We start from the raw sequence: 115,343 nt of genomic DNA, 5'->3' as shown, positions 1-115,343 counted from the left end.
AACTTTACTGTTCCGTGTTTGGAAACCAAAACATATTTTCCGCTTTGAACCTGAAGCGGGCCAAACTTTGACTCAGCAACCTACTACGGTTCAACGTTATAGCATTGGAAAAATTGCTAAGGCATGGTCTCCATTTGCCATCTTAACAGTCATGGTGACGATCTGGAGTATTAAGCCATTTAAAGCATTATTTGCAAAGGATGGTGCTCTTGAACACTGGATTTTTAAACTTGAAGTACCGTACTTACATAAATTGGTCGAAAAAATGCCGCCAATTGTGGCAGAGATGAAACCATACGAAGCGATTTATAAGTTTGACTGGTTCTCTGCAACAGGTACTGCAATTTTTATTGCCGCAATCATCACTGCTATTTTCTTAAAAATGAAAGCAAGTGAGGCAGTTACAACCTTTGGTGAAACACTCAATGAGTTAAAAACACCGATTTATTCAATTGGTATGGTGTTGGCTTTTGCTTTTATTGCGAACTATTCAGGTTTATCTGCAACTTTAGCTTTGGCTCTATCACATACGGGTCATGCATTTACTTTCTTCTCACCATTTTTGGGTTGGCTTGGTGTATTCCTTACGGGTTCAGATACCTCTTCAAATGCTTTGTTCTCGGCACTACAGGCAACCACAGCTCAGCAAATTGGTATCCCAGAAGTATTGCTTGTGGCTGCCAATACCAGCGGTGGTGTAACAGGGAAGATGATTTCTCCGCAGTCGATTGCGATTGCTTGTGCCGCAGTAGGCTTAGTTGGAAAAGAGTCTGACTTGTTCCGTTTCACGGTAAAACATAGCATCATATTCACTGTCTTTGTTGGCATCATTATTACGGTTCAGGCTTATCTTGTTCCGTGGATGATTCCATAACTCCAGTGAAGGAAACGCGATGAGAATCTCCGATCAAGTGGCCATGAAATTGCAGGCATTAATTGAAGAACGTCACATGAAAAAAGGTGACCGTTTGCCTGCCGAACGCCAGCTTGCAACTAGCTTGGGAGTTTCTCGTCCGTCTTTGCGTGAAGCAATTCAACAGCTCAATAGTCAAGGGGTGCTCAGTAGCCGCCGTGGCGATGGGACCTATATTCAGCAGTTACCTGAACAGTGGCCACAGCAACTGATTGTGAACCCGATTAGCAACCTGATTGAAGAAGATCCGCTCTACCGTTTCGATGTGCAAGAGGCGCGGTTATTACTTGAAGGTGGCACTGCTTGGTATGCCGCATTACGCTCAACGCCTGAAGATCGCGCCAAAATTCATCATTATTTTAATGAAATTAGTCGCCATCAAAATGCGGGTGACTCGGCGCAAGCTGCGGTGGCCGATGCTGAATTCCACTTAGCGATTGCTGAAGCATCTCACAATGTTGTGTTGATCCAAATGATGCGTAGTCTGTTCGATTTGCTGCAATACAACGTCTTGTTAGGACGTAAAAAAGTTTATAACGACCCCGTAAATGGTGACTTGCTGAGCGAGCAGCATTTTCAGGTAATGGATGCTATTGATCGTAAAGATCCCGAGGCCGCACGCCAAGCTGTCTGCGGTCATATTGAATTTGTGATTAATCATGTACGTTCTCTGGATGAAGACGAAGCTCGCCAGAAACGTGCAAACCGTTTAAATAGAGTTGATTCAAAATGATTATTTCTTCTGGCAATGATTATCGTGCTGCGGCACAACGTCGCTTACCACCATTTTTATTTCATTACATTGATGGTGGAGCGTATTCAGAATATACCTTAAAGCGTAACGTACAAGATTTGTCAGAAATTGCATTGCGTCAACGTGTGCTCAATGACATGTCAGCGTTAAGTTTAGAGACAAAACTATTTAACGAAACCTTGTCTATGCCAGTTGCATTAGCGCCTGTGGGTTTAACAGGTATGTATGCACGCCGTGGTGAAGTGCAAGCCGCAATGGCAGCCGATAAAAAGGGCATTCCATTTACACTTTCAACGGTTTCGGTGTGTCCGATTGAAGAAGTTGCACCAGCAATTAACCGTCCAATGTGGTTCCAGCTTTATGTATTACGTGACCGTGGTTTTATGCGTAATGCTTTGGAACGTGCAAAAGCAGCTGGTTGTTCAACACTGGTATTTACTGTAGATATGCCTGTACCGGGTGCGCGCTACCGTGATGCCCATTCGGGTATGAGTGGACCAAATGCTGCGATGCGCCGTTATATGCAGTCTATGTTCCATCCACATTGGTCGTGGAATGTCGGCTTAATGGGTCGTCCGCACGACTTGGGCAATATCTCTAAATATTTAGGTAAACCGACTGGGCTTGAAGACTATATTGGTTGGTTAGGCTCGAACTTTGACCCATCCATTTCATGGAAAGACCTTGAGTGGATTCGTGAATTTTGGGATGGCCCAATGGTGATTAAGGGCATTTTAGATCCTGAAGATGCCAAAGATGCGGTGCGTTTTGGTGCTGACGGTATTGTGGTATCGAATCACGGTGGCCGTCAGTTAGATGGCGTGATGTCTTCTGCTCGTGCGTTGCCTGCAATTGCTGATGCCGTCAAAGGTGACTTAGCGATTTTGGCTGACTCAGGCATTCGTAATGGTTTAGATGTGGTGCGTATGTTAGCGCTCGGTGCCGATACGGTTTTACTTGGCCGTGCATTTGTTTATGCCTTGGCAGCAGCAGGTGGGCAAGGGGTGTCGAACTTGCTTGATTTAATTGATAAAGAAATGCGTGTTGCGATGACCTTAACGGGTGCTAAGTCGATTTCGGATATTAATGCGGATTGTTTAGTACAGGCGATGAAGCTCTAACATTTTCTTATTAATTTTGATGATATTGGCACGACGGAGTCTTATCGGAAAAAGTTCAATGGAAGTAGCTAATTGACATTACTTTTTTAAAAAAGTAACCAAAAATCTTTTGCTGAGCAAACCGTACTTCCTTGTACAGTTGCTCAACAGGCGGCATCCCTGCCGCCAACGCGTAGCCAATTTAAATTAAATCTAACACCTAGAGACTGCTAGTGCTAAGCGTCACTTACAGCCTGCGTAGCATGAGCAAGGTATTGTTTTTGCAATATAACTGGAAAAATGGATGCAGTGAACAGGTTCTGTAAGTGACAATGGTTTTGATTACTTTTGCCAAAACAAAAGTAATGGAATTAGCTACTTTAAATATTAGTTCTAAACGGAAAAACTCCGTCGAGCTTTTCTGATTTTTAAAAAACTATGTGGTATGGATGACCAAAAGGAAACCATCATGCAAACATTTTCCCCTCAGGCAGTGATTGATCGCTTACAAAATATTGTAGGGCGTTCTTATGTTTTGACCGATGACCAAAGCACGCGTCAGTACCGCCAAGGTCGTCGTTTTGGTGAGGGGAAAGTACTTGCAGTGGTGGTACCAGGGACCTTGCTAGAGCAATGGCAGGTGCTCCAAGCTGCAATTGAGGCAGACTGTATTGTGATTATGCAGGCGGCCAATACGGGATTGACCGGTGGTTCAACCCCGTATGGTGATGATTATGACCGCCCTGTTTTGGTCATGAGTACGCGCCGATTAAAGGGCATTCAGGTCATTCATGACGGTAAGCAAGTCATTTGTTTACCGGGTGCGACCTTAGATAATTTAGAGCAAATTTTAAAGGGTTATGACCGTGAACCGCATTCAGTGATTGGTTCATCTTGTATTGGGGCATCGGTACTTGGCGGTGTCTGTAATAACTCTGGCGGTGCATTGGTACGCCGTGGTCCTGCGTATACTGAACTGGCGTTATATGCTCAGGTAAACGCTACTGGTCAGTTAGAACTGGTAAATCATTTAGGCGTAAATTTAGGCTCGACTCCTGAAGAAATTCTGACTCGTTTAGAGAAGCAACAATACCAAGCTATAGATATTTTAGATGACAGTGAAAAACAGGCGTCTGACCATCGTTATGCCCACGATGTGACGCAAGTCGATGAAGATACACCCGCTCGTTTTAATGCAGACCCGTCACGTTTGTTTGAAGCATCGGGTTCGGCAGGTAAAGTCTGTGTGTTTGCTGTACGTCTTGATACTTATGAAAAAGTAGAAAGTAATGTCTTTTATATAGGTACGAATGATGCCGATGATTTAACAGCCATTCGTCGTTATTTGCTCACTTCACTACCAAGCTTGCCGATTGCGGGCGAATATATTCACCGAGATGCTTATTTAATTGGTGAAAAGTACGGAAAAGACACGTTCTTATTTATTGAAAAGTTCGGCACAGCCAATGTTCCCAAAGCTTTTGCGATGAAAGATAAAGTCGATGGCTTTTTAGAACGATTTAAAATTAAAGGCTTAACGGATCATATTTTACAGGCGATTACCTTCTTTTTACCGAGTCATTTGCCTAAGCGTATGACCGAATATCGAGACCGTTATGAGCATCATTTAGTGCTACGCGTTGAAAATAATTCAAAAGCTCAGACCGAGCAGTTTTTAAAAGAATATTTTGCAGTACATCAGTCAGGTCACTATTTCGTATGTAGTGAAGAGGAAGGACGAAAGGCATTCTTACACCGCTTTGCGATTGCGGGGGCGGCAATTCGTTATCGTGATACGCACCGTAGTGAAGTTGAAGATATTGTGGCGCTTGATATTGCTCTACGCCGTAATGACCGTGAATGGGTAGAGCAACTACCAGCCGAGATGGAAAAGAAAATCATCCATAAACTCTATTATGGACATTTCTTTTGTCATGTGTTCCATCAAGACTATATTCTTAAAAAGGGCCATGACCCTTTAGAAATGGAACATCAAATGTGGAAATTACTCGATGCACGCCGTGCTGAATATCCGGCAGAGCATAATGTTGGGCATCTCTACATTGCCAAACCTGCATTGGCCAATTTTTACCAAAAACTCGACCCAACCAACAGCTTTAACGTAGGTATTGGACATACCTCAAAACTGAAGTATTGGGGCAAGGCTAAATCTTAATATCGAAACATAAAAAAAGGCGCCGAAGCGCCTTTTTTTGTAGATGTCTTATGCAGCTTCTACAGATTTAGCAAGTACTTCTGCAACTGCTTTAGCAACAGTATAAACATTGTTCATGTTTAAACCTGCTACACAAATACGACCACTACGTACTAAGTAGATTGCATATTCTTCACGCAAGATATCAACTTGCTCAGCAGTTAAACCTGTGTAACTGAACATACCTTTTTGGTTTACAAGGTAGCTAAAGTCACGATCTGGTAATGCTTTAGTAAGTTCGTCTTTCAAGATACTACGCATTTTAATAATACGCTCACGCATCTCTTTTACTTCGCCTTGCCATTGTTGGTTAAGTTCAGCGTCATTTAACACTTCATCAACTAACCAAGCGCCTGTAGTAGGAGGGCTAGAGTAAATACGACGTACAGTCGCTTTTAACTGACCGAATGTGCACTGAGCAGCTTCTGCATCGTCACATACGAAAGTTAAGCCGCCAACACGTTCGCCATATAAAGAGAAGATTTTAGAGAACGAGTTGCTCACAATGAAGTTTAGACCCGCTTGGTCTAAAGCACGGATTGCATACGCATCTTCTTCCATACCGTCACCAAAACCTTGGTAAGCGATATCTAGGAATGGAATAAGGTTACGGTCTTTTAATACTGCAATTACTTGGTCCCATTGAGCTGGGTTTAAGTCAGCACCAGTTGGGTTGTGGCAGCATGGGTGCAATAACACAATGCTTTGCTCAGGCAAAGTTTTAAGTGTAGAAAGCATACCGTCAAAATCTACACCACGTGTTTCGTTGTCAAAATATGGGTAGAAATGAGTTTTGATGCCAGCGCCATTGAAAATCGCAACGTGGTTATCCCAAGTTGGTTGGCTTACCCAAACGTCTGAATTTGGGAAATAAGTTTTTAAAAAGTCCGCACCAACTTTCAATGCACCTGAACCACCAAGTGTTTGGATGGTTACAGCACGGCCAGCTTTAACTGCTGGGCTGTTTGCACCAAATAAAAGTGCTTGAATTGCTTCACGGTAAGGTTTGAAGCCTTCCATTGGCAAATAAAGTTTGGTTTTACCGTTTTTAGGCTCGATACGCTTTTGCGCCTCGATAATGGTCTCTAACTGAGGAACAATGCTGTCTTCGTTATAATAAAGACCAATACTCAAGTTCACTTTTCCAGAACGAGTATCAGCATTGAACTGTTCCATTAAAGAGAGAATTGGATCGCCTGCGTATGGGGGGATATGTTGAAACATCAAAAAAGTCCTTTCATTCAACAATATGCATAGTGCTGGGTTTTTTCTGTCTCGAAAAATACGCCACAACTATGTCGATGCTCAATAATGTATCAATAAAGCTACCGTGAAGCACCTGATAATTTCACTAATATCGATATTTTCTGGATGAAAATGATAAAAAGATTTAAAAGAAATTACGGTAAATAGATACTAATTTATAACTCATGCTTTCATTCAAGCAGATTGTCTACAATCTTGCTGTAATACATTGGTTGTAGACTAAAGTTTGAAACAAAAGATTAGCGGTCGAAAAGCAAGCGAGAAACAGTCATAAAACCATGGATAAAATAACCCTAAATAATTGTTTTATAAATATTAAATAGTAAGTGGTTTAATGGTTTAAATATAAGGTGAGATAACAGGTCTAACGATAAAATTTGACCTGATGCGTTCTGTAAAGTGTCAACAATCACCTTGATTTTTTTCATTCATACCGCTATAAAACTCATAATTGATTAAAAATTGTCGACAATATGCAAGATTTGACCTTCGCACCAGAGCCATTACAAAGTCAGGGAAGAACACTGACCGAGAATGTATTTAAGCAAATACAGACGGCGATTGTTTTGGGTCAAATTCCGGCAGGCAGCAAGATTTCCGAACCTGAACTGGCACGCACTTATGGTATTAGTCGTGGGCCTTTGCGCGAAGCGATTCATCGCCTTGAAGGGCAACGTTTGGTTGAGCGTACTGCACATGTGGGTGCGCGCGTGGTTTCGCTTTCACTGCAACAGTTTAAAGAGCTTTACCAGATTCGTGCGTCTTTAGAAGGTTTGGCTTGCAAACTTGCGGCACAGCATATTGATAAAAAGCAAATTTTGGCGCTACGTGATGTTTTGCGTATGCATGCCGAAGATGAAAACTTTAAAGCAGGTAAGGGATATTACTTGCAAGAAGGGCAGGACGATTTTCACTACTGCATTATCAAAAGTAGTGGCAATAAAACGCTAGAAAAAATGCTATGTGATGAGCTTTATCACCTCATCCGTATGTACCGAATTCAGTTTTCAAACACACCCGATCGACCGAGCAAAGCTTGGGACGAACACATCCGTATTTTAGATGCAATTGCAGAAGGCGATGGTGAACTTGCCGAGCTGCTCATGCATCGACATATCAATGCTTCTTACAAAATTATTGAGCAAACACTGCTACAAGCACAAGGAGAACATAACAATGGCTAAACAATCCGCAGGTCAGCTATTTCGCGATGCAGTAGCCCAAGAAAAGCCATTACAAGTGGTTGGAACCATTAACGCCAATCATGCACTTTTGGCAAAACGTGCAGGTTATAAAGCGATTTACTTATCAGGTGGTGGTGTGGCCGCTGGTTCTTTAGGTTTACCTGATTTGGGAATTAGTAACCTTGATGATGTGTTGACAGACGTACGCCGTATTACCGATGTATGTGATCTTCCTTTATTGGTCGATGCTGACACAGGTTTTGGTGCTTCTGCATTTAACATTGCCCGTACGACAAAAGCACTCATCAAGTTTGGTGCTGCGGCAATGCACATTGAAGACCAAGTGGGTGCAAAACGTTGTGGTCACCGTCCGAACAAAGCCATTGTGACTCAAGAAGAAATGGTTGATCGTATTAAGGCTGCGGTTGATGCGCGTGGTGATGACAGCTTCGTGATTATGGCACGTACTGACGCATTGGCCGTAGATGGCTTACAAGCTGCAATTGACCGTGCAGGTGCCTACATCGAAGCGGGTGCAGACATGTTGTTCCCTGAAGCAATTACCGAGCTTGATATGTACAAGCAATTTGCTCAGAAGACTGGCGCACCAATTTTGGCGAACATTACCGAATTTGGTTCTACACCACTGTTTACCACTGAAGAGTTAGCATCTGCCGATGTAAGCCTTGCGCTTTATCCGCTTTCTGCTTTCCGTGCCATGAACAAAGCAGCCGAAACTGTGTATGAAACCTTACGTAAAGAAGGTACGCAAAAGAACGTGGTTGATATTATGCAAACGCGTAAAGAGTTATATGAACGCATTAACTACTACGCGTTTGAAGACTACTTAGACAACGCATTTGCTAAAAAGAAATAAATAAGCCCTCTTTTAAAAGAAGGGGAAGCGATGGTCTTGGCTATCGTGAGGGCGGCATGGATGCCGCTACGTTGGACTGCGATATAGGGATATATCGTCAGACCAACAAGGATTTTTGCTTACTTTTCATCCGTGAAAAGTAAGACGAACGGCAGGTTAATCCAAAAATTGGATGAGAACTCGGCAAGACGCTGCCGCGTTTTTACCCAAGTAAAAATTGAACAAACAGCAAATTCTGGTTGATATAAAGGATGATTCTATGAGCTCAAATGAAACAACAACAGGCTTCAAACCAAAAAAATCAGTTGCACTTAGTGGACAAGTTGCAGGCAACACAGCACTTTGTACCGTAGGACGTAGCGGTAACGACTTGCACTATCGTGGCTATGACATTCTTGACCTTGCAGCGGGTAGCCAATTTGAAGAAGTTGCTCACTTGCTCGTACATGGCAAACTACCAAACAAAGCTGAACTTAAAGCGTATAAAGCAAAATTAAAAGCACTTCGTGGCTTACCAGCAGCACTTAAAACTGCACTTGAGCAATTACCACCGTCTGCACACCCAATGGATGTGATGCGTACAGGTGTTTCAGTGCTAGGTTGTTTAACGCCAGAACACGAAGACCATAACGAAGCTGGCGCAAAAGACATTGCTGACAAATTAATGGCAAGCCTAGGTTCAATGTTGCTTTATTGGTACCACTTCAGCAACAACGGTCGTCGCATTGAAGTTGAAACTGATGACGACTCAATTGCAGCGCATTTCTTACATTTACTTCATGGCGAAAAACCATCTGAAGAATGGATTCAAGCAATGCATACATCTCTTATTTTGTATGCTGAGCACGAGTTCAACGCATCTACATTTACCTCACGTGTGGTTGCAGGTACAGGTTCTGACATGTACTCGGCAATTACAGGTGGTATTGGTGCGCTTCGTGGACCTAAACACGGTGGTGCAAACGAAGTTGCATTCGTGATTCAACAACGTTATGACAATGCAGACGAAGCAGAAGCTGACATCCGTAAGCGTGTTGAAAATAAAGAAGTCGTAATTGGCTTTGGTCACCCTGTCTATACAGTTTCTGACCCACGTAACGAAGTGATCAAGAAAGTGGCGCACGACTTAGCAGAAGCGCAAGAAAACACCAAAATGTACCTCATTGCTGAGCGTTTAGAAGCAGTGATGAAAGAAGTTAAAAATATGTTTCCGAACCTCGACTGGTTCAGTGCAGTGAGCTATCACTTAATGGGCGTTCCAACTGCAATGTTCACACCATTGTTCGTGATTGCACGTACAGCAGGCTGGTCAGCGCACGTGATTGAACAACGTCAAGACGGCAAAATCATTCGTCCAAGCGCGAACTACACAGGCCCTGAAAACCTCGAATTTAAACCATTGGCGGAGCGTGGTTAATGAACACTAAATACCGTAAACCGCTGGCAGGTACCCAGCTTGAATATTATGACGTGCGTCAAGCCGTTGAAGATATTCAGCCAGGCGCATACGAAAAACTGCCTTACACATCTAAAGTACTCGCAGAGCAATTGGTACGTCGTGCCGATGCCGAGAACTTAACTGCTTATTTAACGCAGTTAATTGAACGCCGTCAGGACTTGGACTTTCCTTGGTATCCTGCGCGCGTGGTGTGTCATGACATCTTGGGTCAAACAGCTTTGGTTGACCTTGCAGGTTTACGTGATGCGATTGCTGACAAAGGCGGTGACCCATCTAAAGTCAACCCAGTTGTGCCGACTCAGCTGATTGTCGACCACTCTTTAGCAGTGGAGTACTGTGGTGCTGACCCAGACGCTTTTGTAAAAAACCGTGCTGTTGAAGACCGTCGTAATGAAGACCGTTTCCACTTTATTGAGTGGACCAAAACTGCATTTAAAAATGTCGATGTGATCCCTGCGGGGAACGGCATTATGCACCAGATTAACCTAGAGAAAATGTCTCCGGTGATTCAGGCGCGTGATGGTGTGGCATTCCCAGACACTTGCGTAGGTACAGACTCACACACGCCACATACAGACGCTTTGGGCGTAATTTCTGTGGGGGTTGGTGGCTTAGAAGCTGAAAACGTAATGTTGGGCCGTGCATCTTGGATGCGTCTGCCAGACATTATTGGTGTTGAGTTTGTAGGACAGCGTCAAGCAGGCATTACAGCAACAGATATCGTACTTGCTTTAACTGAGTTCTTGCGTAAAGAGCGCGTGGTGGGTGCTTATCTTGAGTTCTTTGGTGAAGGTGCTGACAGCATGTCTGTGGGCGACCGTGCAACCATTTCGAACATGACACCAGAATATGGCGCTACGGCTGCAATGTTCTACATCGACCAAAACACAATCGACTACTTACGCCTAACAGGCCGTGAAGATGCTCAAGTGGCATTGGTTGAACAGTACGCAAAAGAAATCGGCCTTTGGGCATCTGATATGACCAAAGCAGAGTACCCACGCGTACTTCGTTTTGACCTATCAAAAGTGACACGTAACATCGCTGGTCCATCAAATCCTCATGCACGTGTATCAACTGCGGACCTAAAAGAAAAAGGTATTGCGGGTGTTGTTGAAAACCGTTCTGATGGCTTAATGCCAGATGGCGCAATCATTATTGCTGCAATTACTTCATGTACCAACACTTCTAACCCACGTAACACCGTGGCGGCAGGCTTGTTGGCACGTAAGGCAAATGAACTTGGTTTAGTTCGTAAACCTTGGGTGAAATCATCATTTGCACCGGGTTCAAAAGCAGCTGCACTTTACCTTGAAGAAGCGGGTGTTCTAAAAGACTTAGAACAACTTGGTTTTGGTATTGTGGCTTACGCTTGTACGACGTGTAATGGTATGTCTGGTGCGCTAGACCCAGTGATTCAACAAGAAATCATTGACCGTGACTTGTACGCAACAGCAGTACTCTCTGGTAACCGTAACTTTGACGGTCGTATCCATCCATACGCAAAACAAGCATTCTTGGCATCTCCACCGCTTGTTGTGGCATATGCAATTGCGGGCACGATTCGTTTTGACATCGAAAAAGATGCATTAGGTCATGACAAAGACGGTAACCCGATTTATCTGAAAGACATCTGGCCATCTGATGCTGAAATTGATGCATTAGTAAAAGAAGCTGTGAAGCCTGAACAGTTCCGTAAAGTCTACATTCCAATGTTTGACTTGGGCGAAGTTGAACAAGCGAAGAGCCCACTTTATGACTGGCGTCCACAAAGTACTTACATCCGCCGTCCACCGTATTGGGAAGGGGCGTTGGCTGCACCACGTACTTTGGCGAACATGCGTCCACTTGCGATTTTGGGTGATAACATCACTACCGACCATTTGTCGCCGTCAAACGCGATTTTGATGGACTCGGCTGCGGGTGAATACCTTCACAAAATGGGCGTACCAGAAGAAGACTTCAACTCATATGCAACGCACCGTGGTGACCACTTGACTGCACAACGTGCAACATTTGCCAACCCGAAACTTTATAACGAAATGGTGGTTCGCTCAGACGGTACCATTAAGCAAGGTTCAAAAGCGCGTGTAGAGCCAGAAGGCGAAGTGATGCGTATGTGGGAAGCGATTGAAACCTACATGAACCGTAAGCAACCGTTAATCATTATCGCGGGTGCTGACTACGGTCAGGGTTCAAGCCGTGACTGGGCCGCAAAAGGTGTACGTCTTGCTGGTGTTGAAGCGATTGTGGCAGAAGGTTTTGAGCGTATTCACCGTACTAACTTGGTGGGTATGGGCGTGTTACCACTCGAGTTTAAACCGGGTGTAAACCGCAAGACTTTAAAGCTAGATGGTACAGAGCTTTATAGCGTGATTGGTAATATTGCGCCGCGTTCGACTTTAACTTTAGTGATTGAACGTGCCACAGCAGATGGTAAAGAAGAGATTGTTGAAGTGCCAGTGACTTGCCGTTTAGATACAGAAGAAGAAGTTTCTGTATATGAAGCGGGCGGTGTTTTACAGCGTTTTGCACAAGACTTTTTAGAAGGCCAAGTGGCTTGATATTTAGTCTATAACTGATTGAAAATTATTCTAAAAGGCCCTATCTTGATGATGGGGTTTTTATTTAATAATTTATTGAGAATAAAATGAAAGTTTTAGTAATTGCGGCTTTAGAAGAAGAATTAGAACCTTTTCTGAATGAATTTGAAAGCTGGGAAGAAGATAAAAATTCTTCAGGTGACTTTTATTATCATAAGAAAGTTATTATTGAGGCTAAAGCAGTTGAAATATTTGCTTCTGTATCACCAAAATATTCTAAAGTGGCATCAGCGGCACATGTTACTAGAATGATGTACATGATAAACCCTAGTATTGCGATTATGATAGGTATTTGTGCGGGAGATCAAGGCAAAGTTAAGTTAGGAGACTTAATAATTTCAGAAAAAGTTTATGATTACGAGACCGGAAAAAGAAAACAAGAATTACTATTGCCTGAAATACAATCGCATGAGTTATTACCTCCAATAATGGGACTAATAAAACAAAGGAAAAAACAGTATAAAGCAGATTTAAATGCATTCTTTAGAGATGATTTCGATGTTCATTTAGCAAGCTTTGCATGTGGATCTGCTGTTATAGAAAAGGATGATATTTTTCAGATATTACAATCAAAATACGATAGAAAAACCTTAGCTTTAGATATGGAATCATTTGCATTCTTTGAGGCTATAAAAGGTTTTTCACATCTTTGCTATGCTATTGTTTGTAAAGGGGTTTGTGATTATGCTAATAACCAGAAAGATGATAAATATCATGAAGCAGCAGCATTGAGATCTTCTAAGTGGGCTAAGTATTTTATAGAAAATGATTTGAAAAAATTAGAAATTAATCCATTAATTTTATTACCTGAGAATACTCCATTTTATCCAATTACTCTTCCCCGTCCTGCCATAGGCTTAAAGGATAGAGAATTATGGAGAAAAGTCATTGGATGGAGTGAACAGTATGATGAACACTTTATAAACTCTTCATCGAATCTTGAAAGTGAATCTGGTTTAACATTTTATAATTTAGGAAATCGTCAATATTTATTAGAAGTCAGTTTAGGTTTGTATGCATACCAAGCGGGTTATTTATATATTTATTTGGATGAGTCTGAAAATCAACCTAAATGGGAGATTTTGAAATTACGTCGATTTATTTTTGATGTGGATGATGCTATTTCAGGTGAGTATTATGATGAATGTGTAGCTGGTTTAGCTGACTTTGATACAAATACTCGAATATTAAGTATTTATCATAAATCTAGAGGAATTGGTGATGGTTATTCAGCCCAGTATCATATAGGAGATGGGGGACGAATAAATTTGTTGAATAGTACTTTATATAGTTTGCCTCCTTTTGGTGAAGAATTTATTGAATCCGAATTGGACATATCGACTCAATATCCAATTTATGAAGATTTTTCAGACACTTAATAAATAGAAAGGTAAAAAAGCCCGACATCCTGTCGGGCTTTTTCGTATTTGGTTGCTAGATATGACTCCTGTCGTATCTCACGATCCTGATGCATGAACCTATTATTGTTGTTTTATGTTCCGGAACATCCTGTTCCTGTATGAGTTCATATTAGAAAAAATGCAGGGGACAGCCAATCCGCTAAATCCCTAAATCTATGTAAGATAAATCGTACAAATAACATTTTTTGCATTTATGCCATCATCATCGGGCGAAATGGACAATTGACATTCACTTTAAGTGGGTTATATTCCTGTTTAATATATATACGATTATAGGAATGTAATCATGGTAACAGCTGGCGAAAAACCCGGAACAGGCTTCTATTTCTGTGCTCAGTGCGGTCATAGAGTGTTTTTAGAAATTAATACCGACCCTTTACCACCTTGCACGAAATGCTACTGCACGCAATTTAAACGTTAAGAATGAAATAATATTTGCGTTCGCATTTAACAAAAAGCCCTGTCACCTGATGGGGCTTTTTTGTTAATTTAAAAATAAGACTTACATAACAAGACCCGTGATGGGCATGAAAAGGAAACCGTTATGGAAACAATATTGGGTTTATGTATTGGCGTGGGGCTGAGCGCTGCCTGCGGTTTTCGCGTGTTTGTGCCGCTACTGGTCATGAGCATTGCCACTATGATGGGATGGTTTGAGCCATCGAAAGGTTTTGAATGGTTAGCTCTACCATCGGTGTGTTTGGCTTTAGGTGTGGCAACGGTGTGTGAAGTTGCAGCTTACTATATTCCGTGGGTCGATAATGCCTTAGACACAGTCGCAACTCCTGCGGCGATGATTGCGGGTACATTAGCGACAATGGCGGTGAGTAGTGGAGAAATGTCTCAGTTTGCCAGTTGGGCGGCAGCGATTATTGTGGGCGGTGGTACGGCTGGTGTGGTGCAAATGAGTACAGTCGCTGCACGCGGTGTTTCAACTGCAACTACGGGTGGTTTAGGGAATTTTGTCGTTGCGACAGGTGAGTGGATTGGAGCGATCTTACTTTCAGTTTCGGCCATGTTAGTGCCCGCGTTTGTTGCGGTAGTGGTGCTGATTGCGGTTATTTTAGCGGTACGTTGGATACGCCATAAAAAGCAAGAACAGGCGCATAGTCCTCTATAGGTTTAGTCTAAACATCATTTTTAAAGAGCAATAAAAAAAGCCCAACATCCTGTTGGGCTTTTTCGTATTTGGGTACTAGATATGACTCCTGTCGTATCTCACGCTCCTGGTGCTTGAACCTATTATTGTTGTTTTATGTTCCGGAACATCCTGTTCCTGTATGAGTTCATAATAGTAAACAAGTAGGATGTCGCCAATCCGCAAAATCCCTAAAAGTTTGTAGGTTAAAGCGTACATTCAGAAATGATTTAACTTTTTAAAGTGAATATGAATAATAGCCACCTTGTTACTTTAAGAAAAAATCAAATGCGTATTAGAAAATCTTCAAGACTATTAGTTCTTAATGAAAATCATCAAATTTTGTTATTTCAGTTTACTCATACAAATGATGCTTTGGCTGGACAATCATATTGGGCAACCGTAGGTGGCGGGCTTGAAGAAGGGGAAGCCTTCGAGCAAGCAGCTTGCCGAGAGCTTTATGAGGAGTTAGGGGTAGTAAGAGAAAACATAGGCACTCATGTTGCAACACGCAATTTTGAAATGATGTTACCGAGTGCGGAAGTTGTGATTTCTGATGAAAGACTTTTTATTGTTTTTATTAAAAATGAAGAAGTGAATACAGCAAACTGGTCTGAACAAGAAAAGCTTGTGATTAGTAAAAGCCGTTGGTGGACGTTTGATGAGTTAAGCCAAACAGATGAGATTGTTTATCCAAACAACATTCCTAAAATTCTTGCAGAGAGTCTACCTGAGATTTTTAACCCCTAAAATCTCCTAATATTCAGATATAAAAAAAGCCCGACATCCTGTCGAGCTTTTTCGTATTTGGTTGCTAGATATGACTCCTGTCGTATCTCACGCTCCTGGTGCTTGAACCTATTATTGTTGTTTTATGTTCCGGAACATCCTGTTCCTGTATGAGTTCATATTAGGAAAAAAGTAGGGGGACGCCAATCCGCAAAATCCCTAAAAGTTTGTAGGATAAAACGTACAAGTCCACCTTTTATATATCTCATTTTGAATTCAACTTAGGCCCCTGTGCCGCAACAGACTTTAATCTTTTGCGCTGATTTAAAGTAATAAACTATTGCGGCACAGAGATAAAGAGCTAAGCCAAACGCTTAACTCATATTGCTTTTGTTAGACCGCTGCATGACGTTAAAGAAAGTAGGGGCAAAGTCCCGTGGGAGAACAGGACTTTGCAAACTGAAAAACCATAGCTACCTAGAATGAAACTTAAAGCCAAAATAGGTTTATAAATTGTCATATTATTCTCATAATGATTTATATCTATGAGTAGAATAAAAATATAATTAGTTTTAAGATTTAAAATAATTTTTAGGTAATAATTAATCCTCCTATGTATATAGGAAAATAAAATAATTAAATTTTTAAAATAAAAATAATTTATAAATTTAAAAAACTAGGCAATAGAAAACCTAAATTTTAAAAAAATAAAATGATTAAGCAGGAGAGGGAATAAGTTTAAAAAGTGTCATGGTCAACTCCTTATAATTTATGGAGTCCTACCACCAGATTACCGCGAATTAATTTATGGTGGTAGAACGAAAGGGGGTTGACAGACTGGACTCGTAGAACCAGCACGCACGGGGCGTCCCCCTCCCGTCCTACCGCAAAGAAAAGGGGACGCAAGGGTCTAACGAATTATAGTAGAACTATAACCCGCTACGAGTTACGGTCTGTCAAAACCGTCTGGCAATGTAGGCCAGCAACGAGATAATAATCGGTGATTTTAATTACGTCAATTTAATATTTAAAATATTTTTGATTTAATAATAAATCTAAATGTATTTTTAAAATAATAGAATTAATATTTAAATTTAATTAGAAAAAATAAATAATAAAATAATCTTATTAATAATAGGGTTCAGTATCTTATAAATAGAACTATTATAGGGGTGGCTGCCTATTCTAAACTTTTAAGCATTTCTTTCGCATCCGAATCGCCTGAATCGGCAGCTTGCTGAAACCATTTCTTTGCCAGTTGTAGGTTTTTCGGCGTGCCTTCACCATTTAAATACATCTGGGCCAAGTTGTACTGGGCATCACTTTCATTGTGCTCAGCCGCTTTGGTGTACCACTTAAGTGCTTGCTCATCGCTTTGTGAGACGCCGTGACCTTTTTTATATAGATGAGCTAAATTATATTCTGCGGGTGGGTAGCCTTGCTTGGCAGCACGACTAAACCACTCAAACGCCTGCACATAATTTTGCGCAGTTCCTTCACCTCTGTCGTATAACACCCCTAAGTTATATTGCGCTTTAGCATGACCCTTGGCCGCAGCCTTAGTAAAATAATCAAAAGCACGCTTGGCATCTTTTTCAACGCCCGTACCGGTGTAATACAGCATTCCTAAACTATATTTTGCCCCCATACTTCCATTTTGATCAGCCACAGTTAGCCATTTAAACGCTTGCTCATAGTTTTTAACAACGCCTTGTTCGCCGCTTAAAAGCATCATGCCCAGATGATATTGAGCAACAGCTTGTCCTTGTTCTGCACGATATTGAATATCGGCCACGCTCGGTTCAGCAAATGCTGAAGAATGAAGAGAGAAAATCACCGTAAATATATAAAAAGCAGACTTTTTTATTTTCATATCTCATCCTGAATTTTATTAATTTGAGTAGTTGCTTTCTTTAATATCTATTTGAATATAAAAGAAAAATATTAAATGCATTTGGCTGATTTAGAGTGCTTTAAAATGATCTGATTTTACGGTTTAAATACCTATTTAATAAGAAATTAACCTAAAACTGCATATTTAGACTAGTTACATTTTGAAAATGAGTATAGATAGACAGATTAGTCTTTTTTTAATTAAAATGCGGCCTAAATATAAGTTTGATTGATAATAAAAATGCAGATGAGTGTGTCGAGTATATTGGAGCGTTTAGGCCTTGTTTCACAAAATCGCGCTGTTCATATCCAATTCTCAAATCAGTCTTTAAATCAGCAAGTCTTCTTACAACGTATTGAGGGCGAACATACGCTCAACCAGGGTAGCGTTGCTGAATTACTGTGCTTATCGACAAACGCGCATATTGCATTAAAACAATTTATTGGCTGTCAGGTTGCCGTCGATCAGGTGACGGATGCAGGCCAATTTTTTAGAACTACAGGCATTATTACTGAAGCGAGCCAAGGCCAAAGCGACGGCTCACTCACCATTTATAACTTAACCTTAAAAGATCCAACTGCACTTTGGCATAAACGCCGTAATAGCCGCGTGTTTATGAATAAAAGCGTACGGGACATTAGCGAAATTCTGTTTAAAGAATGGCAGGGGAAAAGTCCGCTGTTTGCTTCAAGTTTAACACTCGACACATCTGGCTTAACGAAAGACTACGATGTGCGTCCATTTGTGATGCAGTCTAACGAAAGCGATTATGACTTTTTAACCCGTTTGTGGCGTAGTGAAGGCATTAACTGGCTAGCCGATGAATCACAGCTTTTTGTCGCTGACCCGAATGCTTCCATTCAGCCACAAGTTTTACGTTTAATTGACGATAACCAAAATTATCAGGCACTTGAACGCCGTAGTCTCCGCTACCAACGCAGCAGCGCGACAGAACAGTTTGATACCATTACTCAGGTTAAAGCTGAGCGCCGCTTACAACCAACTTCGGTTCATGTGCAACGCTGGCAAGCTGATGCCCTACAACAAGAAGAAGGTAGTGGTAGCGTACAAGGTAAGCAGCAGCACAGCGAACACTATGACAATGCCAGCCTAAACCTTGAAGATGCATGGCATGTTAGCCCCGCTTGGATGCAGGACTTAAACGGTGAAGATCAAGCCACCGCTTCCGGCAATAGCCAGATTGAACAGCTTAACCAGCACATGAATGCTTACCATCACCTGAGTTCTAAACAATTTACCGTTTCAGGTAACGTCCGTGATGCACAGGTGGGTTACTGGTTTGAACTCAATGAGCATCCAGAACTCGACCAACATGACTGTGCCGATAAAGAATTCTTAATCTTAAGCAAGCACTACTATAACCAGAATAATTTACCGAAAGAATTACAACAGCAACTTGAGCGTCTGTTGCCAAAAGACAAGCTCAAGGCAGCCCAACTCGACAGCCAAAATCCTGAGCAACGCCACTTTGCTGAGCTGAATGTGGTTCGTCGCAACATTAAAGCGGTGCCTGAATATAACCCGCTAGAACACCGACCAGCTGCTTACCCGCAGCGCGCTAAAGTGGTGGGGCTGGAAGGTGAAAGCATTCATGTCGACCAGTGGGGACGCATTAAGGTCCGTTTCCTATTTACCCGAACTGACGACCATAGCCATGACGGTGGAGCGGGAAGTAACGACAATGACACCGACTCGGCTTGGGTCGATGTGCTGACTCCGTGGGCAGGTGCAGGTTATGGCGCACGCTTCTTACCACGTGTGGGTGAGATCGTGGTCATCGACTTCTTTGACGGCCACATTGACCGCCCGTTTGTGGTGGGCCGTATTCATGAAGCTGAACGCCACCCAACCCAGTTTGATCAGAAAGGCCAATTACCTGATACTAAAAAACTTAGCGGCATCCGCTCAGAAGAAGTCGACGGTAAAGGCTTTAACCAACTACGTTTTGATGACACTACAGGCCAGATCAGTGCCCAGCTACAAAGCAGCCATGCAGCCAGCCAGCTCAACTTGGGTAATTTAAGCCATCCAAAAGACAAGGCGGAAAGTGAAGGCCGAGGTGAAGGCTTTGAACTCAGAACTGACCAGTGGGGTGCGGTGCGAGCGGGAAGTGGGTTACTGATTAGTACCCATAAACAAGACCAAGCTCAAGGTGTACATCTTGATGCAAATGAGGCCAAACAACAAATTGAAGGCGGCCTTAACAATGCCAAGGCACTCAGTGAAGTTGCTAAAAATCAGCAAACTGACCCGTTAGAAAATTTAGAAAACCTAAAATCCTTTATTGAAAAACTTGAGCAGCAAGACAACGCAAAAGCTAAAACGTTTAAAGAAGCGATTATGCTGCTGGCAAGCCCAAATAGCGTCGCGCTAAGCAGTAATGAAGACATTCACCTAAGTGCAGATGGGCAGCTCAACCAAACTGCTGGAGACAGTATTAACCTGTCTACCCAAAAGAATTTAATCGCGCATGCCCAAAATAAAATTAGCCTTTTTGCGGCTCAAGAAGGAGCGAGGCTTTATGCAGGCAAAGGCAAAGTTGAGATACAGGCTCAAGGTGACGGAGCAGATTTAATTGCCCGTAAAGCTGTGCAGGTGATTTCGACTGAAGACAAAATTGAGGCCACAGCAGCCAAAGAAATTGTGCTCACCGCAGGTGGCTCTCAAGTCAAAATTACTGGTTCAGGCATTTTTATGACCACAAGCGGTAAGTTTGAGGTGAAAGCTGGACAGCATTTGTTTATGGGAGGCGGGAGTGTGAATAGTTCATTACCGTATCTACCAGAACAAGGAAAACAAAAATATGGTGTATGGTTTGATGTAATGGATAAACAAGGAAATAAACTAAAACCTGGTACGGAATATATTATTTTTGATGAACATGATAAAGAAATTGAGCGCGGTAAGTTAGATCGAACTGGCTTGGTTAAGTTAGAAACAGAAGAGCCGAATAAGCAATATAAAATACATGTGGTGATAAACGATGGGTACTGAAGCACAAGCTTATGCTGATTTAGTTCGGACAACAATGGGAACGGTTAATCCTGTGCCAGCGATTGTACCAGTTAAACTTACAGTTTATACTCAAAGTTTTACAGCATTTATTGGTGGGGCTGCTGATAAATATCCTTTTATATATGGAGATGTAAAACTACCAGGTGTGGGAGATTCTTTAGGACCTACAGAAATTGTTGGTAATTATGCAAAAAATTTTAATACGGGAAATACAAAAAATTTAAAACAATATTATGGCTATGAGGAGGCTTATAATAATAGAAAAGTAACTATTCCTGTAGCTTCAGGTAAAAGAAATGCTTTTAAAGATATTCTTGAGGTTTATACGAAAAATCCACAAACTCAAATTAATATTATAGGTCATAGTTTGGGTGGCTGGAATTCATCTGGTTTAGTTACAGAACTGAACAAAGCAGGGGTACCAGTCAATTTATTAATTACTATTGACCCTGTTGGAGTTTTATTATCAAAAACCACTCCTCCAAATATATTAGCTACTCCAGCAGTAAGAGCCCAAATTTATTTACTAGCACCAGAACCTGTTGCAAATAATTGGATAAATGTTTTTTGTAAACCAAATAATAATGTTGTCAACGATATAAAGAATACGGTGGGATGGGAAGGCTATAAACCAAAATGGAAAGGGTATCATCCTAGCCCTACGAGTTATACAACAGATGATGCAATTGCTGATGCTGGAGGGCAATGGGATAGTTATCCAAAAGAACACAGCAATACATTTCATGAAACTAAATTTAGTCACGCTTGGTTTAGCAAAATGATGCGTGAAACAATACCTAGTATATCTAAATCACCAGAGCAAATATTGCAAGCCGAATTAAAAAAGGTTCAAGTAAAATGAAATTTTTATCATGTATATGGATATTTTTATTATTTGGTTGTACTTCTAAAAATATAGATTATCAATCTACCGATATTAATTTTGGAAAATTTAAATATTTCCAATCTATGTATAGTGGAGAAAAAACATACCAAGGTTTTGTTACAAGCTCTTCTTCTTTAAAAGAAATTTCTGAAAAAAATGCATTTCCTATTTCTAAGCTAAATTGTTTAGAAAATCAGTTTATGGTAAGAGGTGGAGTAGACTTAGATTCAGAAGAAATTAATAATCAATTATATAAATATATGGCACATGTCGAAATATGTAAAAATGATGATTGTTCAGTCGATATTAAAAAAGCAAAAATTGATACTGAATGCAGAATTGAATTAAGGAAAAATTACTCAAATGATGCTTATCAATCAAATAAAGCAAAGTTGACGAATGCTAATTTTGAATAAAATCAATTTGTTGGTGCTAAATTTGATCTATAATTTATTAAGTTGAGAACTAGAAATGTAATAAACCCGCCAAAGCGGGTTTATTTATTTATCAGAGAAGCGTAATTGATTACGCTTCTTCTGTCATAAGAAATATTAAGCAGCTTGAATTGCTTCACCACAAAAGGAAACAGTTTCTTGTTTATGCTGGTGTAAATACCAGAACTGCTCTGCAACCGTTTCTGGATGCACCGTGTAGGTCTTATCTTGTGCTCCAGATGTCCCATCAACAAAACCATTCACAATCACTTGGCTCACATAAACATTTGAGTCAGCAAGACTATGAGCAAGTAAGTTGGTGGCTTTGTATTGAGCGGCAGCGGTAGTTGCTAAGGATGAGTACTCTTTAGCAACTAAATCGATACCCACTGCATCGAAAGCGAAAATTCCATTTGTCGATAAAATACTACCGTGGTTCTTCTCTAAATCGCCTAAGCAAGCTTGCACCGTCGCAATATAGCTCGAAACACGAATATGAAAGCTTTTAGTAAGCTCTAGTGGAGGGGTTTTTAAGATATTGCCTTCAATATCATGGAAAGCATTCCAATGAATATTTTTAATCTCTCCGAATTGATCTTTAATGCGTTGAATAAGATTTGGTATATCTTCAAGAACCGCTAAATCACATGCAAAAGCGTAAGCTTCAATACCTTGTGTTTTAAGTTCTAAAATAGCTTTTTCGAGTTTTTGGGCGTTTCGTGCCACTAACCCGATTTTATAGCCTTCTTTACCAAACTTATGTGCTACGGCTTTGGAAATACCCGTTCCATAACCAAAAATTATAATATTGTTGTTCATTATAAAGTTCCAAAAAACCAATTATTTGGTTAGAAATAGTTTATAATATGTTTTTATAATGTATTCAAGCGCAAAAGTTATCTCTAAGAATAGTACCCAAAGAATAAAAATGCTTAAAAGTGGGGATTAGGGAGTCAGCTTTACATGAGTTATTCGGCTAAACATGCGCGGTTGAACGAACTTCCAATTTGGCTTAAAAAATTTCTTGGTAAAATAAACCGAAAAACACAAATAAAGTGGAATTTAAATATAACTAATTATGTGTAAATGGGAATAAATTCTTTTAAATTTGTCTAATGGCGTAAAAATTCCCAAAAATAGTAAAAATTAGCTTTTCTTAGAAAAACAATCCCGCAGGGTGCTGGCTAAACTATATCTCAAGGGTGTGATAGGGATCGAAAAGAGTAGCATGCACCAAAACGTATAACGTTAGTGTGTACTCACCCAAAAGGTCTCGATTCGGCTTAGGACGCTATAGATCAAAAGTTTATAGGCACAAGGTTATAACTTACAAAGTTATGATTGTTGAAGTAAACCATAGATGTTTTCCCTTGACACCCTAAAAAATTCTCTATAATAAAAACGATACTTTACAAGAATATAATTTATGAATAAGCCTTATCTTTCTTCGCTACCTTCTGACAGTCAAATCTCATCTCAATTGAACAATGCCTACTTCCACGACTCGTGGAGCATTGTGCTTGGTCAACCTGATCTAAGTGTATTTGAGCAGCTTATTAAGCTATTTCAGCACACTCCGCAGTGGATAGAGTGGAGCATGAATATGCGTAATAAAATTACTTCAAAGATTGGGCTTAAAGATTTAGGAAGTTTTAAGCAGATTGATACTCATAAAAAAGAAAATGAGTATGTGGCAGGCGACCGAATTGGAATTTTTACTTTTTTGCAGCGTACCGAAAATGAATTAGTGATTGGAGACGATGACAAGCACTTAAATGTGACTTTATCTATTTATAAAAATGAAGATACCCAAGTGCTTACCGTAACTACAATAGTGCATATTAAAAATTGGCTTGGGCGATTGTATATGCTACCTGTAATTCCTGCCCATCGAAAAATCGTACCAGCGACTTTACAGATTTTAGGTTAGATTACTATTTTTATTTACGATGTGATCAGCCAAAATTGTTTATATAATAATCTTAATATCATAATAAAGAGCTGAATAATATGGAGAATAAAAATCAGTGTCGGCAGTGTGCCGTTTGTGGGAAAAATTTTCCTTTAAAAGATCTAGTGTCTGGTGAAGTCATCCGTAATGTGATTAGCGACGAAATTTTAAAAGACTATCCAGATTGGAATTACTCAAGTTTTATTTGTCGGGCTGATCTGGCAGATTATCGAATTAAATATGTGCAGTCGCTATTACGCTCGGAAAAGGGTGAGTTATCTAATTTAGAAAATGAAGTGATCGGCAGTATGCAACGCCATGAGTTGATTAGCCGAAATACAGAGTCGGATTTTGATCAGAATTGGACATTTGGAGAAAAGTTAGCAGATAAGATCGCGACATTTGGTGGTAGCTGGGCTTTTCTCATTTGCTTTGCTCTATTTTTGACAGGCTGGATTATTCTAAATACGGTGGTGATGGTTGTACGTCCCGTCGACCCTTATCCCTTTATTTTGCTGAATTTAGTATTGTCATGTTTAGCTGCAATTCAGGCGCCTATTATTATGATGAGCCAAAATCGCCAAGAAGCAAAAGACCGCTTACGTTCGCAACATGACTATCAGATTAATTTAAAAGCCGAGCTTGAGATTCGCCATTTGCATGAAAAAATGGATCATCTTTTGTCGCATCAATGGGAAAGGCTTGCGCATATTCAAGAAATTCAGCTTGATCTTTTAGCTGAAATGAATAAAAAACGATAAAGATTTTCTGAGTTTCACGTGGAACATGAGTAGAGCGTTATAGATTATTTTGCGGTAGAACCGAAATTTCTTTATGATTTGCCGCCATGCTCCATTGCTGCTTCTACAACCATGCCTTTAAACGACAACTTTGTTTACGCTCCACCACAAGATCCACTTTCAATTCTATTTGAAGATGATGATTTAATTGTGGTTGATAAACCTGCGGGCCTGTTGTCGGTAATGGGACGGTTACCTGAGCATCATGACAGTGCTTATTTAAGGGTGCTAGAAAAGTTCCCTTTAGCGAAGGTCACACATCGTTTAGATATGGCGACATCAGGCTTACTCATGTTTGCCAAGCATCGCGATGCAGAAGTAGCGGTAAGTAAAATGTTTCAGGCCAGAACAGTTAAAAAGCATTATATTGCTTTGGTGCAAGGCCAAGTCACACAAGAGGGCAGCGTTGAAGTTCCTCTCATTACTGACTGGGAAAATCGTCCAAGACAAATTGTACATTTTGAATTAGGCAAACATGCTAAAACCTTGTTTCAACCGCTCATCTATGATGAAAAGAACAATCAAAGTCGAGTATTACTTGAACCAGTAACAGGACGTTCGCATCAGTTACGTGTACACATGATGCATATAGGACATCCGATTATGGGGGACAAGTTATATCACCCTGAGCCTAAACGTTTTCACTTAAACCGTATGGCCTTACATGCCGCATATTTGGCTTTTCAGCATCCATTGAAAGGAACAGATGTAGTCATTGAATCACAAGTGCCTTTTTAAAATTTATATAATTAAAAGAATTAATTTGATGCAATTGGGAACCGAATATATACCCAAACTGCAATAAAAGTCGGGTATTCTTGATGTTGAATAATATTAATACTGCGACAACAACAAGGATCATTTTATGACTCGTGACTACGAACAATTTCCAGATGACGATAACGGCAATGTACTTTGGCAAATGGCTGAAGATGGGGATGATTTAACCGAGCTGCATGAAATTGAATTTTCTATTGCTTTTCATGATCAGAAAAATGCAGAGCAATGTGCACTCTATTTGCTTTACCAAGAACAAAAAGTTTCACTTTTTCAAGATGACTCTGTTGAGCCAAATGAATGGGTAATTACTATCTTCGTTAACATGGAACCTGAGTATTCAGATATTGTTGACTTAGAACAATGGTTTGCCAGCATAGCTGAGAAATTTCAGGGCGAATATGATGGATGGGGCTGTATGGCTTATGTCTTCGAGGAAGACGACGAAGAAGATCTGTTGCAGTAAGGTCTAAAATAAAAAGTAGGAGATAAATATGAACTTATCTCAAAAACAAATTGCAGTGCGGTTTTTAGAGCTTGCCGCAGCTGGTGAAGTCGATGAAGCCTATAGCAATTACACCGCGCCAAACTTCAAGCATCACAATCCTTATTATGCGGGTGATGCGATTTCTTTGAAGGAAGGGATGCGTGAAAGTGCAATTGAAACGCCTAACAAAGTCTTTGATGTTCAACATGTCATTGAAGAGGGCGATTTGGTTGCTGTGCATTCAAAACTTGAAATGCAAATGAATGGGTTAACCACCTTGGCCGTGGTTCATATTTGCCGCTTTGAAAAGGGTAAAATTGCTGAGTTTTGGGATATTGGCCAAGTACAGTCCGACCCACTCGTCAATGAAAATGGTATGTTCTAATCAAAAGCCCGAAATAATTCGGGCTTTTGATTTATGTATGAATTAAAACTTCCACTGTGCCGAAATTGAGGCGTTCAGGGGTTCACCTGGTTGAACCCATAAATCGCTATAGCTTGAGACATAGTAGGTTTTATCAAACAGGTTGTTTACATTAAGCTGATAACGTAAACGATCAGATGGGGCATAGTAACCATTTAAATTGACCAGCGTATAACTTGGTAAATTAAAGCCATTGTCTAGGTTATGTCCGCTACGCTCACCCACATAAGTGAGATTGGCACCTACGCCTGCTTTTCTTGCACCTTCTTGTAGAAACTCATAATTGGTACTTACAGCGCCTTGGTGTTTTGGAACATTGCTTAGACGAGCGCCTTTTTCCAAGTCTTGGTCTTTTTCAATTTGAGCATCGGTATAGCTATAGTTGGCATTGACGAACCAGCGATCAGTGATCTGGCTATTTAAGTCAAACTCAACTCCTTTACTACTCACTTCACCTGCTGCGGTTTGAAAATTACTGTCGATTGGATCGGTTGTCAGTACATTCTGTTTTTTCATTTTAAACAGAGCGAGACTCAGCACACTTTGGTCGTTTATTTTATATTTTGTGCCGACCTCATAACTTTCGCCTTTTTCAGGGGCAAAAGTCTGACCATTTCGATTCATACCACTATTCATGGCAAATGAGCGGCCATAATTGCTATAAAACGCCCATTGGTCAGAGGCTTTAAAATTTACTCCGAAACGTGGACTATTCTGGTGAAGCGTTTGGTTGCTTTCAGTCTGAGTCAAATGATTTTTAAAGTCTTGTTCGACCTGATCAAAACGATTGCCGAATAGCACGCTCCACTGATCATTGAAAAAGATCTGGTCTTGTACATTCAGTGCAAAGTAACGCTGCTGTTCTTTGGTGTTGGTAAACGGAGTGAGGTTCGGTAAATATTTGCCGTATTCAGGTTGGTAAATATCAATTGTGTTTGGCATACCAACACTGTGATTACGACGAAGCTGGTTTTGCTTATAGTCAAGTTGACCAAGCTCGGTTGAAAGTAAAATTTCATGGCGAGCCCAAGAGGTATCAAGCTTGCCAAGTAACTCTGTCTGAGCTAGGACATCTTCACTTGTATAGTCACGATAGCGACGTTGACGTTCTAAAGTACGTCCATCGGCTTGCATACGCCGAGGTTCGGTTGCAAAGCCGACCATTTTGGCATCTTTATAGCTGACCGCACTATTTAGTTTCCAGTCAGGATTAAACTCGTGACTCAGACGTAATTGGTAAAAGTAATCTTTTATTTTTAAATCGCCGTCGTCAGGTTCACCTGTAAATGTTTTCGGGTCCATCACAAATTGGTGATGGACTGTGCTGACCCCACGGTCAAAGGTTCCTTTATGCTCAGTAAATTCACTGTCAAAGTCGAGTTGCGTTTGGTCTGAAATTTTCCATGTAAGCTGTGGTGAAAAGAACCAGCGTTCACTGCTGACATGATCACGGAAGCTTTGATTATCTTCGTGAGCCACTGCTACACGATAGGCCAGTTCATCGTTAATAGGTGCGGTATGCTCCAGACTAATTCGATATTGTTCTTGAGTATTGGCACGTAGGTTAAGTTCACTTTCACTTTGCCATTGTGGCTTTTTACTGTTGAGGTTAAGCAAACCACCTGCTTCGCCGCGACCATATAAAGCTGCCATCGGTCCTTTTAAAAACTCTAAAGATTCAATATTTACGACATCTTTTGGGGCACTAATCCCTCGGTTGACACTCAAGCCGTTGCGGATCATAGAGGCGCCTAAATTGGGGTCGGTACTAAAACCGCGGAAAGAGTAATTATCCCAAAAGCCACCACCGAAACTGTTTTGATGAAAAACCCCGCTCACTAAGCTTAATGCGTCATCAATCCGTTGAACGTCTTGTTGTTCGATCATTTGTTTTGAAACATAAGCACGGTTAAAAGGGACGTCCAAAACATCGTGAGAAAATTTAGTTGCCGAGCTATTTTGGCTCAGATCTTCTCGGGTGCTTTCAGCCTGAATGCGTATGGTCTCAAGTACCGTTGATGTTTCCTCTCCCCAAGTGAGTGTCGATATAAATGATAGACCTAACGAAGACAGCAATCCTAATTTGTGTCGCATAAATAATCAGCCATAAAAAGACAAAAGGTATTAAATGTAATAGTATAACGTTACATTATTTTGTTGATTACCGCTATGTCTTTAGAAAAGAATATTGAACGTTTACAGTCGATTGATGCATTGCGTGGTTTGGTGATCATCATTATGTTGCTCGACCATGTAAGAGAAACTTTCTATTTACATAAACAGGTTACCGATCCAATGGACGTAACAGTAACAGAACCAGCATTATTTGGCAGTCGATTATTGGCCCATATTTGCGCTCCGGTTTTCGTACTTTTAACCGGTATTTCTGCGTTTTTATTTCAATCAAAAAAACAGGACTTACAACAAACGCGTGCCTTTCTATTAAAACGTGGCTTATTTTTAATTGTATTAGAGCTTACGCTTGTGAATTTTGCATGGACAGCAACTTTTCCACCCGAAGTCATTTATTTACAAGTGATCTGGGCGATTGGTATTAGCATGGTGGTGCTAGCATGCTGTGTGAGTTTACCGTTACCAGTCATTGCGAGCGCAGGTCTAGTGATTGTTTTTGGACACAATTTATTAGATTCAGTGCACTTCTCACAAGGCGTCTTACAAAATATATGGTTGGTTTTACATGACCGTGGTTGGATTGAGATTGCAGGCATCAAGCTTCGCACAAGCTATCCTGTTTTACCTTGGATTGGGGTGATTTTATTGGGCTATGCTTTAGGTCAGTTCTTTAGTTCAAAATATTCAGCAAAGCAAAGAGGCCGCGCTTTACTCAGCCTTGGTTTAGTAAGTATTGGGCTATTTGTTTTATTGCGTTTTATCAATATCTATGGCGACCAGCCTTGGCAACATTTTGAGTCATTCCAACTGAGTCTCATGAGCTTTTTTAACCTCACTAAGTATCCGCCGTCTTTATTATTTATTTTGCTAAATGTTGGAATTGGCTTAATTGTGCTCGTTGCTTTTGAGCGTATGCAGCAATACTCATTTTTAAAACCATTCGTGGTATTTGGCTCGGTGCCGATGTTCTTTTATTTATTACACTTATATATGCTGAAATTGATGTATGTGTTCGCACTCAGCGTGTGGGGAGCTAACTACGGGAATTATTTGTCGGTCAACCATGTGTGGATGCTATGGCTAATTACAATTGTACTGTCTTTTGTACTTTATCCAGCAGTTAAGTGGTTCTCTAAGTTCAAACATCAAAACAAACATATTTCGATTTTAAAATATTTCTAATTTTCAAAACTTGAGTAAAGCGAGTTCAATGGAGCTTCGCTCTACTTGCTTACATCTAGATATAGAGTTTCTTTGACTTCTTCCATAACCACATAACTGTGTGACGATGCCGAAGCAGGGAGTTTCTTTAGCAGATCTCCCAATAAGCGGCGATATGCACTCATTTCTTTTAAACGCGCTTTTACGAGGTAATCAAATTCGCCTGAAATAAGGTGACATTCGAGTACTTCAGGAATCTCAACTAAGTCTCTGGCTACCTGATCAAACACATCGCCTGATTTGGCAGATAACTTAATTTCTAAAAAGACGAGAAGGTTACGATCTACGTAAGCTGGGTTTAGCCGAGCGTAATAACCCATGATAATGCCATCGCGTTCTAGGCGTTTTACACGCTCTGAACAGGGGGTGGTCGACAGGTTAACTCTCGATGCCAATTCACTAATCGCAATTCGTCCTTCACGCTGCAAAATGTCCAGAATCATGCGATCTATACGATCTAAGGGGCGCATAGATATTTCCTCTTTTTTTAAAATTCTCGCGAGAAAAACATAAATTTACCTAGATTATACCCTAAAAAACAGTGAAATAAACTATTGAAGCAGAAATATACTAGTTAAATAAACTGGTGTGCGTGAGGGAATGGAAATGCGCGTAATTGTATTAGGTAGCGGCGTTATCGGAGTGGCAAGTGCCTATTATCTAGCTCAACAAGGAGCTGAGGTCACTGTTCTTGACCGTCAGGCAGGCCCTGCTGAAGAAACAAGCTTTGGTAATGCAGGTCAAATTTCGCCAGGGTATTCGACCCCTTGGGCAGCACCAGGAATCCCTTTTAAAGCTGTGAAGTGGATGTTCCAACATCACGCACCGCTTGCGATTAATTTAGATGGCAGCATGTGGCAGTTACAGTGGATGGCGCAAATGCTAAAAAACTGTAATCCACAAAGTTATGCTGTGAACAAAGAACGTATGATGCGTGTGGCTGAATACAGCCGTGATTGCTTACGTGAACTTAGAAAAGATACAGGCATTAATTACGAAAACCGTGCGAAGGGTACGTTGCAGTTATTCCGTAAAGAAGCACAAATGGAAGCGGTTCAACGCGACATTAGCGTGCTACAAGAGTGCGGCGTAAGCTACGAATTATTAAATGGCAACGAACTTGGTCGTGTAGAACCCGCTTTGGCAAATGCGCAAGATAAACTCGTTGGTGGTTTACACTTACCAAATGACGAGACAGGTGACTGTTATTTATTTACCAATGCTTTAGCTCAAATTGCTAAAGAGTTAGGTGTTAATTTCCAGTTCAACCAGAACGTAGAAAAATTGATTGTTGAAGGCGATGAAATTAAGGGCGTTCAGGTCAATGGTAAGGTCTTAACCGCAGATCGTTATGTTTTAGCGTTTGGTAGCTATTCACGTGATTTCTTGAAACCACTTGATCTACAGTTACCTGTATATCCTGTGAAAGGTTATTCGTTGACGATTCCAATTGTTGACCCTGCTTTTGCTCCGCAATCTACAGTGCTTGATGAAACCTATAAAATTGCGATTACTCGTTTTGACCAACGTATTCGCGTAGGTGGGATGGCTGAGTTAAGTGGCTTTAACTTAGGCCTGAATGAAGACCGCCGTGCAACATTGCAAATGGTGACTCAGGACTTGTTCCCGGGCGGCGATATGGCACAGGCGTCTTTTTGGACTGGTTTACGTCCAATGACACCAGACAGTACACCGATTATTGGCGCAACTCGCTTTAAAAATCTGTTCTTGAATACAGGTCACGGTACTCTAGGCTGGACCATGGCGTGTGGTTCAGGAAAATTAATCAGTGACATCGTATTGAATCACAAGACTGATATCAGTACCGATGGCCTTTCAATTCAGCGTTATTCACACGCGCATGCTGCATAACGGACGTTAGGAAAGTAATCATGCCTCGTCCTATTACCGCAGTCATCCACCGTCAAGCCTTACAAAATAACTTGGCGGTGGTACGCAAGGCTATGCCAAACAGTAAGGTCTTTGCCGTTGTAAAAGCCAATGCTTATGGACACGGAATTGAACGTGTTTATGAAGCGTTTAAAGCAGCAGATGGCTTTGCCTTACTTGATCTTGATGAAGCAAAACGCATTCGTGCTTTAGGTTGGACAGGTCCAATTTTATTGCTCGAAGGAATTTTCTCTCCTCAAGATTTATTTGATTGTGTGCAATATCAACTCAGTTTCACTATTCATAGTGAAGCGCAAATAGAGTGGGTTCAAAAACATCCTTATCCTGCTCAATTTGATGTTTGCCTAAAAATGAACAGTGGTATGAACCGTCTTGGTTTTAAACCACAACACTATGTTCAGGCTTGGGAACGTTTAAATAACTTGGCAAATGTGTCCAAGATTACGCACATGATGCATTTTTCAGATGCAGATGGCGATCGTTTCGGACAGCAGGGCATTGATTATCAAATCACTGCATTTGAAGAAATTATTAAAGATTTACCAGGTGAAAGATCGGTAAGTAATAGTGCGGCAATTCTGCGTTATCAAGACCAGCTCAAATCAGATTATGCCCGTAGCGGCATCATGCTGTATGGCAGCTCGCCAGACTACCCGACGCATAGTATTGCGGATTGGGGCTTACAACCCACCATGAGCTTACGCAGTGAAATTATTTCCGTTCAGCATTTAGAGCCGAATGAAAGCGTGGGTTATGGCTCAAACTTTGTCGCAGAGCAACCGATGACAATTGGGATTGTCGCTTGTGGCTATGCAGATGGTTATCAACGTATTTCACCAACAGGTACGCCTGTTTTAGTGGACTCAGTCCGAACTCGCACAATTGGTCGTGTCAGCATGGATATGTTGGCAGTCGATTTAACGGGCATTGAGAGTGCCAAAGTTGGTAGCGAAGTGGTGCTCTGGGGCCAATCAAGTACAGGCGTCGTTTTACCTATTGATGATGTCGCTATTTCATCCGGTACGGTGGGCTATGAACTGATGTGTGCCGTCACTGCCCGTGTTCAATTTATTAATCAGGTATAAGGAAATCCGAATGTCAAATTCAGATATACAAAAGATTAACACTAACGAAGTCATGAGCGCCGTGACTGTTTTTAACAAAGTAGTTTATTTGTCAGGTCAGGTACCTAAAAATACCGAACAAGACGTGGCAGGCCAAACTCGTGAAATTCTTGCAACGATTGATGAACTTTTGGCATTAGCCAACACTGATAAATCTCGTCTGCTCTCTGCACAGCTCTATTTAAAAAATCTTTCTGACTTTTCAACCGTAAATGCAATTTGGGTTGACTGGTTAAAAGGGTGTGTTGCTCCATCGCGTGCCACAATTCAGGCCGATTTGGTCAATCCAAATTGGTTAATTGAAATTGCCGTGACGGCAGCACAAAAGTAATTCGTTTTTACTCCAAAAATGATGATGTATCTAACAGAAGGAAGATAGATACGGTTTAACCAGTCATTTTTGGTGAACAGATTCAGTGACCTATGGCATACGGTTCAATTTTCGCCATAGGTTGCTGATCTTAACAAAGGAATTCAAAAAGGAATTTTAATATGACAACGGCTCGTCATTCAGATACGGAAAATTCTCCTGATCATCTGCAACGAAAACTGTCTAACCGTCATTTACAACTGATTGCAATTGGCGGTGCAATTGGAACCGGCCTATTTATGGGTTCGGGCAAAACTATCTCCCTCGCAGGTCCTTCAATCCTTTTGATCTATATGATTATTGGAGGAATGTTCTTTTTCTTAATGCGTGCAATGGGCGAGTTGCTCCTTGCAAATCTGCATTACAAATCTTTTGTTGATATGGCTCATGATCTGATTGGTCCTTGGGCTGGTTATTATTTGGGCTGGACTTATTGGTTAGGTTGGGTGCTGGTGGGTATTGCGGACCTTTCAGCAGTCATTAACTATTTAGGTTTCTGGCTACCTGACGGTGTAAGTTTCTCACCAATACAGCAAGCCATGATTAGCGCAGGTTGTGTGTTGTTTGTGATGGGTCTTAACCTCCTAACAGTACGCCTATTTGGTGAAATTGAATTCTGGTTTGCTCTTATTAAGATCTTGGCGATTATTGGTCTGATCGGAGTGGGCGGCTACATGATTTTCAGCCATTTCCAAGCTCCGCAAGGCGCTGTCGCAAGCATCAGTAATGTTTGGTCACATGGCGGTTTATTCCCGAAAGGTACAGAAGGCTTCTTGGCAGGATTCCAGATTGCTGTATTTGCTTTTGTCGGGGTGGAACTCGTAGGTACAACAGCTGCTGAAACCAAAGACCCGCAGAAGAATTTACCGAAAGCAATTAACGCGATTCCGGTACGTATTATTTTGTTCTATGTACTAGCACTCTTTATTGTGATGTCAGTAACGCCTTGGGACCATATTCGTGCAGACAAAAGTCCGTTTGTTGAGTTGTTCTTAAATGCCGGTATTCCTGTTTCAGCCATCATCATGAACTTGGTGGTACTGTCTTCGGTGATGTCTTCAATGAACAGCGGTGTGTTTTCAACCAGCCGTATGCTGTTCGGTTTATCAAAAGACGGTCAAGCACCAGGTGCGTTTGGTCGTTTATCAAAACGTGCCGTACCTTCAAATGGTTTGATTTTCTCTTGTACCTTTATCATGGGTGGAGCGGTACTTCAGTACTTTGTTCCAAACACGATGGAAGCATTTACTTTGGCAAGTTCACTTTGTGTGATTCTATTCATTAGTGTCTGGAGTCTTATCATGGTGTGCTATTTACGCTACCGTAAATTACGTCCTGAATTACATGAAAAATCAACATTCAAAATGCCAGGTGGTGTTTGGATGAGTTATGTTGTTTTGGCATTCATGCTTTTCACTTTAGTTATTTTGGCATTAGAGCCAGATACATTGAAAGCTTTATATGTCAGTCCAGTATGGCTGGTCATTTTAGGTGTTACCTATCATGTGTTGTATAAACCACGCATGAAAAAACTAGGACGTGAACTCGCCAACGATCATTAAGTTTTATTAAAAAGCCAATCAATCATGATTGGCTTTTTTTATTTTTATTAGATTTTTTATCGGAATAATATTGTTTATTTTTGGATCAATAGAGCAGTTTGGAGGGTATTGGAAAAGTACATATAGCAGGATCACATGCTACACTTCGGCTAATCTGGAACCCCAGATTGATTAATTAAAATTGCCGTGAAGGCAGTACATAAATAATGTGACTTAAAAAAATCAGGACAAACGATTTATCAATTAAGGAAAAAATATACTTGAACATCTTGTCCTGAGGTATAGACTCAGCAACCCACGATATACGGTTCGTTTTTCTCCCTATAGGTTGCTGATTTAAGTTAAGCAAAATATAAAAAGGACTTCTAATATGACAATGGTTCATCATTCTGATGAGGCAAGCTCCCCTGATCATTTACAACGGAAATTAAATAATCGCCATCTACAAATGATTGCAATTGGCGGTGCAATTGGAACCGGCTTATTTATGGGCTCGGGCAAAACCATCTCCCTCGCAGGTCCTTCAATCCTCGTTATCTATATGATAATTGGTGGCATGTTCTTTTTTCTGATGCGTGCATTGGGTGAACTACTGCTTGCCAACTTACATTACAAATCATTTGTCGATATGGCTTATGATTTGATCGGACCATGGGCTGGCTATTATATAGGCTGGACTTATTGGTTAGGCTGGGTACTAGTCGGTATTGCTGATTTGTCTGCGGTCATTAACTATTTAAGTTTCTGGCTGCCCGAAGGCGCCAGTTTCTCACCTATGCAACAAGCCATGATTAGTTCAGGTTGTGTACTATTCATTTTAGGACTTAACCTTCTTACCGTTAAGCTATTTGGTGAAGTTGAATTCTGGTTCGCACTCATTAAGATTTTGGCCATTATTGGCCTGATTGGAGTCGGGGGTTACATGCTCCTCACTCATTTTCAAGCTCCGCATGGCGAGGTTGTGAGTGTAAGTAATGTGTGGTCGCATGGCGGCATATTTCCAAAAGGCGTAAGCGGATTTTTGGCAGGTTTCCAGATTGCCGTGTTTGCCTTTATTGGCGTTGAATTGATTGGTACAACAGCCGCTGAAACGAAAGATCCAGAGAAAAATCTACCGAAGGCGATTAACGCGATTCCTGTACGTATTATTCTATTCTATGTGTTGGCACTCTTTGTGGTGATGTCAGTAACACCTTGGGATCACATTCGTGCAGATAAAAGTCCATTTGTTGAGTTGTTCTTAAATGCGGGTATTCCGATTTCAGCCATCATCATGAACTTAGTTGTACTGTCTTCAGTGATGTCTTCAATGAACAGCGGTGTGTTTTCAACCAGTCGTATGCTGTTCGGTTTATCGAAAGATGGTCAGGCGCCAAGTGCTTTGGGGCGTTTATCAAAACGTGCCGTACCTTCAAACGGTTTAATCTTCTCATGTATTTTCATTATGGGTGGGGCAGTGCTTCAGTACTTTGTTCCAAACACCATGGAAGCATTTACTTTGGCAAGTTCACTCTGCGTAATCCTGTTTATTAGTGTATGGCTTCTGATCATGGCATGCTATTTACGTTACCGTAAGTTGAGTCCGGAGTTACATGCTAAATCGACCTTTAAAATGCCAGGCGGGGTGTTGATGGCGTATGTTGTCATTGCATTCTTCTTGTTCACTTTAGTGATTTTGGCACTAGAGCCAGATACATTAAAAGCGGTATATGTTAGTCCATTGTGGCTAGTTGTTTTAGGCGTTAGCTATCATGTGTTTTATAAACCACGCATGAAAAAACTAGGTCAAGAAACTTTTGATTAATTATTGCTAATTTCAAAAAAGCCAATCATCCGTGATTGGCTTTTTTATTTAGATTCTTTAATCAACCAACAAATGCTGATATTTGTCAGCTTGTTTGCGTAGATAATCCCAGACGAGTTTAATGCGCGGTTCATGTTGTAAATCAACAAAGGTCAGCATCCAAAACGTGTGGGTAAAGCGAACTTGTTGCTCTAACACTTCTTCAAGTTCCGGTTTATCATCTGCCAAAAACTTGGGCAAAATCGCAAGTCCTGCGCCAGCACTCACCGCAATTTGTTGGGCCAAAATACTGCTGCTACGGAAGTTAGCATTCAGCTTTAAAGGTAAACGTTCTAGACAATACAACTCAGGGCTATACACCAGATCATCAATATAGTTCACAAAGCGATGTTGGGTTAAATCTTCTAAGGCACGGATAGGCGGGTTTTGAGTCAGATAGTTTTTGCTACCATAAATTTTTAAACAATAATCTGATAATCGCGTAATGATGTAAGGGCCAGACGTAGGACGATCAATTGATACCACAATATCTGCCTCACGGTGTGAAAGCTTAATCATTTTTGGCACTGGAATTAGGTCGATGGTGAGCAGTGGGTATTGAATCGAGAACTCAGCCAGTAAGCGTGCTAAAAACGCAGTACCAAAACCTTCCGGTGTGCCAATTCGCACACGACCTTGCAAAGGTTGATGTGGTTTTTCAATTTGTAAGAAAGCTTGTTCCATTTGCTCAACTCGAGGAACCAGTGCCATCCCTTCGAGTGTCAGCTCATAACCCGTCGCTTCACGCTTAAACAGCGTTGTACCCAAAGCAAGTTCTAGGGCCTGAATCCGTCTTGCAACCGTACTGTGCTCGACACCAATAATTCGCGCAGCATTGGTTAAGGTTTTAGTCCGAGCTAAAACCAGAAAAAAATGTAGATGATCCCAATCCACTTTCATTTTTTTTGTCATCCTTGTGCATATTTGCACAACAATCGTGCATGAATTTCCGTTGGTGGTCAAAGTTTTCTTTGCTAGTCTCAATTGAAACTGGAATAAAGAAAATACATAGATAAGTATTTTCTAATAATTGAACACAATAAAAATATGGCCTACGGAGAGGTTATGAACACAATCCAAAAAATCGAATTGGAAACCGCTAAATTACTCATTAACGGAAATTTTATCGAATCTGAAACACAGGAATGGCAAGATATTGTTAATCCTGCGACTCAGGAAGTGATTGGTCGCGTACCATTTGCAACGGTTAAAGAAGTTGACGCTGCTATTCAAGCTGCACAAGATGCTTTTGCTTCTTGGCGTCAGACTCCAATTCAGGCACGTATGCGCATCATGCTTAAGTTACAAGACTTAATCCGTGCCAACATGAAGGAAATTGCACAAGTACTAACGGCTGAACAAGGCAAAACCTTGGCAGATGCTGAAGGTGATATTCAACGTGGTTTAGAAGTGGTTGAACATGCCTGTTCGGTCGGCACTTTGCAAATGGGTGAATATGTTGAAGGTGTAGCGCGTGGTGTAGACACTTATACCTTGCAGCAACCTTTGGGTGTATGTGCGGGTATTACGCCGTTTAATTTCCCAGCCATGATTCCACTTTGGATGTTCCCAATGGCAATCGTGTGCGGCAATACATTTGTTTTAAAACCATCAGAACAAGATCCATTATCAACCATGATGCTGGTTGAGCTTGCGATTCAAGCTGGCGTTCCAGCAGGTGTGCTCAACGTTGTGCATGGTGGCAAAGAAGTGGTTGACCGTTTGTGTACCCATAAAGACATTAAAGCGATTTCATTTGTAGGTTCAACAGCAGTTGGAACACATGTTTATAACCTTGCAGGGCAACATGGTAAACGTGTGCAGTCGATGATGGGTGCAAAAAACCATGTTGTGGTCATGCCTGATGCCAATAAAGAACAAACCTTAAATGCTCTAGTCGGCGCAGCGTTTGGTGCAGCAGGGCAACGTTGTATGGCATTGTCGGTTGCAGTCATGGTCGGTGACAGCAAACAATGGATTCAAGAGTTAGTTGAAAAAGCGAAAACCTTAAAAGTAAACGCAGGCCATGAGCCAAATACTGATATTGGCCCTGTCATTTCAAAACGTGCTAAAGCGCGAGTACTCGACTTAATTAATAGCGGTGTTGAGCAAGGTGCAGAGTTACTACTCGATGGTCGCGATGTTCAAGTACAAGGCTATGAAGCGGGCAACTTTGTAGGTGCAACGATTTTTAGTGGCGTAAATACCGACATGCGTATTTATAAAGAAGAAATCTTTGGTCCAGTTCTTTCAATTATTTGTGTCGACACACTTGATGAAGCGATTGCGCTTATCAACGCCAATCCATTTGGTAACGGTGTAGGTCTATTTACACAAAGCGGTGCGATTGCACGTACTTTCCAAAACCTCATTGATATTGGCCAAGTCGGTATCAATATTCCAATTCCTGTGCCAGTGCCTTTCTTTAGCTTTACAGGTTCAAGAGGTTCAAAACTGGGTGATTTGGGACCATACGGCAAACAGGCTGTGCAGTTCTATACCCAAACCAAAACCATTACCAGTCGCTGGTTTGAAGATAGCCATGAAGTTGGCGGTGTAAATACAACTATTAGTTTACGTTAAGGGGATCACGGATGAATATCGCCTTTATCGGTCTAGGCAATATGGGCGGCAAAATGGCCCATAACCTACTGAAAGCCGGAATCAAAGTTTATGGTTATGACCTCAGTGAAGTTGCTATTCAGCACTTCGCCGAAGCAGGTGGTGTGGTCTGCGATAGCCCACAGGCTGCAGCGAAACAAGCTGATGTGGTCATTAGCATGTTGCCTGCGGCCAAGCATGTTAAAGAAGTTTACTTGGGTGAAAATGGTGTATTGGAAGTGCTAAAAGCAGGTAGCTTATGCATTGATAGTAGTACCATTGACCCACAAACCATTAAAGACATTGCTGCTGTTGCGCATGGTAAAAATATTAAAATCTGTGATGCACCAGTTTCAGGTGGAACCATTGGTGCTCAAGCCGGAACTCTAACGTTCATGGTGGGTGCCGATGAGCAAACCTTTAACGAAGTGAAACCTGTGCTCAGTCACATGGGCAAAAATATTGTTCATTGTGGTGATGTCGGTGCAGGTCAAATTGCCAAAATCTGTAATAACCTGATTTTAGGTATTTCAATGGCTGCTGTTGCTGAAGGTATGGCACTCGGTGTAAAGCTGGGCATCGACCCACAAGCATTAGCAGGCGTCATTAACACCTCAAGCGGTCGTTGCTGGAGTTCGGATGTGTGTAACCCATGGCCGCATATTAATGAAAATGCGCCAGCATCTCGAGGTTACCAGGACGGCTTTGCAACTCAGCTGATGCTAAAAGATTTGGGTCTTGCAGTAGAGGCCGCGGGCCAAGTCAAACAACCAGTTGTATTAGGTGGCATGGTGCAACAGCTGTATCAGCAAATGTGCATGCGTGGTAATGCCAATCTCGACTTTTCGAGCATTATTCAGCAATACCTGCCACAAGAGGCATAACGGTAAAGCCAAAGGATGGCTTTAAACACATTAAACCCTGTCGTGAATAACAACAAATCCGGACTGAGGGAAAAGATATGATGGATTATCAAAATGCTGCACAGACTTTCGATTTGGAAAGCACTGCAAAACAGATGTTATCAGGTTCACTTGATGCCTTAAATGCTTGTTATGAATGCTGTGATCGACACGCAGATGGCGACAAAATTGCGCTGTATTGGCAAGGAAAAGACGGACGAAAAGAGCAATATACTTTCCGTGAATTAAAAGAGTGGTCGAGTCAGTTTGCCAACTTTTTAAAATCACATGGTGTAAAAGCAGGCGACCGTATTTCAGGTCTATTACCAAGAACACCCGAATTGATCGTGACTATTTTTGCAGCTTGGCGAATTGGTGCTGTCTATCAACCACTATTTACTGCATTTGGCCCAAAAGCGATTGAGCACCGTATTCAGCTTGCACAAAGTAAGCTGGTGGTGACCGATACGGGCAACCGTAGCAAGCTTGATGAAATTGAAAATTGCCCTGCAATTGTGACGGTGGCCGATGCACAAGGTACTCCCCTTAAAGCAGGCGATTTTAACTTTTGGAATGAAGTAAAACAGCAGTCTGATCAATGTGATTTGGTTATGCGTAGCATCCAAGATCCTTTCTTGCTCATGTTTACTTCAGGCACTACAGGGCCAGCTAAACCATTGGAAGTGCCATTAAAAGCACTAATTGCCTTTGGTCGATATATGCAAGATGCCATTGGTTTAACCGAAGAAGATTCGTTTTGGAATATTGCCGATCCGGGTTGGGCGTATGGTCTGTACTATGCGATTACTGGGCCGTTATTCTTGGGTCACGCTACTTTGTTTTATGAAGGTGGTTTCAGCACAGATAGCTTATGCCAAATTGTGAAAGATTATAAAGTTAACAACTTGGCAGGTGCACCAACGGCTTACCGTATGATGATGGCGGCTGATCCAGCACAAATGACGCCGTTAAAAGGGCAGTTCCGTGTAGTGAGCAGTGCAGGCGAACCACTGAATCCAGAAGTAATACGTTGGTTTAAACAAGTGCTTGATGCTCCGATTTATGACCATTACGGACAAACTGAAGTGGGCATGGTGGTGTGTAATCATCATGGTTTAAAACATGAAATTCATGCTGGTTCCGCTGGCTTTCCAAGTCCGGGCTATCGCGTTGCGATTGTCAATGAACAAGGTGAAGAACTTCCGCCAGACACACCGGGAATTTTAGCAGTCGACATTAGCCAGTCTCCAATGATGTGGTTCGGCGGCTATAAAGAAAGCCGAAAATCGCCTTTCGTTGGTCATTACTATTTAACTGGCGACACTGCCGAGTTACATGCCGATGGCAGCATGAGCTTTGTTGGTCGTAGTGATGATGTAATCACTACATCGGGTTATCGTATTGGACCTTTCGATGTAGAAAGTGCTTTGCTTGAACACGACGCTGTAATTGAAGCAGCAGTGATTGGTGTACCTGATCCGGACCGTACCGAAGTGGTTAAGGCCTTCGTAATTTTAGCTGCGGATACTCAACCTTCCGATACACTTGCTGAACAACTCAGTCAATTTGTAAAAAAACGGCTTTCTGCACATGCGTACCCACGTTTAGTTGAATTTGTCAGTGAATTACCTAAAACTCCAAGTGGTAAAATTCAGCGCTTTTTATTGCGTAATCAAGAAATTGCTAAACAACAAGCTAAAGCAGGGTAAAGGAAATAACAATGCAATTTACCGAAGAACAATTACTCATTCGTGATATGGCGAAAAGTTTCGCCCAAGAACAAATTAAGCCTAATGCCAGCGATTGGGATCGAGACGGGACATTCCCGAAAGAAACCTTGGCTCAAATGGGGCAACTCGGTTTTATGGGTATGCTTGTTTCAGAGCAATGGGGCGGTTCAGACACGGGTAACTTAGCCTATGTACTGGCGCTTGAAGAAGTTGCGGCAGCAGATGGCGCAACCTCAACCATCATGAGTGTACATAACTCGGTTGGCTGTGTGCCTATTTTAAAATTTGGTACCGACGAGCAAAAAGAGCGTTTTTTAAAACCTTTGGCGCAAGGTGAAATGATCGGCGCTTTTGCTTTAACTGAACCACATACTGGCTCAGATGCGGGAGCCATTAAAACCCGAGCGGTGAAAGATGGCGACGATTACATTTTAAATGGTGCCAAGCAGTTTATTACCTCGGGTGATAATGCGGGTGTCATTATTGTGTTTGCAGTGACTGATCCGAGCGCGGGTAAAAAGGGTATTAGTGCATTTTTAGTCCCACGTGAAACACCGGGCTATGAAGTGATTCGTGTTGAAGAAAAACTAGGTTTGCATGCTTCAGATACGTGTCAGATTGCGCTGACCGATGTGCGCATTCATAAAAGCCTCATGCTTGGCAAAGAAGGTGAGGGTTTGAAAATCGCTCTTGCCAATTTAGAAGGTGGACGTATTGGTATTGCTGCACAAGCAGTCGGTCTAGCACGTGCAGCGCTCGAAGAAGCGACTCGCTATGCCAAAGAGCGTATTACTTTTGGAAAACCAATTTTTGAGCATCAAACCATCGCGTTTCGCCTTGCTAGTATGGCAACTGAAATTGAAGCAGCGAGACAACTAGTTCACTACGCTGCGCGTTTAAAAGAAGCAGGTCAACCGTGTCTCAATGAAGCTTCAATGGCTAAGTTATTTGCTTCAGAAATGACTGAACGCGTGTGTTCGAGCGCACTACAAGTGTTTGGTGGCTATGGCTATCTCAGAGACTTCCCAATTGAACGTATTTACCGTGATGCGCGTATTTGTCAAATTTACGAAGGCACGAGTGATATCCAGCGTTTAGTGATTGCACGTAGTCTATAAAATCAGAACAAGGAATAAATAATGCAGTGGCAAAGTATTTTATTAGAAAAGCGTAATGGGGTTGGACTGATTACATTAAATCGCCCTCAAGCGCTCAATGCCTTAAACAGTGAATTAATTAGTGAAATTAATCAGGCATTAGATCAGCTCGAAAAAGATCGTGAAATTGGCTGCATCGTATTGGCAGGCTCAGAAAAAGCTTTTGCCGCAGGAGCTGACATTAAAGAAATGGCTGATTTGGCATTTCCTGATATTTATTTAGATGACTTTTTTCATCTTGCAGACCGTATTGCACAGCGCCGTAAACCTCTAATTGCAGCGGTGAGTGGCTATGCATTGGGTGGTGGCTGTGAGTTGGCGCTGATGTGTGATTTTATTTATTGTGCTGATAACGCCAAGTTTGGTTTACCCGAAATCACTTTAGGGGTGATTCCGGGTATTGGTGGCACACAACGCTTAACCCATGCGATTGGTAAAGCCAAAGCAATGGAAATGTGCCTTACCGCTCGTCAAATGGGTGCTGTAGAAGCAGAGCAAAGTGGTTTAGTTGCACGTGTGTTTACTAAAGAAGAATTACTTGAACAAACCTTGCAAGCCGCTGAAAAAATCGCAGCACGCTCTTTAACTGCAAACATGATGCTTAAAGAAACTATTAACCGCGCTTTTGAGGTGAACCTCACTGAAGGCTTACGTTTTGAAAGACGTATGTTCCATTCAATATTTGCAACATTTGACCAAAAAGAAGGAATGCAGGCATTCGTTGAAAAACGAAAGGCAAATTTTAAAAATCAATAAGAGATCAATAAAATGAATACAGAAAATCACTTAATGATTGAGCAACAAGGTAAGTTGGGCATGATTACCTTAGACCGTGTGACTCATCTCAACGCATTGTCGCTAGATATGATTAAAAGTATTGGCACCCAATTGGAACTGTGGCGAAATGATGCTGCTGTTCAGGCAGTGTTAATTAAGTCAAATAGCCCAAAAGCCTTCTGTGCAGGTGGAGATATCCGCTATCTCTATGACAGTTATAAAAATGGCACGGCCGATTACAAAGGCTACTTTAGTGCCGAATATAAAATGCTAAATATACTACGTGAATATGAAAAGCCAATCATTGTTGTGCTTGATGGCTATGTATTAGGTGGTGGTTTTGGCTTGGCTCAGGCTTGCCACATTGTGGTGAGCAGTGAAAAATCCAGATTTGCCATGCCTGAAACAGCGATTGGCTTTTTCCCAGATGTTGGTGCAACTCATTTCCTGTCTCGCCTTGATGATATTGGTGTTTATATGGCCATTACGGGTGAGCAGATCAGCAGTAGTGATGCGCTTTACCTCGATTTAATTGACTACCATGTGCCAAGCGAGCAGTTACAAGCTTTGCAAGATGCTCTCGTTGACGCGCCAAGTTTAAGCAAAGAGGGAATTGAACGCATCATTACCCGATTTATTACTCGTCCTGCTGAAAGTGAACTCAAACAATTGGCGGAAGGTATCCGTAAACACTTCGGATATCAGCATTTAGATGAAATCGAGCAAAGTCTTGAAAATGAAAAAGATGAAAGCTTAAAGACTTGGGCAAGCAAGATGCTCAGCATTTTGCAGCAGCGCTCATTTATTGCCAAACAAACCAGTTTAAAACTGCAACATTTAGGTCGAGGTCTCTCTTTACCTCAGTGCATGCAGCTTGAACGTGATTTACAGGATATCTGGTTTGAGCATGGTGACTTTATTGAAGGTGTCCGCGCTCTCATTGTTGATAAAGACAAACAACCACAGTGGCAAGAACGTAATTCGAAATTTGAGCCAATTTTAGAAAAATTGAGCTAAACCGTATTAGAAAAACATAAAAAGCTTAAGGAGATAAAGCGAGACCTGAAAATGCTTATGGTCAGGGCTGGTCATAAGCATAAAAAAGATAAAACAAGAAAATCTAAAAAGGATATTACGATGCAATCAATACATGGAAACGGTTCAAATACTAAAAAGTCGTCACATCGATTAGCAGGTATCTCTAGCATGGTCGGCACCACCATTGAGTGGTATGACTTTTTTATTTACGGTGCGGCGGCGGCGCTCATTTTTAATAAGCTATTTTTCCCAAATCTGGATGCACTTACCGGCGTGCTTGCTGCATTTGCCACCTATGCCGTTGGATTTATTGGAAGACCATTAGGCGGCTTAGTCTTTGGTCATTTTGGTGACAAGATTGGCCGTAAATCGATGTTGCTACTGACCTTGATGCTCATGGGGATCCCAACCGTACTGATTGGCTTATTACCGACTTATGAATCAATTGGATATTGGGCTGCGATTGGTTTGGTTGTCTTACGATTTATTCAAGGGATGGCAATGGGCGGCGAATGGGGCGGTGCTGTACTGATGGCTGTTGAACATGCTCCCGAAGGTGGTAAAGGGTTTTGGGGAAGCTTGCCTCAAGCTAGTACAGGTGGTGGCTTAATGCTAGCCTCAATCGCGTTGGGTCTGGTGTCGTTATTACCTGAAGAAGCACTGTTTAGCTGGGGTTGGCGTTTACCATTTCTTGCCAGTATTATTTTACTGGCAGTGGGTTGGTATATTCGTGTAAAAGTGCCAGAGTCACCAGATTTCGAAAAAGTAAAACAACAGTCTGAAGAAGTCAAAGTTCCTGCTTTACAGGTTTTTAAAAACCATCCAAAGCAACTCATCACTATTATTTTGGCTCGCGCTGCCGAGAATGCATGGTTCTATATTGCCTCAACATTTACATTGGCTTATACCACTGCACAACTTGGAATTCCACGCCAAGACATTTTATTTGCCACCATTTGCGGCGCAGCCGTGATTTTATTTATGACGCCGTTATGTGGACATTTGTCAGATAAAGTCGGCCAACGCAATATGTTTATGTTTGGCCTATGCATACTGGCGCTTTACTGCTATCCATTTTTTACCATGCTCAATACAAAAGATCCGGTATTAGTGTGGACAGCAATTGTTTTAGCAATTGGCGTTGTGTTCCCAATTATGTACGCACCACAAGCTCAGCTTTTTGCCCGTCAATTTCCGGCAGAAATTCGATATAGCGGAATCTCGATTTCGGTACAGTTGGCTGGTGTATTAGGTGGTGGTTTGGCACCGATGATTGCTACTAAATTGTTGAGTGTCGGGCAGGGTAATCCATATCTAATTATGCTTTATATTGGAAGTATGGCTGTAGTCGCAATTATATCGACGTCATTTATGCCTTGTGATAAAAGCTTTGTAGTAGATACGCATCATACAAACCCTAAAAATTTAAATCTTAATACGAATGCTTCAGATCATTCTTGAGCTATTTGGAGAATAAAGGCCTAAGTTTTTCTTAGGCCTTTATTGAGGTAAGCTTAAAATTAAGATAATGACGATATATAGCTGTTGTAGAGATGAGATTGGTTTTTGTACGAATATATTGTATCAGGGGTGAAGTGGCTTTTTTCCAATCAAATGCGTTTTGATTTTTTGTCCAAGTAGATGAACCATTAAACCTAGCATCACAACAACAGAACCAAGCCATTGCCAGTTATTTAAATGTTCATCTAAAAAAATATTGGCAAAAATCATACTAATAACAGGAACCCATAACGAAAGTGGGCTAATCTTGGCTGCTGGATAACGTGTCAGCAAATAAATCCATAAACCATATCCAATAATAGTTGCGAAATAAGCTAAGAAAGCAGCAGCTCCCAAACCACGCCATGTTAAGGCGTGCCAGTCTACAACGACACCTTGCCAACCTGTATCTTGGATAGCGAATAATAAAAACCAAAGAGGAGTAAGAATATTTCCCCAAACGACTAACCCGATTGGATTAATGGACCCCATTCGTTTTATAACAATATTTCCACATGCCCAAGAGAATGCTGAACATAAAACGAGTATCAAGCCTAATAAAGGGATATGACTATGCTGTTGACCTAATGCAATCAGTAATAGTCCTAATGATGCGATAACGATTGCTAGCCATTGATTCCAAGATGCTTGCTCCTTAAGAAGAAATACAGCAATCATCACTGTAAAAAAGGCTTGTGATTGCACAACTAAAGCAACTAGCCCAGTAGGCATACCTGTGGCAATAGCACTAAACATAAAGGCAAATTGAGAAAAGTTGCTAATAAACCCATATGCCAAGAGCCATTTCCATCCGACTTGTGGAATACGAATAAAAAGTAGAGCGGGGATTAGAACTAAAATATAGCGTAAACATCCCAACATCATGGGGCTAATTTCACTCACACCAACTTTCATAAAATAAAAGTTAATACCCCAGATGAACACCACTGCAAAAGCAGCGAGTTTATCTTTCAACAACATGTGCTTATTCCTGAAAAGAGATTTACGACCTATCTAAAAGACAGGTCGTGTAAACGAGAGGAGGTTAGATTTTGTTATGCTTCGCAGGAACGAGAGTATCTAACTTGGGATGTTGATTACGTAATTTAAGTAGTTCCACATAGTCACGAATCATAAAAATGCAGAATAAAATCGCAGCACTAGCAATACCGAACCAGAACGCTTTTTGTAAACTTGGAATGAGGGACATTGCGGCAAAGATACAAACCATACCAATAATGGCAACATAACTGAGGTATGGGAAACACCACATACGAACTTTAATTCGTTCAGGGGCAACACGTTCTAGGTGACGACGTAAACGGATTTGAGAAAGGGCAATGATGATATAAACAAATAAAGCTACCGTACCATAGGACTCGACCAAGAAAGGAAAGATACCCTCAGGTGAAAAATACGAAGCTAAAATGGAAATATAACCAAATAGTGTGCTGAATAAGATGGCACGAACAGGGACTCCATTTTTAGACAATTTAGTTAAGGCACGAGGGGCATCACCATTTTTGGTTAAAGCAAACAACATACGGCTTGCAGCATAAACTCCTGAATTTAGACAACTCAGAACCGCAACTAAAATGACAGCATTCATAATATCTGCAACAAAAGGGATATTGAGTACTTTAAGTGCACTTACATAAGGTGTTGCGATATCGGGGCTGCTCCACGGCACAAGGCATACGACTAAAAAGATTGAGCAAACATAAAAGAGCAATACACGAGTGATGACAGATTGAGTTGCCTTAGCAACAGATTGCTCTGGATTTTTTGTTTCTGCTGCAGCAATTGTGACGATTTCAGCACCAAAATAAAAACCAGTAGCCGCAACTGCACCTGATAACACAGGAACCCAACCATTTGGCATAAAGCCACCATGGTTTAATAATTCACCTAGTCCTGAAGCTTGATGGTTTGGCCAGAAACCAAATAAATATAATGAACAAAGGAAAATAAATACCCCAATTGCTGCAACCTTGATAGATGAAAACCAAAATTCAAATTCACCAAAAGATTTGACAGAGAACAAATTGGTTGCGGTTAATAGAACGAGCAGAACCAGACTCACGATCCATTGGGGAATATCAGGTAACCAGTAAGCGAGAAGTTTAGCCCCAACAATTGCCTCAAGGGCAATCACGATCACCCAAAAATACCAATACATCCAGCCTGTCATAAATCCAGCGAGGCGAGATAAAAATGGTGAATCTTGAAAAGCGTAGCGAGCATAAGCATAAAAGGAACCTGTTACCGGTGAAGCAGTGGCTAACTCCCCCAGCATACGCATCACTAAAATGATTAAGGTACCTGTGATGAGAAATGAAAGAATGGCTGCAGGGCCGGCAGATTGAATCACTACTGAGCTACCGACAAATAGCCCCATACCAATGACACCACCAAGTGCCATCATCTGGACATGGCGTGGCTTCAAGCTACTTTTTAAATCTTGGTTTGAATCTGAATCATACATGGCTAACTCCCCTCATAATTTTTATAACCGTATCGTTAGGCTGATCGTTGAATAACACTTAAAGCATTTCGTCTTTTAAGTAATACCAGCGGTACAACAAGGCTTGCCCCAACCGTCTAAAAGGTCGAAATAAATGTGAAGGTAATGGTGACTGATAAATAGGTAGATCAAATTGTGGGCGTTGAATGCCCATTACTCGTTCTGCAAGACGACGTCCTGCCATTGCTGAAAAAGATACACCATTGCCGCCATAGCCAATTGCATAATAGATAGTTTCATCAGGATTAGGCTGTACAATTCGTGGCATCATGTCATGACTGACATCGACCCAACCCCACCATGAATATGCAATTGGTATACCACGCAAGCTTGGGAATTTGCGATAGAGTCCTTCTTTTAAACGCTCTAGATGTACAGGGTTATTTGCATCGGCTCCTGTTAAAGCACTTCTGCTGCCACACTGTACTGAACCATCAGGCAATAAGCGGTAATAATGGCGTAAAGTGCGAGTATCTGTAATGAACGTTGTACTATGTAGGCCTGCTTCTTTAAGCTCAGCAGCTGTTAACGGACGGGTGACAATAGAATTAGATAAAATTGGCATGATTTTGCCAGACAAGCTTGGATGCAAACCATTAGGTGTATAACCACCTGTTGCTACAGCGACTCGTTTAGCTTTGACCGTGCCATGGGGGGTACGTAGATAGTGAATACCATTACGTGTTTCCCAATCTAATACAGGACTTGAGGTATGTACTTTCGCGCCGGCAGCACGCGCTCTTTTTAAATATCCAAAAGCCAATTTTAAAGGATGTACACCAATACCATCAGGTTCGAGTAACGCACCGGCAGCTTCTTGGTCTCCAACAAATTCTTCGTGAAGTTGTTCGCGGCTTAGCATACGAGTGTTATAACCAAACACATCTTTCATGACTTTGCCTTCGTTTTCTAAAAACGCCAGTTTTTTTGCACGATGAGCAATATATAAATGCCCACCATCTTGTGCATCACATTCAATACCAGTTACCAGATGTTTAAAATAATCAAAACCTTCGCGGATTTCTGCATCTAAACGTTTGGCTATATCTAGTCCCCATTTTTCGATCCACTGTGAACGATATAACCGACCAGAAGCATTTTGACCTTGTCCACCATTTCGGCTTGTACAACCCCATGCACTACGATTTGCTTCAAGAACTAATGGCGCAGTGCCAAATTGTTCTGTAAGAGTTAACGCAGTTGAAAGACCAGTAAAACCGCCACCAATAATGACAATGTCGGCCTCTGTATCACCTGGTAATGGGCCATCATCATCGGGAGGTGTTCCAGCCGTTGCAACCCAGTAGGTTGGTGCGTATTGTTCGTTGCCAGTTACGATCTTATCTGTCAACGGATCAAATTTAGCGTTGTAGGTTTTAAAGCCACGATGAATAGGTTCAGATATTGGATCAACTATTTTGTCTAAAGAAGTTAATTGTTGTACTGATTGATTCATGGGCAGGCTCCTTAAGCGGCTGCTTGCACGGGGCGATTTTTACGGAATGCATTTTTGACTAAAATTTTTCCATCTTTAAAGGTGAAAACATCAACCATGTTGGCTTCAATCTTTCCACCTTCAGGGGTTGATGCTGTAAATGTTGTTTCAGAAATTCCGTATAGCGCATCTTCGCTCAACCAGTGTTTACCATTAAGCCACTGTGCATCAGGAAAACTTTTAAAAGTATTTTCAAATGCTTGACGAACAGCTTCATGCCCTTGAATACGTGTACCGTATACCTCATCACCTGCAACTGTTTCAAAACAACAATCAGGATGCATACAGTCCATGAGTTGCTCTACATCGTGTTTATTCCATGCTGTAGAAAAGTCAGTGATTAGTTGCAAAAGTTGAGCTTGGTTCATCTTTTTAACTCCAAATACATACGAATCTTTTTTGATGATTAAACTGTACGGAAATAGAGCAATTAGCCGTAGTACCAGATTTAATGTTTTGATGGAGCCAGATTTAAATTAATTTAAATATTTAAAATTTATTAATTTTTTATGTTTTTCATATATTGGAATGGGTCTTGCATTTGTATTTGTGATGCCAGATTTCGGTAAATCATAGGTCTTCAGAAGCAAAATGCACCATGTTAAGCATTTGGGCTTCAAAATAGGTCGAGAAATGCACTATGGAAAGAGATCAGTTTGTAACAAGTCCAGTAGTACCAGGTATATGGAACGTATTATTTGCAGAGACTGAGCAAAGTGGACTCAATTTGCAGGGACGAATTTGCCGTATGATGTTTACTGCATTAGTACAAGGTTATCTCAAGCCAGATATGGCTGTTCCATCAAGTCGTTATTTGGCAGATCAACTTGGAGTTGGTCGTAATACTGTGACTATTGCATATCAACAACTCGTAGCTGAACGTATTTTAGAGTCTAGGCAACGTAGTGGACACTTTGTGCATCCCAGCTTCCAAATTGATAGTAGTGAAAGCAAAACGATAAAAACGACATCAAAATCTACAGAATGGGTTTCACGCTTTCGTCTTTGCCCATCAGCACAAAGGCATATTAATAAACCTGCGGATTGGATGAGTTACCCATACCCGTTTATATATGGTCAGCCTGACTTTGAAAGCTTCCCGGCTTCATCTTGGCGTGAGTGTGCTGTTAAAGCTTTATCAGCTAAAGATGCATCGATATGGGCAAGGGATATTACACAACAAGGTGATGATACTTTTCTTATAAATGCAATACGGCAACATATTTTACCGACCCGTGGAATTATGGCCAAAGAAAATGAAATATTACTTACGGTAGGAAGCCAGCATGCATTGTATATGTTGGCAGCACTACTACTTAAAGAACAACAAATTGTTGGTGTAGAAGACCCTGGCTATCCTGATGCACGAAATATTTTTATGTTGCATACACCAAATATTGTACCATTAGCGGTCGATCATGAAGGCGTTACTCTAACAAATGCTGTGGGCTGTGATTATTTTTATGTGACGCCAGGGCGACAATGCCCAACAGGCATCACCATGTCTCCTTCACGCCGTAAAAAGCTTTTAGAACTGGCGGAGCAGCAAGATAGTATCATTATAGAAGATGAATACGATGCACAGGTTTTGGTTCAAAATACTACGATCCCTGCATTAAAAAGTTTAGATCGGCATGGGAGAGTGGTTTATATCGGGAGCTTATCTAAGCCTCTAGCACCAGGTTTACGCTTAGGATACATCGTAGCAGCCCCAGAACTCATTAATGAGTTGCGTCATTTGCGTCGTCTAATGCTTCGGCACCCCAATGTTTTTAATCAAAGAGTATTTGCCTTTTTTATTGATCAAGGTTATTACCATTGCATGTTACGTCGTCAGTTTCAGCTCCATAAATATCGTGGTGAGCAGTTAATATCAGCATTACACCATCACTTTCCTACATGGAACGTTTACGCATTAAATGGTGGCTCGGCATGTTGGATTGATACCCAAAGTGATATCAATTGTACTGTTTTAGCCCAATACGCAGCTAATGTAGGAGTTTTTATAGAGGCCGGTCAGCCATTTTTTCTAAGTACAGATCACCATCAACATTTTTTAAGGTTAGGCATTGGATCTATTACTGCCGATAAAATTGATGAGGGAATTCAGGCTTTAGATCAGGCAGTTAATGATTATAAGAAATACAATTAAAAAAATTTTTATGAGTCAAACTAATTTTTCGGGTAGTGCTTTTAGTACATTTGAAGCGAAAAAAGAGGTGCAAGTGCTACTTTTTTCTCGCTCCAGCTGTTCAATGTGTACCTAATTGATTATGAACTACACATCAATCAAGCATGCAAACATCGCATAGCCATCAATAACCATGGGTGGGCCTGCACGATGAGCACGAAAACCCGCAGCACGTAATAACCGCTCTACCCCCAGAGGAGAGGTGGTAATGAGTTGTTTTGCGCCTTGTTCCCTTGCAAAGTTGATAGATTCTTGCAGAATTGCAATAGAGACGGGCGATGACACAGCTTGACTAGCTGAAGATGGCGGATTTGAGAAATCTACTGCTGAGAATCTTGATAACTCCCAAATTTCTGGTGAGCAAGGAATAGGCATTCCATTAAGTAATTGAGGAAATATCTCACCAAGTAAATAAGGTTGAGTAGTTGGTAGTAATCTGGCACAACCAATAATATTAGATTCTCTATCTTGAGCGACGACATAGGCGGTATCGACTTTGTCAAACTGATCTAGTTCTTCATTATTAGGACAGTTCAACTCCCAACCTAAATATTCAACAAATACCCTATAGCGGTAATTTTTAAATTTAGTATATAGGCCTTCTGAAAAATTATTTTGAAATCCAGCAATAACATTCATTACAAGTGCTTCCACTTATTTTTCAAGTGACTTTACTTAACAGGTGGGGAAGCGGTAACTGTAAGAATTTACAGGTTTCTAAGAGAAATATGGAGTTAATTTAGCCATTGTTTGGGTTGTATTGATTTGGGCATAAATGAACTGTTCCCAGAACAAAGTATCGATTTTCTTTTCAATTAGTGTTTCAGTAACTTCAAATCCAATATCTGTACCAGATACATCAACAAGCATAATATTGCTTCGAGGCAGTCCAATTCTTTTTATACTCGTGATGCCATTGTACTCAATAAATTCCCAATCCCATCCCGTACTTAAAGCTGGGGTCAGTGATGTTGCCCATTCAGTAAAACCATAATAGAGAATTTGAGAATCTTCAATTTGTGTTGATTCAACAATAGATATGAGGTGTTGGAGTGGATAGTTCATAAGCTGGTTTTCATTCAGTCGAATAAAACCATCTGCTGATATTGAGAAATGAGGGGGGATGGTGACCATGCTACCTGTTCAAGTGACTTGAATTGGGGTTCAATGGATAAATAACATAAATTATTGCCAATAAAATACTGTTATGTTTAACAGGTTAAATGTAATTGTATGGCATACACCGTTAAGCTGTTCTTACTAGAGAGTTATTCAGCCTTTAAGGCTTACTTATGAAAAATGAGAATTTTGTAGTTTTAATATGCAAACTGCCTTTTAAAAAATGCTAGATAGATTGGAGTTGTTGTAGATCTTTTAGTGTGCATCAACTCTCATTGTTAAAATAATAATCCTAAGTAAGGTGAGTGATAATGTAATTGCTTGATTTATTAAATTATTAAAGGTGTCTTTAGTTTCTTTGTATAATAATTAGTAAAATTATACCGGCTAGATAGTTGATAGAAAATATTGTTTAATTAAATTAATGAAAACTGACTATCAATAATAATTAATAGGTCTCCTTGATCTTTTTTAAAATACTTAATTTTTGGAATAAAATGCATCCCGTAAAATTTAATTTTTCAAGCATAATCCACACATGGAATATAACAACCTTAGAAGCTCTCATAAATTTAGTTTGGCTGAATAATTTACAACCATATCTGGCTTAAAAGAGTTGTTAATTAGATGATGAATTCAAAATCTGAAATTGAAAAATCAGATAAAGAAAATTAGGTATTTAAAAGCTTTATTGAAATAAAGGTAAACGAAGAGACCTACGCTTCAATTGGATTGTTTGAATTCACAATATTCAACTGAACAAAAAATGATTTGTGAATGGAGTCTAATGAGAGTAAATGGAAAATTGGCAAGAGGATTTATTATCAGAATTTCTGATCGTAAAAAATGAATACCAGCTGTTTGAGATCGTTAAATCTACAGCTTCAAAGCTTGGATTTGATTATTGTGCTTATGGTATGCAGTCGCCATTATCTATTGCTGAACCAAAAACGATTATGTTGAATAATTATCCAGAAGCATGGCAAAAGCGTTATGTGGAACAGCAATATGTGAAGATAGATCCAACTGTGCAGCATTGTATGGTATCACTTCAACCTCTTGTCTGGTCGAGCCAATTTGCAAAGACACAAGAAGAAAAAGATTTCTGGGAGGAGGCGCGCTCTTATGGCCTTAATGTCGGTTGGGCTCAGTCAAGCCGCGACTTTATTGGAACCAGAGGGATGCTAACACTCGCAAGATCCAATGACCAATTGTCGGAAAAAGAGCAAAAGGCACAATATACAAATATGTATTGGTTGTCTCAAACAGTGCATTCTAGCATTGCTAAAGTTGTAAATGAGGTGGAATTCGCTCAGTTTAATCTTTATTTAACGAACCGAGAAAAAGAGGCACTGCGTTGGACTGCTGAGGGTAAAACGTCTGCAGAAATTGCCCAGATTCTAGGGGTAACTGAAAGAACAGTCAATTTTCACCTCGGAAATTCAATGCAGAAGTTAAATGTGAATAATAAAATTTCAGCAGCTATCCGAGCTGTGATGTTAGGACTTTTATAAAGTATACGTATAAATAATACATCTGAATAAAGTAAATGCTTGTAATATTTATATTTTAAATCAATCATTACTATAGCTTATTATAAAAGCTATTTATCTGGGTTTTATTTTAAATTAAACCAACTGGAAAAATTTAATTTCATATTATTTTAGTATTCATGATCTTATGTGAAAGTCAAAATTAATTGTATTTATTTATAAAAGTATATATTGGTTATGAGAAATTATAATGTTGAAATATGATTTGTTTTTAAATGAATAATATAGGTGGATTGTTAATCTATACTTAAATAGCTTATTGCTATAAGAAATTAAATCTCAAAAATCAAAAAATAAAATAATTATATGAGCTAAGAATTCACTGATGTATTGAAAGCTTTTAGACACTTTTTCAACTACTAAAAAAGTAAAGATGAAAATAAGTTTAATATTTAATCTGATTGCAAAAAATAAAAAATAGAAATTGAGTAAAACGATTTATAAAAGGTGTCTAGCTTCTCGATTTTTATAAATATAGGCCAACCTGTAAGCACTTACAGGTGTAATAAATGATGCCCAACCATAAAATATAATGTGAATTTATATTTTAAACAAAAAGTATATTCATTTTTATTAAAAGCCCCGACGAGAAATGTAATTTCTAAATTAGCGAATTTTAAGGGTGCATTATAATTAATCGGAGTAAGTTATGGCTGTAATGGATACGGATAATATCATTGCAACATTGGAATCCCACGCAAATTTAAATGGAAGTAAGGTTGCTTTCGAGTATTTAGGGCGTCAATCTGGTGGTATCCAGTCTCTTACGTATAAAGATTTGAACGCTCGGGTTCAACATCAAGCTCAGGTATTAATGAATCTTGTAGACAGTGGCGATCGCGCTGTGTTGCTATTTGAACCTGGGTTGGACTTTATCGTATCGTTCTTTGCCTGCCTAAAAGCTAAAATTATCGCGGTACCCGTCAGCCTACCTTTTAATCGTAATGGTTTTTCTAATATTTTGAATATTATGAATGACTGCGAGCCAAAAATAGTACTCACCACCAAAAAGATTCTTGAGCTATCAGGTCTGATCACACTAAAAGCTCAAAATGAAAGCTTAATATTACATGCTGTTGATACTGAGCTACAGCGTGATTTGGTACAAAAAGATTTCCCGCCCATTACTGAAGAAGATATCTGCTTCCTGCAATACACTTCGGGATCAACAGGTTGGCCTAAAGGGGTAATTGTTACCCATAAGAATATTATGGCAAATGAAGTCATGATTGCTGAAGCTTTTGGCACGCAACCTGAAGATATTGGCCTTACATGGCTACCTGTTTATCACGATATGGGGTTGATTGGCTCAGTTTTGCAAACTGTGTATGTGGGCCTGACTTGCTATGTCATGTCACCGCTGGACTTCATTCGTAAGCCTCTAAAATGGTTGCAATTTATCAGTGAAAAAGGTGTCACAATTACTGGTGGACCAAACTTTGCTTATGAATTATGTCTGCACCGCATCTCTGATGAGCAGGCTGCATCGCTTGATCTGAGCCGTTTACGGGTGCTGTTTAATGGTGCTGAGCCGATCAAGGCTCACGTCATGCAACGCTTCATGGAAAAGTTCAATACCCAGTCGGAACTGAAACTAGATACTTTCTTGCCATGCTATGGACTGGCAGAAGTTACGCTTTTAGTTAGTGGTGTGACTGGTCCTCTCAATTCAATTTCAATCGATCGTGACAAGTTAAATGCCAATCTGATACAGGCCAGTCAAGATCAGACCGCCGTGCAAGTGGTGAGCTGTGGCAAGATCTCGGCACATATTGATTGCCGTATTGTCAATCCGCATACCTGTCAAGAAGTAGCAGCTCATGAAGTTGGTGAAATCTGGCTGGCAGGTGAGAGCGTTACAGCAGGTTACTGGCAGAAGCCAGAGGTCAATCAGGAAACTTTTGCGGCGACTATCATTGATGACGCGGGTCAACCGAGTCAAGTGCACTACTTGAGAACGGGTGATATGGGCTTTGTCAAAGACGGAGACCTATATGTAACTGGCCGCCTTAAGGATGTGATTATCATCCGTGGCAAGAACTATTACCCGCAAGATATCGAGTGCTCTGTTGAAATGGCACATCCTGCTGTTCGTAAAGGCTGTGTTGCAGCAGTGAATGTTGCTGATTCTGAGGGTGTTACTGTTGTACTTGAGATCAAGAAGAAGTCACTAGACAAGACTCTCAATTTTGAAGCCATTAGAACTCAGGTCAAGGAACAAGTGACAGCTGATATTGGCTTACCTGTAGAAGGTGTCTATTTACTGCATCAAGGCCGAATTAACAAAACTACTAGCGGCAAAATTAGAAGAAGAAAAATTAAAGAACAGATCGAACGCGGTCAACTGGTCTGTTTAACCCATCCAAACCGTAGAACGGTGATTGCTCGAAACTATGTCAAAAACGGCTTAGAAGTCATCCGTGATCGTGAGCAGCGGGGGCAGCTGATTCGTTATAGCTCCAATCTTCTCAACTCAATGATCAAGGAACGTGAAGTACGCACGCTGATTTTTAATCGTCTGAAAAGTGCTTTGTTTTAACCCTTACCCTTTAATCATTTGAGTGAAAATCCATGTCACTTACATCCAATTTGCGGCAGTTTCAGTCTGCTGCTCGTCTGGAGCAAATTTTAGGCTCCGTACATGATAACAACAACGATTTTTCTTGGTCCGCTGCCATCGAGCGTGATGAGAAGGAGCAATATCCTCAGCGTGCTGTTGATTTTCTGAATGCGGTGGGTATGAACCGTTTCTATGTACCTTCAGAGCTCGGAGGTCGTATGGAAATTGGTGAAGAGTTGCTATATCTGCATCGTGTGTTGGCACGACGAGATCTAACCATCAATTCGACCTATAGCACGAATGCTTGGTCTGTGATTGTGTGGATCGGCGGTAATGCGAATCAATGCCAAAATATTGCTAGCCGAATTTTAAGTGGTGCTGCTCCAGCATTGGCTTATAGCGAGAAAGCGCATGGTGCTGACCTATTATCTAGTGAAGTGACAGCACAGCCTGCCGAGAGTAAATACATCTTAAATGGCGAAAAATGGTCAATCAATCGCGCCACTTTAGGAGACTCTTTAAGCCTGATCGCTAAAACATCGAACGATCGTGGACCACGTAGTTTGAGCGCATTCTGGCTTGATAAGCGTCATATGGCTTCTAAAGGAACCTATAGTCTGAACCGCCTGCCAACAGTGGGCATGCGTGGTTTAGATATTAGTGGTATTGGCTTTAACAACGCTGAAATTCACAAAGATGCTTTGATCGGTGAAGAGGGCCAAGGGTTGGAACTTGGACTCAAAACTCTACAGGTAACGCGTGCATATTGCAGTAGTTTCTCGCTGGGGGCTGGCGATACGATGCTACGAATCGCGACCGAGTTTGCTATCGAACGCGAGTTATATAACAAAAAAGTAATAAGCATTCCATTAGTGCGTGAGCAACTTTCTACAGCCTATGCCTATCTATTAGCAGCGGAGGTGTTATCACTCGTTGGCGCGCGCGGATTACACGTTTGTATTAATCAGTTCAGTACATGGTCGCCAATCGTCAAGGTACTGGTGCCTGAGTATGTAGAGTCACTTGCCAAGATCACTTCTTCAGTGCTTGGGTCACGTTTCTTCTTAAGAAATGCATATGCAGATGGAATGTACCAGAAAGCATTCAGAGACCATCTGATTGTTAGTGTGTTTGACGGAAGTAGCACCGTTTGTCTAGACAGTCTGAGTTTTCAGCTCAAATCAGCCAATAAAGGTCGTAGCAAAAAAGCCGACCATCTCAACCAAGCCGAAGCCAAAGCACGTTATCGCCAGTTGTATGACTTACAAGTGGAGACAGACGCTATTGATTTCCGTGGGCTTGAGATTTTCAACCGAGATGGCGATTTGGTGATGGAGTCGCTGGGGACAATCATTGAAATGCTCAACGATGCCGAAGCCACAGTAGGGTTGTCTACTGAAATGCTATCTACGCTACGTGAGCATGCAGACCGGCTTCTGGTTGAACAGCGTACATTAGATCAAAAAATTCAGAATTACTTTTCAAACTCTGAGGAAAGCAAAGAGTTTGAAACGTTACGTTTTAGTCTCGCTCGAGGCTACGCCGAGCTGTTTGCCCGCATTGCTGTGCTGGGTTTCTGGGTCTTTAACCGTCATGGCTTGAGGACTGCTTTAAAGGATGGAGCATGGTTGATCATTTTCCTAAATGCTGCTGAAGGGCAGGCATCTCCTCCTATTACGTCATTACGTGAAAGCACATTAGCAGATTTGCTAGACCGAATTTCAACCAACCACATGTTATCTGTTATCGATTTCGCATTGGCACCGCGTGATGCCAAACCAGTTAAAGAGGAGATTACCCCATGAATAAGGATAAAGTTTACTGGAGCGCGATCATTCGTACGCTAGTAGCTAAAGAGATGCGTGTAGAGCCTGAGACGATTGATCCAGAGCAAAAATTTACCAGTTATGGTCTTGATTCGATCGTTGCTTTGTCTGTGTCTGGGGACTTAGAAGATCTGACAAAACTGGAACTTGAGCCAACACTGCTATGGGATTACCCAACAATCAATGCGTTGGCTGAATATTTGGTTTCTGAGTTGCAACAGGGAGTTGCTTCATGAATAACATTGCAAGCCTAGAACCAAAAATTCTGTCGCGTCATGCGATTTCTGCAGAACAGCTTGGTATTTGGTATATCCAGCGTCTTGAGCCAACTTGCAGTGCCTACAATATGGTGGTGGCTTTTGATGTGAAGGTCAACCAGCCATTAGGCAGCAAGCCGATGGAGATTTTGGAAGCAGTGTTACATGATTATCCGTTACTACGTGTAAGCATGCCTGCCAATGATCAGGGTATCGAGCAAATCATCTGGGATCGTGTATATCCTAATATCATTCTCTCTGATGCTCGTCATGTTGAAGCTTCTGATTTGACGAAATTAGTCGAACAGGATACCAAGCAACCATTTGACCTAACTCAGCCACCGTTGTGGCGTATCCATTGTTATGAGCGTGGTCAGAATCACTATGTGATTGCAGTTGTGATTCATCATGCCTTAATGGATTTCTGGTCGATTGGTCTATTGCTGCGAGATGTCTGCAAGCGTTTTGGACTGGTAACAGAGTCAAATGTAGTGAACGGAATCGAGTTCGCTCAATATGCAGATAAGCAGAAGAGCAACGTGATCGGTGATGCTGATGAAAGCTTACTGTTTTGGAAAAATGCGTTAAAGCATGCTCCACATGTGCATAGCATTCCACTTGATTATCCACGTCCAGCTGTGCAACAACATAAAGGTAGCTCGGTAATTTTCCGTGTACCTGAGTCAGTATCGTCTGGTCTTGTAAACTTGGCGAAAGATTATGAAATTACCTTATTCGGTCTTGTATTATCGGGCTTCTATATCCTGCTGAACAAACTATCGAATGAAAATAATCTAGTCGTTGCCACAGCAGTAGCAGGCCGACTTGAACGTTCTTTGCGCAATGCACTAGGACAGTTTGTTAATACAATTGCTCTTAACATAGACATCGATGCTGATCAGACTTTACGTCAATTTACACAGCAGGTGCAGGAACAATTAAAACAGAGTCTTAAACATCAAAAAGTTGCTTTTTCCAGAGTGGTTGAAGCTGTTTCACCAAAGCGTGATGGCAGTATCAATCCATTGGCTCAAGTTGGAATGTTCTGGGAACGTCTAGGTGGTTTGGATGAGTTTAAAGAACTACTCTTGCCAATCCAGAATCCAGCTACTTTAGCCGGTCAAGACCTTACGCTAGGAAGCTTTCCAGTTCGCCAACAAGAAGGCCAACTAGATATTATGCTAGAAATGGGCGGTGAATATCAGGGTGAACTGGTTGGTGTACTGAAATACAACTCTGAAATATTTTCTGCGGAGTCTGCCGAGAATATAGTGCAACTACTGCAAGTTGTACTATCGGAAATGGTGGCTCATCCTGAACGTAAGATTGTTGAGTTAGATATCGCACCTGATTATGCGAATGGCATTCAGCTAGGCTACCTACGTGGTCAGGTGACTGATTATCCTCGACATGATCTACTGGGAATGATTCTGAAGCAGATCGATGAGCGTGGTGACAATCATGCTATGACCTCTAGAGATCATGCTGTCAGCTATCATAAGTTAGGTCAGCATATTGCTGGGATTGCTGAATATTTACGTGCACATGGCATTACCAATGGGGATCGCGTAGGTCTAATGGTAGACCGCACTGTGCTATTGCCCGCGGCAGTCCTCGGAATCTGGGCGGCAGGAGCAGCATATGTACCGTTGGATCCTAGTTTCCCAAGAGAACGTTTGCATAACATCGTAGAAGATGCTGAACCTAAAGTCATCTTGACCCAAACTGACTTGATGGATGCTCTTACAGTCTCTGTACCACGTCTAGATATCAATCAAGCTGGTGTTGTTCCCATTGAGCAAGTACGTGAGACGCTTGCCTTTGGTGATACCGCTTATGTGATGTACACCTCCGGCTCGACAGGTAAACCTAAAGGCGTGCGTATTGGGCATCCTTCAATAGCTAATTTCTTACTGTCTGTGAATGATAGGCTGCAAGCAACTGCTGATATGCAGTTATTAGCAATCACTACTTATGCGTTTGATATTTCTGTTGTTGAACTATTGATTCCACTGATGTACGGCGGTGTGGTGCATGTGTGCCCACGTGAGATATCTCTAGATGGGAACCTGCTGGTTGAGTATATGCAGGCGAAGTCAATCAATGTTATGCAGGCAACGCCGTCCTCTTGGAAAATGCTATTGGACAGTGAGTGGAAAGGTATCCCACATCTAACTGCACTTAGCGGAGGCGAAGCGCTAGATCCTGTACTCGCAGAAAAACTACTGAGCAAAGTCAGCTGCCTTTGGAATGTCTATGGCCCGACCGAGACAACTGTGTGGTCCAGTGCAGCCCACATCACCGATGCCAAATATATTGATTTAGGCGAACCAATGGCGAACACCCAGCTTTATGTTCTCGATGAACAGCAGCGATTGGTTCCACGAGGTGTTATGGGAGAGCTCTGGATTGGAGGCGATGGTCTTGCAGTCGATTACTGGCATCGACCTGAGTTGACAGATGCACAATTTAGAACTTTACCATCCCTACCAAATGCTGGTCGACTCTATCGCACCGGAGATAAAGTCTGTCTGCGAATGGATGGGCGTTTGACTCATCATGGACGTCTGGATTTTCAGGTCAAAATCCGTGGATTCCGTATTGAGCTAGGCGAAATCGAGAATGTTCTCAAACAGATCGATGGTATTACAGATGCAGTAGTCTTGGTTAAGACCACAGCCGACAATGATCAGAAACTGGTGGCTTATGTGACCGGACATGACATTGAAATGGCTAGTTTAAAAAAGACTCTGCAAATCCATCTTCCGGCTTATATGGTGCCAAGTACGTTTATCCGATTGGATGAGTTTCCAATGACGGCTAACAATAAGTTAGATCGTAAAGCATTCCCTGAGCCAGTGTTTGAGCAGAGCAACGATTATGTTGCTCCACGCGATTCGATTGAAATCGAGTTATGTACTACCTTTGAGCAGATTTTGTCAGTCAAGCGAGTTGGTATACATGATGATTTCTTTGAATTAGGTGGGCATTCATTACTGGCTGTGAAACTTGTCAATCATCTCAAGAAGGTATTTGGTACCGAATTATCAGTTGCTTTACTTGCACAGTACTCAACTGTTGAGAGTTTGGGGGAGATCATCCGTGAAAATAAAGAAATCAAACCTTCAATCGTAATCGAACTGCGCCGCGGAACTTATGAACAGCCGCTATGGCTCTTCCATCCGATTGGTGGCAGTACCTTCTGTTATATGGAACTCTCGCGTCATCTCAACCCGAACCGTACTTTACGTGCTATTCAATCTCCGGGTCTGATTGAAGCAGATGCTGCTGAAGTAGCGATTGAAGAAATGGCGACACTCTATATTGCTGAAATGCAAAAAATGCAGCCTCAAGGGCCTTATTTCCTCGGTGGTTGGTGTTTTGGCGGTGCGATTGCATACGAGATCAGTCGTCAGTTGCGTCAAATGGGACAACAGGTCACAGGGATTGTCATGATCGATACACGTGCTCCAATTCCAGAGAATGTGCCTGAAGATGCTGATGATGCCATGCTTTTGTCTTGGTTTGCTCGTGATTTGGCTGTGCCTTATGGCAAAAAGCTGACGATATCAGCGCAATACTTGCGTGAATTGAGTCCAGATCACATGTTTGATCATGTGCTTAAAGAAGCTAAGGCCATCAATGTCATACCTCTGGATGCTAACCCATCAGATTTCCGACTTTACTTTGATACTTATCTGGCTAATGGCGTCGCACTTCAAACCTATTTCCCAGAGCCTGAAGATTTTCCGATCCTCTTGGTTAAAGCCAAAGATGAGTCTGAAGATTTTGGGGAAAGTCTCGGCTGGGATCATTTGATCAAAGATACGCTTACACAAGTGGATCTACCTGGTGACCATTCATCGATTATGTTCGCTGAGAACGTTGAGGCTGTGGCCAAAGCAATTGATCAGATGTACCCAATTCCTGCATAAGAAATACAAGAAGGTAGAACCACTATGGTGACCATAGAACATGCTTTCCTTATACCGGCCGAGATTGATAAGGTTTTTAAATATCTTGCAAACCCGGGCAATGATGCAAGCTGGCAATTGTCATGTAAGCATTCAGAGCTACTAGACACTACTCCGCGTGTGGGCAGCAAGTATGAACTCAATTTGAGCTTTGCTAGTCGTGAGTTAGCCTTTAAAGGTGAAATTACACATCTGGTACCGAACGAATTGTATGCCTTCCAAGTGTTAGAGGGACCGTTTTATTACAAAGGTACTTATCGCTTCAAACAGCATCCAGAAGGTACATGGATTGAATGGTTATTTGAGGCAGAGCCGGGCGGCTTTTTTGGTGTATTTCCTAATGCACTGCTAAAAAAAATGGTTCTTGCCCAGTTCAAGAAAGATCTTGCTAATCTTCAGGCGCTAGCTCAGAAGGGTGGAACCTATGAGGCAGTGAGTACGCAAACGCAAGAGATTGAAGAGCCATCGGTAGAGGTCGAAAAACCACTTCAAAAGACTCATCTAGTGATGGAGCAATATACGCGATGGATTCTTAGACATCGCCGTATTGTACTGACGGTGGTCATGCTTTTGACGATTGCCTTGGCATACCTTGCATCTGGTGTAAAAATTATTATTGATCCAGGCGCACTTGCACCGAATGGGCATCCTTATATCACCTCGACCAAGCTGATCGAAAAAAAATTCGGCTCCAAGTATATGGTTGTGATCGGTATTACACCGAAGCAAGGTGATATTTATCAGCCGCAAGTGTTGGAAAAAGTCAAACGTATTACCGAAGAAGTGGACAACGCCCCCGGCGTTGTTCGATCAACTATGATGAGTTTGGCTGCACGTCAAGCGAAAGGAATCATGGCTAATTCGGAAGGGTTTGATGCCAAAAAATTACTGCCGACCAGTTCTGTAACTCAGGATGATATCGATCAACTGAAAAAAGTGTTGGCAATGAATCCAACTTATATGAATTCAGTGGTGTCTAAAGATCAAAGAACTGCTGCGATTTTGCTTGAGCTTGAGGAAAGTCCAGAGGGCTTCCAGAAGATGATGGCTCCGATCAACAAAATTGTAGAAAGCGAACAATCTAAAGATATGACGCTCAGTGTCGGCGGTAATCCTGTCTATCTAGATAAAGCTGAAGATTACTCTAAGCGTATCAATATCTTGTTCCCGATTGCCGTATTGGTGATTGGATTGTTGCACTTTGAAGCATTCCGCAGTAAGCAGGGTTTGATTCTGCCACTCGTTACAGCTTTGCTTGCTGTGGCATGGGGTATGGGCATGATGGGGCTGTTCAAACAGCCTATGGATATCTTTAACTCGCCTACACCAATTTTGATCCTGGCCATTGCAGCAGGGCACGCCGTGCAGTTGCTCAAACGCTACTATGAAGATTTTGATCGTCTGATTGCTCAAGGGATGGAACCTAAAGCTGCCAATAGCGAAGCTGTGGTGCAGTCTTTAGTTCGTGTTGGTCCAGTTATGGTGCTGGCTGGAGGAATTGCGGCGGCTGGATTCTTCTCTCTGTTGACCTTCAATATTCCAACTATCCGTTCATTCGGTATTTTTACTGGAATCGGGATCATCAGTACGTTGATCATCGAGATGACTTTTATTCCAGCACTACGCTCAATGTTGCCACCGCCTTCGGTTACGAAGGTCAAACGCAAAGGGCTACCGATCTGGGATTGGATTCCAAATCGTATTGGCGATGCCATTTTGTCAGTTCGTCCACGAATGATATTAATGACTGCGATTGCGGGAATTGGTGTCTTTCTTGCGATCGGCACGAGCCGTATTGTGGTAGATAACGATAGTCGGAATTTCTTCTCTCGTGACCTACCGATGCAGCAGGATGACAGGTTCTTGAATCAGTCACTTGGTGGCACAAACAGCCTTTATATTATGGTCGATACGAAGGTCCGTGACGGTATTGAAAACCCAGAGATCCTAAAAGCGATTGATAATACAGAGAAGTTCGCGAATTCAATTCCAGAGGTTGGTAAAACAATCTCTATCGTGGACTATATCAAAAGGATGAATCAGGCAATGAATGCCGATCAGCCACAGGCATTTCAGGTTCCTGCAACCAAAGATGTTGTTGCTCAATATCTGCTGTTGTATTCAATGTCTGGTGAGCCGACTGATTTTGAATCCTACATTGATACTACTCAGCGCTATGCCAAGATCACGATTCTTATGAAAACGGGCAGCAACCACCGTATCAAAGAAATCCTTGAGTCGCTAAAAACGTATATGGCGGCTCAATTGGGTGACAAGGCTGTAGTGAGTTTTGGTGGTGACGTGACGCAAACCATTGCTTTGACTGAAACAATGGTTCACGGCAAGCTTATGAACATTCTACAAATTTCATTTGCCGTATTCTTTATTTCAGCACTGGTCTTCCGTTCGATTTCAGCTGGACTGATTGTTCTGACACCACTTTTGTTCTCAATTCTTGCCATCTTTGGTGTGATGGGCTGGCTCGACATTCCGCTCAATATTCCAAATTCCCTTATCTCGGCCATGGCTGTAGGTATTGGTGCGGATTACGCAATTTATTTCCTCTATCGTTTGCGTGAAATCTTGCGCGAAGAAGGGGGAGATATCAAAGATGCTATTCGTAAAACATTAAGTACTGCTGGTAAGGCTTCTCTTTTTGTCGCGACTGCGGTCGCTGGCGGGTATGGCGTATTGTCCTTATCGCAGGGCTTCCACGTACATCAATGGCTGGCGATGTTTATTGTGATTGCGATGCTATTCAGTGTGTTTGCAACCTTAATTATGGTACCTACAATGATTCTAATATTAAAACCTCGTTTCATCTTTTCCTCAAATAAGAAAAGTATCCCCGTTGCACAAACTGTTGTGACAAGCCTTTTGTTAGGTACTGCGCTCACCTTTTCATTACCTAAAACATCTCATGCAGATGAAGTTCAAGATATTGTTAATCGTAGTGATGATGCCTCTAAATTCCTGACCTCAAGTGCTAGTGCCAAATTTATTTTGACTTCTAAAAATGGTGAGCAACGTGTGCGCTTGACTAAAAATATGACCAAGCTTGCTGGAAATACTCAGAACAATATGCGTTTGACCGAGTTCATCTCGCCTGCAGATGTACAGGGAACCACGACGCTATTGATTGAGAACTCAAAAGGCAGTGATAGCATGTTTGTCTATTTGCCTGCATTGAAAAAAGTACGCCGTCTTTCATCAGCGAATAAGGGTGATGCTTTTATTGGTACGGACTTTAGTTATGGTGATGTACTTGGCTATAAGTTAAGTGACTGGAAGTACACCAAACTTGCAGATGGCAAATTTAATGGCAAAGATTGCTATATGATCGAAGCAACGCCAATCAATAATACGGTGAAGAGTGACTTTGGTTATAGCAAACGTCGCATGTGCATTCTCAAAGACAACTTTGTTACAGCAACCATCGATATATGGGACACAGCAGGCAAACCGTTAAAGCATATTGAGTTCACGGATATCCGTCCTTACGGCAAAGTAAAACCAAGATGGCAAGCCATGAAATCTATGGCGAAGAATCTGCAAACTCAGCATATGACACAAGTGATCGTCAATGATTTTGTCGCAGAAAAAACCTTATCGGATAAGCTTTTCTCACCGCAGAGTCTTGAAAAATGACGCAAGGTGCCTATTGGGTATTTGCATGCTGCAGTAGCTTTATGCTACTGCAACATGCTTATGCAGATGACAGCGAAATGAGTTTTGTGAGCCAGAACTCAGCCAGACTCGATGTTTGGTCATCAGATCGTGATTTAAGTTCGTTAAAAAACATTGGGCAAGCAAGTTTCTGGTCCAATGGTACGCTCAAGTTTAACCCTGAGTTTAAGATCCATTACGACATAAATATTGGAGACGAAACGGACCATACTGTAAACCCAGATCAGGTAAGTAAGGTGAATCGCAACTTACGTGAGTTGTACGCCTCTTACAACTGGGACCAGACCGTCTATGTCGATGTTGGTCGTCAGATTGTCGTGTGGGGGAGAGCTGATGGGACTAATCCAACAGATAATCTATCGCCCCGTGACTATACGCGCCTAGTACCAGATGAGACAGATCAACGTCTTGGAAATGATGCACTTAAATTGACATATATTCCTGAATCTGGAACTAATAAATGGATTGCATTGTGGTATCCGCGTAGTCGTTCAGATGTGATTCCATTGCGTCAGATTGCTGGTGTTCAATATGACATAGACCGTAAGAGCCGACCTGCATTTGCAGTGCGCTGGGATTATTCTGTAGATGGCTTAGATGTTGGTGCATCATATTTCTCGGGTTTGGACCATATGCCCGATCTGTCACTGCAGTCGTTATCTCCAACAGGAGCAACTTTACAACTGAAAAATAATCCTATGACCGTCTATGGATTTGATTTCAGTTATAACCATAACGATCTCGTATGGCGAGGTGAAGCAGCCTATACCCACACTGATTCAGAAGGTAGTGAAGATCTTACACACAAAAAAAATAATCTGACTGTAGTCATCGGTCCAGAATTAGCATTGAAGAATTCCACCGTGAGTTTAGTAGGTGTCTATAAACATACGGAGGACTTAAGATCTGCCGATAGTCTAACAAATCCATTATTGAGAGAAGTTTACCGTTATCAGCAAACCATCAGTAACCAATATGAGCACGATCAGTATGGGGCTATGCTGCGCTATGCACTTAACCTCCTGAATGACAATCTAAAGTTAGAAGTAACAGGTTTCTATTTTGCACCAGAGCCCAATGAGATGTTGAGAGTTCGTATTAATTATAACCTTAATGATCATTGGCAATTGAATGCAGGTGGTGATCGGTTCTGGGGCAGAAATGATACGGTGTTAGGACAATTTAGAGATAACAGTCTGGTGTATGCCCAGGTTCGATATAACTTTTAAGATAATTCGCTCCAAAAACAATGCTGGAGTTTGCAGTCCCTAATTAAGGTGATTTATGAATAATTTAAATAATGCAAAAAAAGATAATTTTTCACGGAAGACCATATTAGTAACAGGTGCAGCAGGTTTTATTGGCAGCAGATTGATCGTTGAACTTCTACGAGAAGGTCATCAGGTGATTGCTGCACTACGCAATGCGGCAACTAAGAAAGAAAAGGTATTAGGTTTCATTGCAACACAAGGGCTGACAGATCCATCTATTTCTTTTGTTGAATATGATTTAAGTCATGACTTTAAGTTGGACTCTCTACTAACGGATGCTCAAACAAAGATCCATGTTGTTTATCATCTTGCAGCATCATTTAATTGGGGCATTAGCAAAGCTGAAGCTCAGCGTACGAATGTAAAATCAGGACTTGCTCTGATTGAATGGGCTGCGACATTGAAGCAGCTTGAGCGATTTATCTGGATTGGTGGATATCGAGTCGCTACTCCACCGCAAGAGTCTGCTGATGATTTGTATTATAAATATGGTGGTTACGAAGCTTCGAAAATTTTAGGGCATCAGGCTTTTATTGAGACATGTAAGCGTTTAAATGTGCCATGGACCGCAATAAATCCGGCGACAGTCATTGATGGTTTTTATACTTATGGTGATATGCAATATATTGGTATTGCCGAAATGATTGATAAGTTATATCAAGGACGTCTGCTGGCGCTGCCTGGTGGGAGTGATACATTTCTGCCACTGTGCAATATGCAATATATCGTGAGCTTTCTCATCCGAACGATATCTTTTCCTGAGACTATTGCTCAGGAGTATGTATTACTTGATCCTGCGACACCTAAATGTCATCGTCTAGTTAACCTAGCTGCCGAGCATTTAGGGGTTAGCGCACCACATTTGCAAATACCTAAAGTTCTGCTCGAGAAATTACCTGAGGCATTGCTTGGTGGCTCAAAAGAGCAGCTCGCTTTCATTTCTAATGAAAACTATCATGTCGCTGAGACAGAAAAGATGGCTGTTAAGATGGGTATCGCAGACCTAATCAATACCAGTCCTTATTTTTCTCGTTGGATTGATCGTCTGGTGCTTACACGTTTTGGTCGTATGCAAGCTCCAACGCCTAGCTGTTTCAGCTATCAGAATCGATATTGGGCAGAAATCTATACTAAACAACCGGTTGGTTCAGAAAAATCTTCTGCATTATTTTTACACGGTATTCCATTCGATAGCACATGTTGGTTCCCAATAATTAATAAAATCACCTATGATCAGGTCGCTATGATGGACCTACCTGGACTTGGGCGTTCAGGTAGTTATGAGGTGATGGAAGATAACAATCATCAGTTTATTGATAATGCTGCAAAGCTTTTAGCACCAAATAGTGTTGTTATTGCTCACTCGTTAGGATGTTTATTTGCATTGAGTCTTGCGCAGAAATATCCAAATAAAGTTGCACGTCTTATCCTTATATCGCCTTATTTCGTGCAGGCACAGGCCGCAAAAATATTTCAAATACAAACGATCTCTAATCTAATTTTCCGTTTTGTATCGAAAGATAAGATTGCTAAAAATCTGCATCCAGACGGGCAAAAAAATCTATCTGTTGGTTATGCGATGGATTCATTACGCCGGGTGTCGGTAGCCAAGCATATTAGTGGGTATATGCATCGTATTAGTTTGCCTCAGCAGAGAGTATCTCAAACAGCTTTGTTAAACGAGCTTGGTTCTAAAGTTGAAATCATTGTTGGAGAGAAGGACCCAATTGTTACTACAATAAGTCCTAATATTCCTGTACATATCATTGCTGGCGCAGGCCATAATCCGCACGTTACCCATATAGAAGCGGTTTATGATTATCTCACACCAGTTCTAACCAAATATATCAGCACCACAGTACAGCTCAGTGATGTCTGATATTTCCAAAGTACAGGTTTATGTCTGCCCGGTTTCACGCGTGCCACAAAACCATCTCATATTGAGTCATTATCTCAGCTTTCTCAATGCGGCAGAAAAGTTGAGATATGATCAATATCATCCTCATGCTGCACGACTTTTCTTAATCTCTCGTGTCTTAACGAAGTCTGTTTTAGCAGATAAGTTGGGTATTTCACCCCATGAGGTCAACATTCAATTACAACCTAACGGCAAACCTTTTGTACAAGGCAATAAAGCTGTTTATTTCAATCTTAGTCATTCAGCAGACGTTATTGTTCTTGCGGTGACTGAAGAAGGGGAAATAGGAGTCGATGTTGAACGGCTGGACCGTGAGTTCGATTGGATGCGTGTCGATAGTGTGTTAGCGCCAAGTGAAATTGAATGGATTCAGGAAAATGAAAGGATTGATCCATCCACTGTATATCAACGGTTTTTTCAAATATGGACCTTAAAAGAATCCTATATTAAATGTACTGGCGAAGGAATGAGTCGTCATTTAAAGAAGCTCAACTTTCATGTGTTAGCTGAACATATAGAGTTTCTCGATTCAACTCGTGATATTCAAAAGGCAGAAGAATATTATTTCCAAAGCTATGTCTATGATCATAACTTCATCTTTTCTATCTGTTTACAACAAAGATGTAGTCTAGAGCGCTTTAACTTGGATTGTTTTCAATCATTACCCTTTATATCTACGCATCGGATAACACCAATACCCTGCAAATATAACTAGATTAACTCGAAACAATTACTGGTTTAAAAATCTGAGTCTATCAATGAAATACTCGGCCTTGAGCTGAGCTATTCTCAGAATGAATATGCTGTGAATCGATAGAACGTAAAATCATGGGTCGATAAAAAGAAAAAAGCCCCAATCTTTCGACTAGGGCCTTTTAAATTTGGAGCGGGAAACGAGACTCGAACTCGCGACCCCAACCTTGGCAAGGTTATGCTCTACCAACTGAGCTATTCCCGCATATATAAGCAGTTTTTACTAAAACTTTCTCAAAAAAAACCAATTTGGAGCGGGAAACGAGACTCGAACTCGCGACCCCAACCTTGGCAAGGTTATGCTCTACCAACTGAGCTATTCCCGCGTGCCGCTTATAATACATTAAGCAAAACAAGGGTCAACAACTTTATGCAAATAATTATGCTGATTGCATAAAATAAAAACAGAAATGAGCATTTAGCGGTATTTTTATTGTTAAGTTGCCGAATAAATAGACATTTTGTTTGAAGTCAAAGCATACAAGAGCAACTTTTGTTTGTGTGTAGACAAGGTATACTAGGTGCAAATATACGAATAATCGTAAAAGGAAAAGCTATGAGCCTTGAACAACAGTTGATTGAACGGTTACAAACACTTGCACCTAGCCATTTGGAAGTGATCAATGAGTCTGCCGGGCACGGTGGTTATTTTCCAGGTAAGGAATCTCATTTTAAAGTGATTATAGTGAGCGACGAATTTAATGGATTGCGTTTAGTTCAACGTCATCAAAAAGTATACGCGTTAGCTTCTGATTTGATGAATCCAGGCCAAATTCATGCTTTAGCGATTCATGCTTATTTGCCAAGTGAGTGGCAAGGTCAAGCTCCTGCTAGCCCAGAATGTGCACATGCACCTAAAAGCTAAGGGTTAATTTCATGGATGCACATTTACTCACTAAAATTATTCATATGACTGCAGTAGCTGCCGCACTTATGGTCTTTGTTTTACGCGCTTCAACTCTGTTTATAGGTGTTCAAGGTGAACAACCCAATCCAGCAGGGCGTAAAGTATTAGTTGCCTTACAACATTTGTCATTTACCGTGGTTTTCATTACGGGTGCAATTTTGTTAGTCATGAAAGACTTTCAAGTACAACCGTGGTTTTACGCTAAAATTATTCTATTTTTAGTGTTGTTATCTTCCCTGATGAAAGCCTTTAAAAAAGATGACACTCTTTTGTTGGCACAGCGTCGTGCAGGTTTAGTCATTAGTGCGATTGCATTTATTGCTATTATTATCTTAGTGATTGTGAAACCTGTTTTTGCTTAATTGTTCTACATTCTTTGCCTTTTTGATTAAGCTCTAGGTTAAACTGCGTACAGTAAAATAATATGCAGAGGGAAACATGTTAACTCGTGTGGTGTTTAACCAAAAAGGCGGTGTAGGGAAATCAAGTATTACTGTAAATTTGGCTGCAATTAGTGCCAAACATGGCTTAAGAACATTGGTGATCGATCTTGATCCTCAAGCCAATTCTAGTCAGTATCTTTTAGGTGACGAAGCAACCTATTCCGCTGAAAAATCAATTTTAGAGCCAAATATCGAAAATTTCTTTGATGATGTGTTGGGCAACAATCAACAAAAGGGTTTAATCGGTAACGCATTAGGTTCAATTTTAAAAGCTCCAAGAAATAAAGATCTCGACAGTTTTGTTCATTCAACTCCTTTTGCAAAATTAGATGTGCTTCCAGCAAGCCCTACACTTGGCGCGCTTGAACATGCGCTTGAAAGTAAACATAAAATTTATAAATTACGTGATTCGATCCAAAACTTAGTTGGGCGATATGACCGTATCTATATAGACACACCACCAGCATTTAACTTTTTTACTCTTTCTGCTCTGATTGCGGCAGATAAAGTACTCATTCCTTTCGACTGTGATGTTTTTTCAAAGCGTGCGTTACAAACATTGATTGAAAATGTTCTCGAAACGCAAGATGATCATAATGATCGCTTGGAAATTGAAGGAATTGTGGTGAATCAATTCCAATCCCAAGCAAAATTACCTCGGGAAGTGGTTCAGCAGTTAAAAGATGAAGGGTTGCCTGTACTCAATAGCATGTTACCGCCTTCGATTTTGATGAAAGAATCGCATCAGAAAAATTTACCTTTGGCTCATTTGGCACCCGAACATAAATTGACTCAAGCTTATGAGACATTGTTTGGTGAGATTGAGCCAAAACGATAAGAGAAAAATGATGAAAGGCTTATATATTGCGCCTTTGGTGGCAGCCACTTTACTCCTTGGCGCTTGTGCTACAACGGTAAAACCGACTTATGTGTCTCCAACACAATATCAATCTTTGAGCTGCCAACAGCTACAAAGTGAATATAACCGTATTCAGCAATATATCGACAATGGCGTGCAAACTCCAAAAAGTACAGGTATGGGTGTTGGTCTTGGACTCGGTGGTGGCTGGGGACGAGGTGGTTGGGGATTCGGTCCATCTATTTCTGTAAATATGGGACAGTCTTCTTCAACGAAAAACACCGAACTTTCACGTGTTTTAGGCCAACAAGAAGCGATTGTTCAGGCTGCTCAGTTTAAGAATTGTCCAATTATTGTTCGTAAAAAGGCCAATTAATAGTCAGCTTTGCATCACAATATGCTAACTAAGGCATGTTGTGATGAATAAAGTTTAGCAAAATGTTTCATAATAAAATTAATATAAATAAGTGGTTTATCAATTTTGAAGCTTCCAAAATTCTGTATTTTCTGTAATCAAAAAGCCTTATAAACTTGCTATATTTTGCCTGTTTCGTTTAAGGTGGCCCCATCTTGGATATTATGGAAACTTTATGATTGAGAGTTGGTTTTTTGTATTGGCAATGTTGGCTGTTTTGCTCATTCCTGGGCCGACAAATGCTTTACTTGCAACCGCTGCTCATTCTCAAGGTTTATCTAAAGCATTTTGGCTTATTCCTATGGAATGGCTAGGCTATGCCTACGGTATTAGCTTTTGGGCTGTGTTTATTCATTTGGCAGCACCAGTTTGGCCTGCGTTATTGCTCATTTTACATATTATAAGTGTGGCGTATGTGTTCTGGATGGCATTCCGATTATGGAAAACCACCCATTTACAACAATTTAGTCAAACTCACCGTAACATTCGCCCACGTCAATTATTCTTCTCAACCTTAAAAAATCCGAAATCTTTACTTTTTGCTGCAGGTATTTTCCCTGCCGAAACATGGAATTCGCCTGAAAATTGTCTAATGGTATTTGGTGTTTTTACATTGACGCTCATTCCAGCTGCGAGTTTCTGGATGATTTTTGGACGTGCACTATTAACGGGCCCAGTACAAAAAATAAAAGCCGATCATTTATATAAAGGATCGGCTATGTTGCTTATTTTATGTATGCTTCCAGTGGTATTCCGTTTCTTCTAAATTAAGCCTTAAACATTGGTTTTACGGCTTTTTAGCTTTTCACGTATAAAGCCGATGATGCCCGGTAAAACACTAATAATAATGATGCCAAAAATAAGATGAGTGAAGTTATCTTTAACGATTGGCATATTTCCAAATAGATAGCCCAACGCCACAAAAGAAGCGACCCAACAAAATGCCCCAATCACATTATAAGTTAAGAAAAACTTATAGTTCATGCTGCCAGCGCCAGCAACAAAAGGTGCAAAGGTGCGGGCAAATGGAATGAAACGGGCGAAAATAATCGTCTTGCCACCATGACGAGCAAAGAATTCTTGAGTTTTAATTAAATGCTGCTTATTAATGAATCGTGAATTCATTTCAAATACACGTGGACCGATAAAACGACCAATATGGTAGTTCACTGTATCGCCTAAAACGGCAGCAATGAAGAGTAGAGCACCCAATAACCATGGATCCATCGCACCTGTAGATGCTGCTAAAGCACCAGCTGCAAATAGTAAACTATCTCCCGGTAAAAACGGCATAACCACTAAACCGGTTTCGACAAAGATAATTAAAAATAAAATGCCATAAATCCACGTCCCGTAATTTGTAATAAACTCGGCGAGATGTTGATCAACGTGTAGAATAAAATCAAGAAGTTCCATGAGATGATTAAGTGGTAAACCGTGCTCAAATCCTAGCAGTGACCCTATAGAAAGTCAGTATAAAACATCAAAAATATACAAATTGATCATCCTGTTTGTGCAACGATATATATGGATTTTGAGTATTTAATTATCAATGTCCCAAACCTAGAATGAGCTCATCAATAAATAAGCATTTAAATAAAGGTGGCAAAATGTTTAATCCAAATGTAGTGGTCAAAAATATCGTAACGCAATCAGGCGCGGACAGTTTTATTAGCCTTATTGCTCGTCTTCTTATGGCTTATATCTTCCTTGTTGCTGGTTGGGGGAAAATTACCGGTTATGCAGCAACTGCAGGATATATGGAAGCAATGGGTGTACCAGGTGGAATTCTTCCTTTAGTTATCTTGGTTGAGTTTGGTGGTGGTTTAGCCTTGTTATTTGGTTTCCAAGCACGCTTTGCAGCTTTCGGTCTTGGTATCTTCAGTATTTTAACTGCATTCTTGTTCCACCAAGGTGGGGCTGATGCAGCGGCACAATACAATAATGGCATCCACTTTATGAAAAACTTAGCAATGGCAGGTGGTTTATTCTTTCTAATGCTTCATGGTGCTGGCCGTATTAGTCTGGATCATGCAATCGAGAAATAATATTCAAGACAAAATAAAAACCGGATGAGCAATTCATCCGGTTTTTTTATTTCTTTATTTTAAAAATTAAAGCATAAATTGGATTTGCAATTCACCAACCACGAAACCAAGAACTGCGCCGACTGCAATCAAGGCCCACTCATCTTCTTTAAATGCAGGACGTAACATCCCTTCAAATTCAGAAGGTGTTAATTTTTGCATACGCTCAATGAGTGTGCTACGAATATTCATTGCATCTTCTGCATAAGACTCTACATATTTCATCGTCTCTGGAAGCTGTTGCATAATACGTTCAGCAACTTGTGATTTCATATTCTGATATTTTTCTCCGCCAATTGCATATACAACTAACGGACGAATAACCCCAGCTTGCATATCAATTTCTTGTTTGACATGGCGGTTAACCAGATCAATAACACGTGCAGAATGTGTACCAGAAAATAACTCTTCCATCATGTGACGTGAAGTCAAAAGCTGCTTAGAAATTAAAGCTGCATAGTCAGCTGCAACTTCATTTTGACGTTTAATAAACAGACCTTGCCATGTGTAACCCAATATCTTTTTAGGATAAAGTGGTCTAAACATCATTTGCAGTGCAATCCAGTCACTGAAGAAACCCACAAAACCTCCAAATAAAGGTAGCATCCAAGGATATTTTCCTTGAGTGACAATCCAGCACAGCATCTGAATTACACCAATACCGAAGCCAAATACAAAGCCTACATTACTGAAAAATTTAAATTCTTGTTTCCCTACACGTTTAAAAATATTGTTGAGCAAACGTTTATCTTTAAGCAAGTTGCTGATAACAAGATGTTTAATATCAAAGTATCGATTCACATCACGTTGTACTTCGCTCATGATGTGTTCAACAATTTCTGGTGCTTTGGATTGCACACGACGGATGAGTCTTTGGCGAGCAAATTCTGGCATGCCCTCCCATAAACCAGGCTGATACTCTTGAGCAACGTCACGGGTAATATCTTCAGCCGCTGCAAGTAGAGGTTTTTCTATTTCTTTGGCAATACGTTTAGGATCTAGGCGTGCAAAAATTTCTTCAGGTTTAATCAGCTTTGCTGTCATGAGCTCAACAGCAATGGTTGCCATTTTCTCGGCTTTGCGAGGCACAATGCCTTGCCAACCCAAAAATGGTTTAATACCTTTAAATTCAAGTGGTGAAAACATCATCTGGATGGCAACCACCTTGGTGATATAGCCAATTAAACCACTCATAAAAGGAATAGAGACATACAACCAAAAATGTTGCTGGAAATCTGCAATCATAGTTTGAAGCATTGTTGTTCCTTAGATTTCTATTGATTTTGATAGGGGGCAACAAGCCATAAAAATGGATAATTGTTTAAGCACAGACAAATATCGCTTATGGTATTTACCTTTCCATGGTAATGCCTGTTTTATCGGCTCATCTTAACATCAAATTCAAGGTGATGTTGCATAGAATGTGATGAATTTATCAATACACATGGAGTTTTTAAGCGTAACCCATACAGTTGATAAATATAAGTAAATTTTGATTTATATCAAACAATCCAATTATAGAAATGATTCTGATATGAAAAAAATAAGATATATGATGATTTGCGGTGCGCCGAAGCGTGAAAAATGTTAAAATGGCGCGCTTAATTCTTTTGCCATTTAGTGGTTTGTCATGACTACCAATACTCAAATTACTGAAGATCGTATCCTGATTCTGGATTTCGGCTCTCAATATAGTCAGCTCATTGCACGTCGTGTACGTGAAGCTGGTGTTTACTCTGAAATGTATGCTTTTGATATGTCTGAAGAAGACATTCGCGCTTTTAAGCCAAATGGCATTATTTTGTCAGGTGGACCTGAGAGTGTGCATGAAGAAGGCAGCCCTCGCGCACCACAAGTAGTGTTTGAGTTGGGCGTTCCAGTATTGGGTATTTGCTATGGCTTGCAAACCATGTCTGAACAGTTAGGCGGTAAAGTTGAGCCGGGTACTGTACATGAGTTTGGTTATGCCGAAGTTGATATCGTTAAACGCGACCAACTGATTGGTAACTTACAAGACCGCGAAAACCAACTTCATGTTTGGATGAGTCACGGTGACAAAGTTAGCCAGATTCCAGAAGGCTTTACCATTACTGCAAGCACACCAAGCTGTCCAGTTGCTGCTGTAAGTGATGAAACGCGTCGTTTTTATGGCGTGCAATTCCACCCAGAAGTAACACACACGGCAAAAGGTGAAGAGTTACTTGCAAACTTCGTTCATAAAATTTGTGGATGTGGTGGTCTTTGGACGCCTGAACACATCATTGATTTACGTGTAGAACAATTACGTGAACAAATTGGTAATGAAAAAGTTCTTTTAGGCCTTTCAGGTGGTGTTGACTCATCTGTCGTTGCTGCGCTTTTACACAAAGCAATTGGCGACCAGTTAACATGCGTATTCGTTGATAACGGTTTACTTCGTTTAAACGAAGGTGACCAAGTGATGCAAATGTTTGCTGAAAACATGGGTATCCGTGTTATTCGTGCAGATGCTGAACAACGCTTTTTAACTGCATTGGCTGGTGAAGTTGATCCAGAGAAAAAACGTAAAATCATTGGTCGCGAGTTTATTGAAGTATTTGCTGAAGAAGCACGTAAACTTGATGGCGTGAAATTCTTGGCACAAGGTACGATTTACCCAGACGTAATCGAATCTGCTGCAAGTAAACAAGGTAAAGCACACGTAATTAAATCTCACCACAACGTAGGTGGTTTACCAGAAGATTTAGCATTTGAATTGGTAGAACCTTTACGCGACTTGTTCAAAGACGAAGTTCGTAAATTAGGTACTACACTTGGCTTGCCACATAGCATGATTTACCGTCATCCATTCCCGGGCCCTGGTTTAGGTGTTCGTATTTTGGGTGAAGTGAAGAAGGAATATGCTGATATTCTTCGTCTTGCTGATGATATCTTCATGCAAGAGCTTCGTGACAGCGGTTGGTATGATAAAACTGCTCAAGCATTTGCTGTGTTCCAACCAGTTAAGTCAGTTGGCGTAGTAGGTGATGGTCGTCGTTATGCATGGGTAATTGCGCTTCGTGCAGTTGAAACGGTTGACTTTATGACAGCTCGTTTTGCACATTTACCATACGAATTGGTTGATAAAATCTCAACGCGTATTATGAATGAAATTAAAGATGTATCACGTGTCGTATATGACGTGTCATCTAAACCACCAGCAACGATTGAGTGGGAATAATTAAATGAAAAGGCAGGATTTAATCCTGCCTTTTTTATATCTGTTTCTTCCGAAGGAGGTGAGAGATGCCTGATTTAATTCAGTTAGAATATCTACAAGAAAAATTACAGCAACTTTTAGCGGAATCATTATTTGCAATTTATCTTTATGGTTCAGCTGTTGACGGTGGTTTAGGGCCAGAAAGTGATCTTGATGTACTGGTCGTGGTCACTCAACCATTAACTTCTGCTTTACGTGAGCAGCTTGCACAAGAATTACTAAAAATTTCACAGCCTGTTGGGGAATTACAAAGGCCATTAGAAGTTACTATTTTATTAAAAGATGAGATTCAGTCTGGAATTTATCCTTTAAGTTATGAAATGCAATTTGGTGAATGGCTGCGTGAAGAGCTTAAAGAAGGTGGAGTATTGAGCTCACAGAAAGACCCAGATATTAGTATATTGCTTAGAAAAGCGAGATCTCATCATACAGTTTTATTTGGGCCAGCTTTAAACCAATGGGCACCTGAAATTTCTGATCAAGAACTATGGCAAGCAATGTCTGACACTTATCCCGAAATTGTAGCGCATTGGGATGAGGATGCAGATGAAAGAAACCAGATTTTAGCTTTATGCCGGATCTATTTTAGTTTAGTGATGAAGGATATTGCTTCAAAAGACAATGCTGCACGATGGGTTATGTCTCAGCTTTCTGATGAGCAGAAATTCGTATTGCAGCGACTTATACAGGAATATAGAGGGGAAATCGGCAAACAAAATTGGCAAGAGGAGCATTATGCTTTGCAGCCTATTGTCAATTTTTTGAGTTCAAAAATTGAAGAGCAGTTTGAGCAGAAAAGAAATCTGATCACATAATAATTTTTTGATTCTGGCTTTATTTACCGACTTTGCTAAACATGTGGCTATATAAGAGTGCTTAAGCACTCTTTTTTATTACTTAGATTTTAAAGCTAAAAATTAATTTTGATAACTATCAAAGCAATAGATCAACTCTTATTACTTTTACTTGATCAAAGATATATTAAGATATATCTTAATAATTATAAATTGATCATTTTGGATCTTAAAAGATGAAACAACAATCAGAACAGCATCATGCTGAACATCATCGTTCGGGACGCCGTGGAAGACTTTTTGAAGCTGGACGCATGAAACTTTTGGTACTCCACCTTATTCAGCAAAGCCCAAAGCATGGCTATGAAATCATTAAAGAAATAAGTGATTTGGTAGGCGATGGCTATACGCCAAGCGCAGGAACAATTTATCCAACATTAACCAGTCTTGAAGAAATGAAGTTGATTAATTTGCTGGATGTAGAGCGTAAGCAATATCAAATCACGGAATTTGGGAAAGCTTACTTAACTGAACAACAAGACAAGTTGAAAGAGTTATTAGAAAAACTACGTTTAAGACGAGAAATCCACAGTAATGATGAATTAATCGAAATTCACCGTGCAATGGAAAACCTAAAAACAGCCTTACGTTTGAAGTTGAACTCGGCAGGTTTACAGCAAGAGCAGATTTATCAAATTGCCGAAAAAATTGATCAGGCTGCTGTTGCGATTGGGCGCCTATAAGTCGACCTTAAACAAGTTGAAATTCTTCAAAGTTATTAATTTTTAAGAGAGAATTTATATATGAAACAACATCAATATCATGTCACGGTACAACACTTAAAAAATGCAAAAGGAGAGGCCTCTACTTATACTGAACGCCTTGAGTTCTATGCGGGAAATCATGACGATATTTTTGAAATTGTTGAACGCTTAAAAAAAGCAGATTTTTTTGATGATGAAACAACAAAATCTTTTGGAGTTGGGCTAAAACTTTTTAGTGAGGTTATGCTTGAAAACCGTGACCACCCACTATTTCAAGAGTTTCTCCCACAATTTGGTCAATTTATGAAAAACCTGAAACAGCTCGTTAAAACTCAATCATCTTAAGCTGCTCAATGCAGCTTTAATGTTATGTAATTAACAAATGATTGTCTCATTCATAGCACCCTGTGTATTACTAAAAGACTATATTGAATAATGAGTGTATTGTTAAGATCATTACAACGACTCATTGCAAAAGCATAGGTAAAAGAGAGTAATATCATGAGCAATAATAATGATTACGATATTTCTGATTCAAAGGATTGCGAAAAATTTGCCAATCAGTTTATTCAGGAATTTCCAATTCGCTCTGCTGAAATTGGACAGGGGACAGTCATTAAGCGGGCTTTACCTAGCCGACAAAAACGAATGATTGGTGCGTGGTGTTTCCTAGATCATGCGGGCCCAGTCACTTTTCCGGCGGGTGATGGTTTAGATGTTGGTCCTCATCCTCATATTGGTTTGCAAACCTTCACGTGGATGATTGAAGGCACCATGATGCATACCGATAGTCTAGGCTCAAAACAACTGATTCGACCTAAACAAGTTAATTTAATGACGGCAGGTCACGGAATTTCACATACAGAAGTTGCACCTGATACAGAAACTCAAATGCACGCTGCTCAGCTCTGGATTGCCTTACCAGATGCTAAGCGCAACATGGACCCGAAATTTGAACATTATCCTGAACTGCCTGTTGTTGAGAAAGACGGTCTAGAGTTTACCGTGCTTGTGGGTGAATATTTGGCAACTACTTCTCCAGTCTTGGTACATACGCCGTTAGTGGGTGTTGACCTCATTGCTACCGAAGATACGAAAACCCGCATTCCATTAAATCCTAATTATGAATATGGTTTTATGGCGCTTGAGGGTAGTGCTCATGTAAATGGCCATGAGTTAACTGCTGACAACATGGTGGTATTAGATACGGGTCTTAGTGAAATTGAGATTGAAGTAAAAAAAGGTAACCGTATTCTTTTGATTGGCGGTGAACCGTTTGAAACACCAATTTTACTCTGGTGGAACTTTGTTGCACGTACAATGGATGATTTAAAAGAAGCCCGTGAGCAATGGATTAACCATGATGCACGTTTTGGTGAAATCCCAGATTATGTTGGTGCACGTTTAGAAGCCCCTGTTCTTCCAGATCAAATGAGAGCATCAAAATGACAGCAGTAATCGCAAGCAGTAAAGCAAAGCCCCTTGCTGAACAATGGAAGGGCGAAATCACCAGTGGTCGCCACCAATATTTTTGTGATGAGCCAGAGAAGCTAGAAGGGCAAGACCAGGGTCCAGCTCCATACGATTTGCTCACTGGAAGTTTAGCCGCGTGTACGCTTATTACTTTAAGAATGTACGCAAAGCATAAGGGTTATGATTTTGGTGAGTTTTCGGTTGAAATCGATTTTCATACCAATAGAGAACATGAAGAACATATAGAACGTCGTATTGTTTTTAAAGACTTGCCAAACGAAGAGCTTCAACAAAAAATCTTAGCGGTATGCGGTAAAACCCCAGTCACTAAAACTTTGTTACGTAGTTTAGACATTCATACTGTGCTTGTTACAGTGTAAAAATGCTATTTTGTTGAGGTGGATGATTTTATATCCATCCCACAAATGGAATAAAACAGCATGTTCACATGCTGTTTTTTATGTAAAAAAGAAAAATAAAAGCAGGCAATAACATGATTAGTGTACACCACCTGGAATGTTCGCGATCGTTTCGAATTTTATGGGCTTTAGAAGAATTAGGCTTAGATTATGATATTCATTATTATCAACGCTTACCTAACTATTCCGCTCCAGAAACATTGAAATGTATTCATCCTTTAGGTAAAGCTCCGATTTTGACTGATGATGAACAAGTCATCGCAGAATCTGCTGTGATTTTAGAATATTTACAGCAGCGTTATGATCAGAAGCAACAATTTAAACCTACAGAGCCACAAGATTTACAGCAGTATATTTACTGGATGCACTATGCAGAAGGTTCACTTATGCCGTTATTAGTCATGACTTTGGTCATGAATAGTGTAAACAAGCATGTGCCATGGTTAATTCAACCAGTAGCTAAAAAAATCACGGAAGGGGTGAAGGCAAATTTTGTTCGACCACGTATGAAAGATCATATTAGTTTTTTAGAAAACTATTTGGCAGAGCATGAATATTTTGCAGGTGATTTTTCATTCGCTGATATTCAAATGAGCTTTCCTTTGGAAGCTTTACAATCTCGCTTACAGGGTAAATACCCTCATATTCAAGCGTTTTTACACCGTATTCAGCAAAGACCTGAGTTTCAAAAAGCGAGACAAAAGGGAATTGGTTCTAATGAAAGGAATTGTGCTGATATCTAAAAGAAAAGGAACAAATATTTGTTCCTTTTTTATTTTCATTTTATTTGCGTTTGATCACGATTGAGTCAATACCACTGTGTTGTAAGGTCTGCTGAGCAGCCAAGGCAGCGTCTTGAGTATCATACGGTCCAGAAATAACGCGATACCATGTTTGTCCGTTTTCAGTACTTTTGACTACGTCCGCAGATAAGCCATTTAAAATGATTTCTGCACGGCGAGCATCAGCCTGATCAGGATCATTATAACTACGAACTTGTAAAATATATGTAGGTTGCTGAGGAGTTGTAGCTGATTGATTTGGGTCAATTCCTACACTTTCAGAGGCAGCTGGTTGAGTGGTACTTGGTGCTTCAACGATCATAGCAGTGCCTTGATTTTTGCTTTCAGGGATCGCTTGTTCAGGAATAGGGGTAACCTGTTGTTGAGGCAATAGGTCGTAGAAGCGATAGTCTTTATTAGTATCTTCTTCTTGATAATGTTCAGAAGTAATCTGATTTTTCGCAGGAACAGGTTGCCAAGGTTTCCAAAGCATAAGCATTACAGCGATACATAAGACCGCCAAAATAGCGACAAGTGTCCCTAACCATTTGGGAATTAGGGACTTTTTAGGCTTATTAGGTCTTTCAGATACACCGCGTTGCGTTTTGCCAAACACGTGGATTATTCCTCTGTATTTTGATTGTTTTTTAATTCGAGTTTGAGTCTCGTCTTACGATGCTAAAAACAGTGGTTTGTATTGATATTTTAACTATACAAACCACCGCTTACTATATATTGTATGACCTTTAATTTGCTGTCATGCAATATATTTATTACATAGATTCTGGTGCAGATACACCAAGTAATTCTAAACCATTACGAAGCACTTGTTGTACATTGATTGAAAGCAATAAACGGGCTTGTGTAAGCTCTGCATCATCGCTTAATACTTTATGTTCATTGTACCAACCATGGAACAGGGCAGCTAACTCTTTTAAGTAATTACCAACCTGATGAGGTTCATAGGCATTTGCCGCTCGCAACACTGCATCTGGATAAGCTGCCAGTTTAGCAAGAATCTCGGTTTCTGCATCAAGAGACAAGCGTGCTGCATGTTGGCGAGCAGTATTTACGTCGAATTGTAAATCTGTGCTTGCTGCTTTTTCTAACATACGACAAATACGTGCGTGTGCATATTGAATATAGTACACAGCATTGTCTTTACTTTGTGAAACAGCAAGGTCAAGGTCAAAGTCGATGTGTTGTTCACTCTTACGCATTACGTAGTAGAAACGAGCTGCGTCATTGCCTACTTCTTTACGCAAGTCACGTAATGTTACGAACTGCCCAGAACGAGAAGACATTTGAACCATCTCGCCGCCACGCCATAAACTTACGAACTGAACTAAAAGAACAGTCAATTTCTTAGAGTCGTAACCCATTGCATCAATCGCCGCTTTTACGCGAGAAATATAGCCATGGTGGTCAGAACCCCAAATATCGATTAGGTCAGTATAACCACGTTGTAGTTTATTTAAGTGGTATGCAATGTCAGATGCAAAGTAAGTCGTTTGGCCATTCCGACGCTTAACAACACGGTCTTTTTCATCACCAAATTCAGTCGACTTGAACCAGATGTTGCCATCTTTTTCATAAAGGAAACCACGTTGATCAAGTGTTTCTAAAGCTTCATCAATTTTTGCACTAAGAGATGCTTCACTAAACCATTGGTTGAATGTTACACCAAAGTCAGCAAGGTCATCTTTAATGTCATCTAAAATGGCATGAAGAGCAGCTTGGTGGAATACGCGGTAACCTTCACCTAATAATTGTTGTGAGTTGGCAATAAGGCCATCAATATGCTTTTCTTTATCACCAGATAACACAACTTTGTTGCCTTCGCTATCTAGCTCTTCAGCATATTGCACATCTTCTGGTACATCTTTATAAACATTCGCAACTTCACGAACGTAAGCATCGCCATCTTTATCAATAATGCCTTGTGCGATTTCTTTAACGTAATCGCCTTGATATGCATTTTTAGGGAATACAAGGTTTTGTCCAAGTAGTTCCAAATAACGTAAATAAGTAGAAGTCGCCAAAATATCCATTTGACGACCAGCATCATTCACGTAGTACTCACGGTCAACTTTAGCACCCGTTGCTTCAAGTAAATTAGCAACAGTCATACCGTATGCCGCACCACGTCCATGACCTACGTGTAGGCTAGACGTAGGGTTTGCAGAAACAAATTCGACTTGAATCTTTTTCGCTGCATTTGCTTGGCTACGACCAAAAATTTCTTTTTGTGCTTGAATTTGATCAAGAATAGCAAAACGCTGGTCTGCATTTAAAAAGAAGTTAATAAATCCGGGTCCTGCGATTTCAGCTTTACTGATATCTGCCACTTCTGGTAATGCAGCGAGAACTTTCTCAGCTAAATCACGTGGTTTCATACCAGCAGCTTTCGAGCCGATCATGGCAATATTAGAAGCAAAGTCGCCATGGCTTCGGTCTTTGGTGCGTGTTAAGTTGCTTGTGTTTTTCCAGTCGGAAGGAAGCACCCCTTCTTGTTGAAGAGTTTGCACTGCATGGTCGAGAGCTGCTTGTATTGCCGTATTCATATCAATCGAAAATAGATGTCGCAGAAAAACGTCAAATATAGCAAATTTCCGATGACTTAGGGGAGGGGATTTAATATTCCAATAATTCTTTATGCAAATTACTGATGATTATTTTTTAAATGAATGTCGGTTGATAAATCGCCTTATTATACTGAAAATAATGAATTACAAGCCTTCTGGGCAGTTTTTGTGAGTAAATTAAGTGTTTAATTTAATATTATTTCCTGAGGAAATACCTGTTTCCGCTAAATCATATAATTATGGCTTTTAAAGTTGAGAAAATAAAAGAAATTTTTAAAATCATAAAAATATTAAAATACTGATTTTTATTATTTATTTTTAAACATGTTTTAACTAAATAGTGTTTAATTTTAACATCACGGTTTAAAATATCTATTTTGATCGAATTAGGCTTAAGCTTATACGCACAAAGAGTTTTAGAGACCATACAAAACGTGTTTTTCTCTACTCTAAGCTGGAAAATGAGATAGGCAATGATATCAGGACACCCAAGTAAACATCCCCTTTATATTCCATATGCAGGTTTTACACTTTTAGAGTTACCACTCTTAAATAAAGGTTCGGCTTTCACTGAAGAAGAAAGAAGTAACTTTAACTTACACGGTTTACTCCCCCATATTATTGAAACTATTGAAGAGCAGAGCCAGCGCTCTTATCAGCAATATTGCGCTTTTACTGATGATATCAATCGACATATCTATTTGCGTAATATCCAAGATACCAACGAAACCTTGTTCTATCATCTAATCGAAAATCATCTTGAAGAAATGATGCCGATTATTTATACCCCAACAGTGGGTGAAGCATGTCAGCGTTTCTCCGATATCTATCGTCGTCATCGTGGTGTTTTTATTTCATATCCAGATCGTGATGTGATTGATGATATTTTGCAGAACGTAAATAAAAATAATGTAAAAGTGATCGTGATTACTGATGGTGAACGTATCCTAGGTCTTGGTGACCAAGGTATTGGCGGAATGGGAATTCCTATTGGAAAACTTTCGCTTTACACCGCTTGTGGTGGGATTAGTCCAGCTTATACATTACCAATCACAATTGATGTAGGGACGAACAATCCACAACTGTTAAATGATCCGATCTATATGGGTTGGCGTCAGCCACGTATTAGTGGTGATGAATATTATGCATTTGTCGATATGGTGATTGAAGCTGTAAAGCGTCGTTGGCCAAAAGCATTAATTCAGTTTGAAGATTTTGCACAAAAAAATGCGATGCCACTTTTAGAAAAATATCGCGATAAGATTTGTTGTTTTAACGATGATATTCAAGGAACAGCAGCGGTATCTGTAGGTAGTTTGATTGCTGCAAGTCGTGCAGCAGGCAAGCAATTAAAAGATCAAACAATTGCTTTCTTAGGCGCGGGCTCTGCGGGATGCGGTATTGCAGAGCAAATTGTTGCGCAAATGATTGCTGAAGGTCTGACTGATTCTGAAGCACGTGCACGCGTTTATATGGTTGATCGTTTTGGCTTGATTACCGAAAATCAGCCAAACTTATTGGACTTCCAACGCAAATTGGCGCAAAAAGCTGAGGTGGTTGATCAATGGGGCAATATTGAAGAAGTGATTTCACTCCTTGATGTTGTTAAAAATGCTAAGCCTACAGTATTAATTGGCGTTTCTGGTCAACCGGGTCTGTTCACCGAAGAGATTATTAAGACCATGGCGGCGAATTGTGAGCGCCCAATTGTTATGCCATTGTCTAACCCAACTTCACGTGTTGAAGCTGTGCCAGCAGATATTGTAGAGTGGACTGAAGGTAGAGCGTTAATTGCAACAGGTAGCCCGTTTGCTCCTGTGAATCATCACGGCAAGCTTTATAATATTTCTCAGTGTAATAACTCGTACATTTTCCCGGGCATTGGGCTGGGTGTGGTAGCATCGGGTGCTAAACGCGTTACTGAAAATATGTTAATGGCTTCAAGTAGTGCTTTAGCGAATTGCTCACCTCTACTAAAAGATCCGCAAGCTGATTTATTACCACCTTTAGGGGAAATTCAGCAAGTTTCTAAGGTTATTGCGTTTGAAGTTGCGAAAGCTGCCATGGCAGATGGCGTGGCTGTAACGATTAGTGATGACTTACTACAGCAAAAAATTGATCAATCATTCTGGAAACCTGAATATCGCAAATATAAGCGTATTCCTTTCTAAGGTTCAGAAAATAAAAAAAGAGGAGCTTAAGCTCCTCTTTTTTATTAATATATCTTGGTTTAAATAACACATAATTATGAGCACTTTTTCATGAAAAATATTTATATTTTAATTTTTATAAGCGCTTTAATGGCTTGTAGTGATAAAAGTCCGCATAAAACACAAAATGATTCTAATCATGAATCTGGGGTGATACAGGCGGAGGCGAATAAATCATATTCTGTTGTAAGTGAAGCTTTACCGGCAAATACAAAGAAAGAGAATACGGTTAAAACAAAAGAAGCTGATCAAATAGCTCAAATTTCTTGTTCAAATCCGAATATTACACAATGGTATGGTTTTGATGAGGCTGCTACTGAACCAAAGTGTGAAGTCGTAAACAGCTTTAAATTGTCAGCTTATAAATGCGATATTTCTAAAAATGCCTTTGGTGAAAATAAAGATGCCATTTTGCTAGAAAATCAAGATAAACGAATTTTTGTTTATTCAACTTCTAAAGATTGTAATGAAATTCTGGAAATAAGAAATTCTAACGCACTATAGATTACTACTTAAGAATATTTTTTATTAACTTATATCGGTAAAGCATACGATCTTTATAAAATAAAAAAGTAGCTATCATGATAGCTACTTTTTAAAAAATTTAACCTTCTAAAACTTCTTCTAATAACTCTTCACTAGGTGCAAAGTAATATGCGCCGTCTAGTGGTGTCACGAAATGCAATAAACGATCATGAATACCATCTCCACTTGTGCCGAACATACGCTTTAACATGGCATCAATAATGCTGAGATCTTTTGTGTAAGCAATGAAAAATAAGCCCTGATCGCCTCGACCATCACCATAAGGAAGGCTATGACGTAAGATTTCCATTTCTTCGCCTTCCTCATCTTCAACGACAGTACGGGCGACGTGAGCATTTTCTGGTTTAACGTCATCATCAAGTTCAATTGACTCAAGCTTAGTACGACCCATGACATTTTCTTGGGCATCAACTTTTAGTTTTTTCCATTTTTCTAAGTCGTGTGCATAACGTTGCGCGAAAATGAAACTGCCATCAGCAAAAATGCCCGCGCTTTCTGGGAGTAGGGCTGTTTCCGCGCGGTCATCTGGAAATTGAGGGTTTTCAGTACCATCTATAAAGCCAGTAATATCGCGACCATCGAAATAACGGAAGCAAACACGTTCATCCAGAACTTCAACTTTATCTTTAATACCTTCAAAAAATGCTTGGCTTAATGCAAAACAAATATCAGAACGCATACTAGCAATATGGATGAGGACATCAGCGGGAACGGCTGGCATGTTGAATGCGCCGTTTTCTGGTTCAAGTTGTTTAAAGCCAGCAGGAGATTGACTGTAAAGTTGCTTCCAAAGTTCTGGACCAAAAGCGACTGCTGTTTTAATTTGCGCGTCTGAATGCTGAGTAATGAGACGGTCGCGTGTTTCAAACAACGCTTCGAGTTGTTCTTTTAATTCATCAATTGATAAGTCTTTTAAACGAAGAACAATAAATCGAGCATGATCTGATGGCAACGGCAAAATGACAGATTGAGCAGTCATTGGAAGGTATCTCCTCAATTATAATTTAGTATGAGCTTTAATTATTGTGCCTGATGCGAAGAGCGGTTAGTAGTCTATTTCTTGATTTTATTGTTTGAATTCTCATTAATATAGTTTTATAAAACAGTATAATTCCACTTTTATTGTCTATTTTTACTATGTCTTTGCAAGTTTGGTTTGCCTATATGTTGGCCTGTTGGGTCATTAGTATCTCTCCGGGTGCGGGAGCTATTGCCTCAATGTCGAGTGGTCTAAACTATGGATTTAGACATGGTTACTGGAATGCAATCGGTTTGCAAGTTGCCTTAGTGCTTCAAATTATGGTGGTGGCCGCAGGTGTCGGGGTCTTATTTGCAACGACTCCTTTAGCTTTTCAGGCCGTTAAGTGGTTCGGTGTAGCCTATTTATTGTATTTGGCTTATTTACAGTGGACAGCACCTGTAAAAGATATAGAAATTCAACAAGAAAAAAGAGATAAGTCTGCTTTAGCTCTACTATTAAATGGTTTTGTGGTTAATATTAGCAATCCTAAGGCGATCGTATTTTTATTGGCAGTTCTGCCACAGTTCTTAGATTTGAGTAAGCCTCAATGGATACAATATCTAATTATGGCGGCCACTATGATTACGATCGATTTGATTGTAATGGCTGGATATACGGGGCTGGCATCCAAGGTTTTAAGATTACTTCGATCCCCTAGACAGCAAAAATATTTAAATCGGGGCTTTGCTGTGATGTTTAGCTGTGCGGCTTTATTATTGAGCACAGTGCATCAGGCGGCCTAGTTTAGGACGCCTGTGTCTGATTTTTTAGTTTTTGAGTTATAAAAATAACGGCAAAACTTAATGCCATACATAAAACAATACTAAGACCTGTAGAGATATTAAGTGCTGCACTTGACCATAAGCCGACACTAACACCAAGCTGGGCTAACACGAATGCCCAAATAACCATTTGCTTTGGTGAGTTTGCCAATAGACGAGCGCTTAAAGCTGGTATTACTAGTAATGCACCCATTAGCAAAGAACCTACAGCACGCAAAGCTAAAACTGTAAATAAAGCTAATAACAGCATAAAAATAAGGCGTTGCCAGTTTGCATTCACCCCTTCACTAATTGCGATATCCGGATCAATTGCAAACTGTATTTGTGGCTGCCAAAAGCGGTAAAGAATTGCGAGTGATATTGCAATAATTAAAGTGAAAACAGGAAGATCTGGCCAATCAATACTAAGTAAATCGCCAAACAAATAACTTAAAAGCTCGGGTCTTAAACTTGGAACATGTTGAATAAACAACAGGCCACTACAGAGTAATGTTGCTGAACATAAGGCTAGCAGAGCATCATTGGGTAAACGGTTGTCATGTAAAGCCCATAAAACGCCTACCAGTAAAACCGCTGTACCTGCAACACCAAGCCATAATGGAAGACTTAAAGCTCCCGCAATAGCAACCCCAAGTAGTGTTCCGTGCGCCATCGTGTCAGCAAAAAAAGACATGCGTCTCCAAAGCATTAAACAACCCAGAGGTGCAGTTAAAAATACTAGCAGAGATCCCATAATCCATGCGGGTAACAATAATTGTAACCATTCCATCATGGCTTAAGCTTCCGGTTCTGGGTGAATATGAGGACGGTCATTATGAGGGCAGGGGTGTGCAGCATCACCGTGAGCACAATGGTCATGATGATGTTGATAGAAAACCCTTTGAGTTCCAAATATTGCCTGATATTCAGGATGTTGTTGGATATTTTCGGGCAGCCCGCTACAGCAAATATGTTTATTTAAACACACCACACGGTGTGTTCCTTGCATCACCCATTGTAAGTCATGAGAAACAATTAAGATCGCGCAACCATATCGTTCTGGTAGGCTACGAACATAATCATAAAGTTCTGCTTCTGACTGAATATCTAGGCCTTGCATGGGTTCATCAAGAACTAAAATATCTGGCTGACGAAGCAGTGCACGAGCCAATAGTACTCTTTGGCGTTCTCCACCTGAAAGTTGTTGTACTTTTGATTGTTGTAACTTTGAAATACCTGTGTCTTGAATAATTTCCTGACGCAGGGCAGGGCTGCATTTTTCTAAATCAAGAAGGTCCTGAACACGTAAAGGAAGGCTGTGTGAAGGATTAAACTTTTGTGGCACATAAGCCATTTTAAGTTTTTTATGATTAATAACACGCCCGCTACTTGGCTGAAGAATACCGAGTAGAACTTTAATCAGTGTTGATTTGCCTGCACCATTGGGTCCAATTAAAGACACAATTTCATTTTGATGTAGGGCAAAATCAACTTTCTTTAATATATCCCGATCATCACGATGAACAGAAACCTGCTCAAGCTGAATTAATACAGGATTTAAGGAGTTGTGCGGCACTGTTGGCATTTCCCCGAAATTTCAATAATGCTGTGTTGAGCCACGAAGTCATCTGAAGCTGCAAGCTGGTCAAGCTGGTGTGTGAGGCCTTGAGAAGAAGCTTCTTTAACCATATGACATTCGGTACAAATCAGGAATGCTGCTTGATGGCCTTCACGCGGGTGGCAGCAAGGAATATACGCATTAATAGAAGTTAGGCGGTGAATGAGGCCTTTTTCTAATAAGAAATCTAAAGTTCTATATACAGTTGGAGGCGCAGCAGGGCGATCAGTTTGACTTTTTATACGTGCCAATAAGTCATAGGCACCCATTGGACCCGACGCATTTAAAATGAGTTCCAGAACTTCTTTGCGCAAAGGTGTAAGGCGTGCGCCAGTCGCAGAACATAAACTTTCTGCTTCAGCTAAACGGCTTGCGACATTATGGTGATCATGCACACCATGCAAAGAATCATGATGTTCATGCGAGCAGGAACTCATAAGGATAACCTCGAATTTTTAACGGAATATTAGCATGAAGCGATGCTTCATTCGATTAATCTTAGGTATTTTTGTAACTTTGTTATATTATAACATGCTTCGAGCTAATTTAAATTGATGGTCTGTCATGTTCCGTTTTTTTGTTTTCAGTATGTTCTCACTTTTGAGTACGTTAGGGTGGAGTCAGGGTTTGGTGGTTTCTACACACCCGATTTATCTGATTGCAAAAGAAGTCACTCAAGGGGTTGAAGAACCACAACTCTTATTAAAGGGACAAACGGGGCATGACGTACAATTAACCCCAGCGCATCGTAAAGCAATTAATGATGCGTCTTTGGTGATTTGGTTGGGTAAAGCGCATGAAGCGCCCTTAAATAAATTATTAGGTAATAATAAAAAGGCGATTGCACTATTAGATAGTGGCATTGTTTCTGTTTTACCCCAGCGAAGTACACGCGGTGCAGCTTTACCTAATACAGTAGATACACATGTATGGTTAGAGCCCAACAATGCAGTTCGAATTGGTTTCTTTATTGCTGCTTTGCGCTCTCAGCAACACCCTGAAAATAAGGCAAAGTATTGGAATAACGCCAATGTGTTCGCTCGTAAAATGTTCCAGGCAGCACAAGCTTACGATAGTTCAAGTAATGGCAAACCGTATTGGGCATATCATGATGCCTATCAATATTTAGAACGCTCACTAAACTTAAAGTTCGCTGGTGCTTTAACAGATGATCCTCATGTTGCACCAACAGCAGCTCAAATTAAGTATCTTAATGATAGTCGACCAAAAAATCAGATGTGTTTGTTGGCAGAGAGTTTTACCACTAAGAGTCAATATCAAAAATTAGGTAACATTACTTTTCAACCAGTAGACGAGAGCATGAATAATGAGGATGATTTCGTCACTGCATGGAAGAAACTGGCTATAAAAACAGATAAATGTGTATTAAGTACGCAAAAGTAAGATAAAAAGTAAACAAAGGCTGACTGTAGCGTCAGCACCACCTGTCATGAAAAACCCCGACTAAAGTCGGGAAAAGATTGCATGTTCAGGGGTGTAACTCTATAATGCCTGCGATTAAAAGCGATCATCAGCTAAACTTGTCAAGCATTTATGCTGTGAGTGGATAAATAATGAGCCAAACTAGTCGCTTGATTGACCGACGATTAGCAAAAGCTTTGGTCTTCTTACAAGCATGTATGATCCCTGTTTCCGCACTTGTGGCGTGGAGCATAAAAGACATGACAGCAGCATTAAGTGCGGCACTTGGTGCGTTGGTCTGCTGGCTTGCGACGAGTTATTTTTCGTGGCAATCCTTCAGAACAGCAGGTGCACGAGCATCAAAACAAGTGCTGTCTAACATGTATAGGGGCATGTTAGGCAAATTTGCAATCATGATCGTTGGATTTATTTTGATTTTGAGCAATGTTAAACCTTTATCACCGTTAGCATTGCTGTTTGGTTTTATTCTCGTTCAGGCAATGTCGTGGGTCGCTCCGTTTTGGGTGTCACGTCTACAAAAACGGGTGTAGAAACAAGAAGAATTGAAGATTTTTTGGAGGGTGGCGAGATATCGACAGTACGCCGATGTTCGTTTCCCTTCTTTTTAGTAATTGACATTGACCAGGTGTGATTTATGGCTGCTGAAGAACATGCCCTCACTTCGACAGAGTATATCAAGCATCACTTGACCAATATGACCTATGGCAAAATGCCAGACGGTACATGGAAATTGGCTGAGACTGCTGAAGAAGCTCATTCGATGGGGTTCACTGCAATTCACTTGGATTCAATGGGTTGGTCAATTGGCCTAGGTGTGATTTTCTGTTTGATGTTCTGGATCGTTGCGAAAGCTGCAAATGCAGGTGTTCCAACTAAATTCCAGTCAGCAATCGAAATGATCATTGAGTTTGTTGACTCAAGTGTCCGTGATACTTTTCATGGCAAATCACGTTTAATCGCTCCGCTTGCACTCACTATTTTCGTGTGGATTTTCCTCATGAACTTAATGGACTTGATCCCAGTTGACTGGATTCCTCAAGTTGCAGCGTTTGTAGGTGCAAACGTATTTGGTATGGACCCTCACCACGTTTACTTCAAGATCGTTCCATCTACAGATCCAAACATTACTTTAGGTATGTCTTTATCTGTATTTGTACTTATCTTGTTCTACAGCATCCGCGAAAAGGGTGTTGGTGGTTTCGTTGGCGAGTTGGCACTTAACCCATTTAACCCAAGTAATCCAGTTGCAAAAGCGTTGCTTATTCCAGTGAACTTGATTTTGGAATTGGTAACATTCCTTGCTCGTCCGATTTCATTAGCTCTCCGACTATTCGGTAACATGTATGCCGGTGAGTTGATCTTTATCCTAATTGCTTTATTGCCGTTCTGGATTCAATGGGCGTTGTCTGTGCCTTGGGCGATCTTCCACATTCTTGTAATCACGTTGCAGGCATTCATCTTTATGATGCTTACCATCGTTTACTTGAGCATGGCAAGCGAAAAACATTAATGGTATTGCCTAACTATCAAATGATGGTTGGGCTGAATTTTTTTAATTTAATTTGGTAATAACCTAACCTCTGAGGAATTTTTCATGGAACTCACTTTAGGTCTAGTTGCAATTGCATCTGCTATCTTGATCGCTTTCGGTGCTTTGGGTACTGCGATTGGTTTTGGTCTTTTGGGTGGTCGCTTTTTAGAAGCTGTTGCTCGTCAACCAGAATTGGCTCCACAACTTCAAACTCGTATGTTCTTAATCGCGGGTCTTCTTGATGCTGTGCCTATGATCGGTGTTGGTATTGGCTTGTTCTTCATCTTCGCTAATCCATTTGTAGGTTAATCATCTTAATTCCTAAATCCACTATTTGAGGAATTGCAATGAATATCAACCTCACATTGATTGGTCAAGCGATTGCGTTTGCATTCTTTGTTGCATTCTGCATGAAGTTTGTTTGGCCACCACTAATCAATGCGATTAGTGAGCGTCAGCGTAAAATCGCTGATGGCTTAAATGCAGCAGAAAAAGCGAAAGCTGACCTTGCCGATGCACAAGCGCAAGTTAAGCAAGAACTTGATGCAGCTAAAGCACAAGCGGCTCAATTGATCGAACAAGCGAACCGTCGTGCAGCGCAATTGATCGAAGAAGCTCGTACTCAAGCTGCGGCTGAAGGTGAGCGTATTCGTCAACAGGCTAAAGAAGCTGTTGATCAAGAAATCAATTCTGCTCGCGAAGAATTACGTCAACAAGTAGCTGCTTTGGCAGTAACTGGTGCAGAAAAAATCCTGAACCAGCAAGTTGATGCAGAAGCTCATAACGCCATGCTGTCTCAGCTGGCTGCTAAACTTTAAGCGAGGCGAATTATGGCTGAACTCTTGACGTTGGCACGTCCGTATGCCAAAGCAGCATTTGCTTATGCTTCTGAGCAAGGTGCAACAGACAATTGGTCGAATGCGTTACAAGTGCTCAGTGCTGCGGTGCAAGACGAAGCATTTTCCGCTTATTTAAATCGCCCTGAACTTACTCCTGCGGAGCAAGTGAAGCTTTTTGCTAAAGTTTTAGGTGAAGATCAATCTCAAGCAGTGTCTAACTTTTTGACACTTCTTGCAGATAACGATCGTTTAATGCTGTTACCTGAAATTGAAGCAGAATATGAACAGCTTAAATCACAGAATAACAACAATGTGGATGTCGTGATTGAATCGGCTTTCCCGTTAACTGCTGAACAAGAGCAACTGTTGAAATCTGCTTTAGAAAAGCGTTTTAACAGCACAGTAACTGTTTCAGTTGAAGTTAAACCTGAGCTTATTGCAGGTGTTGTAATTCGTGCAGGCGATCAAGTGATAGATGATTCTGCGCTTAACAAGCTTGAAAAAATGCGTACTCGTCTTCTTGCATAATGCAAATGATGAAGACTGAACTAATAAAAGATTGAGGAATAGCGCAATGCAACAACTGAATCCATCCGAGATCAGTGCGCTCATTAAACAGCGTATCGGAGATCTGGACACCAGCGCGACCGCTAAAAACGAAGGTACCATTGTTATGGTATCCGACGGTATCGTGCGCATTCACGGTCTTGCTGATGCAATGTACGGTGAAATGATCGAATTCGACGGCGGCTTATTTGGTATGGCACTGAACCTAGAACAGGATTCAGTGGGTGCCGTTGTTTTAGGTAACTACCTAAGCCTTCAAGAAGGTCAAAAAGCTCGTTGTACAGGTCGTGTATTAGAAGTTCCAGTTGGTCCTGAACTTCTTGGCCGTGTTGTCGACGCTTTGGGTAACCCAATTGATGGTAAAGGCCCAATTGATGCGAAATTAACTGATGCTGTTGAAAAAGTAGCACCAGGCGTAATTTGGCGTCAATCTGTAGATGAGCCTGTTCAAACTGGTTATAAATCAGTTGATACAATGATTCCTGTTGGCCGTGGCCAACGTGAGTTGATCATCGGTGACCGTCAAACTGGTAAAACAGCGATGGCGATCGATGCGATTATCGCTCAGAAAAACTCTGGCATTAAATGTGTATACGTTGCGATTGGTCAAAAACAATCAACAATTGCAAACGTTGTACGTAAGCTAGAAGAAACTGGCGCTATGGCGTATACAACTGTTGTCGCTGCTGCGGCTGCTGATCCTGCTGCAATGCAGTACTTAGCTCCGTACTCTGGCTGTACAATGGGTGAATACTTCCGTGACCGCGGTGAAGACGCTCTTATTATTTATGATGATTTGTCTAAGCAAGCTGTTGCTTACCGTCAAATTTCATTACTTTTACGTCGTCCACCAGGTCGTGAAGCGTATCCAGGTGACGTATTCTATCTTCACTCACGTCTTCTTGAACGTGCTTCTCGTGTATCTGCTGACTACGTTGAGAAATTCACTAATGGCGCAGTAACTGGTCAAACTGGTTCTTTAACTGCATTGCCAATTATTGAAACTCAAGCAGGTGACGTATCTGCATTCGTACCAACGAACGTAATTTCGATTACTGACGGTCAGATCTTCTTAGAAACATCATTATTCAACGCAGGTATTCGTCCTGCTGTGAACGCAGGTATCTCTGTATCTCGTGTTGGTGGTTCTGCTCAAACTAAGATCATCAAAAAATTGTCTGGTGGTATCCGTACTGCTTTAGCACAATACCGTGAATTGGCTGCGTTTGCTCAGTTCGCTTCTGACCTTGATGAAGCAACTCGTAAGCAACTTGAACATGGTCAACGTGTAACTGAGTTAATGAAGCAAAAACAATATGCTCCTTACTCAATTGCTGACCAAGCTGTTTCTGTTTATGCATCTAACGAAGGCTACATGGCTGACGTAGAAGTTAAGAAAATCGTAGACTTTGATGCTGCGTTAATTTCTTACTTCCGCTCAGAATATGCTCCGTTGATGAAACAAATCGATGAAACTGGTGATTACAACAAAGACATCGAAGCAGCAATCAAAGCAGGTATTGAAAGCTTTAAAGCGACTCAAACTTACTAAGTTTAGTTTTAGTTAAGTTTGGTTCACGGATCAACCTTCGGAAGCTCGAAAGAGCTTTCGAATACTAGGTTAAGCGTATGGCAAATTTAAAAGAAATTCGCGCCAAAGTAGCTAGTATCAAGAGCACGCAAAAGATTACTCGCGCGATGCAAATGGTAGCTGCTTCTAAAATGCGTCGTGCGCAAGAGCGCATGGCTCAGGGCCGTCCGTATGCCGATAATATGCGCCGTGTAATTGCTCACTTGGTACAAGCAAACCCTGAATACAAACACCGTTATATGGTTGACCGCCCAGTTAAGCGTGTTGGCTATATCGTAGTGTCTTCAGATCGTGGTTTGGCAGGTGGCTTGAACATTAACTTGTTCAAGAAAGTTGTGCAGCATGTCAAAGCACAACAACAGCAGTCAATTGAAGTTGAATTTGCTTTAATTGGTCAAAAAGCGGTTTCGTTTTTTAAGAATTACGGCGGTAAAGTGCTCGGTGCAACTACCCAACTTGGCGATGCGCCGAGTTTGGAACAGTTAACTGGCTCAGTCCAAGTTATGCTTGATGCATTTGATAAAGGCGAATTAGATCGTATCTATCTCGTATCAAATGGCTTCGTTAATGCAATGACTCAGCAGCCTAAAGTAGAACAACTTGTTCCTTTAGCACCAGCAGAAGAAGGCGATGATCTCAACCGTACTTATGGTTGGGACTATATCTACGAACCAGAAGCAGAAGAATTGTTAAATGGTTTGTTGGTTCGCTATATCGAGTCTATGGTTTATCAAGGTGTGATTGAAAACGTTGCATGTGAGCAGTCAGCTCGTATGGTCGCGATGAAAGCAGCGACAGACAACGCAGGACAATTGATTAAAGACCTACAACTCATTTACAACAAGCTGCGTCAAGCCGCGATTACTCAGGAAATTTCCGAGATCGTTGGCGGTGCCGCTGCCGTTTAACATTATTAAGTTTGAATTGAGGAGACAGCAATGAGTAGCGGTCGTATCATTCAGATCATCGGCGCGGTTATCGACGTCGAGTTTGAGCGCAATAGCGTTCCTAAGATCTATGACGCTCTCCAAGTTGACGGTACTGAAACTACATTAGAAGTTCAGCAACAGCTTGGCGATGGTGTTGTTCGTACCATCGCAATGGGTTCTACAGAAGGTCTTAAACGTGGCCTTAATGTAACTAGCACAAATGCACCGATTTCTGTTCCAGTAGGTCCAGCTACGCTTGGTCGTATCATGGACGTTTTGGGTCGCCCAATTGATGAAGCAGGTCCTGTAGCGACTGAAGAGCGTTTGCCGATTCACCGTCAAGCACCTTCTTATGCTGAACAAGCAGCTTCTACTGATCTTTTAGAAACTGGTATTAAAGTAATTGACTTACTTTGCCCGTTCGCAAAAGGTGGTAAAGTTGGTCTATTCGGTGGTGCTGGTGTTGGTAAAACCGTTAACATGATGGAGTTGATCAACAACATCGCGAAAGCTCACTCAGGTTTATCTGTGTTTGCTGGTGTTGGTGAGCGTACTCGTGAAGGTAACGACTTCTATCACGAAATGAAAGATTCTAACGTTCTTGACAAAGTAGCAATGGTCTACGGTCAGATGAACGAGCCACCAGGTAACCGTTTACGCGTAGCGTTAACTGGTTTGACTATGGCTGAATACTTCCGTGATCAAAAAGACGAAAATGGTAAAGGTCGTGACGTATTATTATTCGTCGACAACATCTACCGTTATACACTTGCGGGTACAGAAGTATCAGCATTGTTAGGTCGTATGCCATCTGCGGTAGGTTACCAACCTACACTTGCAGAAGAAATGGGTGTTCTTCAAGAGCGTATTACATCTACTAAATCTGGTTCGATCACATCGATCCAAGCAGTATATGTACCTGCCGATGACTTAACAGATCCATCTCCTGCAACTACATTTGCTCACTTAGATGCAACAGTAGTATTGAGCCGTGACATCGCATCTTCTGGTATCTATCCAGCGATCGATCCACTTGACTCAACTTCACGTCAGTTAGACCCATTAGTTGTTGGTCAAGAGCACTATGAAATTGCGCGTGCAGTACAAAACGTATTGCAACGTTATAAAGAGCTTAAAGACATCATCGCAATCTTGGGTATGGATGAATTAGCTGAAGAAGATAAATTGGTTGTTTACCGTGCGCGTAAAATCCAACGTTTCTTCTCTCAACCATTCCACGTAGCTGAAGTGTTTACTGGTGCTCCTGGTAAATTAGTACCACTTAAAGAAACGATTCGTGGCTTTAAAGGTCTATTAGCTGGTGAATACGATCACATCCCAGAACAAGCGTTCTATATGGTTGGTGGTATTGACGAAGTGATTGCTAAAGCTGAGAAACTCTAATTTAAGGAGATCATCTCATGGCGACTATGCAATGTGATGTCGTAAGTGTTAAAGAGTCTATTTACTCTGGCGCAGTAACGATGTTAATCGCGAAAGGTGCTGGTGGTGAGCTTGGTATTTTGCCAGGACATGCTCCACTTGTAACCTTGCTTCAACCGGGCCCGATTCGTGTTCAGTTGGAAAATGGTACAGAAGAAATCGTCTATGTATCTGGCGGTGTTTTAGAAGTTCAACCTCATGTTGTAACGGTTCTTGCAGATACTGCAATCCGTGCTGACAACTTGGATGAAGCGGCAATTTTAGAAGCACGTAAAAATGCTGAACAATTGCTTGCAAACCAAAAGAGTGATTTGGACTCGGCTGCTGCGTTGGCTGCCTTGGCAGAAACAGCTGCACAGCTTGAAACTATCCGTAAAATCAAAAACCGCGCACTATAATTGCCGGTTTGAGATTGAAAAAGCCACCGTAAGGTGGCTTTTTTTATAAGTTGTTTTTTTAAGATTCAGTTTTTGAATCTGACTTTTCATCTCCTGCCATAATCATGGCAGCAAGCTTCACCATATCCATTTGAATGGTATTAAGCTGTTTTTCAATTTGGTCAAAATTGATTTGATCTAATTTCCCATTGAGTAATGGCATGCTAAGAGCTTGTTGGTTGGCATGTAATAAACTTTGGCGAATATTCTCAATTTCCTGACTTTTGATATCTAAAGTCAAAAGTGCTTGATTTAAACCTTCTAGTTGCTGTTTTAAAGTAGTGACAGTAGTTTTTAGCTCATTCTGATTTTTATCTTGGATGGCTTGTTCAACATCAAGCTGAGTATCTTTAAGCTGTTCAACGTAGTCACCAGCTTTAAGCTGTAAATTAGCAGCATCGCGGACCATATAAAAAATATTGCCGCTTTTAAGTTCGGCTTTGTTGGGTGCAATTTCTGACGCTTGTTGTTCAATGTTCTGGTCAGATGCCTGTTCAGTTATTTCAGTCTTTTCTTGTTCGGTAGCATGGTCTTGTGCCTGATCGCACCCGAGTAAAAGCATGCCTGAGGCAAAAATTACAAAAGGAAGAAATGCGCCCTGTAAAACTTTTTTCATAACTACAAACAACATCAAATAAAGCAAATAGATACTATAGGCATAAAATATGAAGAAAGATTGTATTTTTGCAAACGAACAACACTTTGAGGAGAGCATAAAAAAGAGCGTATAAAACGCCCTTTCTCATATTTTAAAATATTATTTTGCTAACTCTGCTTCAACTGCTTTAACGATTTGTTCATCGTCTGCTGTTAGGTTTGGAGCAAAGCGAGCTACGACTTCGCCATTTTTATTAATTAAAAACTTTTCGAAGTTCCATAAAACTTCTGGAGCAGGGTTGGTTGGAATACCTAAGCCTTCTAAACGCTCACGGAAAGGACCTTCACCAGTGCGTTCCGGCTGAGCCGCTGTCAAAGCTTGGTAAAGTGGGTGCTTATCTTCGCCGACTACAGAGACCTTAGAAAATAAAGGGAAATGAACATCATAATTTAATGAACAGAATTGTTGAATTTCTTCATCAGAACCTGGTTCTTGCTCTTTAAAGTTGTTTGCTGGGAAACCTAAAATTTCAAGACCTTGGTCTTTTTTTGCTTGGTAAAGTTTTTCTAAGCCTTCGTATTGTGGAGTTAAACCACATTTAGAAGCAGTATTTACGATAAGTAGAACTTTACCTTTGTATTGTTCGAGGTCAACCGTTTCGCCTGAAATGGCTTTTACTGAAATATGATATACAGATTGTGTCATGAGTCTTTCCTAAAGATTGTAATTGATATCAAGTAACGCATTTGTTTTAACTGCTATTGAGGGGTAGTGCAATAATATTCGTGTTCAAAAAAGAAAAAGTTTTTAAAGATAAGCTGAATTCTAGTTATTTCTGATTTGGATAGGTGTTTGCCCAGTGTAACGTTTAAAAAATTCAATAAAACTTGAGCTATGTTGATAACCTAAATCATATGCTAAACGCTTGATAGGCGTCCCTTGACGAATCTGATGAATGGCATAAACAATTTTGGCCCGATTTCTCCATTCGGACAACGAAAGCTGAAGCTCTTGTTGACTCAAACGTAATAAGTGGCGATCACTGACCGAAAAGTTTTGTAGCAACTGTTGTAAAGACTGATCAAAAAGTAAAGGATCTGAAAGTTTTTCTAAAATAGGCAATAAAACAGGATGCCGTGTTTGCGGTAAATAATGCGAATATGCAGGAGCTTGTTTGAGTTGATCGAATAAAACTTGTAAAAGATGTTCTAAATATTCAGGTTGTTCGGTTTGTTTTTGCTGCTCTAGAATTTGTAAAACTAAAGTGCGAAAAAAAGGCTGAATACTAAAGCATCGACAGCTATTTCCTAAAATAGAACATAGGCGAGGGTGCAGTCGAATACAGATATAGTGAATTTCATGGTCGATATGGGTGGACTGATGAACAGTTTGAGGGGGAATCCAAAGACCATAGCTAGGTGGAGAAAGATATAGCTGTTCTTCAATCTCCATTTCTAATATGCCATTTAAACTGAAATTAAAATCTCCCCAAAGAGATGCATGAGGACGAACAATATCTTCTTTTTGGTATAGAAATTCATGAACTTCTATACTGTGTAATAATGAAAATTGCTGGTCCTCATTGTTCATCTATATGCTCTGACTCATATTTTAATTTTCACAAGTAGCTTTAGGGTTATTAAGACCTTTCGCTAAGGTAAATGTACTCAGTAATGCTAGGGCAACGAAGCTTAATACACCATAAATTAAAGTATTTTCATTGAAATGATCAACTACATATCCACCTAATAATGAACCTGTCGCAATCATCACCTGAAACATACCTACAAAAAGCGGCATACCTTTTTCAACTGCATGTGGTGCGTGTACAAACATCCAAATATTCGCTGAGGTAGGGAAGGCACCAAATGCAAATCCCCATAACGCGGTTAAGACAATAGCACCAAACTCATGAACGGCAAAAAGAGGAAATCCAAAAAATACGATTGCAAAGCATGTACCTACAAAAGCTAATGTATAACGGACATTTAGATTCCCACTATATCCGGCAAAAGCATTTCCGAAAATACCAGCAATTCCATAGAGCAATAATAATGAACTAATGGTTGTCCCATTAAAACCAGCAACATTTTTAAAGAAAGGTGCTAAATAGCTATAGGCACAAAAATGAGCGAGTCCGATCAATAAAACAATTAACATGCCACTACGTGCTTTAGGAGTGCGTAATAGTGCTGGCAAATCTTTCAGGTGAATTGCTGAGTCTGGTACAAGTTTAGGTAAAAAGATTAATTGTAAGATTAAAACAACTAAGCCAATGCCTGCTGTAATTCCAAAAGCACTACGCCAGCCATAAAACTCGCTTAACCAAGTTCCAATCGGTACACCTAGAACTGTAGCAAAAGTCACACCTGCCATCACGACCGCAGTTGCTTTAGCAATAGGAAGGTGTGAGGGAGCTAATTTTCCACTTAGAGCAATGGCGGTCGCCCAGAAACCACCAATTGAAATACCTAAAATTAAGCGGCTTAACAATAGAACATGGAAGTTTTCAGCAAATGCGGTAATGGTATTGGCAATAACCATAATAGCTGTCAGCAAGATAAGCACATAACGCCGATCAAGTTGTTTTACTGATACAGGCAATAGAGGGGCTGCAATTGCTGCCATAATGCCGGGTACTGTAATAATCAGGCCTGCAGTACCTACAGAAATATTTAAATCTGTTGCGACACTATTTAGAACACCAACGGGTAAAAATTCACTTGTAACTAAGGCAAATGCTGCGATAGAAACGGCCAAAATGGCAAGCCAGCTTCCTTGAGTGGAGGTCTTGGGTCGCGCTTTAGAGATAGACGATTGGTCCATAGGAAATCCTTACTTGGCTAAATTTGGAGTAAAGAAAGGCAATTTATTAATTAACTAACGATCATTATGAAAATAAAATAGTTGATAAAAAATCGAACGTCAATTAATTTAATAACGATTGTTATAAAAATAGATGTGATCTTTATGACAAATAGGCATGAAACGAATTTAGCTGTTGTAGAAGATACGCTGAAAAAAAAGCGCGGACGTCCTAAATGCTTTGATGAACAAGAGGTTTTGCAGAAAGCAATGTTGCTCTTTTGGGAGCATGGCTATGAAGCAACGTCTATTAGTGATTTAACACAAGCTTTGGAAATTACAGCACCTAGCCTATATAGTGCTTTTGGTGATAAGGCAGGGCTGTTTTATAAAAGTATTGATTACTATTTGGCTCATGAAGCCTGCCCTATTGAGACCATCTTTTTAGAAGCAAAAACTGCAAAAATTGCGTTTGAGTTATATCTTTATGACAACGTAAAACGACTGGTTCAACCCAATAAACCAGCTGGTTGTATGTTGGTGGTTGCTGCCATGAATTGTTCTGATGCCACTCAAGATGTGCAGCAGAACCTATTAGACAAGCGCATAAAAACCAAAGAAAAATTATTGGAGCGTCTCAAACAAGGTGTTGAGCAGGGTGATTTGCTATCTAATGCTCCTCTACAAGAAATGACGGACTTTTATGCCACTGTCATTCAAGGCCTTACCATTCAGGCAAGAGACGGTGCGAGTACTGATCAATTACATAAAGTTGTAGAACATGCCATGAAAGCTTGGACATTATTCTAAAAAAGATGATGTCTTAAGTTCGATATCAATGTCGGAAATACGATATTTCAATTTATTAAGACATTCTTCAAAATAAAATCTCTTTTGTAGATGGTGTATTGCTATGAGTCAGGTCATGAAATATCACAAATGGGCGTTTATTTTTCCCATTTTGGCAGTATTGATTTGGTCTTTAAATATTGTAGTCACCCGCTATGTCTCGGATTATATCTCTCCGGTAAGCATTAGCTTTTATCGGTGGTTAATCGCTTTTATTATTTTGACTCCATTTATGTTTATGTCTGTGTGGAGACAAAGACGACTAGTAATACCATATTTACCTAAGCTTGCTGTGTTAAGTGCATTTGGGATGGTGCTTTATCAAGGTTTGGCTTATACAGCTGCCCATTATACAAGTGCAACCAATATGGGGATTGTGAATGCATTTATTCCTATATTCACGATCTTTGTTTCGCTTGCCATTTTAAAAGATGTGCCTAATCGCTTTGCAGTTTTTGGCAGTATTTTGTCTTTTGCAGGTTTGTTATATGTCATGTCCCAAGGAAATATTAATAAGCTTTTAAGTGGTGGCGGACACCTTGGTGATGCATTGATGATTATTGCCGTATTCTTCTATGCATTTTATGGTGTTTTTCTTAAAAAATGGCAGTTGCCTCTACCAATTATGACAAGCTTATATGTTCAGATTGGATTTTCTGTCATATTTCATATTCCTTTAATTCTCTGGTTTGGACTTGATGCTTTAAATGTTGAAAATGCACCAAGTGCTATTTATGCAGGAGTATTTGCTTCACTCATTGCGCCGTTAGTTTGGATGTTAGCTGTTCAACAACTCGGTCCTAATAGAACAAGTATTTTTATGAACTTGGTACCTGTCTTTACAGCAGTTATTGCAAGTGTCTGGTTGTCTGAGCAGTGGACCATTTATCACACGTTAGGTGGGATTGTTATTTTAATTGGTATCATTATGGCTCAGAAGAAGGTGAGTCCTAAAAAGAGCGAATTAATGCAAGAACAAAACTAAAGTCAGTAAAAAAACTATGGCATATTTTGAAAAAAACTCATAAAAATATGCCAATTTTTTCTTAGTTAAAGTTTTTCTATATGATTTATAAATAGTTTATAAAAATAGGTTGTAATATAAATATTAAAAAAGCCGAGTAAAAATATTAATATAATTTTAATTTATAGGCAAAAAACCGTAAATTCCCTACACTTTTCATGCTTTTTTTAGAGAAATAATATATTTCTCTCATTGAACCTCTTACCACATAATAGCGGCCACTACGAAAGGCGCTATTTTCTTTGTAAATTATCTTTCGTTCCACAGATATCCAAACCCTCTGGATGTGGTATATACCCATCCTTTTTTATGCTCAGTTATCCCTATATAACTGAGCTTTTTTTTGTTTGAAATTAGGCGCGAATAATCTCTCTGGTAAGAGCGTTAATGATTCTACTTGGCTGTTGGCTCTGGCCTAAGTCACCATTCAGATAGTTTAATTGTGAACCAAAGTATTGGCAGGCATCCTGTAATGAATGAGCAGGTTCTTGCCCGCTTGGGTTCGCACTAGTCGAGACAATAAAGCCATGAAAAGCATTGCATAATGCCACACATAAAGGATGTGTAGTGACTCGAACAGCGACAAGAGGATGCTCACCTTTAATCCATGAAGGAATATGTTCGCCAGCAGGTAATAGCCAAGTTGTTGCTCTTTCTGATGGTTGATGATTAGTCCAACAATCAATAATTTCTTGTTGGGTTGTTTGAGGTAGAGAAGTTAGCAGGTGTTCAACTTGGCTAATATGACCTGCTAATAAAATTACACCCTTTTCAATAGGCCTTTGCTTTAGTTCAAGAATTTTTTGAAAAGCTTGCTCATTAAAAGGGTCGCAACCTAGCCCCCAAACTGCCTCAGTTGGATATGCCAAAACTTGACCTTGTTGTAAACATTCGGCTGCTTCGGTAACTGAGGTGGTAATCATGGTAATACTCTTCCTTTCAATCAGACAGAATTGCTATTGTGCGCTCCAATACTAAGAACGACAACGTAAATACAATCCTGATTGTTGCATACATAAACCAAGTAGTTCTAGTTCCATCAGTGAAGAGGTGAGTTCTGCAACAGGCTGAGAGTGATGTAAGACAAGCTGATCAATATTTTGTCCAACCCAGTCTAAAGATTGATAAAGGTTAATTAAATGCTCAGGAATTTCTGGAGTACTAGAAACTACAGCCTCCTCGGTGGAGTTTTGTTGCTGACTTTGCCACTGGGTGGGTAAAGCAAGGTCTTCAATAATTTGTTCAGGATGATCGACTAAAATTGCTCCTTCACGAATAAGTTGATGGCAACCTTGATGAAACTCACTGTAAATATGACCAGGAATGGCAAATACAGTCTTACCTTGTTCAGCAGCTTTGTTCGCAGTGATGAGAGAACCACTTTTTAATGTAGCTTCTACCACTAACACGCCTAAACTCAAACCGCTGACAATTCGGTTTCTACGTGGGAAATGCTGTTGTAATGGGGGTGTTCCAGGCAAAAATTCAGTAATAATCGCGCCATTTTGAGCCAAAATATGTTCTGCAAGTTTTTTATTTTGAGCAGGGTAGGTACTGTCTAAACCAGTTCCTGTTACTGCAATTGTACGTTGATGTGCTGATGCTCCTTGGTGAGCAGCTTCATCAATACCATATGCCAATCCACTACTCACATAAAAACCTTTTTCACTTAAGTAATAGGCAAAATCATAAGTAACCTGACGACCATGTGGGCTTGGTTTTCGGCTACCTACAATCGCAATTTGTGGTTGCAATAAGGCTTGTGCCTGACCTTTTCCAAAAATGATAGGTGGGTGATCTGTATAAGGTAATAACTGAGTGGGATAACCTGAGTCATCTGCCGTTAAAATAAAGTCGGTATATTGCTGGATCTGCTCAGTTAGTTTTTCAAACTGAGCTTGACCCTGAGCAGTTTGAAATTCATCTACGCGTTTTAAATGATTAGCATGTAACCCGAGATTGCGCCATTGAGATAATCCAGCAGGTTGGACCGCCTTTTCACAGCTACCAAAATAATCGACAATTTTTTTAAAGCTGACTAAAGAGTGTTGCACCAAATACCACACTTTAAGCGTGTGGTAATGGTGTGAAGAAAGTTGAGTAAGCATTGTAAAAGGTACATCCAGCATTAATCATTAAAGCGGGGTGGCTGAATGCTTGAACCAACTTTAACTGGTAAATCGCTTTCTAATACGTAGGCATAACTCAACTGATCAAAAGTTCTAAAGACCATCAGACTACCAATTTGTTGTCCTGGTAACTGTATTGGTTCTTTGGTTTTAGGATCTCGAATAGTTTCACCTTGTTGTGTAATATCAAAAACTTGTCCTACTTGAATACCTTGTGCCGTACCGCGGTCTAAAGTCACCACACTATTTTTGGCAGCAGTACCAATTGATCCCATTACACGAATAATTTTGCCGCCGTCCGTCACCTGAGTGGCATCCACCGGATAAAACAAAGTAGGTAATGTTGCTTCTTCTTCTGGCATCACCCGATCACCACGACGTACTTCAGAATTGTAGCTATCAGTTAACTCAAGCGTGGTAATGTCTTTTTCAGAAGAGATCGCAATCCCTGAGGCAACTTGTTGCAACTCAATACCTAGACTATGCTTTTTACCTTTACTGTCTGTGAAATAATAAGGTTCGCCTTCACGATAAACTGCATAACGTTGACCATTAACTAAACCTTGTCCGCGCGCATAAATAGTCTGACCTTTTGCCGCCAGTACACGTTGATCGGCAGTACCGACTACATAAGGAGTATGTTGAATTGCATCGATAGGTAGAATAGTGCTGTGTTCTAACCACTGTTTGATATGTTCAAGAGGAATAACAGGTATGTTATTGTTAAGTGACTCCACACGAACTTGAGGTTGTAAATTTGTCATTTGGCCTGTGTAACGGCGAATAATGCCGACACAGCCATCTCCTTCATCTTTTCCAACCAATGGACGGCCATCTAAACTACACAGCAGTAATCGATCACCAGGATAAATCCAGTGTGGATTTTTGACATGCTGATTATTTGCCCAAATTTCAGGCCAGCGCCAAGGTTTACTCAGAAAGTGACCAGAAATATCCCATAGCGTATCTCCTCGTTTTACAACGTAGACATGTGGTGCATTACTTCTAAGAGAGGGTGGATTATGGTTCGGACTAGCAGCATAAGTCTCTGCTACCGTACTGAATGCAACCCCTGTAAAAAGTGCCAAAGCAAGTAAATGCTTTTTTATCCCCAAAGCATGAAATTGAACCATGCCGTCAAAAACCTTTTTCATTATGATAATTCCTAAAAATTATGCGTGCAGATGCGTTATAATAGGCGGCTAACACACAATTTTTCGATGAAGTATTTCCTTCATTTGGTTTTTCAATCAATGGCATAAGTGAGGACGTCAGTATGGCCTTATTACCTATTTTAAGTTTTCCTGATCCCCGTCTTCGTACCATTGCTAAGCCTGTTGAAGAAGTTACTGATGAAATTCGTCAACTTGCAGCAGATATGCTTGAAACCATGTATGCGGCACCAGGTATTGGTTTAGCAGCTTCTCAGGTCGATCGTCATATTCAGCTTATCGTCATAGATTTGTCTGAATCTAAAGATGACCCTATGGTTTTCATTAACCCCAAAATAACTCCACTGACAGAAGATAAGCAGCAGTACGAAGAAGGCTGCCTATCGGTGCCACAAATATACGACAAAGTTGAGCGCCCGTCACGTGTGAAAATTGAGGCAATTAACCTTGAAGGTCAAGCATTTGAGATAGAAGCTGATGGACTTCTCGCTGTTTGTATCCAACATGAAATGGATCACTTAAATGGCAAATTATTTGTGGATTATTTGTCGCCACTTAAACGTCAGCGTGCTCGAGAAAAAGTCGAAAAAGTTGTTCGTCAACGTGAGCGTGAAAAAGTTGCAGTAAAACGTTAAAAATTTCTATTCTAGAAACATCAATGTAGTGTGGATGTGATTTTTGGTTTTTCGTAGTGGTTTACTGCTTGCATGTGCAGCAGTATTTTTACAGGTCGCGGTATTTCTACAGCCGCTATTACCGAAGCAGTATCAAATTGCTCCGGTCTGTGAAACTATTACCCTCGCTTTGCTTAAACCTAAAGCACAGATGGAAACCATGTCACATGCCATGCATTCACATCATGAACATCATATTGAACAGGCACAAGCCTCTGGGCAACATGATCATCATGATGCAAATCACCAGTGTCAATATTGTACCGTCTATGCCAATCTGGTTTTGCCACCTGAATTTGGCGTAAAAGAAGTTTTAGTCCGCATACAAGTCCGCTTAGTCGCTTATCAACAAGCATTTAGACATGTCTACTTTGCACTACAGCGACTTTTTCTACTCCCGCAAGGGCGTGCACCACCTCTATTTGCATAAATAAAAGCAATTTTTTGTTGGGGTCTTAACTGACTTCGATATCACTTTATTTATGTTTTAGAGCGTATAAAAATGCCACATTCTAAATTTTTACTACAACCTTTATGGGTTGCGATGTTTGCTGTCTCTCATTCGGGTCTAGTTTTTGCTAATTCAGAAAAAAATGATGCCGATACCAAAGCGCTTTACTCATTAGCACCTATTGTTGTTACAGCACAACAAGGTAACGATGCAAATGGCTTGATTGTACATGCAGACCCAAAGCAACCGATTCAGCCAGTACCTGCTACAGATGGCGCAGACTATCTACAAAGTATTATGGGTTTTAACTCAATACAAAGCGGTGGAACCAATGGTGATGTGACATTCCGAGGTATGTTTGGTTCACGCATCAAAATTCTAGCTGATGGAACTGAAAATTTAGGTGCATGCCCAAACCGTATGGATGCTCCAACTTCTTATATTTCACCAGAAAGTTATGATCGTATTTCTGTCATTAAAGGTCCGCAAACGGTTAAATATGCCAATACAGGTTCTGCTGCAACAGTCCTTTTTGAACGTCAGCCTGAGAAACTCACCTCTGAAAAACCTTATCGCGGACAAGCGAGTGTCTTATTAGGTTCATATGGACGTATTGACCATAACGTTGAGGCGGCAATTGGTGATGAAAAGAAATATATCCGTTTAAATGCCAATCGTTCAGAATCGAATAGTTATCAAGATGGTGATGGAAATACTGTGCCTTCTGCATGGAAAAAGTGGAATGCTGATGTAGCACTTGGCTTTACTCCAGATGAAAACACGTGGGTCGAACTCACTGGTGGAAAATCTGATGGTGAATCGCTTTATGCTGGACGTTCAATGGATGGATCTCAATTTGCGCGAGAAAGCTTAGGTCTGCGGTTTGAAAAGAAAAATATCACTGACGTCATTAAGAAAATTGAAGGGCAGGTGAACTATAGCTATAACGACCATATTATGGATAACTTTAGTTTGCGCACACCGCCATTAGTTGAAATGAATCATGGTGGTATGACCATGCTGATCCCGAATCCAATGGCAATGCAAGTGACACGCCGTACATTAAACTCACGCTTGGCAATGACTTCTGAATGGAACAAATGGAGTTTGATCACAGGCGTTGACTCTCAATTTAATAAACATGGCGGTAGCATGTCATCGCCAACAATGCCTTCTATGAATATTCCATATCGTCAAGATATGCGTTTTCAATCTTATGGTGCTTTTGGCGAACTGGGCTATCAATGGAACGATTTCAACAAACTGGTTACAGGTGCACGTTTAGATCGAGTCACAGTTGAAGATGAGCGTGCTGATTCTCAAGCAAAAGGTTTTAATACTAAACTTGAAAAGACTTTACCGAGTGCATTTGTGCGTTGGGAAAATCAACATCCTGAGCATGACCTAAAAAGCTATATTGGTTTAGGTTATGTAGAGCGTATGCCTGATTATTGGGAACTTTTCTCGCCTAAACATGGTAATGCGGGCTCAACCAATACTTTTAACGGTGTGAATCCTGAGAAAACATTACAGTTGGATCTGGGTTTCCAGCAACAACATGGCGCTTTAAATACATGGGTTTCTGCTTATGCTGGTTTGGTGGATGACTACATTTTAATGAGTTACCACCATCATCCAAGTATGGGAATGGATGGGCATGACATGAGCCATGATATTACTGCGGGTGCCAAAAATGTCGATGCAACCATCGCAGGCGCGGAAGCTGGTATTGGATATCAATTTACCGACCATATTCAGGCAGATTTGAGTGCGATGTATGCATGGGGTAAAAACACCACAGATGACAAACCGCTACCTCAAATTTCCCCTTTAGAAGGTCGTTTAAATATTCGCTATGTGGCTGACAAATATAATTTAGGTCTTTTGTGGCGAGCTGTGGCTGAGCAAAACCGTGTGAGTCTACATCAAGGTAATATCGTAGGATATGACTTAAAACCAAGTAAAGGTTTCTCGACTCTTTCTCTAAACGGAAGTTACAACCTTCGTAAAGATATCGATGTCTCTGTTGGCATTGATAACGTATTAGATAAGACCTATACCGAACACTTAAATAAAGCGGGTAGTGCTGGCTTTGGATTTGCGAGCGAAGAGCAGTTCAACAATATCGGAAGAAATTACTGGGTTCGTATGAGCATGAAGTTTTAAAAAGCTTAACGAATTAAATGAACTGAAAATATTAATTTAAAGAGAGAAATGAAATGACTGATAAATTATCACCTGAACAGTCTTGGTGGGGATGGAAGTTACTTATTGTGGCTTCTATCTTGAGTGTATTGTTTATGATTATTTTTTACTTGGCCATCAATAATGAGCCTGACTACATGCCAAGTCAAAAAAAGAAGCAGATGACGGAGTCACACGAGCAAATGAATCACGCTGAAATGCACAGTTCATCAGCTCAATAAGTTCCTTAATATTTGAAAATGGAAGTCTAATTAACGGGCTTCCATTTTTGTTTTTAAGTTTTAAAAGTTATTGATGCATACTCGCTAAGGTTTTTGCCTTACCTTGATTCTGATAAAGCGTTAAGCCAAGTTTTTGTATATTACGGCCTGATTTAGATAAAAACTTTTCAACTTTTGGTGAAAGCTTTGCACCATTATAAAGTAGTGAATTACGCACAATTAGATAATAAGCAAACCATGAGGCAGACTGCTGAGGCAATCCGAGTAGTTTCATTCTCTTCTTGCCAATAAAAAATTGGGTAAGTTCTAAATGTTGTCGATAAGCAAGCTTCTGCTGCAAAGAGCGTAAATGCAGATATTTTCTCTCAAAAGGCTCTTTAGATAAGCTTGATCCTAACTCAACACTGCTGTGGTCGGAGCGAGGGTGAGCAAACTGCATCCAGTAAAGTAACCTCCAACCCTCAGATTCAGATTGAATAAGCCATTTTTCATCAATACCCATCAACCAGCCAACATAACGCCAAAAATGTAGAAAACTCTTGGCTTCTTGTTTGGTCGGCCATACACCTAAAGCCCTAATACCGAGTAAAACTACACTGCTAAAAGCCAAATTAGTCATGGCTAAATCAAATTGATTAAGTGGAATTCCCCAAACTTCACTATCCCAACGATCAGACTTTTTTAATTGTCGGCGAACGAGTGCATGAATAAAGCGAACATAAATCGTTGATGTAAAACCTGCGCTTAGACGCTCAAGTCCTTGAGGTTCAGTAATATCAACCCACCATTTAGTGGTTTCAGCTAAACGAGTACCTGCCTGTTTCTTTAATGCACCCGTTAAAATTAGCGGCTGATTAAATCCTGGATATAAATATCCCGCCATTAAGGATAAATCTCTAAGAATAAAACCATTATTTATTCCTAAACGATGAGTAAATTTAACAGCCTCATCAACTTGACGCTGATCTAACCATTTAGGCTTTTGCTCAATGTAATTAAAGAAATTTTCTAACTCAGTAGGTATAGGCTCAGATAGATTATCGCGGCCTTGAAATAATATCTTCTCAAAAATCATGCGGTGATCTTTGGGATTTTGCATAACCCAATCAATCACCTTATCCATTTCAATATCCCCTTCATAAAGAGCATGTTGTAAAGACATATATTCCGTATAGTTTGGTTGTACAGGTTTTTCACAACAGATATTTAAAAACTGAGTAAAAAAATTGCTGTCTTGCATGTCATTAAAAGAAGCAAGTCGAGTCGGGCTAATCATTTGCATATCGTTACTTACTTATTGAACTGAATAATAAATAGGCTAATATGAATAATTATTCGCATTCAATTCGCATTTAACGAATAAAAAACGATGAGAAAAGCCCCACAGCAACAGCGTTCAAAAATTATTGTTGACCATATTTTAGAGGCGACACAGCAGTGTATCGCCCAGTATGGATTACTACATACGACGACGCCTAAAATTGCAGAGAAATCTGGAGTAAGTGTTGGGTCGATTTACCAATACTTTGAGAATAAAGATCAAATCATAGAAGAACTATTGCGCCGTAAAAGCGAATTGCTGGGGCAACAACTTAAAGAATTAGTTGTGCGACAAGGAAATATTCCTTTAGAGCTGCTCATTCCCTTAGCAATAGAGTTGGGATTTAATGCATTAAAAGCCGATCATGGATTTTTTATAGAAGTGCTGAAACACTGGCATGACTATAGTCATTCGCAAGCTGCTCAAATTTTAGAAAAGCATTTTTTTGAAGTAGGGCTATATACATTCAGTAGAAATCCTCATCAGTGGGACTTCGAACAGGTAAAGTATAAATCCTTTGTAATTATTAATAGTACGCTTTTTACGATGATGCGTTATGTAAGCCAGAACAATTTTCTTATCTCAGAACAACAACTTAAACGCGAATTATCGAGCATGATACTGGCTTATTTAAGTCAAAAATAAAAAATTAAAATAATTATCAATATAAAACAATAGCTTAATTCGTGTGGTGGTTTAAAAGTAAACGCTCAAGTCATTAATTTTTAATTTTCGCTTGCAAAGGGAATGTAATGGTCTATAATGCACATCCATCGGCGGTGATGCAGATAGAAACTTGTTGAAAAACAGTTACTTGTGATTAAGTTGATTGCTTTAGGTGATGAAT

Annotated in this window: 104 protein-coding genes, 2 tRNA genes and 1 pseudogene (1 of these 107 running past the window's edge); 76 read left to right on the top strand and 31 right to left on the bottom strand. The window is 40.5% G+C overall.

Annotation, left to right across the window (positions count from 1 at the left end):
• The 4 genes from lldP to dld form a co-directional block, all read left to right on the top strand.
• On the top strand, window positions 1-874 hold the 3' portion of the coding sequence (lldP, locus tag MKL33_RS20340; protein ID WP_171254258.1) for an L-lactate permease. The gene continues 794 nt to the left of window position 1, outside the view; 874 of the gene's 1,668 nt are visible here — the last part of the coding sequence; its start codon lies off the left edge, out of view; its stop codon occupies window positions 872-874.
• A gap of 19 nt (window positions 875-893) precedes the next feature.
• Window positions 894-1,646: a transcriptional regulator LldR gene (gene lldR, locus MKL33_RS20335; protein ID WP_060466549.1), complete on the top strand. Its 753-nt coding sequence runs from the start codon at window positions 894-896 to the stop codon at window positions 1,644-1,646.
• The gene (gene lldD / locus MKL33_RS20330; protein WP_002050500.1) at window positions 1,643-2,788 is read left to right on the top strand and encodes an FMN-dependent L-lactate dehydrogenase LldD; all 1,146 of its coding nucleotides are present in this window, start codon (window positions 1,643-1,645) and stop codon (window positions 2,786-2,788) included. The genes lldR and lldD overlap by 4 nt, the downstream gene beginning before the upstream one ends.
• Before the next feature lie 448 nt (window positions 2,789-3,236).
• Complete coding sequence (gene dld, locus MKL33_RS20325) at window positions 3,237-4,943, top strand: D-lactate dehydrogenase (RefSeq protein ID WP_205666324.1); 1,707 nt, start codon at window positions 3,237-3,239, stop codon at window positions 4,941-4,943.
• A gap of 48 nt (window positions 4,944-4,991) precedes the next feature.
• Here the strand turns inward: dld and MKL33_RS20320 are convergent, their stop codons facing one another.
• Both MKL33_RS20320 and MKL33_RS20315 read right to left on the bottom strand, forming a co-directional pair.
• Window positions 4,992-6,206: an amino acid aminotransferase gene (locus tag MKL33_RS20320; protein ID WP_005309021.1), complete on the bottom strand. Its 1,215-nt coding sequence runs from the start codon at window positions 6,204-6,206 to the stop codon at window positions 4,992-4,994.
• A 335-nt stretch (window positions 6,207-6,541) separates the two neighbouring features.
• Complete coding sequence (locus MKL33_RS20315) at window positions 6,542-6,676, bottom strand: hypothetical protein (RefSeq protein WP_080759770.1); 135 nt, start codon at window positions 6,674-6,676, stop codon at window positions 6,542-6,544.
• Window positions 6,677-6,721: 45 nt separating this feature from the next.
• On the opposite strand from MKL33_RS20315, the gene MKL33_RS20310 reads away from it, so the two are divergent.
• From MKL33_RS20310 to MKL33_RS20275, 8 genes are all read left to right on the top strand, one after another.
• Window positions 6,722-7,432 (top strand): GntR family transcriptional regulator, encoded by a 711-nt coding sequence (locus MKL33_RS20310; RefSeq protein ID WP_001153627.1) that lies wholly within the window; start codon window positions 6,722-6,724, stop codon window positions 7,430-7,432.
• Window positions 7,425-8,309: a methylisocitrate lyase gene (prpB, locus tag MKL33_RS20305; RefSeq protein ID WP_004706036.1), complete on the top strand. Its 885-nt coding sequence runs from the start codon at window positions 7,425-7,427 to the stop codon at window positions 8,307-8,309. The genes MKL33_RS20310 and prpB overlap by 8 nt, the downstream gene beginning before the upstream one ends.
• A gap of 259 nt (window positions 8,310-8,568) precedes the next feature.
• Complete coding sequence (gene prpC, locus MKL33_RS20300) at window positions 8,569-9,726, top strand: bifunctional 2-methylcitrate synthase/citrate synthase (RefSeq protein ID WP_004795430.1); 1,158 nt, start codon at window positions 8,569-8,571, stop codon at window positions 9,724-9,726.
• A complete protein-coding gene (gene acnD / locus MKL33_RS20295; RefSeq protein ID WP_270907624.1) occupies window positions 9,726-12,332 on the top strand; it encodes a Fe/S-dependent 2-methylisocitrate dehydratase AcnD in 2,607 nt (868 codons plus the stop codon). Before prpC ends, acnD begins: the two co-directional genes overlap by 1 nt.
• Window positions 12,333-12,418: 86 nt before the next feature.
• Complete coding sequence (locus MKL33_RS20290) at window positions 12,419-13,750, top strand: phosphorylase family protein (protein ID WP_270907623.1); 1,332 nt, start codon at window positions 12,419-12,421, stop codon at window positions 13,748-13,750.
• A gap of 328 nt (window positions 13,751-14,078) precedes the next feature.
• Window positions 14,079-14,213, top strand: a complete 135-nt coding sequence (locus MKL33_RS20285) for a zinc ribbon-containing protein (RefSeq protein WP_001983336.1) — start codon at window positions 14,079-14,081, stop codon at window positions 14,211-14,213.
• 123 nt (window positions 14,214-14,336) lie between these two features.
• A complete protein-coding gene (locus MKL33_RS20280; protein WP_063097887.1) occupies window positions 14,337-14,912 on the top strand; it encodes a DUF4126 domain-containing protein in 576 nt (191 codons plus the stop codon).
• Between the two features lie 267 nt (window positions 14,913-15,179).
• Entirely contained in the window at window positions 15,180-15,680 is a 501-nt protein-coding gene (locus tag MKL33_RS20275; protein ID WP_270907622.1) for an NUDIX hydrolase, read from the top strand.
• A gap of 1,159 nt (window positions 15,681-16,839) precedes the next feature.
• Here MKL33_RS20275 and MKL33_RS20270 read toward each other — a convergent pair.
• Window positions 16,840-17,532, bottom strand: coding sequence for a tetratricopeptide repeat protein (locus tag MKL33_RS20270; RefSeq protein ID WP_270907621.1), 693 nt, complete (start codon window positions 17,530-17,532; stop codon window positions 16,840-16,842).
• A 261-nt stretch (window positions 17,533-17,793) separates the two neighbouring features.
• Here MKL33_RS20270 and MKL33_RS20265 point away from each other — a divergent pair, with 261 nt between their 5' ends.
• The 3 genes from MKL33_RS20265 to MKL33_RS20255 are packed head-to-tail and all read left to right on the top strand — an operon-like array spanning window position 17,794 to window position 21,891.
• A complete protein-coding gene (locus MKL33_RS20265; protein WP_270907620.1) occupies window positions 17,794-20,568 on the top strand; it encodes a type VI secretion system Vgr family protein in 2,775 nt (924 codons plus the stop codon).
• The gene (locus MKL33_RS20260) at window positions 20,558-21,451 is read left to right on the top strand and encodes a hypothetical protein (protein ID WP_270907619.1); all 894 of its coding nucleotides are present in this window, start codon (window positions 20,558-20,560) and stop codon (window positions 21,449-21,451) included. The genes MKL33_RS20265 and MKL33_RS20260 overlap by 11 nt, the downstream gene beginning before the upstream one ends.
• The gene (locus MKL33_RS20255) at window positions 21,448-21,891 is read left to right on the top strand and encodes a hypothetical protein (RefSeq protein WP_005079571.1); all 444 of its coding nucleotides are present in this window, start codon (window positions 21,448-21,450) and stop codon (window positions 21,889-21,891) included. The genes MKL33_RS20260 and MKL33_RS20255 overlap by 4 nt, the downstream gene beginning before the upstream one ends.
• 135 nt (window positions 21,892-22,026) lie before the next feature.
• Here the strand turns inward: MKL33_RS20255 and MKL33_RS20250 are convergent, their stop codons facing one another.
• Window positions 22,027-22,728: an SDR family NAD(P)-dependent oxidoreductase gene (locus MKL33_RS20250; RefSeq protein WP_270907618.1), complete on the bottom strand. Its 702-nt coding sequence runs from the start codon at window positions 22,726-22,728 to the stop codon at window positions 22,027-22,029.
• Window positions 22,729-23,335: 607 nt separating this feature from the next.
• On the opposite strand from MKL33_RS20250, the gene MKL33_RS20245 reads away from it, so the two are divergent.
• The 5 genes from MKL33_RS20245 (at window position 23,336) to MKL33_RS20225 (ending at window position 26,309) form a co-directional block, all read left to right on the top strand.
• On the top strand, window positions 23,336-23,839 hold the full coding sequence (locus MKL33_RS20245) for a DUF2867 domain-containing protein (protein ID WP_005079567.1): 504 nt from the start codon (window positions 23,336-23,338) through the stop codon (window positions 23,837-23,839).
• Between the two features lie 80 nt (window positions 23,840-23,919).
• Window positions 23,920-24,621: a DUF1003 domain-containing protein gene (locus MKL33_RS20240; protein ID WP_016802481.1), complete on the top strand. Its 702-nt coding sequence runs from the start codon at window positions 23,920-23,922 to the stop codon at window positions 24,619-24,621.
• 111 nt (window positions 24,622-24,732) lie between these two features.
• Complete coding sequence (locus tag MKL33_RS20235) at window positions 24,733-25,398, top strand: RluA family pseudouridine synthase (protein WP_057067791.1); 666 nt, start codon at window positions 24,733-24,735, stop codon at window positions 25,396-25,398.
• 127 nt (window positions 25,399-25,525) lie between these two features.
• Entirely contained in the window at window positions 25,526-25,903 is a 378-nt protein-coding gene (locus MKL33_RS20230; protein ID WP_069035888.1) for a ribonuclease E inhibitor RraB, read from the top strand.
• A gap of 28 nt (window positions 25,904-25,931) precedes the next feature.
• Window positions 25,932-26,309, top strand: coding sequence for a nuclear transport factor 2 family protein (locus MKL33_RS20225; protein WP_270907617.1), 378 nt, complete (start codon window positions 25,932-25,934; stop codon window positions 26,307-26,309).
• A 42-nt stretch (window positions 26,310-26,351) separates the two neighbouring features.
• On the opposite strand, the gene MKL33_RS20220 is transcribed toward MKL33_RS20225, so the two are convergent.
• Entirely contained in the window at window positions 26,352-28,442 is a 2,091-nt protein-coding gene (locus MKL33_RS20220) for a TonB-dependent receptor (RefSeq protein WP_270907616.1), read from the bottom strand.
• 75 nt (window positions 28,443-28,517) lie between these two features.
• Between MKL33_RS20220 and MKL33_RS20215 the strand changes: the two genes are divergently transcribed.
• The gene (locus MKL33_RS20215; RefSeq protein WP_270907615.1) at window positions 28,518-29,663 is read left to right on the top strand and encodes a DUF1624 domain-containing protein; all 1,146 of its coding nucleotides are present in this window, start codon (window positions 28,518-28,520) and stop codon (window positions 29,661-29,663) included.
• Window positions 29,664-29,704: 41 nt separating this feature from the next.
• Here MKL33_RS20215 and MKL33_RS20210 read toward each other — a convergent pair whose 3' ends face one another.
• Window positions 29,705-30,172 carry an Lrp/AsnC ligand binding domain-containing protein gene (locus tag MKL33_RS20210; RefSeq protein ID WP_001247568.1) on the bottom strand — a complete coding sequence of 156 codons (468 nt, stop codon included), beginning with the start codon at window positions 30,170-30,172 and terminating at the stop codon, window positions 29,705-29,707.
• Between the two features lie 136 nt (window positions 30,173-30,308).
• Between MKL33_RS20210 and MKL33_RS20205 the strand changes: the two genes are divergently transcribed.
• The 5 genes from MKL33_RS20205 (at window position 30,309) to MKL33_RS20185 (ending at window position 36,473) form a co-directional block, all read left to right on the top strand.
• Entirely contained in the window at window positions 30,309-31,574 is a 1,266-nt protein-coding gene (locus tag MKL33_RS20205; protein ID WP_031947066.1) for a D-amino acid dehydrogenase, read from the top strand.
• 20 nt (window positions 31,575-31,594) lie between these two features.
• The gene (alr, locus tag MKL33_RS20200; RefSeq protein WP_270907614.1) at window positions 31,595-32,698 is read left to right on the top strand and encodes an alanine racemase; all 1,104 of its coding nucleotides are present in this window, start codon (window positions 31,595-31,597) and stop codon (window positions 32,696-32,698) included.
• Window positions 32,699-32,708: 10 nt separating this feature from the next.
• Window positions 32,709-33,068 carry a RidA family protein gene (locus MKL33_RS20195; RefSeq protein ID WP_000071348.1) on the top strand — a complete coding sequence of 120 codons (360 nt, stop codon included), beginning with the start codon at window positions 32,709-32,711 and terminating at the stop codon, window positions 33,066-33,068.
• Between the two features lie 161 nt (window positions 33,069-33,229).
• Complete coding sequence (locus tag MKL33_RS20190) at window positions 33,230-34,669, top strand: amino acid permease (RefSeq protein WP_270907613.1); 1,440 nt, start codon at window positions 33,230-33,232, stop codon at window positions 34,667-34,669.
• Window positions 34,670-35,039: 370 nt separating this feature from the next.
• Complete coding sequence (locus tag MKL33_RS20185) at window positions 35,040-36,473, top strand: amino acid permease (RefSeq protein WP_009387486.1); 1,434 nt, start codon at window positions 35,040-35,042, stop codon at window positions 36,471-36,473.
• Between the two features lie 57 nt (window positions 36,474-36,530).
• On the opposite strand, the gene MKL33_RS20180 is transcribed toward MKL33_RS20185, so the two are convergent.
• Window positions 36,531-37,412 (bottom strand): LysR family transcriptional regulator, encoded by an 882-nt coding sequence (locus tag MKL33_RS20180; protein WP_017387402.1) that lies wholly within the window; start codon window positions 37,410-37,412, stop codon window positions 36,531-36,533.
• Between the two features lie 165 nt (window positions 37,413-37,577).
• Here MKL33_RS20180 and MKL33_RS20175 point away from each other — a divergent pair, with 165 nt between their 5' ends.
• From MKL33_RS20175 to MKL33_RS20145, 7 genes are all read left to right on the top strand, one after another.
• Window positions 37,578-39,095, top strand: a complete 1,518-nt coding sequence (locus MKL33_RS20175) for a CoA-acylating methylmalonate-semialdehyde dehydrogenase (protein WP_032063986.1) — start codon at window positions 37,578-37,580, stop codon at window positions 39,093-39,095.
• A gap of 11 nt (window positions 39,096-39,106) precedes the next feature.
• Window positions 39,107-39,997 (top strand): 3-hydroxyisobutyrate dehydrogenase, encoded by an 891-nt coding sequence (gene mmsB / locus MKL33_RS20170; protein ID WP_161283063.1) that lies wholly within the window; start codon window positions 39,107-39,109, stop codon window positions 39,995-39,997.
• A 77-nt stretch (window positions 39,998-40,074) separates the two neighbouring features.
• On the top strand, window positions 40,075-41,724 hold the full coding sequence (locus MKL33_RS20165) for an AMP-binding protein (RefSeq protein ID WP_270907612.1): 1,650 nt from the start codon (window positions 40,075-40,077) through the stop codon (window positions 41,722-41,724).
• A gap of 11 nt (window positions 41,725-41,735) precedes the next feature.
• On the top strand, window positions 41,736-42,863 hold the full coding sequence (locus MKL33_RS20160; RefSeq protein ID WP_068930296.1) for an acyl-CoA dehydrogenase family protein: 1,128 nt from the start codon (window positions 41,736-41,738) through the stop codon (window positions 42,861-42,863).
• Between the two features lie 21 nt (window positions 42,864-42,884).
• Window positions 42,885-43,658, top strand: coding sequence for an enoyl-CoA hydratase (locus MKL33_RS20155; RefSeq protein WP_002118081.1), 774 nt, complete (start codon window positions 42,885-42,887; stop codon window positions 43,656-43,658).
• 12 nt (window positions 43,659-43,670) lie between these two features.
• Entirely contained in the window at window positions 43,671-44,696 is a 1,026-nt protein-coding gene (locus MKL33_RS20150) for an enoyl-CoA hydratase/isomerase family protein (protein ID WP_002118072.1), read from the top strand.
• 120 nt (window positions 44,697-44,816) lie between these two features.
• Entirely contained in the window at window positions 44,817-46,178 is a 1,362-nt protein-coding gene (locus MKL33_RS20145) for an MFS transporter (RefSeq protein ID WP_002118019.1), read from the top strand.
• 123 nt (window positions 46,179-46,301) lie between these two features.
• Here MKL33_RS20145 and MKL33_RS20140 read toward each other — a convergent pair whose 3' ends face one another.
• The 4 genes from MKL33_RS20140 to MKL33_RS20125 form a co-directional block, all read right to left on the bottom strand.
• Window positions 46,302-47,198 (bottom strand): EamA family transporter, encoded by an 897-nt coding sequence (locus tag MKL33_RS20140; protein ID WP_005071928.1) that lies wholly within the window; start codon window positions 47,196-47,198, stop codon window positions 46,302-46,304.
• Between the two features lie 64 nt (window positions 47,199-47,262).
• Window positions 47,263-48,702, bottom strand: coding sequence for an amino acid permease (locus MKL33_RS20135; protein WP_005071933.1), 1,440 nt, complete (start codon window positions 48,700-48,702; stop codon window positions 47,263-47,265).
• 58 nt (window positions 48,703-48,760) lie between these two features.
• Window positions 48,761-50,197 (bottom strand): NAD(P)/FAD-dependent oxidoreductase, encoded by a 1,437-nt coding sequence (locus MKL33_RS20130; RefSeq protein WP_002118046.1) that lies wholly within the window; start codon window positions 50,195-50,197, stop codon window positions 48,761-48,763.
• An 11-nt stretch (window positions 50,198-50,208) separates the two neighbouring features.
• Complete coding sequence (locus MKL33_RS20125; RefSeq protein ID WP_005804779.1) at window positions 50,209-50,604, bottom strand: nuclear transport factor 2 family protein; 396 nt, start codon at window positions 50,602-50,604, stop codon at window positions 50,209-50,211.
• Window positions 50,605-50,876: 272 nt separating this feature from the next.
• Here MKL33_RS20125 and pdxR point away from each other — a divergent pair, with 272 nt between their 5' ends.
• Complete coding sequence (gene pdxR, locus MKL33_RS20120) at window positions 50,877-52,388, top strand: MocR-like pyridoxine biosynthesis transcription factor PdxR (RefSeq protein ID WP_270907611.1); 1,512 nt, start codon at window positions 50,877-50,879, stop codon at window positions 52,386-52,388.
• A gap of 126 nt (window positions 52,389-52,514) precedes the next feature.
• Here pdxR and abaI read toward each other — a convergent pair whose 3' ends face one another.
• Both abaI and MKL33_RS20110 read right to left on the bottom strand, forming a co-directional pair.
• Window positions 52,515-53,081, bottom strand: a complete 567-nt coding sequence (gene abaI, locus MKL33_RS20115; RefSeq protein WP_005804777.1) for an acyl-homoserine-lactone synthase AbaI — start codon at window positions 53,079-53,081, stop codon at window positions 52,515-52,517.
• Between the two features lie 63 nt (window positions 53,082-53,144).
• Complete coding sequence (locus tag MKL33_RS20110) at window positions 53,145-53,561, bottom strand: DUF4902 domain-containing protein (protein ID WP_002118068.1); 417 nt, start codon at window positions 53,559-53,561, stop codon at window positions 53,145-53,147.
• A 782-nt stretch (window positions 53,562-54,343) separates the two neighbouring features.
• On the opposite strand from MKL33_RS20110, the gene abaR reads away from it, so the two are divergent.
• The 9 genes from abaR to MKL33_RS20065 all read left to right on the top strand — a co-directional run bounded on the left by abaR (window position 54,344) and on the right by MKL33_RS20065 (window position 71,307).
• Entirely contained in the window at window positions 54,344-55,060 is a 717-nt protein-coding gene (gene abaR / locus MKL33_RS20105; protein WP_002118060.1) for a LuxR family transcriptional regulator AbaR, read from the top strand.
• Window positions 55,061-55,748: 688 nt separating this feature from the next.
• Window positions 55,749-57,638, top strand: a complete 1,890-nt coding sequence (locus tag MKL33_RS20100; RefSeq protein ID WP_161283066.1) for a fatty acyl-AMP ligase — start codon at window positions 55,749-55,751, stop codon at window positions 57,636-57,638.
• A gap of 50 nt (window positions 57,639-57,688) precedes the next feature.
• Window positions 57,689-59,464 (top strand): acyl-CoA dehydrogenase, encoded by a 1,776-nt coding sequence (locus MKL33_RS20095; RefSeq protein ID WP_270907637.1) that lies wholly within the window; start codon window positions 57,689-57,691, stop codon window positions 59,462-59,464.
• Complete coding sequence (locus MKL33_RS20090; RefSeq protein ID WP_002118032.1) at window positions 59,461-59,721, top strand: acyl carrier protein; 261 nt, start codon at window positions 59,461-59,463, stop codon at window positions 59,719-59,721. Before MKL33_RS20095 ends, MKL33_RS20090 begins: the two co-directional genes overlap by 4 nt.
• Window positions 59,718-63,677 (top strand): non-ribosomal peptide synthetase, encoded by a 3,960-nt coding sequence (locus MKL33_RS20085; RefSeq protein WP_270907610.1) that lies wholly within the window; start codon window positions 59,718-59,720, stop codon window positions 63,675-63,677. The genes MKL33_RS20090 and MKL33_RS20085 overlap by 4 nt, the downstream gene beginning before the upstream one ends.
• A 24-nt stretch (window positions 63,678-63,701) precedes the next feature.
• Window positions 63,702-67,364 carry an outer membrane lipoprotein-sorting protein gene (locus MKL33_RS20080; RefSeq protein WP_270907609.1) on the top strand — a complete coding sequence of 1,221 codons (3,663 nt, stop codon included), beginning with the start codon at window positions 63,702-63,704 and terminating at the stop codon, window positions 67,362-67,364.
• Window positions 67,361-68,632: a porin gene (locus MKL33_RS20075; protein WP_270907608.1), complete on the top strand. Its 1,272-nt coding sequence runs from the start codon at window positions 67,361-67,363 to the stop codon at window positions 68,630-68,632. Before MKL33_RS20080 ends, MKL33_RS20075 begins: the two co-directional genes overlap by 4 nt.
• Before the next feature lie 55 nt (window positions 68,633-68,687).
• Window positions 68,688-70,553, top strand: a complete 1,866-nt coding sequence (locus MKL33_RS20070; RefSeq protein ID WP_270907607.1) for an alpha/beta fold hydrolase — start codon at window positions 68,688-68,690, stop codon at window positions 70,551-70,553.
• Complete coding sequence (locus MKL33_RS20065; protein WP_270907606.1) at window positions 70,546-71,307, top strand: 4'-phosphopantetheinyl transferase family protein; 762 nt, start codon at window positions 70,546-70,548, stop codon at window positions 71,305-71,307. Before MKL33_RS20070 ends, MKL33_RS20065 begins: the two co-directional genes overlap by 8 nt.
• A 167-nt stretch (window positions 71,308-71,474) precedes the next feature.
• Here the strand turns inward: MKL33_RS20065 and MKL33_RS20060 are convergent.
• Window positions 71,475-71,550: transfer RNA gene (locus tag MKL33_RS20060), tRNA-Gly, on the bottom strand.
• Window positions 71,551-71,595: 45 nt separating this feature from the next.
• Window positions 71,596-71,671 (bottom strand) — tRNA-Gly (locus MKL33_RS20055).
• A 230-nt stretch (window positions 71,672-71,901) separates the two neighbouring features.
• Between MKL33_RS20055 and MKL33_RS20050 the strand changes: the two genes are divergently transcribed.
• The 5 genes from MKL33_RS20050 to MKL33_RS20030 all read left to right on the top strand — a co-directional run bounded on the left by MKL33_RS20050 (window position 71,902) and on the right by MKL33_RS20030 (window position 74,735).
• On the top strand, window positions 71,902-72,210 hold the full coding sequence (locus MKL33_RS20050; protein WP_002114074.1) for a BolA family protein: 309 nt from the start codon (window positions 71,902-71,904) through the stop codon (window positions 72,208-72,210).
• Between the two features lie 11 nt (window positions 72,211-72,221).
• Entirely contained in the window at window positions 72,222-72,614 is a 393-nt protein-coding gene (locus MKL33_RS20045; protein WP_005071964.1) for a SirB2 family protein, read from the top strand.
• 76 nt (window positions 72,615-72,690) lie between these two features.
• Window positions 72,691-73,533 (top strand): ParA family protein, encoded by an 843-nt coding sequence (locus MKL33_RS20040; RefSeq protein ID WP_005071966.1) that lies wholly within the window; start codon window positions 72,691-72,693, stop codon window positions 73,531-73,533.
• Window positions 73,534-73,543: 10 nt separating this feature from the next.
• Window positions 73,544-73,930, top strand: coding sequence for a hypothetical protein (locus MKL33_RS20035; RefSeq protein WP_005071968.1), 387 nt, complete (start codon window positions 73,544-73,546; stop codon window positions 73,928-73,930).
• Window positions 73,931-74,144: 214 nt separating this feature from the next.
• Window positions 74,145-74,735 (top strand): LysE family translocator, encoded by a 591-nt coding sequence (locus MKL33_RS20030; RefSeq protein WP_002114078.1) that lies wholly within the window; start codon window positions 74,145-74,147, stop codon window positions 74,733-74,735.
• A gap of 8 nt (window positions 74,736-74,743) precedes the next feature.
• Here the strand turns inward: MKL33_RS20030 and MKL33_RS20025 are convergent, their stop codons facing one another.
• On the bottom strand, window positions 74,744-75,385 hold the full coding sequence (locus MKL33_RS20025; RefSeq protein WP_270907605.1) for a DedA family protein: 642 nt from the start codon (window positions 75,383-75,385) through the stop codon (window positions 74,744-74,746).
• A 194-nt stretch (window positions 75,386-75,579) separates the two neighbouring features.
• On the opposite strand from MKL33_RS20025, the gene MKL33_RS20020 reads away from it, so the two are divergent.
• Window positions 75,580-76,017 carry a DoxX family protein gene (locus MKL33_RS20020; protein ID WP_002114126.1) on the top strand — a complete coding sequence of 146 codons (438 nt, stop codon included), beginning with the start codon at window positions 75,580-75,582 and terminating at the stop codon, window positions 76,015-76,017.
• 66 nt (window positions 76,018-76,083) lie between these two features.
• Here MKL33_RS20020 and MKL33_RS20015 read toward each other — a convergent pair whose 3' ends face one another.
• On the bottom strand, window positions 76,084-77,301 hold the full coding sequence (locus MKL33_RS20015; RefSeq protein WP_014208114.1) for a DUF445 domain-containing protein: 1,218 nt from the start codon (window positions 77,299-77,301) through the stop codon (window positions 76,084-76,086).
• Window positions 77,302-77,686: 385 nt separating this feature from the next.
• Between MKL33_RS20015 and guaA the strand changes: the two genes are divergently transcribed.
• The 7 genes from guaA to MKL33_RS19980 all read left to right on the top strand — a co-directional run bounded on the left by guaA (window position 77,687) and on the right by MKL33_RS19980 (window position 83,487).
• Complete coding sequence (gene guaA, locus MKL33_RS20010; RefSeq protein ID WP_130119823.1) at window positions 77,687-79,255, top strand: glutamine-hydrolyzing GMP synthase; 1,569 nt, start codon at window positions 77,687-77,689, stop codon at window positions 79,253-79,255.
• Window positions 79,256-79,320: 65 nt separating this feature from the next.
• On the top strand, window positions 79,321-80,109 hold the full coding sequence (locus MKL33_RS20005) for an ANT(3'')-II family aminoglycoside nucleotidyltransferase (protein WP_130174205.1): 789 nt from the start codon (window positions 79,321-79,323) through the stop codon (window positions 80,107-80,109).
• A gap of 215 nt (window positions 80,110-80,324) precedes the next feature.
• Window positions 80,325-80,831 (top strand): PadR family transcriptional regulator, encoded by a 507-nt coding sequence (locus MKL33_RS20000; protein WP_005071980.1) that lies wholly within the window; start codon window positions 80,325-80,327, stop codon window positions 80,829-80,831.
• A 60-nt stretch (window positions 80,832-80,891) separates the two neighbouring features.
• Window positions 80,892-81,197: a DUF3861 domain-containing protein gene (locus MKL33_RS19995; protein ID WP_002114086.1), complete on the top strand. Its 306-nt coding sequence runs from the start codon at window positions 80,892-80,894 to the stop codon at window positions 81,195-81,197.
• A 156-nt stretch (window positions 81,198-81,353) separates the two neighbouring features.
• Window positions 81,354-82,301 (top strand): pirin family protein, encoded by a 948-nt coding sequence (locus MKL33_RS19990; protein WP_002114082.1) that lies wholly within the window; start codon window positions 81,354-81,356, stop codon window positions 82,299-82,301.
• Window positions 82,298-82,705, top strand: coding sequence for an OsmC family protein (locus tag MKL33_RS19985; RefSeq protein ID WP_014208118.1), 408 nt, complete (start codon window positions 82,298-82,300; stop codon window positions 82,703-82,705). Before MKL33_RS19990 ends, MKL33_RS19985 begins: the two co-directional genes overlap by 4 nt.
• Window positions 82,706-82,818: 113 nt before the next feature.
• Window positions 82,819-83,487 carry a glutathione S-transferase gene (locus MKL33_RS19980; RefSeq protein WP_270907604.1) on the top strand — a complete coding sequence of 223 codons (669 nt, stop codon included), beginning with the start codon at window positions 82,819-82,821 and terminating at the stop codon, window positions 83,485-83,487.
• Between the two features lie 40 nt (window positions 83,488-83,527).
• Here the strand turns inward: MKL33_RS19980 and MKL33_RS19975 are convergent, their stop codons facing one another.
• Both MKL33_RS19975 and argS read right to left on the bottom strand, forming a co-directional pair.
• Entirely contained in the window at window positions 83,528-84,142 is a 615-nt protein-coding gene (locus MKL33_RS19975) for an SPOR domain-containing protein (protein WP_069036557.1), read from the bottom strand.
• A 157-nt stretch (window positions 84,143-84,299) separates the two neighbouring features.
• Entirely contained in the window at window positions 84,300-86,090 is a 1,791-nt protein-coding gene (argS, locus tag MKL33_RS19970; protein WP_270907603.1) for an arginine--tRNA ligase, read from the bottom strand.
• A gap of 494 nt (window positions 86,091-86,584) precedes the next feature.
• Here argS and MKL33_RS19965 point away from each other — a divergent pair, with 494 nt between their 5' ends.
• Together MKL33_RS19965 and MKL33_RS19960 are read left to right on the top strand one after the other, a co-directional pair.
• Entirely contained in the window at window positions 86,585-88,282 is a 1,698-nt protein-coding gene (locus MKL33_RS19965; RefSeq protein ID WP_270907602.1) for an NAD-dependent malic enzyme, read from the top strand.
• Window positions 88,283-88,372: 90 nt separating this feature from the next.
• Window positions 88,373-88,825 (top strand): hypothetical protein, encoded by a 453-nt coding sequence (locus tag MKL33_RS19960; RefSeq protein ID WP_069035859.1) that lies wholly within the window; start codon window positions 88,373-88,375, stop codon window positions 88,823-88,825.
• A 100-nt stretch (window positions 88,826-88,925) separates the two neighbouring features.
• Here the strand turns inward: MKL33_RS19960 and MKL33_RS19955 are convergent, their stop codons facing one another.
• Window positions 88,926-89,846, bottom strand: coding sequence for a Dyp-type peroxidase (locus tag MKL33_RS19955; protein WP_069035860.1), 921 nt, complete (start codon window positions 89,844-89,846; stop codon window positions 88,926-88,928).
• 158 nt (window positions 89,847-90,004) lie between these two features.
• On the opposite strand from MKL33_RS19955, the gene MKL33_RS19950 reads away from it, so the two are divergent.
• Complete coding sequence (locus MKL33_RS19950) at window positions 90,005-90,631, top strand: LysE family transporter (protein WP_002114069.1); 627 nt, start codon at window positions 90,005-90,007, stop codon at window positions 90,629-90,631.
• A 1-nt stretch (window position 90,632) separates the two neighbouring features.
• Here the strand turns inward: MKL33_RS19950 and znuB are convergent, their stop codons facing one another.
• Genes znuB through MKL33_RS19935 form a run of 3 tightly spaced genes read right to left on the bottom strand, consistent with a single transcriptional unit; the run spans window position 90,633 to window position 92,704 of the window.
• The gene (gene znuB, locus MKL33_RS19945; RefSeq protein WP_017401863.1) at window positions 90,633-91,442 is read right to left on the bottom strand and encodes a zinc ABC transporter permease subunit ZnuB; all 810 of its coding nucleotides are present in this window, start codon (window positions 91,440-91,442) and stop codon (window positions 90,633-90,635) included.
• 3 nt (window positions 91,443-91,445) lie between these two features.
• Window positions 91,446-92,234 (bottom strand): zinc ABC transporter ATP-binding protein ZnuC, encoded by a 789-nt coding sequence (znuC, locus tag MKL33_RS19940; RefSeq protein WP_014208124.1) that lies wholly within the window; start codon window positions 92,232-92,234, stop codon window positions 91,446-91,448.
• Window positions 92,207-92,704 carry a transcriptional repressor gene (locus tag MKL33_RS19935; protein WP_002114130.1) on the bottom strand — a complete coding sequence of 166 codons (498 nt, stop codon included), beginning with the start codon at window positions 92,702-92,704 and terminating at the stop codon, window positions 92,207-92,209. The genes znuC and MKL33_RS19935 overlap by 28 nt, the downstream gene beginning before the upstream one ends.
• Before the next feature lie 127 nt (window positions 92,705-92,831).
• On the opposite strand from MKL33_RS19935, the gene MKL33_RS19930 reads away from it, so the two are divergent.
• From MKL33_RS19930 to MKL33_RS19885, 10 genes are all read left to right on the top strand, one after another.
• Window positions 92,832-93,671, top strand: coding sequence for a metal ABC transporter solute-binding protein, Zn/Mn family (locus tag MKL33_RS19930; protein WP_002114115.1), 840 nt, complete (start codon window positions 92,832-92,834; stop codon window positions 93,669-93,671).
• 170 nt (window positions 93,672-93,841) lie between these two features.
• Entirely contained in the window at window positions 93,842-94,240 is a 399-nt protein-coding gene (locus MKL33_RS19925) for an ATP synthase subunit I (RefSeq protein ID WP_002114124.1), read from the top strand.
• Between the two features lie 104 nt (window positions 94,241-94,344).
• Window positions 94,345-95,220 (top strand): F0F1 ATP synthase subunit A, encoded by an 876-nt coding sequence (gene atpB, locus MKL33_RS19920; RefSeq protein ID WP_002114072.1) that lies wholly within the window; start codon window positions 94,345-94,347, stop codon window positions 95,218-95,220.
• A gap of 84 nt (window positions 95,221-95,304) precedes the next feature.
• On the top strand, window positions 95,305-95,550 hold the full coding sequence (atpE, locus tag MKL33_RS19915) for a F0F1 ATP synthase subunit C (RefSeq protein WP_000424060.1): 246 nt from the start codon (window positions 95,305-95,307) through the stop codon (window positions 95,548-95,550).
• Between the two features lie 38 nt (window positions 95,551-95,588).
• Window positions 95,589-96,059, top strand: coding sequence for a F0F1 ATP synthase subunit B (locus MKL33_RS19910; RefSeq protein WP_001024691.1), 471 nt, complete (start codon window positions 95,589-95,591; stop codon window positions 96,057-96,059).
• 12 nt (window positions 96,060-96,071) lie between these two features.
• Window positions 96,072-96,608 carry a F0F1 ATP synthase subunit delta gene (locus MKL33_RS19905; protein ID WP_002114070.1) on the top strand — a complete coding sequence of 179 codons (537 nt, stop codon included), beginning with the start codon at window positions 96,072-96,074 and terminating at the stop codon, window positions 96,606-96,608.
• A gap of 46 nt (window positions 96,609-96,654) precedes the next feature.
• A complete protein-coding gene (gene atpA, locus MKL33_RS19900) occupies window positions 96,655-98,199 on the top strand; it encodes a F0F1 ATP synthase subunit alpha (protein ID WP_002114049.1) in 1,545 nt (514 codons plus the stop codon).
• Window positions 98,200-98,276: 77 nt separating this feature from the next.
• Window positions 98,277-99,146 carry a F0F1 ATP synthase subunit gamma gene (gene atpG, locus MKL33_RS19895; protein ID WP_002114131.1) on the top strand — a complete coding sequence of 290 codons (870 nt, stop codon included), beginning with the start codon at window positions 98,277-98,279 and terminating at the stop codon, window positions 99,144-99,146.
• Between the two features lie 30 nt (window positions 99,147-99,176).
• Window positions 99,177-100,571, top strand: coding sequence for a F0F1 ATP synthase subunit beta (gene atpD / locus MKL33_RS19890; RefSeq protein WP_002114045.1), 1,395 nt, complete (start codon window positions 99,177-99,179; stop codon window positions 100,569-100,571).
• 17 nt (window positions 100,572-100,588) lie between these two features.
• On the top strand, window positions 100,589-101,008 hold the full coding sequence (locus tag MKL33_RS19885; protein ID WP_002114076.1) for a F0F1 ATP synthase subunit epsilon: 420 nt from the start codon (window positions 100,589-100,591) through the stop codon (window positions 101,006-101,008).
• 58 nt (window positions 101,009-101,066) lie between these two features.
• Here the strand turns inward: MKL33_RS19885 and MKL33_RS19880 are convergent, their stop codons facing one another.
• The 4 genes from MKL33_RS19880 to MKL33_RS19865 form a co-directional block, all read right to left on the bottom strand.
• Window positions 101,067-101,663 carry a hypothetical protein gene (locus MKL33_RS19880; RefSeq protein ID WP_161283080.1) on the bottom strand — a complete coding sequence of 199 codons (597 nt, stop codon included), beginning with the start codon at window positions 101,661-101,663 and terminating at the stop codon, window positions 101,067-101,069.
• A gap of 141 nt (window positions 101,664-101,804) precedes the next feature.
• Complete coding sequence (locus MKL33_RS19875; RefSeq protein ID WP_161283081.1) at window positions 101,805-102,350, bottom strand: glutathione peroxidase; 546 nt, start codon at window positions 102,348-102,350, stop codon at window positions 101,805-101,807.
• A 120-nt stretch (window positions 102,351-102,470) separates the two neighbouring features.
• Window positions 102,471-103,235, bottom strand: a complete 765-nt coding sequence (locus tag MKL33_RS19870) for an AraC family transcriptional regulator (protein ID WP_069121950.1) — start codon at window positions 103,233-103,235, stop codon at window positions 102,471-102,473.
• A gap of 21 nt (window positions 103,236-103,256) precedes the next feature.
• Window positions 103,257-104,471, bottom strand: a complete 1,215-nt coding sequence (locus MKL33_RS19865; RefSeq protein WP_270907601.1) for an MFS transporter — start codon at window positions 104,469-104,471, stop codon at window positions 103,257-103,259.
• A 135-nt stretch (window positions 104,472-104,606) separates the two neighbouring features.
• Here MKL33_RS19865 and MKL33_RS19860 point away from each other — a divergent pair, with 135 nt between their 5' ends.
• Together MKL33_RS19860 and MKL33_RS19855 are read left to right on the top strand one after the other, a co-directional pair.
• A complete protein-coding gene (locus MKL33_RS19860) occupies window positions 104,607-105,260 on the top strand; it encodes a TetR/AcrR family transcriptional regulator (RefSeq protein WP_078220007.1) in 654 nt (217 codons plus the stop codon).
• Window positions 105,261-105,363: 103 nt separating this feature from the next.
• Window positions 105,364-106,284 (top strand): DMT family transporter, encoded by a 921-nt coding sequence (locus MKL33_RS19855; RefSeq protein WP_002114137.1) that lies wholly within the window; start codon window positions 105,364-105,366, stop codon window positions 106,282-106,284.
• Between the two features lie 392 nt (window positions 106,285-106,676).
• On the opposite strand, the gene MKL33_RS19850 is transcribed toward MKL33_RS19855, so the two are convergent.
• Genes MKL33_RS19850 through MKL33_RS19840 form a run of 3 tightly spaced genes read right to left on the bottom strand, consistent with a single transcriptional unit; the run spans window position 106,677 to window position 109,606 of the window.
• The gene (locus MKL33_RS19850; RefSeq protein WP_005072030.1) at window positions 106,677-107,246 is read right to left on the bottom strand and encodes an L-threonylcarbamoyladenylate synthase; all 570 of its coding nucleotides are present in this window, start codon (window positions 107,244-107,246) and stop codon (window positions 106,677-106,679) included.
• 51 nt (window positions 107,247-107,297) lie between these two features.
• Window positions 107,298-108,431: a DNA-processing protein DprA gene (dprA, locus tag MKL33_RS19845; RefSeq protein WP_270907600.1), complete on the bottom strand. Its 1,134-nt coding sequence runs from the start codon at window positions 108,429-108,431 to the stop codon at window positions 107,298-107,300.
• A 20-nt stretch (window positions 108,432-108,451) separates the two neighbouring features.
• Window positions 108,452-109,606, bottom strand: coding sequence for a LysM peptidoglycan-binding domain-containing protein (locus tag MKL33_RS19840; protein WP_270907599.1), 1,155 nt, complete (start codon window positions 109,604-109,606; stop codon window positions 108,452-108,454).
• A 122-nt stretch (window positions 109,607-109,728) separates the two neighbouring features.
• On the opposite strand from MKL33_RS19840, the gene def reads away from it, so the two are divergent.
• From def to MKL33_RS19820, 4 genes are all read left to right on the top strand, one after another.
• The gene (gene def, locus MKL33_RS19835; protein ID WP_032055797.1) at window positions 109,729-110,259 is read left to right on the top strand and encodes a peptide deformylase; all 531 of its coding nucleotides are present in this window, start codon (window positions 109,729-109,731) and stop codon (window positions 110,257-110,259) included.
• A 43-nt stretch (window positions 110,260-110,302) separates the two neighbouring features.
• Entirely contained in the window at window positions 110,303-110,728 is a 426-nt protein-coding gene (locus tag MKL33_RS19830; protein WP_002114087.1) for a DUF2946 family protein, read from the top strand.
• A gap of 72 nt (window positions 110,729-110,800) precedes the next feature.
• Complete coding sequence (locus tag MKL33_RS19825; protein ID WP_270907598.1) at window positions 110,801-112,915, top strand: TonB-dependent copper receptor; 2,115 nt, start codon at window positions 110,801-110,803, stop codon at window positions 112,913-112,915.
• Window positions 112,916-112,968: 53 nt separating this feature from the next.
• On the top strand, window positions 112,969-113,175 hold the full coding sequence (locus MKL33_RS19820; RefSeq protein ID WP_039766350.1) for a hypothetical protein: 207 nt from the start codon (window positions 112,969-112,971) through the stop codon (window positions 113,173-113,175).
• A gap of 67 nt (window positions 113,176-113,242) precedes the next feature.
• Here the strand turns inward: MKL33_RS19820 and MKL33_RS19815 are convergent, their stop codons facing one another.
• Complete coding sequence (locus MKL33_RS19815) at window positions 113,243-114,457, bottom strand: oxygenase MpaB family protein (RefSeq protein WP_057073921.1); 1,215 nt, start codon at window positions 114,455-114,457, stop codon at window positions 113,243-113,245.
• 87 nt (window positions 114,458-114,544) lie between these two features.
• Between MKL33_RS19815 and MKL33_RS19810 the strand changes: the two are divergent.
• Window positions 114,545-115,115 (top strand): annotated as a pseudogene (locus MKL33_RS19810) (TetR/AcrR family transcriptional regulator).
• Window positions 115,116-115,343 lie beyond the last annotated feature (228 nt).

The organism is Acinetobacter sp. AOR43_HL (assembly GCF_027854635.1).
GTDB lineage: Bacteria > Pseudomonadota > Gammaproteobacteria > Pseudomonadales > Moraxellaceae > Acinetobacter > Acinetobacter pittii.
This window is presented reverse-complemented; position numbering and strand designations above follow the sequence as displayed.

Bases quoted from the DNA above. Each gene is read 5' to 3' on its own strand.
- lldR (WP_060466549.1), top strand. From the start codon at position 894: ATGAGAATCTCCGATCAAGTGGCCATGAAATTGCAGGCATTAATTGAA.
- lldD (WP_002050500.1), top strand. From the start codon at position 1,643: ATGATTATTTCTTCTGGCAATGATTATCGTGCTGCGGCACAACGTCGC.
- dld (WP_205666324.1), top strand. From the start codon at position 3,237: ATGCAAACATTTTCCCCTCAGGCAGTGATTGATCGCTTACAAAATATT.
- MKL33_RS20320 (WP_005309021.1), bottom strand. From the start codon at position 6,206: ATGTTTCAACATATCCCCCCATACGCAGGCGATCCAATTCTCTCTTTA.
- MKL33_RS20315 (WP_080759770.1), bottom strand. From the start codon at position 6,676: ATGAAAAAAATCAAGGTGATTGTTGACACTTTACAGAACGCATCAGGT.
- MKL33_RS20310 (WP_001153627.1), top strand. From the start codon at position 6,722: ATGCAAGATTTGACCTTCGCACCAGAGCCATTACAAAGTCAGGGAAGA.
- prpB (WP_004706036.1), top strand. From the start codon at position 7,425: ATGGCTAAACAATCCGCAGGTCAGCTATTTCGCGATGCAGTAGCCCAA.
- prpC (WP_004795430.1), top strand. From the start codon at position 8,569: ATGAGCTCAAATGAAACAACAACAGGCTTCAAACCAAAAAAATCAGTT.
- acnD (WP_270907624.1), top strand. From the start codon at position 9,726: ATGAACACTAAATACCGTAAACCGCTGGCAGGTACCCAGCTTGAATAT.
- MKL33_RS20290 (WP_270907623.1), top strand. From the start codon at position 12,419: ATGAAAGTTTTAGTAATTGCGGCTTTAGAAGAAGAATTAGAACCTTTT.
- MKL33_RS20285 (WP_001983336.1), top strand. From the start codon at position 14,079: ATGGTAACAGCTGGCGAAAAACCCGGAACAGGCTTCTATTTCTGTGCT.
- MKL33_RS20280 (WP_063097887.1), top strand. From the start codon at position 14,337: ATGGAAACAATATTGGGTTTATGTATTGGCGTGGGGCTGAGCGCTGCC.
- MKL33_RS20275 (WP_270907622.1), top strand. From the start codon at position 15,180: ATGAATAATAGCCACCTTGTTACTTTAAGAAAAAATCAAATGCGTATT.
- MKL33_RS20270 (WP_270907621.1), bottom strand. From the start codon at position 17,532: ATGAAAATAAAAAAGTCTGCTTTTTATATATTTACGGTGATTTTCTCT.
- MKL33_RS20265 (WP_270907620.1), top strand. From the start codon at position 17,794: ATGCAGATGAGTGTGTCGAGTATATTGGAGCGTTTAGGCCTTGTTTCA.
- MKL33_RS20260 (WP_270907619.1), top strand. From the start codon at position 20,558: ATGGGTACTGAAGCACAAGCTTATGCTGATTTAGTTCGGACAACAATG.
- MKL33_RS20255 (WP_005079571.1), top strand. From the start codon at position 21,448: ATGAAATTTTTATCATGTATATGGATATTTTTATTATTTGGTTGTACT.
- MKL33_RS20250 (WP_270907618.1), bottom strand. From the start codon at position 22,728: ATGAACAACAATATTATAATTTTTGGTTATGGAACGGGTATTTCCAAA.
- MKL33_RS20245 (WP_005079567.1), top strand. From the start codon at position 23,336: ATGAATAAGCCTTATCTTTCTTCGCTACCTTCTGACAGTCAAATCTCA.
- MKL33_RS20240 (WP_016802481.1), top strand. From the start codon at position 23,920: ATGGAGAATAAAAATCAGTGTCGGCAGTGTGCCGTTTGTGGGAAAAAT.
- MKL33_RS20235 (WP_057067791.1), top strand. From the start codon at position 24,733: ATGCCTTTAAACGACAACTTTGTTTACGCTCCACCACAAGATCCACTT.
- MKL33_RS20230 (WP_069035888.1), top strand. From the start codon at position 25,526: ATGACTCGTGACTACGAACAATTTCCAGATGACGATAACGGCAATGTA.
- MKL33_RS20225 (WP_270907617.1), top strand. From the start codon at position 25,932: ATGAACTTATCTCAAAAACAAATTGCAGTGCGGTTTTTAGAGCTTGCC.
- MKL33_RS20220 (WP_270907616.1), bottom strand. From the start codon at position 28,442: ATGCGACACAAATTAGGATTGCTGTCTTCGTTAGGTCTATCATTTATA.
- MKL33_RS20215 (WP_270907615.1), top strand. From the start codon at position 28,518: ATGTCTTTAGAAAAGAATATTGAACGTTTACAGTCGATTGATGCATTG.
- MKL33_RS20210 (WP_001247568.1), bottom strand. From the start codon at position 30,172: ATGCGCCCCTTAGATCGTATAGATCGCATGATTCTGGACATTTTGCAG.
- MKL33_RS20205 (WP_031947066.1), top strand. From the start codon at position 30,309: ATGCGCGTAATTGTATTAGGTAGCGGCGTTATCGGAGTGGCAAGTGCC.
- alr (WP_270907614.1), top strand. From the start codon at position 31,595: ATGCCTCGTCCTATTACCGCAGTCATCCACCGTCAAGCCTTACAAAAT.
- MKL33_RS20195 (WP_000071348.1), top strand. From the start codon at position 32,709: ATGTCAAATTCAGATATACAAAAGATTAACACTAACGAAGTCATGAGC.
- MKL33_RS20190 (WP_270907613.1), top strand. From the start codon at position 33,230: ATGACAACGGCTCGTCATTCAGATACGGAAAATTCTCCTGATCATCTG.
- MKL33_RS20185 (WP_009387486.1), top strand. From the start codon at position 35,040: ATGACAATGGTTCATCATTCTGATGAGGCAAGCTCCCCTGATCATTTA.
- MKL33_RS20180 (WP_017387402.1), bottom strand. From the start codon at position 37,412: ATGAAAGTGGATTGGGATCATCTACATTTTTTTCTGGTTTTAGCTCGG.
- MKL33_RS20175 (WP_032063986.1), top strand. From the start codon at position 37,578: ATGAACACAATCCAAAAAATCGAATTGGAAACCGCTAAATTACTCATT.
- mmsB (WP_161283063.1), top strand. From the start codon at position 39,107: ATGAATATCGCCTTTATCGGTCTAGGCAATATGGGCGGCAAAATGGCC.
- MKL33_RS20165 (WP_270907612.1), top strand. From the start codon at position 40,075: ATGATGGATTATCAAAATGCTGCACAGACTTTCGATTTGGAAAGCACT.
- MKL33_RS20160 (WP_068930296.1), top strand. From the start codon at position 41,736: ATGCAATTTACCGAAGAACAATTACTCATTCGTGATATGGCGAAAAGT.
- MKL33_RS20155 (WP_002118081.1), top strand. From the start codon at position 42,885: ATGCAGTGGCAAAGTATTTTATTAGAAAAGCGTAATGGGGTTGGACTG.
- MKL33_RS20150 (WP_002118072.1), top strand. From the start codon at position 43,671: ATGAATACAGAAAATCACTTAATGATTGAGCAACAAGGTAAGTTGGGC.
- MKL33_RS20145 (WP_002118019.1), top strand. From the start codon at position 44,817: ATGCAATCAATACATGGAAACGGTTCAAATACTAAAAAGTCGTCACAT.
- MKL33_RS20140 (WP_005071928.1), bottom strand. From the start codon at position 47,198: ATGTTGTTGAAAGATAAACTCGCTGCTTTTGCAGTGGTGTTCATCTGG.
- MKL33_RS20135 (WP_005071933.1), bottom strand. From the start codon at position 48,702: ATGTATGATTCAGATTCAAACCAAGATTTAAAAAGTAGCTTGAAGCCA.
- MKL33_RS20130 (WP_002118046.1), bottom strand. From the start codon at position 50,197: ATGAATCAATCAGTACAACAATTAACTTCTTTAGACAAAATAGTTGAT.
- MKL33_RS20125 (WP_005804779.1), bottom strand. From the start codon at position 50,604: ATGAACCAAGCTCAACTTTTGCAACTAATCACTGACTTTTCTACAGCA.
- pdxR (WP_270907611.1), top strand. From the start codon at position 50,877: ATGGAAAGAGATCAGTTTGTAACAAGTCCAGTAGTACCAGGTATATGG.
- MKL33_RS20110 (WP_002118068.1), bottom strand. From the start codon at position 53,561: ATGGTCACCATCCCCCCTCATTTCTCAATATCAGCAGATGGTTTTATT.
- abaR (WP_002118060.1), top strand. From the start codon at position 54,344: ATGGAAAATTGGCAAGAGGATTTATTATCAGAATTTCTGATCGTAAAA.
- MKL33_RS20100 (WP_161283066.1), top strand. From the start codon at position 55,749: ATGGCTGTAATGGATACGGATAATATCATTGCAACATTGGAATCCCAC.
- MKL33_RS20090 (WP_002118032.1), top strand. From the start codon at position 59,461: ATGAATAAGGATAAAGTTTACTGGAGCGCGATCATTCGTACGCTAGTA.
- MKL33_RS20085 (WP_270907610.1), top strand. From the start codon at position 59,718: ATGAATAACATTGCAAGCCTAGAACCAAAAATTCTGTCGCGTCATGCG.
- MKL33_RS20080 (WP_270907609.1), top strand. From the start codon at position 63,702: ATGGTGACCATAGAACATGCTTTCCTTATACCGGCCGAGATTGATAAG.
- MKL33_RS20075 (WP_270907608.1), top strand. From the start codon at position 67,361: ATGACGCAAGGTGCCTATTGGGTATTTGCATGCTGCAGTAGCTTTATG.
- MKL33_RS20070 (WP_270907607.1), top strand. From the start codon at position 68,688: ATGAATAATTTAAATAATGCAAAAAAAGATAATTTTTCACGGAAGACC.
- MKL33_RS20065 (WP_270907606.1), top strand. From the start codon at position 70,546: ATGTCTGATATTTCCAAAGTACAGGTTTATGTCTGCCCGGTTTCACGC.
- MKL33_RS20050 (WP_002114074.1), top strand. From the start codon at position 71,902: ATGAGCCTTGAACAACAGTTGATTGAACGGTTACAAACACTTGCACCT.
- MKL33_RS20045 (WP_005071964.1), top strand. From the start codon at position 72,222: ATGGATGCACATTTACTCACTAAAATTATTCATATGACTGCAGTAGCT.
- MKL33_RS20040 (WP_005071966.1), top strand. From the start codon at position 72,691: ATGTTAACTCGTGTGGTGTTTAACCAAAAAGGCGGTGTAGGGAAATCA.
- MKL33_RS20035 (WP_005071968.1), top strand. From the start codon at position 73,544: ATGAAAGGCTTATATATTGCGCCTTTGGTGGCAGCCACTTTACTCCTT.
- MKL33_RS20030 (WP_002114078.1), top strand. From the start codon at position 74,145: ATGATTGAGAGTTGGTTTTTTGTATTGGCAATGTTGGCTGTTTTGCTC.
- MKL33_RS20025 (WP_270907605.1), bottom strand. From the start codon at position 75,385: ATGGAACTTCTTGATTTTATTCTACACGTTGATCAACATCTCGCCGAG.
- MKL33_RS20020 (WP_002114126.1), top strand. From the start codon at position 75,580: ATGTTTAATCCAAATGTAGTGGTCAAAAATATCGTAACGCAATCAGGC.
- MKL33_RS20015 (WP_014208114.1), bottom strand. From the start codon at position 77,301: ATGATTGCAGATTTCCAGCAACATTTTTGGTTGTATGTCTCTATTCCT.
- guaA (WP_130119823.1), top strand. From the start codon at position 77,687: ATGACTACCAATACTCAAATTACTGAAGATCGTATCCTGATTCTGGAT.
- MKL33_RS20005 (WP_130174205.1), top strand. From the start codon at position 79,321: ATGCCTGATTTAATTCAGTTAGAATATCTACAAGAAAAATTACAGCAA.
- MKL33_RS20000 (WP_005071980.1), top strand. From the start codon at position 80,325: ATGAAACAACAATCAGAACAGCATCATGCTGAACATCATCGTTCGGGA.
- MKL33_RS19995 (WP_002114086.1), top strand. From the start codon at position 80,892: ATGAAACAACATCAATATCATGTCACGGTACAACACTTAAAAAATGCA.
- MKL33_RS19990 (WP_002114082.1), top strand. From the start codon at position 81,354: ATGAGCAATAATAATGATTACGATATTTCTGATTCAAAGGATTGCGAA.
- MKL33_RS19985 (WP_014208118.1), top strand. From the start codon at position 82,298: ATGACAGCAGTAATCGCAAGCAGTAAAGCAAAGCCCCTTGCTGAACAA.
- MKL33_RS19980 (WP_270907604.1), top strand. From the start codon at position 82,819: ATGATTAGTGTACACCACCTGGAATGTTCGCGATCGTTTCGAATTTTA.
- argS (WP_270907603.1), bottom strand. From the start codon at position 86,090: ATGAATACGGCAATACAAGCAGCTCTCGACCATGCAGTGCAAACTCTT.
- MKL33_RS19965 (WP_270907602.1), top strand. From the start codon at position 86,585: ATGATATCAGGACACCCAAGTAAACATCCCCTTTATATTCCATATGCA.
- MKL33_RS19960 (WP_069035859.1), top strand. From the start codon at position 88,373: ATGAAAAATATTTATATTTTAATTTTTATAAGCGCTTTAATGGCTTGT.
- MKL33_RS19955 (WP_069035860.1), bottom strand. From the start codon at position 89,846: ATGACTGCTCAATCTGTCATTTTGCCGTTGCCATCAGATCATGCTCGA.
- MKL33_RS19950 (WP_002114069.1), top strand. From the start codon at position 90,005: ATGTCTTTGCAAGTTTGGTTTGCCTATATGTTGGCCTGTTGGGTCATT.
- znuB (WP_017401863.1), bottom strand. From the start codon at position 91,442: ATGATGGAATGGTTACAATTATTGTTACCCGCATGGATTATGGGATCT.
- znuC (WP_014208124.1), bottom strand. From the start codon at position 92,234: ATGCCAACAGTGCCGCACAACTCCTTAAATCCTGTATTAATTCAGCTT.
- MKL33_RS19935 (WP_002114130.1), bottom strand. From the start codon at position 92,704: ATGAGTTCCTGCTCGCATGAACATCATGATTCTTTGCATGGTGTGCAT.
- MKL33_RS19930 (WP_002114115.1), top strand. From the start codon at position 92,832: ATGTTCCGTTTTTTTGTTTTCAGTATGTTCTCACTTTTGAGTACGTTA.
- MKL33_RS19925 (WP_002114124.1), top strand. From the start codon at position 93,842: ATGAGCCAAACTAGTCGCTTGATTGACCGACGATTAGCAAAAGCTTTG.
- atpB (WP_002114072.1), top strand. From the start codon at position 94,345: ATGGCTGCTGAAGAACATGCCCTCACTTCGACAGAGTATATCAAGCAT.
- atpE (WP_000424060.1), top strand. From the start codon at position 95,305: ATGGAACTCACTTTAGGTCTAGTTGCAATTGCATCTGCTATCTTGATC.
- MKL33_RS19910 (WP_001024691.1), top strand. From the start codon at position 95,589: ATGAATATCAACCTCACATTGATTGGTCAAGCGATTGCGTTTGCATTC.
- MKL33_RS19905 (WP_002114070.1), top strand. From the start codon at position 96,072: ATGGCTGAACTCTTGACGTTGGCACGTCCGTATGCCAAAGCAGCATTT.
- atpA (WP_002114049.1), top strand. From the start codon at position 96,655: ATGCAACAACTGAATCCATCCGAGATCAGTGCGCTCATTAAACAGCGT.
- atpG (WP_002114131.1), top strand. From the start codon at position 98,277: ATGGCAAATTTAAAAGAAATTCGCGCCAAAGTAGCTAGTATCAAGAGC.
- atpD (WP_002114045.1), top strand. From the start codon at position 99,177: ATGAGTAGCGGTCGTATCATTCAGATCATCGGCGCGGTTATCGACGTC.
- MKL33_RS19885 (WP_002114076.1), top strand. From the start codon at position 100,589: ATGGCGACTATGCAATGTGATGTCGTAAGTGTTAAAGAGTCTATTTAC.
- MKL33_RS19880 (WP_161283080.1), bottom strand. From the start codon at position 101,663: ATGAAAAAAGTTTTACAGGGCGCATTTCTTCCTTTTGTAATTTTTGCC.
- MKL33_RS19875 (WP_161283081.1), bottom strand. From the start codon at position 102,350: ATGACACAATCTGTATATCATATTTCAGTAAAAGCCATTTCAGGCGAA.
- MKL33_RS19870 (WP_069121950.1), bottom strand. From the start codon at position 103,235: ATGAACAATGAGGACCAGCAATTTTCATTATTACACAGTATAGAAGTT.
- MKL33_RS19865 (WP_270907601.1), bottom strand. From the start codon at position 104,471: ATGGACCAATCGTCTATCTCTAAAGCGCGACCCAAGACCTCCACTCAA.
- MKL33_RS19855 (WP_002114137.1), top strand. From the start codon at position 105,364: ATGAGTCAGGTCATGAAATATCACAAATGGGCGTTTATTTTTCCCATT.
- MKL33_RS19850 (WP_005072030.1), bottom strand. From the start codon at position 107,246: ATGATTACCACCTCAGTTACCGAAGCAGCCGAATGTTTACAACAAGGT.
- dprA (WP_270907600.1), bottom strand. From the start codon at position 108,431: ATGCTTACTCAACTTTCTTCACACCATTACCACACGCTTAAAGTGTGG.
- MKL33_RS19840 (WP_270907599.1), bottom strand. From the start codon at position 109,606: ATGAAAAAGGTTTTTGACGGCATGGTTCAATTTCATGCTTTGGGGATA.
- def (WP_032055797.1), top strand. From the start codon at position 109,729: ATGGCCTTATTACCTATTTTAAGTTTTCCTGATCCCCGTCTTCGTACC.
- MKL33_RS19825 (WP_270907598.1), top strand. From the start codon at position 110,801: ATGCCACATTCTAAATTTTTACTACAACCTTTATGGGTTGCGATGTTT.
- MKL33_RS19820 (WP_039766350.1), top strand. From the start codon at position 112,969: ATGACTGATAAATTATCACCTGAACAGTCTTGGTGGGGATGGAAGTTA.
- MKL33_RS19815 (WP_057073921.1), bottom strand. From the start codon at position 114,457: ATGCAAATGATTAGCCCGACTCGACTTGCTTCTTTTAATGACATGCAA.